Origin of the sequence: Aminobacter niigataensis (assembly GCF_014200015.1) — a bacterium.
Classification (GTDB): Bacteria; Pseudomonadota; Alphaproteobacteria; order Rhizobiales; family Rhizobiaceae; genus Aminobacter; species Aminobacter niigataensis.
This window is the reverse complement of record NZ_JACHOT010000006.1, coordinates 227280-334331: the sequence shown is the minus strand read 5'-3', so window position 1 is coordinate 334331 and position 107052 is coordinate 227280. Positions and strand designations below refer to the sequence as shown.

At 63.9% G+C, this 107052-nt stretch carries 97 protein-coding genes (1 of these 97 cut by a window edge); 56 read left to right on the top strand and 41 right to left on the bottom strand.

Features of this window, described 5'->3' with window-relative positions:
* A partial coding sequence (locus GGQ99_RS20705; RefSeq protein ID WP_183263998.1) for an NAD(P)(+) transhydrogenase (Re/Si-specific) subunit beta occupies positions 1–303 on the top strand: 303 nt, incomplete at its 5' end.
* 70 nt (positions 304–373) lie between these two features.
* On the opposite strand, the gene GGQ99_RS20700 is transcribed toward GGQ99_RS20705, so the two are convergent.
* Genes GGQ99_RS20700 through GGQ99_RS20690 form a run of 3 tightly spaced genes read right to left on the bottom strand, consistent with a single transcriptional unit; the run spans position 374 to position 3076 of the window.
* On the bottom strand, positions 374–1492 hold the full coding sequence (locus tag GGQ99_RS20700) for a pyridoxal phosphate-dependent aminotransferase (RefSeq protein WP_183263997.1): 1119 nt from the start codon (positions 1490–1492) through the stop codon (positions 374–376).
* Between the two features lie 31 nt (positions 1493–1523).
* Positions 1524–2120 carry a TetR/AcrR family transcriptional regulator gene (locus GGQ99_RS20695; RefSeq protein WP_183263996.1) on the bottom strand — a complete coding sequence of 199 codons (597 nt, stop codon included), beginning with the start codon at positions 2118–2120 and terminating at the stop codon, positions 1524–1526.
* A gap of 14 nt (positions 2121–2134) precedes the next feature.
* Entirely contained in the window at positions 2135–3076 is a 942-nt protein-coding gene (locus GGQ99_RS20690) for a nucleoside hydrolase (protein WP_183263995.1), read from the bottom strand.
* 134 nt (positions 3077–3210) lie between these two features.
* Here GGQ99_RS20690 and GGQ99_RS20685 point away from each other — a divergent pair, with 134 nt between their 5' ends.
* Complete coding sequence (locus GGQ99_RS20685; RefSeq protein WP_183263994.1) at positions 3211–4536, top strand: NAD(P)/FAD-dependent oxidoreductase; 1326 nt, start codon at positions 3211–3213, stop codon at positions 4534–4536.
* Between the two features lie 11 nt (positions 4537–4547).
* Here the strand turns inward: GGQ99_RS20685 and GGQ99_RS20680 are convergent, their stop codons facing one another.
* Entirely contained in the window at positions 4548–5789 is a 1242-nt protein-coding gene (locus GGQ99_RS20680; RefSeq protein ID WP_183264018.1) for a S41 family peptidase, read from the bottom strand.
* Positions 5790–6088: 299 nt separating this feature from the next.
* Here GGQ99_RS20680 and GGQ99_RS20675 point away from each other — a divergent pair, with 299 nt between their 5' ends.
* From GGQ99_RS20675 to GGQ99_RS20605, 15 genes are all read left to right on the top strand, one after another.
* Positions 6089–7279: an aminotransferase class V-fold PLP-dependent enzyme gene (locus GGQ99_RS20675; RefSeq protein WP_183263993.1), complete on the top strand. Its 1191-nt coding sequence runs from the start codon at positions 6089–6091 to the stop codon at positions 7277–7279.
* A 22-nt stretch (positions 7280–7301) separates the two neighbouring features.
* On the top strand, positions 7302–8267 hold the full coding sequence (locus GGQ99_RS20670; RefSeq protein WP_108610212.1) for an HpcH/HpaI aldolase/citrate lyase family protein: 966 nt from the start codon (positions 7302–7304) through the stop codon (positions 8265–8267).
* A gap of 13 nt (positions 8268–8280) precedes the next feature.
* Positions 8281–9465: a malate--CoA ligase subunit beta gene (locus GGQ99_RS20665; protein WP_108610213.1), complete on the top strand. Its 1185-nt coding sequence runs from the start codon at positions 8281–8283 to the stop codon at positions 9463–9465.
* 12 nt (positions 9466–9477) lie between these two features.
* Positions 9478–10377 (top strand): succinate--CoA ligase subunit alpha, encoded by a 900-nt coding sequence (sucD, locus tag GGQ99_RS20660; RefSeq protein ID WP_108610214.1) that lies wholly within the window; start codon positions 9478–9480, stop codon positions 10375–10377.
* 164 nt (positions 10378–10541) lie between these two features.
* Positions 10542–11510: a 2-hydroxyacid dehydrogenase gene (locus GGQ99_RS20655; RefSeq protein ID WP_183263992.1), complete on the top strand. Its 969-nt coding sequence runs from the start codon at positions 10542–10544 to the stop codon at positions 11508–11510.
* A complete protein-coding gene (locus GGQ99_RS20650) occupies positions 11510–12811 on the top strand; it encodes a glycerate kinase type-2 family protein (RefSeq protein WP_183263991.1) in 1302 nt (433 codons plus the stop codon). The genes GGQ99_RS20655 and GGQ99_RS20650 overlap by 1 nt, the downstream gene beginning before the upstream one ends.
* Before the next feature lie 163 nt (positions 12812–12974).
* Positions 12975–13712: a helix-turn-helix domain-containing protein gene (locus GGQ99_RS20645; protein WP_183263990.1), complete on the top strand. Its 738-nt coding sequence runs from the start codon at positions 12975–12977 to the stop codon at positions 13710–13712.
* A gap of 400 nt (positions 13713–14112) precedes the next feature.
* Entirely contained in the window at positions 14113–15009 is an 897-nt protein-coding gene (locus GGQ99_RS20640; RefSeq protein ID WP_108610218.1) for a class II glutamine amidotransferase, read from the top strand.
* Positions 15010–15013: 4 nt separating this feature from the next.
* Positions 15014–15751, top strand: a complete 738-nt coding sequence (locus tag GGQ99_RS20635) for a GltB/FmdC/FwdC-like GXGXG domain-containing protein (RefSeq protein WP_108610219.1) — start codon at positions 15014–15016, stop codon at positions 15749–15751.
* Positions 15752–15759: 8 nt separating this feature from the next.
* A complete protein-coding gene (locus GGQ99_RS20630; protein WP_055976086.1) occupies positions 15760–17088 on the top strand; it encodes an FMN-binding glutamate synthase family protein in 1329 nt (442 codons plus the stop codon).
* Between the two features lie 29 nt (positions 17089–17117).
* Positions 17118–18461, top strand: a complete 1344-nt coding sequence (gene glnT, locus GGQ99_RS20625) for a type III glutamate--ammonia ligase (protein WP_108610220.1) — start codon at positions 17118–17120, stop codon at positions 18459–18461.
* 82 nt (positions 18462–18543) lie between these two features.
* Positions 18544–19797, top strand: coding sequence for a sarcosine oxidase subunit beta family protein (locus GGQ99_RS20620; RefSeq protein WP_108610221.1), 1254 nt, complete (start codon positions 18544–18546; stop codon positions 19795–19797).
* A gap of 16 nt (positions 19798–19813) precedes the next feature.
* Positions 19814–20122 carry a sarcosine oxidase subunit delta gene (locus GGQ99_RS20615; RefSeq protein ID WP_108610222.1) on the top strand — a complete coding sequence of 103 codons (309 nt, stop codon included), beginning with the start codon at positions 19814–19816 and terminating at the stop codon, positions 20120–20122.
* Between the two features lie 2 nt (positions 20123–20124).
* On the top strand, positions 20125–23184 hold the full coding sequence (locus GGQ99_RS20610; protein WP_246389677.1) for a sarcosine oxidase subunit alpha family protein: 3060 nt from the start codon (positions 20125–20127) through the stop codon (positions 23182–23184).
* A complete protein-coding gene (locus GGQ99_RS20605; RefSeq protein ID WP_183263989.1) occupies positions 23177–23809 on the top strand; it encodes a sarcosine oxidase subunit gamma family protein in 633 nt (210 codons plus the stop codon). The genes GGQ99_RS20610 and GGQ99_RS20605 overlap by 8 nt, the downstream gene beginning before the upstream one ends.
* A 154-nt stretch (positions 23810–23963) precedes the next feature.
* On the opposite strand, the gene GGQ99_RS20600 is transcribed toward GGQ99_RS20605, so the two are convergent.
* Positions 23964–24344 (bottom strand): BRA0787 family protein, encoded by a 381-nt coding sequence (locus GGQ99_RS20600; protein WP_108679493.1) that lies wholly within the window; start codon positions 24342–24344, stop codon positions 23964–23966.
* A 374-nt stretch (positions 24345–24718) separates the two neighbouring features.
* Here GGQ99_RS20600 and GGQ99_RS20595 point away from each other — a divergent pair, with 374 nt between their 5' ends.
* From GGQ99_RS20595 to GGQ99_RS20585, 3 genes are all read left to right on the top strand, one after another.
* Entirely contained in the window at positions 24719–27412 is a 2694-nt protein-coding gene (locus GGQ99_RS20595) for a phosphoenolpyruvate carboxylase (protein ID WP_183263988.1), read from the top strand.
* Positions 27413–27455: 43 nt separating this feature from the next.
* Complete coding sequence (gene glyA, locus GGQ99_RS20590; RefSeq protein ID WP_183263987.1) at positions 27456–28760, top strand: serine hydroxymethyltransferase; 1305 nt, start codon at positions 27456–27458, stop codon at positions 28758–28760.
* Positions 28761–28843: 83 nt separating this feature from the next.
* Positions 28844–29491: a LuxR C-terminal-related transcriptional regulator gene (locus GGQ99_RS20585; RefSeq protein ID WP_183263986.1), complete on the top strand. Its 648-nt coding sequence runs from the start codon at positions 28844–28846 to the stop codon at positions 29489–29491.
* Between the two features lie 33 nt (positions 29492–29524).
* Here the strand turns inward: GGQ99_RS20585 and GGQ99_RS20580 are convergent, their stop codons facing one another.
* From GGQ99_RS20580 to GGQ99_RS26205, 3 genes are all read right to left on the bottom strand, one after another.
* Positions 29525–30304: an anti-sigma factor family protein gene (locus tag GGQ99_RS20580; protein WP_183263985.1), complete on the bottom strand. Its 780-nt coding sequence runs from the start codon at positions 30302–30304 to the stop codon at positions 29525–29527.
* On the bottom strand, positions 30301–30840 hold the full coding sequence (locus GGQ99_RS20575; RefSeq protein ID WP_183263984.1) for an RNA polymerase sigma factor: 540 nt from the start codon (positions 30838–30840) through the stop codon (positions 30301–30303). Before GGQ99_RS20575 ends, GGQ99_RS20580 begins: the two co-directional genes overlap by 4 nt.
* Before the next feature lie 175 nt (positions 30841–31015).
* A complete protein-coding gene (locus tag GGQ99_RS26205) occupies positions 31016–31705 on the bottom strand; it encodes a hypothetical protein (RefSeq protein WP_246389688.1) in 690 nt (229 codons plus the stop codon).
* Between GGQ99_RS26205 and GGQ99_RS26200 the strand changes: the two genes are divergently transcribed.
* From GGQ99_RS26200 to GGQ99_RS20525, 10 genes are all read left to right on the top strand, one after another.
* Positions 31658–32425 (top strand): S8 family serine peptidase, encoded by a 768-nt coding sequence (locus GGQ99_RS26200; RefSeq protein WP_343061762.1) that lies wholly within the window; start codon positions 31658–31660, stop codon positions 32423–32425. The two genes, GGQ99_RS26205 and GGQ99_RS26200, sit on opposite strands and share 48 nt — an antisense overlap.
* Positions 32426–32888: 463 nt before the next feature.
* Positions 32889–33473, top strand: coding sequence for a DUF4956 domain-containing protein (locus tag GGQ99_RS20565; protein ID WP_108610229.1), 585 nt, complete (start codon positions 32889–32891; stop codon positions 33471–33473).
* Complete coding sequence (locus tag GGQ99_RS20560) at positions 33451–34263, top strand: polyphosphate polymerase domain-containing protein (RefSeq protein WP_183263983.1); 813 nt, start codon at positions 33451–33453, stop codon at positions 34261–34263. The genes GGQ99_RS20565 and GGQ99_RS20560 overlap by 23 nt, the downstream gene beginning before the upstream one ends.
* An 11-nt stretch (positions 34264–34274) precedes the next feature.
* Positions 34275–35210: an esterase-like activity of phytase family protein gene (locus tag GGQ99_RS20555; protein ID WP_183263982.1), complete on the top strand. Its 936-nt coding sequence runs from the start codon at positions 34275–34277 to the stop codon at positions 35208–35210.
* A gap of 383 nt (positions 35211–35593) precedes the next feature.
* Entirely contained in the window at positions 35594–35911 is a 318-nt protein-coding gene (locus GGQ99_RS26400; protein ID WP_108610232.1) for a hypothetical protein, read from the top strand.
* Positions 35912–35922: 11 nt separating this feature from the next.
* Positions 35923–36303 (top strand): hypothetical protein, encoded by a 381-nt coding sequence (locus GGQ99_RS20545; protein ID WP_183263981.1) that lies wholly within the window; start codon positions 35923–35925, stop codon positions 36301–36303.
* A 12-nt stretch (positions 36304–36315) separates the two neighbouring features.
* A complete protein-coding gene (locus tag GGQ99_RS20540) occupies positions 36316–36483 on the top strand; it encodes a hypothetical protein (RefSeq protein WP_108610234.1) in 168 nt (55 codons plus the stop codon).
* A gap of 10 nt (positions 36484–36493) precedes the next feature.
* Positions 36494–37891, top strand: a complete 1398-nt coding sequence (locus GGQ99_RS20535; RefSeq protein WP_108610235.1) for an APC family permease — start codon at positions 36494–36496, stop codon at positions 37889–37891.
* Between the two features lie 61 nt (positions 37892–37952).
* Positions 37953–38651 (top strand): hypothetical protein, encoded by a 699-nt coding sequence (locus tag GGQ99_RS20530; RefSeq protein ID WP_183263980.1) that lies wholly within the window; start codon positions 37953–37955, stop codon positions 38649–38651.
* Between the two features lie 9 nt (positions 38652–38660).
* Positions 38661–38924: a hypothetical protein gene (locus GGQ99_RS20525; RefSeq protein ID WP_108610237.1), complete on the top strand. Its 264-nt coding sequence runs from the start codon at positions 38661–38663 to the stop codon at positions 38922–38924.
* A 1-nt stretch (position 38925) separates the two neighbouring features.
* On the opposite strand, the gene GGQ99_RS20520 is transcribed toward GGQ99_RS20525, so the two are convergent.
* Both GGQ99_RS20520 and hppD read right to left on the bottom strand, forming a co-directional pair.
* The gene (locus tag GGQ99_RS20520) at positions 38926–39309 is read right to left on the bottom strand and encodes a hypothetical protein (RefSeq protein WP_183263979.1); all 384 of its coding nucleotides are present in this window, start codon (positions 39307–39309) and stop codon (positions 38926–38928) included.
* Positions 39310–39517: 208 nt separating this feature from the next.
* The gene (hppD, locus tag GGQ99_RS20515) at positions 39518–40627 is read right to left on the bottom strand and encodes a 4-hydroxyphenylpyruvate dioxygenase (protein ID WP_183263978.1); all 1110 of its coding nucleotides are present in this window, start codon (positions 40625–40627) and stop codon (positions 39518–39520) included.
* Positions 40628–40752: 125 nt separating this feature from the next.
* On the opposite strand from hppD, the gene GGQ99_RS20510 reads away from it, so the two are divergent.
* Positions 40753–41220 carry an Lrp/AsnC family transcriptional regulator gene (locus tag GGQ99_RS20510; protein WP_108610379.1) on the top strand — a complete coding sequence of 156 codons (468 nt, stop codon included), beginning with the start codon at positions 40753–40755 and terminating at the stop codon, positions 41218–41220.
* Positions 41221–41225: 5 nt separating this feature from the next.
* On the opposite strand, the gene GGQ99_RS20505 is transcribed toward GGQ99_RS20510, so the two are convergent.
* Positions 41226–41669, bottom strand: a complete 444-nt coding sequence (locus GGQ99_RS20505) for a MarR family winged helix-turn-helix transcriptional regulator (RefSeq protein WP_183263977.1) — start codon at positions 41667–41669, stop codon at positions 41226–41228.
* A gap of 84 nt (positions 41670–41753) precedes the next feature.
* Here GGQ99_RS20505 and hmgA point away from each other — a divergent pair, with 84 nt between their 5' ends.
* The 3 genes from hmgA to maiA are packed head-to-tail and all read left to right on the top strand — an operon-like array spanning position 41754 to position 44775.
* Positions 41754–43103 (top strand): homogentisate 1,2-dioxygenase, encoded by a 1350-nt coding sequence (gene hmgA, locus GGQ99_RS20500; protein WP_183263976.1) that lies wholly within the window; start codon positions 41754–41756, stop codon positions 43101–43103.
* 13 nt (positions 43104–43116) lie between these two features.
* Positions 43117–44133, top strand: coding sequence for a fumarylacetoacetate hydrolase family protein (locus GGQ99_RS20495; protein ID WP_183263975.1), 1017 nt, complete (start codon positions 43117–43119; stop codon positions 44131–44133).
* 6 nt (positions 44134–44139) lie between these two features.
* Positions 44140–44775 carry a maleylacetoacetate isomerase gene (maiA, locus tag GGQ99_RS20490; RefSeq protein ID WP_183263974.1) on the top strand — a complete coding sequence of 212 codons (636 nt, stop codon included), beginning with the start codon at positions 44140–44142 and terminating at the stop codon, positions 44773–44775.
* A gap of 3 nt (positions 44776–44778) precedes the next feature.
* On the opposite strand, the gene GGQ99_RS20485 is transcribed toward maiA, so the two are convergent.
* The 8 genes from GGQ99_RS20485 to GGQ99_RS20450 all read right to left on the bottom strand — a co-directional run bounded on the left by GGQ99_RS20485 (position 44779) and on the right by GGQ99_RS20450 (position 56032).
* Positions 44779–46791 (bottom strand): putative 2-aminoethylphosphonate ABC transporter permease subunit, encoded by a 2013-nt coding sequence (locus tag GGQ99_RS20485; protein WP_183263973.1) that lies wholly within the window; start codon positions 46789–46791, stop codon positions 44779–44781.
* Position 46792: 1 nt separating this feature from the next.
* A complete protein-coding gene (locus GGQ99_RS20480; RefSeq protein WP_183263972.1) occupies positions 46793–47956 on the bottom strand; it encodes a putative 2-aminoethylphosphonate ABC transporter ATP-binding protein in 1164 nt (387 codons plus the stop codon).
* A 72-nt stretch (positions 47957–48028) separates the two neighbouring features.
* A complete protein-coding gene (locus tag GGQ99_RS20475; protein ID WP_183263971.1) occupies positions 48029–49051 on the bottom strand; it encodes a putative 2-aminoethylphosphonate ABC transporter substrate-binding protein in 1023 nt (340 codons plus the stop codon).
* Positions 49052–49279: 228 nt separating this feature from the next.
* Positions 49280–50116, bottom strand: coding sequence for a DMT family transporter (locus GGQ99_RS20470; protein ID WP_183263970.1), 837 nt, complete (start codon positions 50114–50116; stop codon positions 49280–49282).
* Between the two features lie 166 nt (positions 50117–50282).
* Positions 50283–51740 carry a phosphonoacetaldehyde dehydrogenase gene (gene phnY, locus GGQ99_RS20465; protein ID WP_183263969.1) on the bottom strand — a complete coding sequence of 486 codons (1458 nt, stop codon included), beginning with the start codon at positions 51738–51740 and terminating at the stop codon, positions 50283–50285.
* 13 nt (positions 51741–51753) lie between these two features.
* Positions 51754–53010 carry a phosphonoacetate hydrolase gene (phnA, locus tag GGQ99_RS20460; protein ID WP_183263968.1) on the bottom strand — a complete coding sequence of 419 codons (1257 nt, stop codon included), beginning with the start codon at positions 53008–53010 and terminating at the stop codon, positions 51754–51756.
* A 31-nt stretch (positions 53011–53041) separates the two neighbouring features.
* Positions 53042–54244: a 2-aminoethylphosphonate--pyruvate transaminase gene (locus GGQ99_RS20455; RefSeq protein WP_183263967.1), complete on the bottom strand. Its 1203-nt coding sequence runs from the start codon at positions 54242–54244 to the stop codon at positions 53042–53044.
* A gap of 120 nt (positions 54245–54364) precedes the next feature.
* Entirely contained in the window at positions 54365–56032 is a 1668-nt protein-coding gene (locus GGQ99_RS20450; RefSeq protein WP_183263966.1) for a Na/Pi cotransporter family protein, read from the bottom strand.
* 141 nt (positions 56033–56173) lie between these two features.
* Between GGQ99_RS20450 and GGQ99_RS20445 the strand changes: the two genes are divergently transcribed.
* On the top strand, positions 56174–57043 hold the full coding sequence (locus GGQ99_RS20445) for a LysR substrate-binding domain-containing protein (RefSeq protein ID WP_183263965.1): 870 nt from the start codon (positions 56174–56176) through the stop codon (positions 57041–57043).
* 17 nt (positions 57044–57060) lie between these two features.
* Here GGQ99_RS20445 and GGQ99_RS20440 read toward each other — a convergent pair whose 3' ends face one another.
* The gene (locus GGQ99_RS20440) at positions 57061–57852 is read right to left on the bottom strand and encodes a bestrophin-like domain (protein WP_183263964.1); all 792 of its coding nucleotides are present in this window, start codon (positions 57850–57852) and stop codon (positions 57061–57063) included.
* Positions 57853–57954: 102 nt separating this feature from the next.
* Positions 57955–58338 carry a YciI family protein gene (locus GGQ99_RS20435; protein ID WP_183263963.1) on the bottom strand — a complete coding sequence of 128 codons (384 nt, stop codon included), beginning with the start codon at positions 58336–58338 and terminating at the stop codon, positions 57955–57957.
* Positions 58339–58522: 184 nt separating this feature from the next.
* Here GGQ99_RS20435 and GGQ99_RS20430 point away from each other — a divergent pair, with 184 nt between their 5' ends.
* Positions 58523–60145 (top strand): ABC-F family ATP-binding cassette domain-containing protein, encoded by a 1623-nt coding sequence (locus GGQ99_RS20430; RefSeq protein WP_183263962.1) that lies wholly within the window; start codon positions 58523–58525, stop codon positions 60143–60145.
* A gap of 2 nt (positions 60146–60147) precedes the next feature.
* Here GGQ99_RS20430 and GGQ99_RS20425 read toward each other — a convergent pair whose 3' ends face one another.
* Positions 60148–61056 carry a LysR family transcriptional regulator gene (locus GGQ99_RS20425; protein WP_183263961.1) on the bottom strand — a complete coding sequence of 303 codons (909 nt, stop codon included), beginning with the start codon at positions 61054–61056 and terminating at the stop codon, positions 60148–60150.
* Positions 61057–61196: 140 nt separating this feature from the next.
* On the opposite strand from GGQ99_RS20425, the gene gstA reads away from it, so the two are divergent.
* Together gstA and GGQ99_RS20415 are read left to right on the top strand one after the other, a co-directional pair.
* Entirely contained in the window at positions 61197–61823 is a 627-nt protein-coding gene (gstA, locus tag GGQ99_RS20420) for a glutathione transferase GstA (RefSeq protein ID WP_183263960.1), read from the top strand.
* A 2-nt stretch (positions 61824–61825) separates the two neighbouring features.
* Positions 61826–62155 (top strand): DMT family transporter, encoded by a 330-nt coding sequence (locus tag GGQ99_RS20415; protein ID WP_183263959.1) that lies wholly within the window; start codon positions 61826–61828, stop codon positions 62153–62155.
* Positions 62156–62214: 59 nt separating this feature from the next.
* On the opposite strand, the gene GGQ99_RS20410 is transcribed toward GGQ99_RS20415, so the two are convergent.
* A complete protein-coding gene (locus GGQ99_RS20410) occupies positions 62215–64692 on the bottom strand; it encodes a GcvT family protein (RefSeq protein ID WP_183263958.1) in 2478 nt (825 codons plus the stop codon).
* Positions 64693–64907: 215 nt separating this feature from the next.
* Here GGQ99_RS20410 and GGQ99_RS20405 point away from each other — a divergent pair, with 215 nt between their 5' ends.
* On the top strand, positions 64908–65567 hold the full coding sequence (locus GGQ99_RS20405) for a dihydrofolate reductase family protein (protein WP_183263957.1): 660 nt from the start codon (positions 64908–64910) through the stop codon (positions 65565–65567).
* A gap of 52 nt (positions 65568–65619) precedes the next feature.
* Here the strand turns inward: GGQ99_RS20405 and GGQ99_RS20400 are convergent, their stop codons facing one another.
* The 4 genes from GGQ99_RS20400 to GGQ99_RS20385 all read right to left on the bottom strand — a co-directional run bounded on the left by GGQ99_RS20400 (position 65620) and on the right by GGQ99_RS20385 (position 71306).
* On the bottom strand, positions 65620–66402 hold the full coding sequence (locus GGQ99_RS20400) for a DeoR/GlpR family DNA-binding transcription regulator (protein ID WP_183263956.1): 783 nt from the start codon (positions 66400–66402) through the stop codon (positions 65620–65622).
* Between the two features lie 77 nt (positions 66403–66479).
* Positions 66480–68900: a GcvT family protein gene (locus GGQ99_RS20395; RefSeq protein ID WP_183263955.1), complete on the bottom strand. Its 2421-nt coding sequence runs from the start codon at positions 68898–68900 to the stop codon at positions 66480–66482.
* Positions 68901–68974: 74 nt separating this feature from the next.
* Entirely contained in the window at positions 68975–69931 is a 957-nt protein-coding gene (locus GGQ99_RS20390; protein ID WP_183263954.1) for a PDR/VanB family oxidoreductase, read from the bottom strand.
* Positions 69932–70106: 175 nt separating this feature from the next.
* On the bottom strand, positions 70107–71306 hold the full coding sequence (locus GGQ99_RS20385) for an aromatic ring-hydroxylating oxygenase subunit alpha (protein ID WP_183263953.1): 1200 nt from the start codon (positions 71304–71306) through the stop codon (positions 70107–70109).
* Between the two features lie 104 nt (positions 71307–71410).
* On the opposite strand from GGQ99_RS20385, the gene gcvA reads away from it, so the two are divergent.
* Positions 71411–72295, top strand: a complete 885-nt coding sequence (gcvA, locus tag GGQ99_RS20380; protein ID WP_183263952.1) for a transcriptional regulator GcvA — start codon at positions 71411–71413, stop codon at positions 72293–72295.
* A 224-nt stretch (positions 72296–72519) separates the two neighbouring features.
* Positions 72520–73491, top strand: coding sequence for a helix-turn-helix domain-containing protein (locus tag GGQ99_RS20375; protein WP_183263951.1), 972 nt, complete (start codon positions 72520–72522; stop codon positions 73489–73491).
* A 161-nt stretch (positions 73492–73652) separates the two neighbouring features.
* Here the strand turns inward: GGQ99_RS20375 and GGQ99_RS20370 are convergent, their stop codons facing one another.
* Positions 73653–75755, bottom strand: coding sequence for a bifunctional rhamnulose-1-phosphate aldolase/short-chain dehydrogenase (locus tag GGQ99_RS20370; RefSeq protein ID WP_183263950.1), 2103 nt, complete (start codon positions 75753–75755; stop codon positions 73653–73655).
* A gap of 234 nt (positions 75756–75989) precedes the next feature.
* Between GGQ99_RS20370 and GGQ99_RS20365 the strand changes: the two genes are divergently transcribed.
* The 12 genes from GGQ99_RS20365 to GGQ99_RS20310 all read left to right on the top strand — a co-directional run bounded on the left by GGQ99_RS20365 (position 75990) and on the right by GGQ99_RS20310 (position 88409).
* Positions 75990–76766, top strand: a complete 777-nt coding sequence (locus GGQ99_RS20365) for a DeoR/GlpR family DNA-binding transcription regulator (protein ID WP_108610380.1) — start codon at positions 75990–75992, stop codon at positions 76764–76766.
* Complete coding sequence (locus tag GGQ99_RS20360; protein WP_183263949.1) at positions 76763–78172, top strand: FGGY-family carbohydrate kinase; 1410 nt, start codon at positions 76763–76765, stop codon at positions 78170–78172. Before GGQ99_RS20365 ends, GGQ99_RS20360 begins: the two co-directional genes overlap by 4 nt.
* Positions 78169–79683 (top strand): ATP-binding cassette domain-containing protein, encoded by a 1515-nt coding sequence (locus tag GGQ99_RS20355; RefSeq protein WP_183263948.1) that lies wholly within the window; start codon positions 78169–78171, stop codon positions 79681–79683. Before GGQ99_RS20360 ends, GGQ99_RS20355 begins: the two co-directional genes overlap by 4 nt.
* Positions 79680–80681: an ABC transporter permease gene (locus GGQ99_RS20350; RefSeq protein ID WP_183263947.1), complete on the top strand. Its 1002-nt coding sequence runs from the start codon at positions 79680–79682 to the stop codon at positions 80679–80681. Before GGQ99_RS20355 ends, GGQ99_RS20350 begins: the two co-directional genes overlap by 4 nt.
* Before the next feature lie 11 nt (positions 80682–80692).
* Positions 80693–81640, top strand: a complete 948-nt coding sequence (locus GGQ99_RS20345; RefSeq protein WP_183263946.1) for an ABC transporter permease — start codon at positions 80693–80695, stop codon at positions 81638–81640.
* Between the two features lie 59 nt (positions 81641–81699).
* Positions 81700–82806: an autoinducer 2 ABC transporter substrate-binding protein gene (locus tag GGQ99_RS20340; RefSeq protein ID WP_183263945.1), complete on the top strand. Its 1107-nt coding sequence runs from the start codon at positions 81700–81702 to the stop codon at positions 82804–82806.
* Between the two features lie 104 nt (positions 82807–82910).
* Positions 82911–83972 carry a class II aldolase/adducin family protein gene (locus GGQ99_RS20335; RefSeq protein WP_183263944.1) on the top strand — a complete coding sequence of 354 codons (1062 nt, stop codon included), beginning with the start codon at positions 82911–82913 and terminating at the stop codon, positions 83970–83972.
* Position 83973: 1 nt separating this feature from the next.
* Positions 83974–85251: an FGGY-family carbohydrate kinase gene (locus GGQ99_RS20330; protein WP_183263943.1), complete on the top strand. Its 1278-nt coding sequence runs from the start codon at positions 83974–83976 to the stop codon at positions 85249–85251.
* The gene (locus GGQ99_RS20325) at positions 85248–86087 is read left to right on the top strand and encodes a TIGR01459 family HAD-type hydrolase (protein ID WP_425486838.1); all 840 of its coding nucleotides are present in this window, start codon (positions 85248–85250) and stop codon (positions 86085–86087) included. Before GGQ99_RS20330 ends, GGQ99_RS20325 begins: the two co-directional genes overlap by 4 nt.
* Before the next feature lie 22 nt (positions 86088–86109).
* Complete coding sequence (gene rhaI / locus GGQ99_RS20320; RefSeq protein ID WP_183263941.1) at positions 86110–87396, top strand: L-rhamnose catabolism isomerase; 1287 nt, start codon at positions 86110–86112, stop codon at positions 87394–87396.
* 14 nt (positions 87397–87410) lie between these two features.
* Positions 87411–87728 carry an L-rhamnose mutarotase gene (gene rhaM, locus GGQ99_RS20315; RefSeq protein WP_183263940.1) on the top strand — a complete coding sequence of 106 codons (318 nt, stop codon included), beginning with the start codon at positions 87411–87413 and terminating at the stop codon, positions 87726–87728.
* A gap of 3 nt (positions 87729–87731) precedes the next feature.
* Positions 87732–88409, top strand: a complete 678-nt coding sequence (locus GGQ99_RS20310; protein ID WP_183263939.1) for a class II aldolase/adducin family protein — start codon at positions 87732–87734, stop codon at positions 88407–88409.
* Here the strand turns inward: GGQ99_RS20310 and GGQ99_RS20305 are convergent, their stop codons facing one another.
* The 8 genes from GGQ99_RS20305 to GGQ99_RS20270 all read right to left on the bottom strand — a co-directional run bounded on the left by GGQ99_RS20305 (position 88410) and on the right by GGQ99_RS20270 (position 99864).
* Positions 88410–89234 carry an ATP-binding cassette domain-containing protein gene (locus GGQ99_RS20305; RefSeq protein ID WP_183263938.1) on the bottom strand — a complete coding sequence of 275 codons (825 nt, stop codon included), beginning with the start codon at positions 89232–89234 and terminating at the stop codon, positions 88410–88412.
* Entirely contained in the window at positions 89227–90264 is a 1038-nt protein-coding gene (locus GGQ99_RS20300; RefSeq protein WP_183263937.1) for an ABC transporter ATP-binding protein, read from the bottom strand. The genes GGQ99_RS20305 and GGQ99_RS20300 overlap by 8 nt, the downstream gene beginning before the upstream one ends.
* 1 nt (position 90265) lies before the next feature.
* Entirely contained in the window at positions 90266–91162 is an 897-nt protein-coding gene (locus GGQ99_RS20295) for an ABC transporter permease (protein ID WP_183263936.1), read from the bottom strand.
* Entirely contained in the window at positions 91159–92166 is a 1008-nt protein-coding gene (locus tag GGQ99_RS20290; RefSeq protein ID WP_183263935.1) for an ABC transporter permease, read from the bottom strand. Before GGQ99_RS20290 ends, GGQ99_RS20295 begins: the two co-directional genes overlap by 4 nt.
* A 57-nt stretch (positions 92167–92223) precedes the next feature.
* Positions 92224–93792 (bottom strand): ABC transporter substrate-binding protein, encoded by a 1569-nt coding sequence (locus GGQ99_RS20285; RefSeq protein WP_183263934.1) that lies wholly within the window; start codon positions 93790–93792, stop codon positions 92224–92226.
* 85 nt (positions 93793–93877) lie between these two features.
* Positions 93878–97729, bottom strand: coding sequence for a hydantoinase B/oxoprolinase family protein (locus GGQ99_RS20280; RefSeq protein ID WP_183263933.1), 3852 nt, complete (start codon positions 97727–97729; stop codon positions 93878–93880).
* A gap of 18 nt (positions 97730–97747) precedes the next feature.
* Positions 97748–98485 carry an IclR family transcriptional regulator gene (locus GGQ99_RS20275; RefSeq protein ID WP_108610284.1) on the bottom strand — a complete coding sequence of 246 codons (738 nt, stop codon included), beginning with the start codon at positions 98483–98485 and terminating at the stop codon, positions 97748–97750.
* A 224-nt stretch (positions 98486–98709) separates the two neighbouring features.
* Positions 98710–99864, bottom strand: coding sequence for a M20 aminoacylase family protein (locus tag GGQ99_RS20270; protein ID WP_183263932.1), 1155 nt, complete (start codon positions 99862–99864; stop codon positions 98710–98712).
* A gap of 154 nt (positions 99865–100018) precedes the next feature.
* Here GGQ99_RS20270 and GGQ99_RS20265 point away from each other — a divergent pair, with 154 nt between their 5' ends.
* Entirely contained in the window at positions 100019–101194 is a 1176-nt protein-coding gene (locus tag GGQ99_RS20265; protein WP_183263931.1) for a M20 aminoacylase family protein, read from the top strand.
* A gap of 249 nt (positions 101195–101443) precedes the next feature.
* Here the strand turns inward: GGQ99_RS20265 and GGQ99_RS20260 are convergent, their stop codons facing one another.
* From GGQ99_RS20260 to GGQ99_RS20240, 5 genes are all read right to left on the bottom strand, one after another.
* The gene (locus tag GGQ99_RS20260) at positions 101444–101653 is read right to left on the bottom strand and encodes a hypothetical protein (RefSeq protein ID WP_108610287.1); all 210 of its coding nucleotides are present in this window, start codon (positions 101651–101653) and stop codon (positions 101444–101446) included.
* 90 nt (positions 101654–101743) lie between these two features.
* The gene (gene minE, locus GGQ99_RS20255; RefSeq protein WP_108610288.1) at positions 101744–102007 is read right to left on the bottom strand and encodes a cell division topological specificity factor MinE; all 264 of its coding nucleotides are present in this window, start codon (positions 102005–102007) and stop codon (positions 101744–101746) included.
* Positions 102004–102819 (bottom strand): septum site-determining protein MinD, encoded by an 816-nt coding sequence (minD, locus tag GGQ99_RS20250; protein ID WP_108610289.1) that lies wholly within the window; start codon positions 102817–102819, stop codon positions 102004–102006. Before minD ends, minE begins: the two co-directional genes overlap by 4 nt.
* A 40-nt stretch (positions 102820–102859) precedes the next feature.
* Positions 102860–103594 (bottom strand): septum site-determining protein MinC, encoded by a 735-nt coding sequence (gene minC, locus GGQ99_RS20245; protein ID WP_183263930.1) that lies wholly within the window; start codon positions 103592–103594, stop codon positions 102860–102862.
* Positions 103595–104067: 473 nt separating this feature from the next.
* The gene (locus tag GGQ99_RS20240) at positions 104068–104304 is read right to left on the bottom strand and encodes a DUF1344 domain-containing protein (RefSeq protein ID WP_183263929.1); all 237 of its coding nucleotides are present in this window, start codon (positions 104302–104304) and stop codon (positions 104068–104070) included.
* Positions 104305–104849: 545 nt separating this feature from the next.
* On the opposite strand from GGQ99_RS20240, the gene GGQ99_RS20235 reads away from it, so the two are divergent.
* Positions 104850–106061, top strand: coding sequence for an efflux RND transporter periplasmic adaptor subunit (locus GGQ99_RS20235; protein WP_425486837.1), 1212 nt, complete (start codon positions 104850–104852; stop codon positions 106059–106061).
* Positions 106058–107052, top strand: the start of a protein-coding gene (locus tag GGQ99_RS20230) for an efflux RND transporter permease subunit (protein WP_183263928.1). The gene runs 2191 nt beyond the window's last position; 995 of the gene's 3186 nt are visible here — the first part of the coding sequence; it begins with the start codon at positions 106058–106060; the stop codon falls past the right edge of the window. Before GGQ99_RS20235 ends, GGQ99_RS20230 begins: the two co-directional genes overlap by 4 nt.

Sequence of the window (107052 nt, the reverse complement as noted above, 5' to 3'; positions counted from 1 at the left end):
CCTTACGACGAGGTCTTCGAGCTCGAAGACATCAACTCAGAGTTCGCCCAGGCCGACGTCGCCTATGTCATCGGCGCCAACGACGTCACCAACCCGTCGGCACGCGATGACAAGAACAGCCCGATCTACGGCATGCCGATCCTCGACGTCGACAAGGCGCGCACCTGCCTGTTCGTCAAGCGCAGCCTCGGCTCCGGCTACGCCGGCATCGACAACACGCTGTTCTACAAGGACGGCACCATGATGCTGCTCGGCGACGCCAAGAAGATGACCGAAGAAATCGTCAAGGCCATGGACCACTGAGCCAGCTCAGCAGCCACAACCGACAATAATGACGAAAAAAGCCCGGCCCAGAAGCCGGGCTTTTTCGTGCTTATGCCCCGGCGGCCAGGCGCTCGCCGTTTGCGGCGCGGACCTCGACGCGGAGCAGGCCGAGCATTTCATCGAGATCGGCGCGGTCGGCAATCGAGATGCGCAGCCATTCCGGCAGGCCGTAATCCTCGTTGGAGCGGATGATGAAGCCCTGCTTCGCCAGCCGTGCCACAGTCGCCTGCGCCCAGCCCGCTGCCGCGCCGGGCAAGCGGACGAAAGCGAAGTTCGCAGCACTTGGCGAGATCTCGAAACCGAGCGTGCGCAGCTCCCTTTCGAGATAGTCGCGTTCCTCGGCGGTGCGGGCGCGGACATGCTGGATGAAATCCTGTTCGCCGACGGCAACCGTCGCCGCCACCTGGGCCAGGCCGTTGACGTTGCCGATGCCGCGCACGTTGTTCAGTGCGGCGACGACCTCCGGATAGGCATAGGCCCAGCCGGCGCGGGCGGACGCCAGTCCGTAGGCCTTGGAGAAGGTGCGGGTGACGATGACGTTCGGGTGGCGGTCGGCGATCTCGAAGGTTGCGACGGCCTCGGCCGGATCGACATATTCGGCGTAGGCCGCATCGAGCACCAGCACGACATGCGACGGCAGTTCGCGCGCCAGGCGTGCCACTTCGTCCATGGGGACCACCGAGCCGGTCGGGTTGTTGGGGTTGGCGAGGAAGATGACGCGGGTCGCCGGCGTGACGGCGGCCAGGAGCGCATCGACGTCGACCGAAAAGTCAGGTCCGAGCGGCGCTTCGAGCGCCTTGGCGCCGAGGCGATAGGCGACGATGGCGAACTGCAGGAACGAATAGGCCGGGAACAGGATCTCGTCGCCGGCACGGGCATAGACGCGGCCGACGGCGTCGAGCAGCTCTTCCGAGCCGTTGCCGCAGACGATGCGGGCCGGATCGAGGTTGAACTGCTTGCCGATGGCCGCGCGCATGGTGCCGCAGCCCGGATCGGCATAGCGGTAGACCTGGGGTGCTGCCTCGCGGATGGCGTCGACCACACCCGGCGCAGCACCGAGCCAGCTTTCGTTGAGCCCGAGATTGACGACGCGCGACGCACCCGACGTGTCGATCTTCTTGACGACGGTCAGGGTCCGCGCGGACAGATAGGGCACAGGCAGGGACATTTCGTTTCCTCGGTTCATGCCGATGGCTCCGTCATTCGGAGCCGATCAGGATCTTGGTGTAGAGAGAGCGGAAGCGCCTGCGGTCTGCTGGCGGTTCCTTGAAGTGGGTGGCGTAGTAGCCGATCTGCTGGAAGTAGGTGATGCGGGCGCGGATCAGGCTTTCGTCATCGTCGTAACCCATGGCCGCAAACGCGCGGACGAGCAGCGCCATGCGAAAATCGTCCTGGGCCTGCACCTTGCGGGCAATCACGGCCGAACTGCGTGCCCAGTCGCGGATGGCGAGGTCGAGGCGCGGGCTGAACGGATCCTCGCTGATCCACACCCCGGTCACAGCGTCGAAATAGGCAGGGCCGTCGATGACCTCCTGGTCGATCAGCGCCTCGAACGGCTTGCAATTGCGTTGCCGCCATTGCTCGAGAAGGCTGTCGAGCAGGTCCTTCAGGTTCTTGAAGTGGAAGTAGAAGCTGCCGCGCGTGACCTTCAATTGCCTGGACAGGTGGTCGATCTTGACGTTGGCGATGCCCTTCTTCTCAAGCGTGGCGATCGCTGCGGCGATCCACGCCTCGCGCGACAGCGTTTTCCGCGCCGCAGGCTTGGCCGGTCGTTCAGAGATTGCGCTGCTTTTCATGGCTCATCGCCTGCTCAGGGAAGGTTGCCGAAGCGCTCCAGCATCAGCGCAAAGAAGCCGTCGGCGTCGATGCGGCGCAGCACGTTACAGTTCTTGCGCCGGCCGGTGACGTGCCACCAGTCGACCACGGTCATGCCGATGGTCTCCGGCGACATCAGCTCGATGGTGACGTTGCACTGCTTCTGCTCGTAGAGATGCGGCGCCAGCAGATAGCCGGTCACGCAGGCATCGTGGATCGGGCGGGCTTCAGTGGCGAACTTGTGCGAGCCGTACTGGCGATAGAAGTCGGCCATGTTGGCGGCCTCGATGGCCGAGCGCGTGCCGAGCGCGCGCAACTGCTGCAGCCATTCCGGCGTCATCTGGGCGGTGTAGGTGCAGTCGATGCCGGCCATGGTAACCGGCACGCCGGAATCGAACACGACGGCGGCTGCGTGCGGGTCGACCCAGATGTTGAATTCGGCGGCCGGCGTCGCGTTGCCGCCCTCGAAGAAGCCGCCGCCCATCAGCACGACTTCGCGGATGCGCGGGATGATGCGTGGCTCCATCACCATGGCCATGCCGAGATTGGTCATCGGCCCGAGCGTGCAGACGGTGATCTCGCCTTCAGGAGCGGCCATCAGCGCGTCGACGAGGAAGTTGACGGCGTGCTTGTCCTGCAATGGCCGGCTTGGTTCGGGCAGGACGCAGCCGTCGATGCCGGTCGGGCCATGGACATATTCGGCGGTCTTGAGCGCCTTGACCATCGGCCGCGAGCAGCCGGCATAGACCGGCACGTCCGAACGGCCGGCGAGTTCTGCGATCTGCAGCGCGTTGCGCGAGGTCAGCGCCAGGGGCACGTTGCCGCCGACGGTGGTCAGCGCCACCACCTCCAGCTCTGGCGAGCCGAGCGCGAAAAGGATGGCGAAGGCGTCGTCCTGGCCGGGGTCGGTGTCGATGATGATCTTGCGTGGCGACATGGCACTTTCCCCCGGTTCGATCGCCGGGTAGCCTCCGGCGGCATTGCAAGAATTCGAGCGTCATGCATACAGTACTGTATGTTATTTTCAAGCCGGCACGGGACGCCTCCCGTCGGCTTATTGGAGAGAAATGAATGGGGCCTCCAGTCGATCCGGTTCCCGCTGGCGACCTCCAGCCGAAGAGCGCCGACGTGGTCATCGTCGGCGGCGGCATCATCGGCGTCAGCGCAGCGCTGTTCCTGGCGCGCAAGGGCATTTCGGTCGTCGTTTGCGAGAAGGGCCATGTCGCCGGCGAGCAGTCGAGCCGCAACTGGGGCTGGTGCCGGCGCATGGGCCGAGATCCGCGCGAACTGCCACTGATCGTCGAGGCGATGAAGATATGGGGCGGCATCGAGGAACTGGTCGGCGAGGACGTAGGCTTTCGCCGCACGGGCATCCTCTATCTCTGCCAGGACGAGAGCGACGTCGAGCATCATTCCGACTGGCTGAAGAGCGCTGGCGACTATGGCCTCGACACCAGGATGATCGAGGGCAGGGCACTGGCCGATCTCATGCCCGGCGCGCAGAAGACATTCCGTGCGGCACTGCATACGCCGAGCGACGGGCGGGCCGAACCGCAAAAGGCGGCCCCCGCGATCGCGCGTGCCGCCCAACGCGTCGGCGCCCGTATCCTGCTGCGCTGTGCCGTGCGCGAGATCGAGACCGAAGGCGGCCGTGTCTCGGGCGTCGTCACCGAGAACGGCCCGATCCGTGCCGGAACCGTGGTTGTCGCGGCAGGTGCGTGGTCGAGCACGTTGTGCCGCTCACTCGGCATTCGCCTGCCGCAACTTGCCGTTCGCTCGTCGGTGATGCGCACCGGTCCGGTCGAAGGCGGCCCGGACGGTGCGGCCTGGACGGAAGGTTTTGCCTACCGCAAGCGGCTCGACGGCGGCTACACCATTGCCAATGGCATGATCAGCTATCACCATGTCTCGCCGGACAGCTTCCGCTATTTCGCCGACTTCCTGCCGATCCTGTCGCGCGAATGGCGCTCGATCGGTCTGCGTTTCGGCGATATTCTCGGTGGTCCCTTTGGGCTTTCGCCCAAGCTGGAAGGCGAAGGCAGCGTCTACGAGCGCAATCGTACGCTCGATCCCGCTCCGGCGGTTGCTCCGCTGGAGCGTGCCCGCGCCAACATGGAGAAGGTCTTTCCGGCATTGAAAGGAGTACCCACGCTGCAGCGCTGGGCCGGCTTCATCGATGCCACGCCCGATGCGGTGCCTGTCATCTCCCCGGTCAACTCGCTGCCGGGACTGGTGATCGCCACAGGTTTTTCCGGGCATGGCTTCGGCATCGGCCCGGCCGCGGGACGGTTGGCGGCCGACCTCGTCACCGGCAAGACGCCATTGGTGGACCCCACGGCCTTCCGCTACGAGCGCTTCATCGACGGCACGAAACATCGCCCGACCACGGGCGTGTGACACCGGCTGGATCAGCCGCCGGCAAGGATGCGAAGCATCTGTTCCAGCGCGGCGTCGCGCTGCGGGTCCCGGCCCGCAGCATAAGGCAGGCTGAACGCCACCGGAATGTCTGGCTCGACGCCGCGCCCTTCGAGCCGCACGTCGTCGCCGATGACGGCATCCGAGACCGCCACTTCGAGCAGGCTGTCGTCTGGTAACAGATAGGCACGGCCGGCCAGCAACGCGCCGGCCGTCCGGGAGCCGACGAGCGGAATGCCATTGGTCTTCAGCGCATAGGCGAAGAATTCCAGTCCGCTCCGCGCGCCTTCGTCGATGATGGCGACGACGGGACGCCGCCAGCGTACATTGGCAAGCGTCGCCTCACCGTCGCGCTGGATGAGCCGGAACGTCGGCGTGTCGCCGACGAACAGCTCCGCCGCATCGGAGGGGCCGCCACCCCAGCGGCCGCGTAGGTCGACGATCAGCCCGTCGGCGTGCTTGAGGCGTCCGGCAGCAAGCTCGCGGGCGACGATGTCCAGGCCATCGGGCGCCGAAAGCGTCCACAGCCTGACATAGCCGATGCGCTTACCGTTGCGCTTGGTCACGGTCACGCTGTCTTCGATCGCTTTCTCGAACATCCGCAGCGGGCGCAGCCGCTCCACCGCGACCTTCAGGGCCACGGGATCCGTGCCGGTGCTTCGTCGTATCCGCACGTCCACGGTGCGCCCGATCTTGTCGCGGAACGAGCCGATCTCATGATAGGGCGCGCCATCCACAGACAGGACTTCATCGCCGACCAGAATGCCGGCCCGGACCGCCGGCGAACCATCATAGACATCGCTGACGAATAGGGAGCCGCTGGCCGGTTGCGCGATCATGCCGATGCCGGGGTAGCTGACCTCGCCATCAGGCGGAAACAGCCGCCGCAGATCGTTGCGGATCGCAAAGCGGAAGATGTCGGCGAGTTCGAAATAGGCGATCGTGTCGGGCTGGAAACGTCCGGTATGGGATGCGCGGAGGCTGGCAAGCACCGCATCGATCGCCTCGTCGACGCGGATGCTCGGCGTGTCGGCATCAAGCGGCGCATTCGCGATCTCTTGTTTCACGGTGGCTCGGAACCGCTCGAGTGCCGACGCGTCATGGTGATGGTCGATCACCAGATCGACGGCGCGGTCGAACACCGGCTGGCCAGAACGCAGCGGGTCGTCCGCCAGCGCATGCGGAACCTGGAGAGTGAGCCAGGCGGTCGCTACGAAGAAGGTAATTGCCTTCATATCCACGGGCCGGTCCGTTTTCGTCATTTGTGTCATTATCAGACCGAACCGAGACCGGAACGAGCCCTTCGATGACAACATTCCGTGAGCCGGCAATGTGCGCGGGCCATCGTGACGCCGGGTAGGGTCCAGCCTATCCGATAGGACGCCGGCGCATCTGAAAGAGTAGGCGCCACCCAACGCCCCAAGGTCCGCGAATCTATCCCGACAGGTGTTGTGAGCGATCGGGGCAAAACCGATCATCCTTCCGAAAGCCACAGACAGGCACCACGCCGCAACATTCTCCGGGAGGACTTTTCATGGCCGGCTTCAATCAGCTTTTCGTTCCAGGACCGACCAACGTTCCGGAGACCGTCCGGCAGGCGATGAACATGCCGATGGAGGACATGCGCGCACCGGATTATCCGAGCTTCACGCGCGGCCTCTTCACTGACCTGATGAAGGTCTTCCGCAACGAGACCGGTCGTGCCTTCATCTTCCCGTCTTCGGGCACCGGCGCCTGGGAATCGGCGATCACGAACACGCTTAGCCCCGGCGACCGCGTGCTGATGTCGCGCTTCGGCCAGTTCTCGCATCTGTGGGTCGACATGGCCGAGCGCTTCGGCCTCGACGTCGACGTTGTCGATGCCGAGTGGGGCACGGGCGTTCCGGTCGAGATCTATGCCGAGCGCCTCGCCAAGGACAAGGAACACCGCATCAAGGCGGTCTTCGTTACACACAATGAAACCGCGACCGGCGTCACCAGCGATGTCGGCGCGGTGCGCGCTGCACTCAATGCCGCCAAGCACCCCGCACTTCTGTTCGTCGACGGTGTCTCGTCGGTCGGTTCGATCGATTTCCGCCAGGAAGAATGGGGCGTCGACTGCGCCGTTTCCGGCTCGCAGAAGGGCTTCATGCTGCCGCCCGGCCTCGGCTTCCTGTCGGTCAGCCAGAAGGCATTGGACGCTGCCAAGGCCGCGAAGTTCAGCCGCTGCTACTTCTCCTTCGAGGACCAGATCCGCGCCAACGACACCGGCTATTTCCCCTACACCCCTGCAGTGCAACTGCTGCGCGGCCTGCGCGCTGCCCTCGACCTGATCCAGGAAGAAGGCCTCGACAACATCTTCGAGCGTCATAACCGCCTGGCAACTGGCGTGCGCAAGGCGGTCGATGCTTGGGGCCTGCGTGTCTGCGCCAAGGAAGCCAAGTGGAACTCCGACACCGTCAGCGCTATCCTGGTTCCCGAAGGCATCGACAGCGCCGACGTCGTCCGTCGCGCCTTCCACGGCTACCAGACCTCGCTCGGCGTCGGTCTCAGCAAGGTCGCCGGCAAGGTGTTCCGCATCGGCCATCTCGGCTGGGTCAACGAAGTTATGATGTGCGGTGCGATTTCGGCGGCCGAGATGTCGCTGCGCGACTGCGGCGTCAAGGTCCAGCCGGGTTCCGGTGTCGGTGCTGCCCTTGAGCACTACCGCCTGTCGGCCCAGCCGGCCGTCGCCAAAGCAGCCTGACGCAGAACCGGGAGGAAACAGAATGAGCCATACACTCCACCATCTGCGCAAGCTTCGCTTGCAGCGCAGCGAACTCGCAGTACCGGGCTCAAACCCGGAGATGATCCGCAAGGCGGCCGACGGTGAAGCCGACTACATCTTCCTCGACATCGAGGATGCGGTGGCACCGCCGGACAAGGAGCGGGCGCGTAAGAACATCATCCAGGCGCTCAACGAGATCGACTGGCGCGCCAAGGGCAAGACCATTTCGGTCCGCATCAACGGCCTCGACACCCATTACATGTACCGCGACGTGGTCGACGTGATGGAACAGGCCGGCGACAAGCTCGACACCATCCTGGTACCTAAGGTCGGCGTTCCCGCCGACCTCTACATGGTCGACGCCATGGTCAGCCAGATCGAGACGGCCAAGGGTTTCAAGACCCGTGTCGGTCTGGAAGCTCTGATCGAGACGGCGCTTGGCATGGCCAATGTCGAGGCGATCGCTGCTTATGGCGGCCGTCTCGAGGCGATGCATTTCGGCGTTGCCGACTATGCCGCAAGCTGCAAGGCGCGCACCGTCAGCATCGGCGGCCTCAACCCCGACTATCCCGGTGACCAGTGGCACGCCGCCCTGTCGCGCATGACGGTTGCCTGCCGTGCCTATGGCCTGCGCCCGATCGACGGCCCGTTTGGCGATTTCTCCGATCCAGAAGGCTACATCGCCGGTGCAAAACGTGCCGCAGCGCTCGGCATCGAAGGCAAGTGGGCCATCCACCCCTCGCAGATCGAGCTGGCGAACGCCGTGTTCTCGCCGCCGGAAAAGGAAGTCACCCGCGCGCGCCGCATCATCGAAGTGCTCAAGGAAGCCGAAGAACAGGGCAAGGGCGCTGCCGCTCTCGACGGCAAGATGATCGACGCAGCATCCGAACGCATGGCACGCAATGTGCTGGTCATGCACGAGGCAATCGAGCAGTCGGCGCGGTCGCGCACGAGCCTGCCAAACTGAGGAGGAGTTTGACATGGATATTCATGAATATCAGGCCAAGGAACTGCTCTCGCGCTATTCGGTGCAGATCCCGCGCGGTGGACTTGCCTACAGCCCCGAGCAGGCGACCTATCGCGCCAGCGAGATCGGCGGCGGCAAGTGGGTTGTAAAGGCGCAGATCCATTCCGGTGCCCGCGGCAAGGCCGGCGGCATCCGCATCTGCAGCTCCGACAACGAAGTATCGGAAGCAGCAGAGTCGATGCTCGGCCGCAAGCTGGTGACGCATCAGACCGGCCCCAAGGGCAAGCTGGTGTCGCGCCTTTATGTCGAGGAAACCGTCGACATCCGCCAGGAGCTCTATCTCGGCATCGTGCTCGATCGTAAGTCGGAGCGCGTCATGATCGTGGCTTCGGCTTCCGGCGGCATGGAGATCGAGGAGATTGCCGAAAAGCAGCCCGACTCGATCATCCGGGCCATTGTCGATCCGGGCGCGGGCATGCAGCAGTTCCAGGCACGCGAGATCGCCTTCGGCCTCGGGCTTGAGAACAGCCTCATCGGCAAGGCCGTCGACACGCTGCTCGGCTGCTACCGCGTCTTCCGCGATTTCGACGCCTCGATGCTCGAGATCAATCCGCTGGTGATCACCCGCGACGGTAACCTGATCGCGCTCGACGCCAAGATGTCGTTCGACGAAAACGCGCTGTTCCGCCGCGCCGAGATCTCGGAATTGCGCGACAAGTCGCAGGAAGACCCGCGCGAAACCTTCGCCAGCGACCGCGGCCTCTCCTATGTCGGCCTCGACGGCAACATCGGCTGCATCATCAATGGTGCCGGCCTGGCCATGGCAACCATGGACATGATCAAGATCGCAGGCGGCGAGCCGGCGAACTTCCTCGACATCGGTGGCGGTGCCTCGCCGGAGCGTGTCGCCAAGGCTTTCCGCGCCGTGCTTGCCGACAAGAACATCGAGACCATCCTCGTCAACATCTTCGCCGGCATCAACCGCTGCGACTGGGTGGCCGAGGGCGTCATCAAGGCGATCCGCGAAGTTGGCGTCAAGGTGCCGCTGGTCGTGCGGCTCGCCGGAACCAATGTGGAGGAGGGCCGGCGCATCCTGGCCGAGTCGGGCGAAAAGGTGATCATCGCCGACACGCTCGCCGAGGCGGCCGAGAAATCGGTCGAAGCGATGCGCGCCTATTCGAAATCAAAAAAGAACTAAAGGGAGGTCGAAATGGCAGTTCTATTGAATCGCCGGACGCGCGTTATCGTCCAGGGTCTGACCGGCAAGATCGGCTCATTCCATGCCGACGACATGAAGCGCTACGGCACCAACGTGGTTGGCGGCGTCACTCCCGGCAAGGGCGGACTTGTCCACCAGGGCATCCCGGTCTTCAATACGGTCAGGGGCGCGGTGCGCGAGACCGGGGCCGAAGCCTCCATCGTGTTCGTGCCGCCACCCTTTGCGGCGGACTCGATCATGGAAGCGGCCGATGCAGGCCTCAAGCTCTGCGTCTGCATCACTGACGGCATCCCCTCTCAGGACATGATGCGGGTCAAGCGCTACATGCGCCGGTTCCGCTATGAAGACCGCATGCGCCTCGTCGGTCCGAACTGCGCCGGCGTCATCACGCCGGGCCAGGCGCTGATGGGCATCATGCCCGGCAACATCTACCTGCCGGGCCGCGTCGGCATCGTCGGCCGCTCGGGCACCCTCGGCTACGAGGCGGCCTCGCAGATGAAGGCGCTCGGCATCGGCGTTTCGACCTCGGTCGGCATCGGCGGCGACCCCATCAACGGCTCGTCCTTCAAGGACATCCTCAAGCTGTTCGAGGACGATCCCGACACCGACGCCGTGGTGATGATCGGCGAGATCGGCGGTCCGCAGGAAGCCGAGGCCGCCGAATGGGCCAGGCACAACATGCGCAAGCCGCTGATCGCCTACATCGCCGGCCTATCGGCGCCGAAGGGCAAGCGTATGGGCCATGCTGGCGCCATCATCTCGGCCTTCGGCGAATCCGCTCAGGAAAAGGTCGAGATCCTGCGCGACGCCGGCGTGACCATCGTGCCGACCCCGGCCGCCTTTGGCCCGACGGTTCAGGGCGTGCTCGAGCAACAGAAGAAGGCCGCCTGACCCGGCCTTCGGGGAGCCGGCGCCGACCGGCTCCCTTTTCTCGCATCGGCCCGAAATCGGTCTCGATTTTCAGGCGCGACGATGCGTAACCTATGTGGTGCTGGATCGTCCTCTGCGCGTCCCTTCGGACGGGCGGCGCTCCAAGGCAAGACCAAGGAATTGAAATGAAACCTCGCGTTATCGTCACGCGGCGCTGGCCCGCGGCAGTCGAACAGATCCTGGCGGAGCGGTTCGACACGACCTTCAATCAGGGCGACGCCCCGCTGGGCTCGACCGAGCTCAAGGCAGCGTTCCTGAATTTTGACGCGATTCTGCCGACCGTCAGCGACAAATTGCCGGCGACGGTATTTCCCGACGCCGATGTCCGTACCAAGATCCTCGCCAATTTCGGTGTCGGCTTCAGCCATATCGACACCGACGCCGCGCAGGCCCGTGGTATCGTCGTGACGAACACACCCGGCGTATTGACCGACTGCACCGCCGACATCGGCATGAGCCTCCTGCTTTCGGTCGCCCGGCGGGCAGGCGAGGGCGAGCGCCAGGTACGCGCCGGCCAATGGGCAGGATGGTGCCCGACGCACATGATCGGCGCCAAGGTTACCGGCAAGACGATCGGCATCATCGGCATGGGCCGCATCGGCAAGGCGATGGCCAAGCGCGCGCATTTCGGCTTCGACATGGATGTCGTCTTCTACAATCGCTCGAAGGTCGACGACGAGGAAACCCGCGCCATGGGCGCAAGACAGCTGGCCTCTATCGAGGACGTGCTGGCACAGGCCGACTTCGTCTCGCTGCATTGCCCGGGTGGAGCCGAGAACCGGCACTTGATCAATGCGGAACGCCTCGCAGCCATGAAACGCGGCGGGTTCCTGATCAACACGGCGCGCGGCGACGTCGTCGACCAGAAAGCGCTGGTCGTGGCCCTCGACAGCGGCCAGATCGCGGGTGCCGGCCTCGACGTCTATGACGGCGAACCGGATGTGCCCGGTGCATTGATGCGTATGGAAAATGTGGTGCTGTTGCCGCATCTTGGTAGCGCCACGGAAGAAACCCGCGTGGCCATGGGCATGAAGGCGGTGGACAACCTGACCGCCTTCTTCGAGGGCCGCGCCTTACCCGACAAGGTGGTGTGATGTATCTCGACTGCTCGGTATCGGCACTGGTCAAGCTTCGCGCGCAGGCAATGGCCCTGTTTCGCGAAGGCATCGCAGCGTCGGATCCCGAGCAGGCGGTCATCGCGGCGCTTGAAACGAGACTGGACGACATCGCGGCGGCAAGACGGGTGATCCTGATCGCCTTCGGCAAGGCGGCATGCCCGATGGCACGCGCCGCGCTGCCTTTCATCACGGACAAGCTGTTTTCCGCCTGCGCGGTGACCAATCTCGAGAACCATGCCGAGATCGACGGTGTCGAGGTCATTGCCGGAGGCCATCCTCTTCCCGACGCAGGCAGCATCAGGGGCGCCGAGGCGATCGAACGTGCGGCCCGTTCGGCCGAACCGGGCGACCTGGTCCTGGTGCTGGTCAGCGGCGGCGGTTCGGCGCTCACCTGCGCTCCGGCGGCGGGCATTGGACTTGCCGACAAGATTGAACTCAACGACACGCTGATCCGCTGCGGCGCCGATATCAGCGAGATCAATGCGGTCCGGCAGCTGTTTTCGCGGCTCAAGGGCGGGCGCCTGGCACAGCTCGCTTCGCGCACCAAGATGCTCTCTCTCATTCTGTCGGATGTACCGGGCGACGATGTCGGCACCATCGCCAGCGGCCCGACGGCCCGCCCGTCGGCCACCCAGGCGGACGCTATCGACATTCTCGGTCGCTACGGCCTGATCAAGACATTGTCGCCGGCGCTGAAGTCGCATCTCGACTTCGTCCTCGAAAACGAACAGCCGGCGTCGACCTTCGAGCATGTCGAAAACATCGTCATCGGCTCCAACGGCATCAGTCTGCAGCGGGTGATGAACAGCGCCGGCACCAATTATCCGGTCGTCGTCAAGGCGGATGACTGGCTGAGCGGCGACGTCTCCGATGTCGCCAAGACGCTGCACCGGATGGCTGTGTTCGCAGCCAGCCAGCGCGGTCCGGTGGCAATCGTCGCCGGCGGAGAGCCGACGGTGCGTGTCGCCGGTAACGGCAAGGGCGGCCGCAACCAGGAACTGGCGCTGCGTTTTGCGCTTCTCAACGAATGGACGTCGATCAAGCGCCCCTGGGTCTTCCTGAGCGGTGGCACGGACGGACGCGACGGCCCGACCGATGCGGCGGGTGCGATCGTCGATGCCGGATCGACCACATGGATGCGCAAGCTGGGATGCAACCCCGTGGCACTGCTGCAGAACAACGATTCCTACCATGCGCTGGCGTCATCCGGCGACCTGGTGATGACCGGCGCCACCGGCACCAATGTCGCCGACCTGCAAATACTTCTGATGCAGTAGCGGTAACTGTCCCGGCCAACCCGCACGAAGTTGAACTCTCGGCCAATTACTGTCCTGGCGACTCCATTCGGTGGACTGCAGCCTTTACACCTGTTGTGCATTTTGCCTAAAATGTTTACTCTCGGTGAAATAGATTCAGCGAGCAGGAGCAGACGGCATCGACATGACGAAGGCCAAGCCAGCGGAAAAGCACGGACACTCGAAGAAGAATGGCAAGGCCCTGTCGGCAGCCATACCGGCGGTTGCGGCCAAATCAGCGCTGTCGCGCGTCTCGCCGCTGTCTCAGGATCCGCATGCGACGCGCGATACCCGGGAAAAGGTGCTGGAGGTGGCGATCGGCCACGAGGTCCGCGCCTTCCGTAAGAAGCTCGGCATCACGGTTGCCGATCTTGCTTCGGCCACCGATATCTCGCTCGGCATGTTGTCCAAGATCGAGAACGGCATCACCTCGCCATCGTTGACGACGCTACAGGCGCTTTCCCGCGCGCTCGGCGTCCCGGTCACCGCCTTCTTCCGCCGCTTCGAGGAAGAGAGAAACGCCGTGTTCGTCAAGGCCAACGAAGGGGTCGACGTCGAACGCCGCGGCACCCGCGCCGGACACCAATATACGTTGCTTGGCCATATCGGTTCGGACACGTCAGGCGTAACGGTCGAACCATATTTGATCACGCTGTCGGAAGACTCTGATGTCTTCCCGACATTCCAGCATGATGGCATGGAGTTTCTCTACATGCTGGAGGGCGAGGTCGTTTATCGCCACAGCAACAACCTCTACCGCATGACTCCGGGTGACAGCTTGTTCTTCGATGCCGATGCGCCGCACGGCCCGGAAGAACTGACCCATTTGCCGATCAAATATCTGTCGATCATCTCTTATCCACGCGGTCGCGGCAGCGACTAGCTCTCGGGCAGGGGCGAGCTTTGGCGCTCGCCCTTCGGCTTAACCACCTGCATCCATGATTTCTGGCGGCTGGCCCAAGGCCGGCTCGACCGTGCGCAGCCTCGAAAAAAATGCGCCGGCGCGGACGGTTGTACGCCCTCGGATGTCCGAAAAATCGGCAATGAAGCCCGGCGAGCGCGGCCTCAACTTCTGAAATTCAAGTCGTCCACGGTGCAATCAGCGCCGAAATTCCGCGCCGCGCGGCGAAAAACCGCGCGGGACGCTGCCCTAGCGTTAGCCGGAGTGGCCGAATTGTCGCTTTCTTGTTTTTCTACAGGAATAAAAAATTCATCACAGTTGAATTGGCCTCGGGAACCTGCTAGCTTTTGTCACAGGCAGCCAATCAGGTGAGGAAACTGGGATGTGCGGAATTGTAGGACTCTTTCTCAAGGACAAGTCGTTGGAGCCCCAATTGGGCGCGCTGCTGTCCGAAATGCTCGTAACTATGACCGATCGCGGCCCTGATAGCGCGGGCATCGCCATTTATGGCGGCGGTGCCAAGGGTCATGGCAAGATCACCATCCAGTCGGCTACCCCGGACGCAGATTTCAAGGGTCTCGACGCCGAGCTCGGCAAGAAGATCAACGCCAAGGTTTCGTCGACGGTAAAGTCCACCCATGCGGTGCTGGACGTGCCGGCCGACAAGATCGGTGAAGCCCGCGTGGCACTCGCCGAACTGCGCCCCAACGTCCGCGTCATGGGCGCTGGCGAAGCCATCGAAATCTACAAGGAAGTCGGCCTGCCGATCGAAGTGCTCAAGCGTTTCGACATTGCCTCCATGGGTGGCAGCCATGGCATCGGCCACACCCGCATGGCTACCGAATCCGCTGTCACCACGCTCGGCGCGCACCCTTTCTCGACCGGCCCGGACCAGTGCCTGGTGCACAACGGCTCGCTGTCGAACCATAACAATCTGCGCCGCGAACTGATCCGCGACGGCATGCGTTTCGAGACCGAAAACGACACCGAGGTGGCCGCCGCCTACCTGTCGTCGAAGATCGCGCATGGCCAGAATCTCGGCGAGGCGCTGGAAAGCAGCCTCAACGACCTCGACGGCTTCTTCACCTTCGTGGTCGGCACCAAGGACGGCTTCGGCGTTGTCCGCGATCCGATCTCCTGCAAGCCCGCCGTCATGGCCGAGACCGACCAGTATGTCGCTTTCGGCTCCGAATATCGCGCGCTCGCCAACCTGCCCGGCATCGAAGACGCCAAGGTCTGGGAGCCTGAGCCCTCCACCGTCTATTTCTGGGAGCACTGAGACTATGCATTCAACGAATCTTGCGACGTCCCCCCTGCACCAGGTCAACTACGCGCCGAAGGTGTTCGATCTTTCGAAGAACACGCTGCGCGAGTTCAACCAGGCGCTGCATGAGGTGAAGGACGCTTCCACCGAGCCGAACTGGGAAGTCATCAACCCGAAGGGCAGCCATGCGGTTGCCGTCGGCGCCGAGCACCCGATCTCGATCGATGTGCAGGGCAGCGTCGGCTACTATTGCGGCGGCATGAACCAGCTGTCGACGATCACCGTGCATGGCTCGGCCGGCCCGGGCGTCGGTGAAAACATGATGTCGGGCACCATCGTCGTGAAGGGCGACGCCAGCCAGTACGCCGGCGCCACCGGTCGCGGCGGCCTGCTGGTCATCGAAGGCAACGCTTCGTCGCGTTGCGGTATCTCGATGAAGGGCATCAACATCGTCGTTCGCGGCAACATCGGCCACATGTCGGCCTTCATGGCGCAGTCCGGCAACCTCGTGGTGCTCGGCGATGCCGGCGACGCGCTCGGCGACTCGATCTACGAAGCCCGCCTGTTCGTTCGCGGCTCGGTCAAGAGCCTCGGCGCTGACTGCATCAAGAAGGAATTGCGCCCCGAGCACATCGCGATCCTGCAGGATCTGCTCGACCGCGCCGGCATCACCGACGTGAAGCCGGAAGAGTTCTCGCGCTACGGTTCGGCGCGCACGCTCTACAACTTCAACATCGACAACGCTGACGCATACTGAGGAACAAAATGAGCTATCACAATCCTCCGACGACGCCACGCAAGTCGGCCACGTTCGATGAATACGCAATGTCCGAAATCCGTCGCGCCGCAGCGACGGGCATCTACGACATCCGCGGCTCCGGTGCCAAACGCAAGGTCCCGCACTTCGACGACCTGCTGTTCCTCGGCGCTTCGATCTCGCGCTATCCGCTCGAAGGCTATCGCGAAAAGTGCGACACCTCGGTCGTATTGGGCACGCGTTTCGCCAAGAAGCCGATCGAGCTGAAGATCCCGATCACCGTCGCCGGCATGAGCTTCGGCTCGCTGTCGGGCCCGGCCAAGGAAGCCCTCGGCCGCGGCGCAACGCTTTCCGGCACCTCGACCACCACCGGTGACGGCGGCATGACCGAGGAAGAGCGCGGCCACTCCAAGCACCTGGTTTACCAATACCTGCCGTCGCGTTACGGCATGAACCCGCGCGACCTGCGTCGTGCCGACGCCATCGAAATCGTTGTCGGCCAGGGCGCCAAGCCGGGCGGCGGCGGCATGCTTCTCGGCCAGAAGATTTCCGACCGCGTCGCCGAGATGCGCACCCTGCCCAAGGGCATCGACCAGCGTTCGGCCTGCCGTCACCCCGACTGGACCGGTCCTGACGATCTCGAGATCAAGATCCTTGAAATCCGCGAGATCACCGACTGGCAAAAGCCGATCTACGTCAAGATTGGTGGCGCACGCCCCTACTACGACACCGCGCTCGCAGTGAAGGCCGGCGCTGACGTCGTCGTGCTCGACGGCATGCAGGGCGGCACCGCAGCGACCCAGGAAGTGTTCATCGAGCATGTCGGCCAGCCGACGCTCGCCTGTATCCGCCCGGCAGTGAAGGCGCTTCAGGACCTCGGCATGCACCGCAAGGTTCAGCTGATCGTTTCCGGTGGCATACGCAATGGTGCCGATGTGGCCAAAGCGCTCGCCCTCGGTGCCGATGCAGTATCGGTTGGAACCGCAGCGCTGATCGCGCTGGGCGACAACGATCCGCGTTGGGAGGATGAATACCAGAAGCTCGGCACCACTGCCGGCGCTTACGACGATTGGCACGAGGGCAAGGACCCTGCCGGCATCACCACGCAGGACGTCGAGCTGATGAAGCGCGTCGATCCGATCGCGGCTGGTCGCCGTCTGGCGAACTACCTGAAGGTCATGACGCTCGAGGCACAGACTATCGCCCGTGCCTGCGGCAAAAATCATCTGCACAATCTCGAGCCTGAGGATCTCTGCGCTCTTTCGATCGAAGCTGCCGCCATGGCTGGCGTGCCGCTTGCGGGGACGAGCTGGGTACCCGGGAAGGGTCCCTTTTAAAACCACAAGGATTGGGAGGAGCATTTTACATGGGTACGGCCTTCGAAGCCAAAATCGATCAGTCGGAGGTGACTGATCTCAAAGAGTTCGCAAGGACTCGCAACATCAGATACTTCATGGTGTCGTATACTGACCTCTTCGGAGGGCAGCGCGCCAAGTTGGTGCCTGCGCAGGCTATATCGGACATGCAGAAGGACGGAGCCGGCTTTGCCGGCTTCGCGACTTGGCTGGACCTGACGCCGGCGCACCCGGATATGCTGGCTGTGCCGGATCCGATCTCGGTCATCCAGCTGCCCTGGCGTCCGGAAGTTGCCTGGCTCGCATCCGACTGCCTGATGGAAGGCAAGGGCGTGGCCCAGGCGCCGCGCAACACGCTGAAGCGCCTCGTCGCCGAAGCCGCCAAGGAAGGCATGCGCGTCAAGACCGGCGTCGAGCCGGAATTCTTCCTGACCACGCCGGATGGCAAGCAGATTGCCGACGAGTACGATACGGCGGCAAAGTCCTGCTACGACCAGCAGGCCGTGATGCGCCGCTTCGATGTCATCGCCGAAATCTGCGATGCGATGCTCGATCTCGGCTGGAAGCCCTACCAGAACGACCATGAGGACGCGAACGGCCAGTTCGAAATGAACTGGGAGTACGACGACGTCCTGCAGACTGCCGACAAGCATTCGTTCTTCAAGTTCATGGTCCGCTCGATCGCCGAAAAGCATGGCCTGCGCGCGACCTTCATGCCGAAGCCTTTCCCAGGCCTCACCGGCAGCGGCTGCCATGCCCACATTTCGGTGTGGGATCTGAGCGGCAAGAACAATGCCTTTGCCGACAAGAACATGGAGCTGGGTCTTTCCGAGAAGGGCAGGTACTTCCTCGGCGGCATCATGAAGCACGCCTCGGCACTTGCCGCGATCTGCAATCCGACCGTCAACTCCTACAAGCGCATCAACGCACCGCGCACTCTTTCGGGTGCAACCTGGGCGCCGAACACGGTGACCTGGACCGGCAACAACCGCACCCACATGGTGCGCGTGCCCGGCCCCGGCCGCTTCGAACTGCGCCTGCCCGACGGCGCTGCCAACCCGTACCTGATGCAGGCGATCATCATCGCTGCCGGCCTCAGCGGCATCCGCTCCAAGGCCGATCCCGGTCCGCGCAGCGACGTCGACATGTACCGTGAAGGCCACACCGTCACGCATGGCGCCAAGCTGCCGCTCAACCTGCTTGACGCGCTGCGCGCCTATGACGAAGACAGCGAGCTGAAAGCTGCGATGGGCGAGGAGTTCTCCGCCGCCTTCATCAAGCTCAAGCACCAGGAGTGGAACTCCTACGCGTCGCACTTCACCCAGTGGGAGCGCGACCACACGCTGGACGTCTGAGGCACAAGAACAGGCTCGGCGCCCGATCATCCAGATCGGGCGCTGCCTCGGACACACCTCACATTTCGCCGGAACACATGCGATGAAATATTCGATCTTCTCACTCGCCAAGGCAGCTTTGTCCGGTCATCAGGGCTGGACCCGGGCTTGGCGCGATCCGGCACCCAAGAGTCACTACGATGTGATCATCATCGGTGGTGGCGGCCACGGCTTGGCCACGGCCTATTTCCTCGCCAACGAGTACGGCATCCGCAATGTCGCGGTGCTCGAAAAGGGCTGGATCGGTTCCGGCAATGCCGGCCGCAACACCACCATCATCCGTTCCAACTACGGCCTTCCCGGCAATACCGGCTTCTACGAGCTTTCGATGAAGCTGTGGGAGCGCATGGAGCAGGATCTCAATTACAACGCGATGGTTAGCCAGCGCGGCATCATCAACCTCTATCACTCCGATGCCCAGCGCGACGCCTTTGCCCGCCGCGGCAACACCATGCGCATCAACGGCATCGATGCCGAACTGCTCGACGCGGTGCAGATCCGCAAGGAACTGCCGTTCCTTAATTACGACAGCCCGCGCTTCCCGATCATGGGCGGCCTGATGCAGCGCCGCGGCGGTACGGCCCGCCATGACGCAGTGGTCTGGGGTTATGCGCGCGCCGCCGACCAGCGTGGCGTCGACATTATCCAGAACTGCGAAGTCACCGGCTTCGTCCGCGACCAGAACGGCAAGGTCACCGGTGTCGAAACATCGCGCGGCAAGATCAGCGCCGGCAAGGTCGGCATGGCGGTCGCCGGCAATACCTCGCGGGTCGCCGCCATGGCCGGCATGAAGCTGCCGATCGAAAGCCACGTGCTGCAGGCCTTCGTCACCGAGGCGATCAAGCCGCTCATCCCTGGCGTCGTCACCTTCGGCGCCGGCCACTTCTATATCAGCCAGTCCGACAAGGGCGGCCTCGTCTTCGGCGGCGATCTCGACGGCTACAATTCCTACGCCCAGCGCGGCAACATGCCAGTGGTCGAGGACGTCTGCGAAGGCGGCATGGCGGTCATGCCGATGATCGGCCGCGTCCGTATGCTGCGCCAGTGGGGCGGTATCATGGACATGTCGATGGACGGCACGCCGATCATCGACAAGACGCCCATCGACGGCCTCTATCTCAACGCCGGCTGGTGCTATGGCGGCTTCAAGGCGACGCCGGCTTCCGGTCTCGTCTTTGCCCACCTGCTGGCGCGTGACGAACCGCACCCAGAAGCTGCGCGCTTCCGGCTCGACCGGTTCCGCCGCGGCGCGATGATCGACGAAAAGGGCCAAGGCGCCCAACCCAACCTGCACTGAAAGCGAGACTGGCGGAATGCGTATTGCATGTCCTTTCTGCGGCGAACGCGAGAACGGCGAGTTCACCTATCTCGGCGACGCCTCGCCCAAGCGGCCCACCTTCGCAGTCGATAGCGGCGAAAGCCCCGAGCGCGTCGAAGACGCCTTCTACGACTATGTTTATCTGCGCGACAACGTAGCCGGCTTCATGCGCGAGTACTGGTATCACGGCGGTGGCTGCCGCTCCTGGCTGATAGCCGAGCGCAACACCGTGACGCATGAATTCAGATCGGTCACGGCAGCCCCCGGCGTGGGTGCGTCCAAGCCGGTGCAGGCAGGAGAATAAAGATGTCGGGCTATTCCGGATCCGAACCGCTCGGCAGGACGGCCGCTGCCGAAGGCAGCACCAACGCGCGCAGCCAGGCTGCATCCGCCAGCCAGTCGCACCGGCTGCGCAGCGGTGGTCTGATCGATCGCCAGGCGCCGCTGCAGTTCTCCTTCGACGGCAAGACCATGACAGGCTTTGCCGGCGACACGCTGGCCTCGGCGCTCGTCGCCAACGGCGTCAAGCTGGTTGCCCGCTCATTCAAGTACCATCGTCCGCGCGGCATCATCACCGCTGGTTCGGAAGAGCCAAGCGCGCTGGTCGAGATGCGCACCGGCGCCCGCAAGGAGCCGAACACCCGCGCCACCACGCAGGAGCTCTATGACGGGCTGATCGCCCAGAGCCAGAACCGCTGGCCGTCGCTGCGTCGCGACTTCATGTCGATCAACCAGCTCTTCTCGCCGATCTTCGTCGCTGGGTTCTACTACAAGACCTTCATGTGGCCGGCGAAGTTCTGGGAGGCGATCTACGAGCCGATCATCCGCCGTGCCGCCGGTCTCGGCAAGAGCGCGGAACTGCCGGATCCCGATCACTACGACAAGGCCTGGGCGCATTGCGACGTGCTCGTCGTCGGTGCTGGGCCCACCGGTCTTTCGGCGGCTCTGGCCGCCGGCCGCGCCGGTTCGCGTGTCATCCTGGTCGAAGAAGACGTCCGTCTCGGCGGCCGCCTGCTCAGCGACGGTGGCGAGATCGACGGCATGCATGCCGAGGAGTGGGTGCGTCGTGCGACCGACGAACTCGCCGGGCTGCCCAACGTCCGCATCATGACCCGTACGGCGCTTTTCGGCGTCTATGACGGCGGCGTCCACGCCGCGCTCGAGCGCGTCAACGACCATGTTCCGGTGCCGGGTCCGCACCAGGTCCGCCAGCGGATTTGGCGCATCGTTGCCAAGCGTTCGGTTGTCACTGCCGGTGCCATCGAGCGGCCGATTGCGTTCCCGGGCAACGACCGTCCGGGCGTGATGATGGCGTCCGCCGTGCGCACCTACGTCCATCGCTTCGCCGCGATGCCGGGCAAGCGCGTCGCGCTGTTCACCAACAATGACGACGGCTGGCGCACTGTCGAGGCGATCCAGCAGGCCGGTGGCGATATCGCAGCGGTGATCGACCCGCGCGGCAAGGTGCCGGCGGAATACCAGGCACTGGCCGAACTCTCCGACCTGCGCGTGCTGGCTGGCGGCGTGTCCGACGTCAAGGGTGGCGTCGATGGCGTGCGTGGCCTGGTGGTTACTGCCGCCGACGGCAGGAAGCAGCAGATCGATGCCGACTGCCTGGCAGTGTCCGGTGGCTGGAACCCCAATGTGGGCTTGTCCTGTTTCCATCGCGGCAAGCCGGTCTGGCGTGACGATATCGCAGCCTTTGTCCCCGGCGATTGCCCGACGGGCATGGTCATGGCGGGTGCCGCCAATGGCGAATTCTCGCTTGGCGCTTGCCTGCGCGACGGCCATGCCGCCGGTGTGGCTGCGGCCGCCGATTGCGGCGCGTCGGGCAATGCCGGCGAAGCATCGGAAGCCGGCGACGAGGTCTACGCGATCTCGCCGCTCTGGCAGGTCAAGGCCAAGGGCAAGGCCTTCGTCGACTTCCAGCACGACGTCACTGCATCCGACGTGACGCTGGCGCAGCGCGAAGGCTTCGAGAGCGTCGAACATCTCAAGCGCTACACCACGCTTGGCATGGCGACCGACCAGGGCAAGACCTCCAACATCACCGGCCTTGCCATCATGGCCGATGCCACCGGCCGCACCATCTCGCAGACCGGCACGACGATCTATCGTCCGCCCTATGCACCGGTGGCGATCGGCGCACTCGCCGGCCATCACCGCGACGAGAACTTCCACGCCTGGCGCCTGACGCCGTCGCATCACTGGGCGGCTGCGCGCGGTGCTGTGTTCGTCGACACCGGGCTTTGGAAGCGCGCTCAATGGTATCCGCAGCCGGGCGAGAAGGACTGGATCGAATCGGTCTCCCGCGAAGTGCTCGCCGTGCGCAACGGCGTCGGCTTCTGCGACGTTTCCACGCTCGGCAAGGTCGACGTGCGCGGTGCCGACGCTGGCACCTTCCTCGATCGCGTCTACATCAATGCCTTCTCGTCGCTTGCCGTCGGCAAGGCGCGTTACGGCCTGATGCTGCGCGAGGACGGCATCGTCATGGACGACGGCACGACCTCGCGTCTTGCTGAAGACCATTACTTCCTGACCACGACCACGGCCAAGGCCGGTCCGGTCATGGCGCATCTCGAATTCTGCCGCCAGGTGCTCTGGCCGGAGCTCGACGTGCAGCTGTCGTCGGCGTCCGACCAGTGGGCACAGTTCTCGATCGCCGGGCCGAACACCCGCAAGCTTCTGCAGGCGCTGGTCGATCCGTCGGAAGACATGAGCAACGAAGGCTTCCCGTTCATGGGGGCCCGAGAGGTCAAGCTGCGCGGTGGCGTCACCGCCCGCCTGTTCCGCATCTCGTTCTCGGGTGAAATCGCCTTCGAAATCTCGGTGCCGGCGCGCTACGGCGCGGCGATGGCCGAGAACCTGATGATCGCCGGCAAGCCCTATGGCGTGACGCCTTACGGCACCGAGGCGCTTGGCGTCATGCGTATCGAGAAGGGCCACGTTGCCGGTCCCGAGCTCAACGGCATGACGACGGCCGACGACCTCGGCCTCGGCAAGATGATGTCGAAGAAGAAGGACTTCATCGGCCGCGTCATGGCTGGACGCGAGGCGCTGACCGCACCCGACCGCCAGGTCGTCGTCGGCATCAAGCCGCTCGACCGTGCACGCCGGCTGCGCTCAGGCGCGCATGTCATCCCCAAGGGCGGCATCCCGGGTCCTGCGACTGACCAGGGTTACGTCACCTCGGTCTGCTTCTCGCCGATGATGGAACAGTGGATCGGCCTCGGCCTGGTCGAACGCGGCCGCGAACGTATCGGCGAAATCGTCCGCATCCACGATCCGCTGCGGAGCGAGGACTACGAAGCCGAGATCTGCAATCCTGTCTTCTATGATCCAGAAGGAGCGCGCCAGCGTGGTTGATTATCTCTGGAACACCCAGTCGCCGCTCCAGAAGGCGCTCGTCGCCGGTCGCCATGGCGTGGCCGGTGCACAGGCAGGCGTGACGCTTGTCGAGGTTCGCGATCTCGTGCTGGTCCAGGTCATGGCCCGGCGCGGCAAGGCTGCCGACACGGCCAAGGCGGCAAAAAAGCTGTTCGGCGTCGATGCGCCGAACACGCCGAAGGCCGTCGCAGGCAAGTCCGCGACGCTCGTCTGGTCGGGACCCGACCAGTTCACGGTGTTGGCGCCACGGACGGACGAGAGCTCGCAGATCGACGCCATGAGCCAGGCCTTCTCAGGCGCGGCCTCGCTTTCCGATCAGTCGGACGGCCGCTGCCTGATCCGGGTTTCAGGCCCGCGCGGCCGCGATGCCATCGCCAAGTTCTCGTCGCTCGACCTGCATGATGCCGCCTTTCCGGTTGGCACTGCCGCGAATACGTCGGTCGACCACACGGCGGTCAATTGCTGGCGCGAGGCGAACGGTGCCGACGGCCATCCGGTCTACAGCATGCTGGTTTTCACCAGCTTCGCCGACAGCCTGTGGCATGCCATCGTGGATTCTTCGCTGGAATATGGCGTCGACACGTCGAGGACTCGCGCGGCCTGAACGCGCGTCAGCAGCGCCAGACAAACGAAAGCCCCGGAGCGGTCCGGGGCTTTTTCGTTGGCGATCACGGTTGAGGCAAAAATCAAAAGGTCAAAAATACGACTGCCGCCACGGCATGCGTGGCGGCCAGGGGGCTAATAAGCTCGGTCGTCGCTCAGGCGTCGACGCAGGCCTTGTGCAGCTGGGCCAGCGATGCCGTCGGGCGCAGCAACGATAGGGTCAGGAGCTCGACGCAGAGCGGCATCACCAGCTTGGCACCGTCGGCATAGAGCGAACCGCCCGACGCGCGGAACGAACCCTTGTCGATGATGGTCTCGAGAACATCGCGCGTCCTGAGCGGCAACAGGTCGGTGCAGGTGCTCATCCGGGCGAAGATATGGCTGATCGGGACGTTGAAGCCGTCGACCGGTACGAGAGGTTCCTCGTTTCCTTCCTTCCATTCCTCGAGCGCTTCGAGCGCGTCATGGAAGGCGTTCTGAACGGTGATGGGCGCGTGGCCCTCATAGAGTTCCGGCAGCACTTTCTGCATGGGCATGTTCCTCTTCAAGCTCTGTTGGATCGTGCTGCGGCAACGCGGAATCGGGTATTGGACCTCACTGTAATGTGCCTCCCATACTTGCCTTATATGCAACATATTTGCACATGAGTTAAATCTCGTCCACTGCAAATCGCACTGGACCAATCCTCTGGAAACTCAAGAATTTCTGCCCCGGGCGGTAGTCGGATTTGAGTTTTGCGATCATCGTTCGGCCAGTATCGGCACCACCCGAACGAATAGGAAATCTACCCGTCCGGGCGTTTTCAAAGAGACGGAAAACCGATCTGCTCGGCATCAGGAAAACTGCATTTCCCGGATGGCCGGCTCTACGAACCGGTGTCCCGGAGCAACACGAGATGAATGGGTGTCGCTTGGAGGAGAGCAAACCACTCAGCTTTCGTGAGGACGTCCGCAGCCTGCTGTTCAGGGTGCTTTTGGCCGTCGTCAGCGAACGCGAGCCCGATATGGCGGAGGTTCTTACCGGCCGCGTGAGCCTCGATGCGCTCGAAAGCGGGCAACGCATTGCCGCGCTGCAGGCCACAGGCATGTGGTTCCAGCTCGTTGCCATTGCCAACGAGCTTCTGGCCATGCGCTCTCGCCGAGAGCTGGAGCAGATGGGCGGTGCCGACGAAGTCATCGGCTCCTTCGCCAATGTCGTGGGCGAGATCGCCGCCGCCGGCTACCCGGCTGAGGACATCCAGGCTACCCTCGACGCGCTCAGCGTCGGGCCGACCATGACGGCGCATCCGACGGAGGCCAAGCGGGTCACCGTCCTCGAAATCCACCGCCGCATCTACCGCAAGCTGACCGAACTCGAGCAGCAGCGCTGGGCGCCGCGCGAGCGCGAACAGCTGATCGACGACCTCAAGAGCGAGATCGAACTGCTGTGGATGTCGGGCGAACTGCGGCTCGAACGGCCTTCGGTCGAGCGCGAGATCGCCTGGGGCCTGCACTTCTTCCGTGAAGTGATCTTCGAGGCGACGCCCAAGCTCTATGACAGCGTCGAGGAAGCGCTGGCCCGCCACTACCCCGAATACGATCTCAAGGTGCCGTCCTTCATGCGGTACGCCTCGTGGATCGGCGGCGACCGCGACGGCAATCCGAACGTCACGGCCAAGACCACGGCCTATGCGCTCAACGAGTGCCGTCAGGCGATCGTTGGCTGGTATATCAGCCAGGTGCGCAAGCTGGTCACCGTGCTCAGCATCAGCGCCAATGTCGTCGACATCCCGGAAGCCTTTACCAAGGCACTGGGCCATGCCCTGCATCGCAGCGGCAATGCCTCGGAGATCGTGGCACGCAATCCCGACGAACCCTTGCGCCAGTTCGCAGCCGCGATGCTCGATCGCCTTGAGGCGATGCGCGGGGAGGCGTCGGCCAAGCCCTATACCCGTTCCGATGCCTTCAAGACTGACTTGCGCGAGTTGGAAAACGTGCTCGGCCAGCTTGGCGGCAAGCTCATCGCCCGGCGCTTCGTGCGGCCGGTGCGCCAGCAGGTCGAAACCTTCGGCTTCCGCACGGTTTCGCTGGACATCAGGCAGAACTCCACCGTCGTCAATCGTGTACTGAGCGAGTTGTTCAAGCACGCCGATCCGGAGACGGCGCCTGCTCCCGACACACCGCAATGGACGGCACGTATCCGGGCGGCACTGAATTGCGGCGAACAGCTTGAAGTCGACCGGCTGGCGCTGTCGGAAGAAGCACAAGAGCTTCTCGACCTGTATGACGTCATCCGCAAGGCTTCGGCCGGGCTGAACGGCGGTGCGGTCGGGGCCTTCATCCTGTCGATGACGCGGTCGAGCGACGATCTCCTGGCGGTCTATCTGCTGGCGCAGTATTCCGGCATGGCGACGGCATCCGACGGTAGCGGAACCATTGCGCTCAGGGTCGTGCCGCTGTTCGAAACGATTGCCGACCTGCGCGCCGCGCCCGAGATCCTCGACCAGTTGTTCGGTGTGTCCATCGTCCGCCGCTCGGTGCGGGATTTCGGCAACGCTCAGGAAGTGATGCTTGGTTACTCCGACTCCAACAAGGACGGCGGTTTCCTCGCCTCCAACTGGGAGCTGAACAAGGCACAGCGGCGGATCACGGCGCTCGCCATCAAGCGCAAGGTCAAGATCAGCTTCTTCCACGGCCGTGGTGGCTCGGTCAGCCGTGGCGGCGCGCCAACGGGAAGGGCGATCGCTGCCCAGCCCGCCGGCACCATTGGCGGCGCGATGCGCGTCACCGAGCAGGGCGAGGTCGTGTCGTCGAAGTTCGCCAACCGCGGCACCGGCCTCTACCAGCTCGAGATCCTGGCGGCGAGCGTGTTTGCCCACACCGTCAAGTCGCCGAACGAGCCGGAGCTCAAGGACATTCCCGAATTCAGCGAGGCGCTGGAAGCACTGACCGGCATGTCGCAGGCGTCTTATTCGGGCCTGATCAACGAGCCGGGCTTTATTGACTACTTCCACCAGGCTAGCCCGGTTGAAGAACTGTCGCTGCTCAAGATCGGCTCGCGCCCGGCGCGCCGTTTCGGCGCGAGGGACATTTCCGACCTGCGCGCCATCCCATGGGTTTTCGCCTGGAGCCAGAACCGGCACCTGCTGACCAACTGGTACGGCATCGGCAGCGCGCTCAATTCCTTCGTCAACGTGCGCGGCGACGCTGGCCTGGAACTGCTCAGGCAGATGTTCGAACGCTCACGCTTCTTCCGCCTCGTCGTCGACGAGGTGGACAAGGGCCTCTACCAGTCCGACATGGATATCGGCTACCTCTATGCCGGGCTGGTGCAGGACCGCGAGGTCGGCGAGCGCATCTACCGCAAGATCTCGGCCGAATACGCGCTGACGCGGCGGATGATCTCCGAGGTCAATGGCGGGCTCAAGCTTTCCGAACGCTTCCCCGCCTTCAAGCGGCATTTCGACCGCATCCGCCCGCAGATGGACTCGATCCACCGGCTGCAGGTGCAGCTGCTGCGCGAGGTGCGCGCCCAGGACGGCGCCACCGCCAAGCCCAAGCGCGCCGTCAACGCACTTCTACTTTCGATCAATTGCATTTCCGCCGGCCTCGGCTGGACCGGATGACCACATTTTCTGGCGCCGTAGGGCGCCGCAAGGGAGGAGCCTCATGAATATTCCAACCAGACCCGGCATCGGTAGCGCCCGCCACTTCTTCCGCACCGGCGTCGCCCAGGCGGACCCCGCCGTCAGCGATGCGATGGATCGCGAGTTGCAGCGCCAGCGCGACGAGATCGAGCTGATCGCTTCGGAAAACATCGTCTCCAAGGCGGTGCTCGAGGCACAGGGCTCGGTGCTGACCAACAAATACGCCGAGGGCTATCCCGGCCGTCGCTATTATGGCGGCTGCGCCTATGTCGACGAGATCGAGGATCTGGCGCGCGAGCGCGCCAAGACGATGTTCAACTGCAGCTTCGCCAACGTGCAGCCGAACTCAGGCAGCCAGGCCAACCAGGCAGTGTTCATGGCGCTGATGCAGCCGGGCGACACCTATCTCGGCCTGAACCTTGCTGCGGGCGGCCATCTCACTCACGGTGCGCCGGTCAACCAATCGGGCAAGTGGTTCAACCCCGTCTCTTACGGCGTGAAGCCCGATACGCACCGCATCGACATGGACGAGGTGCGCGATCTCGCCAAGAAGCACCAGCCCAAGGTCATCCTGGCCGGCGGCTCGGCCTATCCGCGCATCATCGACTTCAAGGCGTTCCGTGAGATCGCCGACGAGGTCGGCGCCAAGCTGTTCGTCGACATGGCCCACTTCGCGGGCCTGGTCGCCGGCGGCGTCCACCCCAACCCGCTCGAACATGCCCATGTCGTGACCACCACCACGCACAAGACCCTGCGCGGTCCGCGCGGCGGCATGGTGCTGTCCAACGACGAAGAGATCGGCAAGAAGATCAATTCGGCTGTCTTCCCAGGCCTGCAGGGCGGTCCGCTGATGCATGTCATCGCCGCCAAGGCGGTTGCCTTCGGCGAGGCGCTGACGCCCGACTTCAAGGTCTATGCCGCGAACGTCGTCTCCAACGCCAAAGTGTTGGCCGAGACCCTGCAGGAAGGTGGCGTCGACATCGTCTCGGGCGGTACCGACACGCATCTCATGCTTGTCGACCTGCGGCGCAAGAACCTCACCGGCAAGGCGGTGGAAGCGTCCCTCGGGCGGGCCCACATCACCTGCAACAAGAACGGCATCCCGTTTGATCCGCAGGGTCCGATGGTCACTTCGGGCGTCCGGTTGGGCACGCCAGCCTGCACGACCCGCGGCTTCCTTGCCGAGGAGTTCCGCCAGGTCGGCCGCATGACCATGGCTGTCATTGATGGCCTTGCGGCCAATGGCGAGGCCGGCAACGCCAAGATCGAAGCCGCCGTTCGCGAAGAAACCCACGATCTGGTCGGTCGATTCCGAATCTACGACTGATTCCTGTCGCTGGAGAGCGGGCATGCCTTGGCAAATTCGATTGGAATGCGCCAAGGCATGATGCCGATGTCGATGGCGGGCCAATGGCGCAACAAAAAAAGCTGAGTGTCCTGGTTGCCGAGCGCAACCCGCTGGTGATCGCCGCGTTGCGCGACATGATCAGCCGCGACGAGCGCTTCGATTTTGTCGAAGGCGTCCAGAGCGGTGAGGCCTTCATCAAGGCGGTGGCTGGATCGCAGCCCTTGTTCGACGTCGCCATCGTCGCCTGGAAGCTGTCCGACATGGATGCCAGCGAGGTGCTGATCGAGCTTCAGCGCCGGCAATTGACGGCGCGCCTGGTCATTTTCTCCAACGACCATGACATCGGCATCCTCAAGCAATGCGTACGGCTGGGCGCGCAGGGCTTCTGCTACCAGTTCGACGATCCCTGCATCCTGTTCGACACGCTTCTGGCAGTCGCGAACGGCCGTATCTGCATCCCGTACGTCGATGTCGCCAAGATCAACGAGACGCCGCTGTCGCGCCTGACCACCCGCGAGCTCGAACTGCTCGGCGTCTTGTCCGACGGCTGGACCAATCTGCAGATCGCGACGCGGACCGGAATCTCGGAAAACACGGTCAAGTACCACCTGAAAAATCTCTACGACAAGCTGGGCGTGCGCAACCGCGCGATGGCGGTCGCGCTCTACGCCAGCGAGCGCAAGCGCGGTCCGCAGCCGATCCCGCGATAGAGGATACCAGCTATACGTCGGTGACTGTCGTGGTCATTGCGGTAGAGCCAGGGCCTTCTTCTCTTCCGCCTCCGACAGCGGGGCTCCCGCATTGATCGTCGTCAGGTAGGAATCGACTGCCTCCGTGGCACCGGCCGGAACATAATCTTCTTCCGCCGCCTGGGCCGCCACTGCCAGCCGGACGTCCCAGCCCTGTTCCGGGCGGCAGGCGATCGACACGATGGCAGATCTTGACGCGCGGTGAAGCTCGAACTCGCGGCACAATGTGCCGCTCGCGTCACGGAAGCTGGAAACGAGTTTCAGCGTGGCATCGCCGGCCACGACATCGGTGCCTGAGGGCGCCGTTTCGAGCGCCTTGACGATTGCGGTGTCGCCGATCGTCGTCATGGCCAGGTTGCCGGAGGCCGGCGCGCCTGCCTGGCCGGCGAGGTAGCCGCCAGCGCCGAAGACCACAGCCGCCAGCGATGCCGCCAGCGGCACCGCCCAGGTCGAACGAACCGGGCGCGTGTCGCGCGGCGGAAAGGCGACGACGTTGTTCGTCGCCACCTGCGGGGCTGAAGGTTCAGTGGCTAGTTCTCGCGCCTCGTCGATCATCTTTTGGACCGACCGTGTCAGCGCTTCTGGAACCGGCTCCTCAATCAGCGGCTTGAGCGCGGATGCTGCTAGTGCGCGGCTTTCGATGAAAGCGGCGACCCGGGCAACGAGATCGTCGTCCGTCTCCATGGCGGCCTCGATGGTTGCCGTCGTCTCGGCGTCGAGTTCGCCGTCGGCAAATGCCATCAAGGTTTCGTCGTCGAATTCGCGCCTGCTCATTTGTTTCCACCTTTTTCGGGTGAACGGTCGGTCCCGGAGTTTATTCCAGCCGCGTCGGCAAGATTCTTGCGAGCGCGGGAGAGCCTGCTCATGACGGTGCCGATCGGAATGGACAATATCTCCGCCGCCTCCTTGTACGAAAGGTCCTCGACGCAGACGAGCAGCAGCACCTCCCGCTGATCGTCCGGCAACTGGTCGATTGCCAGGGCGACGCTTTTCAGGGTCAGCCGGGCTTCGGCGTCGCGCTCGCCACTTGAACCGGTAATGTCGGGGGTGTCGTCGATGTCTTGTTGCGGTCCCGCCGTCTTGGCGCGACGAACGTGGTCGATCCACAGGTTGCGCAGGATGCGGAACATCCAGGCGTCGAATCTGGTGCCGGGCTCGAATCGGTCCTGGCTGGCCAGAGCGCGCTCGCACGCTGCCTGCACGAGGTCGTCGGCGAGATCGCGCGATCGGCACAGCGAAATGGCGAACCGGCGCAAATTGGGAAGGAAAGCAATCAGGCGGTCGCTGACCTGAACCTCGTCACCCCTCATGCGGTCGTACCTATCGCTTCCCACGGAATAAAACGGACACTGGCCCGTTGCTCCCAAAATGCACAATTGCATTCGAAATGATATGGTATGCCGACACACTTATGTGGATCGCTAACATTTGCCGCGAGTGTGTCGTGATGCCGGGAAAGGACGAACCATGCTTCTGAAAACGCCATCAGCTTCGCTTGCGGTTGCCTTTGTGCTGGCGTTGGCCGGCGGAAGTGTTGGCGTGCCTTTCGTGGCGCCGAATTACGGAGGGCTGTTCGGTATCGGAGTTGCACTGGCCGACGACGACGACGGTGGCAGTGACAGTAGCGATGATAGCGATAGCAGCGACGACAGTGACAGCAGCGACGATAGCGATACCAGTGATCCCGATGATGGCGACGACGATGATATCGATGGCGATGGCGTAGCGGACGACCGCAGGGGCGGGGATCGGTCGAATCGTGCCAGCAGGCGTGCTGCCCTTGCTGCGCGGGTGGTTCAGGTCGATCGCCAGGCACCTCGGCAGATCGTAGCACTTGGCCTCGACGATGCAGCGATAGCCGAGCTTACCGCGACCGGATACTCGGTTCGAGATCGCAGGACGGTTTCGATAGCCGGCGCCGATATGGTGAGATTGGCAATTCCGCGTGGCGTGACGCTTGAAGCGGCGCGCGCGCGCGTGGCCGGTGCTGCGCCCGCTGCCGCGGTGGACCTCAACCACTTTTATCGGCCAGATGGCGCCCATGCCGAACCGTGCGGTGCAGACAATTGCCTCGCGCGCAATGTCGTCGGCTGGCCCGAGGGTGCCGCGATGCCTGGCCGATGCGCCGTGCCGACGCGGATCGGCCTCATCGATACGGCCATCAATTCCGGCCATCTGGCTTTCGTAGGCGCCAAGGTCGAGGCGATCCGCCTGGAGGCTGGCAATCTGCCTGACTCAGGACGCCAGCATGGCACCGCCGTGGCCGCACTGCTTGTCGGCTCGGCTGAAAGCCGCACGCCCGGCCTGGTGCCCGGAAGCGAACTTATTGCGGTGGATGCCTTCCATCGCGGCGCGGGCAATGATGATCGCTCGGCGGTCTATGACCTTGTCCGCGCGATCGACCTGCTGGCGGCTCGTGGCGTGAAGGTGATCAACATGAGCCTGACCGGCCCTCCCAACCTGCTGCTCAAGCAGGCGATAGAGAGGGCTGCCGCACGTGGCATCGTGCTGGTGGCGGCGGCTGGCAATGATGGACCGCGCGCAGCACCGCTCTATCCTGGAGGTTACGACGGCGTGATTGCGGTGACGGCGATTGACCGGAGCAAGAACCCCTACCGCCGCGCCGGCGCCGGCGACCATGTCGACATCGCTGCGCCGGGCGTTCAGGTGTGGACCGCCGCTTCGATCAAGGGCGCCCAATCGAAGACGGGCACCTCTTTTGCGGCACCGTTTGTAACTGCGGCGGCTGCAATGATGCTGGCTGCAAATCCTGAATTGAAGGCAGCCGATGTCGAAGGGCTGCTGCAGCAGTCGGCCGAGGATCTGGGCAAGCCGGGCAAGGATCCGGTTTTTGGCTGGGGGCTGCTGAACGCTCGTGCCATCTGCGGGACTTGAAGCGGACCGACCACCTTTCTCCATCTGAGCAGCCGAAAAAAGGAAGCCGCTGCGGGCCCGCAGCGGCTTTTTCTTTTGCCGTGGATATTGTTCTTTGGCGGCTCAAGTGAGCAATGTCCAAGCGTTGCATTAGCGAAAATCAGAATAATCCAGGGCTGTCCGTTCTGAAGCCGGCGTCATTCATGAAATTGTCATCGGACATTCATGGGTGCGGAAATTCAAATCATAACGCATTGTTTTATATAGTCATTTTCAGTCTTCCTGATCGCATGAAAAAAATCGCCTGCGGCGGAATAGAGTCTGTTTACGTCCGTTCTTCCTGACGTCGCCGCCATCGCGGCGGAAAAGTCAGGAGATCGAATATGCCATTCCTCTATTCCCCAGCGCCCCTGGGCTGCTTGTCATCGGGTCCACGCGCCTCGACCTGCCCAAGCCTACAAGTCTGTGTCCAGGGGAGGTCGAAATGACACCGCAGGTACTGCAGAACCTCTTCGTCATGGAATTCGTGCGCTTTGCCGTGGATGTTGCCGGCATGTCGATCCTGCTGTTCGGCATGTACTACCGGCGCTATCGCGACAAGGAACTCGTCACCGCCGCGGCGCTTTTCAACATCTTCGTTTTCGCGGTCCTCACCGTGCTCTCGGTGGTCGATTTCGGCGTGGCAGCCGGTTTCGGACTGTTTGCGATCCTGGCGCTTTTCACGCTTCGGTCGGAACCGCTCAGCAAGACGGAGATGACCTATTTCTTCGGCAGCGTCGCCATCGCGGTAATTTCATCCGTGCAGGGAACCACGATACCTTTCGCGGCCGCGACCGTGCTGTTCGTGCTGATCGGCGCCTATGTCATCGACCACCCGAAGATGCTGCAATCCGTCAGCGGCACCAAGGTTTCGCTCGACAAGATCCATCTGGCGCTGCTGTCGGATCCGGTGGCGATGCGCGCGGAACTGTCCGCGCGGCTCGGCGTCGACGTGCTGTCCTACCAGGTCCTCCAGCTCGACTACATCACCGAAATGGCGAAGCTCAATGTCCATTATCGCAAGCACTGACACCTGGCTGGAGCGCGGTTTCCTGCCCATCAGCCTTTCCCAGCTGAACGGCAAAGCCGCCATGCTCGAGCGGCTGGACAACAAATACGTCGTCGACGCCACAGTGCTGAAGCACGCCGCCGGCGACCTGGCACAGGCTTTCGACATGCTGGAAATCGACGGGCTGCGGGCTTTCACCTACGAGACCTGCTACTTCGACGATGCAGACCGTCGCAGCTATTTCGACCATCATCAGGGCAGGCGCCAGCGTGCCAAGGTCAGGGTGCGCCGCTACGCCGAGGCTGGCCTGTGCTTCCTCGAAGTCAAGCTGAAGGACAAGCGCGGCATCACCGTCAAGAAGCGCCTCGACCGGGACCTGTCGAAGTTCGGCGTTCTGGACGATGCGGCCATCGCCTACATCGACGATGTGTATCGAGCCCAGTACGGCCAGCCGTTTCCGCACCAGCTGTCCCGCGTCATCGACATGCGCTACCGGCGCATGACGCTGGTCGCCAAGCAAGGCGGCGAGCGCATGACGATCGATTGCGGCCTGCAGTTCTTCACCCCGGACGCGCAGCACACGGTCGACGATGGCCTGTTCATCGTCGAGACGAAATCGGCCAACGGCAATGGCGTCGCCGACGCCATACTGAGGGCGCTGCATCAGCATCCGACGAAACGATGCTCGAAATATTGCGTCGGCACCGCGCTGCTCAATCCAGGCACCAAGCACAACAAATTCCTGCCGGCCTTGCGCAAGCTTGGCGGCTTCCCGAGCCGCGGGGCACAGCCCCTGGCTACCCAACAATAGGAGAGAATGAGATGACCAACAAAATCATACCCGCGCTGCTTCTATGCACCTCGGTCCTTGCACCCGTATCCTTTGCAGCGGCACAGTCGCCCACTTTCGCGCTGACCTTGCTCGACAGCAAAGCCGGCCCGGCCAGCGGTCCGAACGGCCACAATGTCAACGAGCTGTCCGGCCTTGCCTGGGATGCGGATGACAAGCTGCTCTATGCGGTTTCGGACGACGGCGTGCTGCATCACTTCCGCGTCGAAATCAAAGACAACAAGATCGCCAGCATGGAACCGGTGTTTTCGGTGCAACTCGCTACCGGAATGACGCCCGCCCTCGTCAACGCCGAAGGGCTCGCCGTGGTCAATGGCGAGAATGGCGTGCCATCCGACGGCGAACTCCTCGTCGCGTTCGAGGATGGCCCCGCGATCCATCGGTTCAAGCGGGACGGCACGCCGATCGAAGCCGTGACGCTGCCGGGCACCTTGTCGGATGTTGCACAATACAACGAACCGAACAGCCGGCTGGAAGCGGTGGCCGCCACGAGCGACCGCGGCATCGTGACGGCTCCGGAGGAGGCGATGCAGGGCCAGCCCGGCGACACGCACACGATCTACGGCCTGGATGGCGGACGCTGGACGTTCCCGACCTTCCAGCCGAAGCGAAGCAATCTGAAAGCCATCGAGACGATGCCCGGTGGCCAGTTGCTGGTGCTCGAACGCACGCGCGAAACCAAGGGAGGTCCCAGCATCGGCCGGCTGCGCGTCGTCGACCCGCAGGCCTGCGCTGCCGAGACATGCACGGCCACGGAACTGGATGCGGGGGCCAGCACGCTGCTGAACGACAATTTCGAAGGCATGGCCCGTCTCACCGACGAGCTCTATCTGGCTGTGACCGACAAGACCAAGAAGGAAACGCCGTCGACGCAGTTTGTCCTGTTTTCGGTCAGCAAGCCGGACTGACGCCGCGGCGGCGAAGTCACTTGATCAATGGACCGACCCGGCAGGCATATTGTTGCCTGCCGAAAATCATGAGTAACGCCGTTCCGGTGCCGCTCGGTTCGCGACTCCCGATGTCGCTAACAAGTCAAAATGACGCTTTGGCAGCCAAAAACGCCGTGTACGAGCCCTTCACCCAGGGCTTCGGGCCTGTCCCGCAAAATTTCCGACATCCTGCCAGATCGGTAAAAGTCAATCTATTCAACGTTGTTCTGCCTTGGCCCAACGTTGTGGTGCGGCATGTGCGCGCGGCTTCGCTTGACAGCAATTTAAGTTTGTCTGACATTCCTCTGGGGAAATTAATTTCCCGCACAATGAAGCCGAAAACGGCCAGGAGGAGGAGGAGAATGGAAGCGACATTAGCCCATCGAAGCGGAGATGCGACGCTTGAGCAGCGCATCGACAAGATGCACAGGCGCGATCGAGCGGGCCTCGTGATTTTTGTTGTGGTGCTGTGGTGCACCATGTTGTTCGCGCTGTTCAGCGTCTGGTCCTACATCTCGCTGCCCGCCATCCGCGTGATCCTTTCGATCGCCTGCGCGCTGGTGCTGACGTTCAACACGGCGGCCATCGTCGCCATGCTGCGCCACTACGTCGAAGACAAACACTTCATCTATGGCCTTGACCTCAAGCATCTCGACGAGATGCGGCGTCGCCGGGGCTGAGGAAACGCACAATGGCTTACAAACCTCCAAAGCAGGGCCTCGCGGGCCAGATTTTTGACGTCTTGACTTTGCTCGTGCTCACCATCGGCGCGCTCTACATTCCGCTCTACCTGGGCCTCGCCGGCGCCGCCAAGGTGCCGAACCCGATCGCCAACCCGACCTGGGAAGCGCTTGGCCAGAACGCCACCGAGCAGCAGCAATGGGCAGCACTCGGCATCACCGATCCGGCAGCCGCCAACGACATCATCACCGCTCGTTTCGACTACAGCTTCAGCTGGGTCGCGCTGATCGTCATGGCCGTGCTGGTCATCGGCTACTTCGTCATGGTCGTGCGGCTGTCCGACAAGGAATATCGCGAAGTCATCGAAGAACGCTTCGGCAAGAAGCGATAGGGAGAGGCCACAATGGATACCTGGAACATCCTGGAATACGTGGCCTGGGCACTCTCAGCCATGTTCGGCGTGCTGATGCTCATCGACCTCATCCGCATCGACACCACCTACGACAACGAACTGCTGATCTCTTCTCGCGAAGGCGAGATCGAGGCGACGGCAGAACGCCACGAGATCTGAGGGGACGACGATGGCAAATGTAACTTCAACGGCGGCGGAGCCTGAACGGCTTCAGCTGCTGCGCGTCCTCGGTCCGGCCCATATCTGGGCGCTCGGCGTCGGCATCGTGCTCGTCGGCGAATATATGGGCTGGAACTTCTCGGTCGGCAAAGGCGGCATGATCGCCGGGCTCGTCGCTTGCTGGGTTGCCGGCCTGCTCTATACCTGCGTCGCCATGATCGACTCCGAAGTGACCTCGACGGTCGCTGCGGCCGGCGGCCAGTATGCCCAGGCCAAGCACATCGTCGGCCCACTGATGGCCTTCAATGTCGGCCTGTTCCTGGTCATGGCCTACACCATGCTCGAGGCTGCCAATGCGATCACTGTCGGCTTCCTGCTCGACACGGTTGCGGGCATGCAAGGGCATTCCGGGCTCAACCAGCAACCCTTCATCATCCTCGCCATCATGTTCCTGGCGTGGCTCAACTATCGCGGCGTGCTGGCGACGCTGACCTTCAACCTGGTCATCACCGCAATCGCCTTCCTGGCGATTATCACGCTGTTCATCTCCGTGCAGTTCGGCGCGTCCAACGTGCCGCTCGACTTCTCGGCGGTCACCACCGATCCGCTGCCTTATGGCTGGGTCGGCATCGTCGCGGCGCTGCATTTCGGCCTCTGGTACTATCTCGGGATCGAGGGTACCTGCCAGGCGGCCGAGGAAGTGCGCTCGCCGGCACGTTCGCTGCCCTACGGCACCATGGCCGGCATCATGACGCTGCTGATCGCGGCGACCATGACCTGGTATGTTTGCTCGGGCCTGGTGCCGTGGGAATATCTCGGCCAGGCCGGCACTCCGCTGTTCGATGCCGCTCGCGTCACCGGCAGCACCGGGCTGATGATCCTGCTGTTCGTCGGCACCACCTTCGCCACGCTGGCGTCGGCCAATGGCTGCATCAACGACGCCTCGCGCGCCTGGTTCTCGATGGGCCGCGACCGCTACCTGCCGAGCTGGTTCGGTGCCGTGCATCCGGTCTACCGGACGCCTTACCGCGCCATCGTCTTCCTGGTTCCGATCGCGCTCATCTTCGCGCTCGGCGCACCGCTCGACCAGGTCGTGACCTTCTCGATCCTGTCGGGTCTGCTCGGATACACCTTCATGACCTTCAACATGGTGATGTTCCGCAACAAGTGGCCGCTCGACACGATCAAGCGCGGCTATGTGCATCCGTTCCATCCGCTGCCGACGATCGTCCTGCTGATCCTGTGCTCGACCGCCTATTTCGCCGTCTTCCTCGGCTATGGCACGCAGCTCAGCGCGATGATGTGCTTCTACATCGTGGCATCGCTCTGGTTCCATTTCCGGCGCTACCAGTTCGTGCGCCGCGGCGACCAGTTCACCATGCCCTGGCCGAAGCCGGTCGGTTACTGACCCTCCAAGGAGTGGCGGCGCGGACCTCGCGCCGCCATTTTCGCAACAAGGCGGCCCCCCAATGCTCACCACCATTGCCCTATCAGTCTTCGCCGCGGTTTCTTGCGGCTGGATGGGCGTGTGCGCTGTTCGCGACCATCGCGCGGCACTGGCCGAGCGCAAGAGCCTGCTCGACGACGCGGCGAGGCTGTTTGCCAGCTCCCGCATCACTTTCGGGCCCGACCATTTTCCTGTTGTGGTGGGCCGGCTCGACGACGGCAGGCAGGCCAAGATCGAACTCATTGCCGACACCATGGTCACGCGCCGGCTTCCCCAGCTCTGGCTCAGGGTCACGCTCAGCGAACATCGCACGAGCCAGCGGCCGACCATCGGAGCGCTGGCCCGTCCGACCGGCGCCGAATATTATTCGCTCGTCCACGACATGACGGACTGGATGACGCCTCCCGAGACGGAGGCTTCGCTGCTGATGCGCGGCGACGGCCGCGCGACCGCCTGGCAGGCCGAGCGGGTCTCGGCGCTGTTCCAAAATCTGTTTGCCGATCCAACGGTCAAGGAAGCCGTCATCACCCCGGGCGGCACACGCATCATAAGGCAAGCCGCGCAAGGCGACCCTGGCGCACATAAAGTGCTGCGGCAGGCGCGCTTTCCGCTAACATCGATCCCAGCCGAACTCGTGCGGGTCGCCCTTGCCGAGGCCGAGGCGCTGAGCGCCGTACTCGCCGAAGACGAGCACGCAGTTCCGGCCTGCGAAGCAGCCTGAGGAAAATCGATGGCCAAGCCGATCAATCCCTATCTCGTGCTCGCCCTGGCGATCGTCCTGCCAGGCGCCGGCCACGTCGCGGTGCGAGATCCCAAGCGAGGGCTCGCCTTCGCATTCTTCGTCGTCCTGTTTGCGGTGATTTCCTACGCCACCACGACGCCCGAGACGTCGTTCATCGGCCGTCATGCCGGCGGCCTGTTCGTCTGGGCGCTGTCGATCCCCGATGCCTATCGCCGCGCGCGCCTGCTCAGCGTCATGGCGCCCAAGGCCTGACTTATCGGCCCGCCATCCGGCAATCGCGGCGCTCAGCCAGTGCGTCGAGGCTGCCGGCGTTGGGGCAGAAATCCCGATAGGATCTTTCGAACTCTCCCGTGGAAAGCCGGTCGCTGCAGAGGCGTCGTACCGAGCACATCATGCAGGTCCGGCGCATGTCGCGGTTCCATACCGGGTAGCGGTTCTCGAAGGCCTCTGCATCGATGCCCCTGGATTTGACAGCCTCGGGCAGGAGGATCTTCGAAGCGAAGGCAACACGCATGGCCTGCCTGAAATCCGACTGCGATAGCCCGCACTCCGCGAGCATGCGTTCGCCGTCATTGCCGAGCTGGCTGATTTCCTGCAGCGCGGCACTGCGCTGGCGCCAGTCCTTGTAAAGGAGCACGGCTGAGCGCCAAAGTTCGTAAGCTTGCGGTATCCCACTCATTTTCTGCAACCTCCCGATACGTGAGGAGACCCTCACCCTGCGCAACTGTGGCAGGCCGGGCGGCGGCATTCCTTGTGCTGGATCAAACTGGCGATCAAAAACGAAAAAGGGGCGGATTGCTCTGCGAGCAATCCGCCCCAACAGAGGCCCTGCGTGAAATTGCCTGTCAGGCGGCGGTCTGCGAGATCACGCCGCGACGGATCTGGTCTTCCTCGATGGATTCGAACAGCGCGCGGAAGTTGCCTTCGCCGAAGCCCTCGTCGCCCTTGCGCTGGATGAACTCGAAGAAGATCGGCCCGATCACGGTCTTGGAGAAGATCTGCAGCAGGATCTTGGTCGTGCCGCCGTCGACCACGCCTTCGCCGTCGATCAGGATGCCGTGCTTCTTCATGCGTTCGATCGGCTCGTCATGGCCGTGGACGCGGTTGCGCGACTTCTCGTAGTAGGTGTCGGGCGGGCCGGGCATGAACTTCAGGCCCTTTTCGGCGATCCTGTCGGTGGCGGCATAGATGTCGTCGCTGCCCACCGCGATGTGCTGGATGCCTTCGCCCTTGTACTTCCTCAGATATTCCTCGATCTGGCTGGTGTCGTCCTTGGACTCGTTCAGCGGGATGCGGATCTTGCCGCAGGGCGAGGTGATGGCGCGGCTGACGAGGCCGGTGATGCGGCCGTCGATGTTGAAGAAATGGATCTGCTTGAAGCCGAACAACTCGCGGTAGAAGTCCCACCACTTGTCCATGTTGCCGCGATAGACATTGTGGGTCAGGTGGTCGAGGAAATAGAAGCCGACGCCCTCCGGCTTCGGATCGGCCTCACCGAGCCAGTCGAATTCCGCCGCATAGGCCGAGCCCTTGGCGCCATATTTGTCGACGAAATAGAGCAGCGAGCCGCCGATGCCGACGATGGCCGGCACGTCGAGCGCCTTGTCATTGCCGGTGTAGGGCACAGCACCCTTCGACACCGCGTGGTTGAAGGCGTGCTTGGCATCGATCACGCGCCAGGCCATCGAGGCAGCACACGGGCCGTGCTCGTCGACGAAGCGCATGGCGTGGCTGCCGGGCTCGGCATTGACGATGTAGTTGATGTCGCCCTGGCGCCAGACGGTGATCTTTTTCGCCTTGTGACGGGCGACCGGCTGATAGCCCATGCGGGTGAAAAGCTCTTCCAGCTTCTCCGGCTCGGGATGGGCGAATTCGACGAACTCGAAGCCGTCGGTGCCGGCAGGGTTGTCGGCGCTGATCTTGGCAGGCGGCGCGTCGTGCGGAAACGGACCCATGGAAACTCCTCCTCGGAAACTGAGTGACGCATATTGTGCTCCCGTTTCGATGCAATGTGCTTGCATTCTGGCGCTCTATGGGCCGATCTATGCGCGAAACACGCATGAAATGGGAGAAACATGCAATGGCTGACGGCCTCGACCAGTTCGACCTCAAGATCCTGCGCGAACTGCAGCGCGATGGCCGGCTGACCAATAACGAGCTTTCGGAAAAGATCGCGCTGTCGGCGTCGCAGTGCTCACGCCGCCGTGCTCGGCTGGAGGCCGACGGCTTCATCCGCGGCTACCAGGCCATGCTGGACCGCGAGAAGCTGGGGCTGGATTTGCTGGTGGTGGTGGCTGTGACGCTGGCGACCCATAACCGAGACAACGCGCGGCGCTTCGCGCAACTGGTCAACGATCTGCCGGAAGTGCTGGAGGCCTATTCGCTGACCGGCGAGATGGACTACCACCTGCAGGTAGTGGTTCGCGGGCTTTCCGACCTGTCGCGCTTCGTCAACGAGGTGCTGTTGCCGCATGACGCGGTCCAGCACGTCAAGACGTCGATCGTGCTCACGACATTGAAGAGCTTCGGCGGGCTGCCGATCGGGTAAATCAGTTAGGTCTTCGCCAACAACGCCCGCTCGACATCTGCCAGTCCTGCTTCGATGCGCTCGATGGCGCCGGCGCCGAGTACCTGTTCGAGGCTCGCCTGATAGGTGCGCGCGAGGTCGGCGATCTCGCGATAGGCCTTGAGGCCGGCGGCAGTCAGTTCCAGGTGCTCCACCCGGCGGTCGGCATCGTCCTCCGTCCGTTTCAGCCAGCGCCGCTGTTCCAGTTCGCGCACGGCACGGCTGACCTTCGTCTTGTGCATGTTGGAATGCGCCCCGACCTCTGTCGCCGTCATCCGCCCGGCGCTGCCGAGTGCGGCGAGCGTACGCCATTCCGGACGGGTCATCTGGTAGCGCTGCTTGTATTCGCGTGCGAAGCTCAGGCTGATCAACTCGGCGGCGCGGTTCAGCCGATAGGGCAGGAAGCTCTCGAGATCGAAGGACGGAGGCATCGAACAGCCTTTGATAGTTACAAAATCAACGGTTACAATTGCAACCAATTCGACGATCTCATGTGCTGACGGGAGGTGCAAGCCATGCTGGACAAAACCGACAAGCAGGCGGGGGCCGCCACGGCCTTGAAATACATGCCCGGCTTCGGCAACGACTTCGAGACCGAGGCGCTGCCGGGCGCTCTGCCGCAGGGCCAGAACAGCCCGCAGAAATGCAATTACGGGCTTTACGCCGAGCAGCTGTCAGGCTCGCCGTTTACCGCGCCGCGCGGCACCAACGAGCGCTCCTGGCTCTACCGCATCCGCCCGAGCGTGCGCCACACCAAGCGGTTCTCGGCCGCCAGCTACCCGCACTGGAAGACCGCACCTTGCCTCGACGATCATTCGCTGGCGCTCGGCCAGCTGCGCTGGGGACCGCTGCCTGAGCCCAAGGACAAGCTCAACTTCATCCAGGGCATACGCACCATGACGACGGCGGGCGATGCGATGACCCAGGTCGGCATGGCGGCGCATGTCTATGCCTTCAACGACGACATGGTCGACGACTATTTCTTCAATGCCGACGGCGAATTGCTGATCGTGCCGGAGGTCGGAGCGATCCGCATCTTTACCGAAATGGGCATCATCGACGTCGAGACGTCGGAGATCTGCCTGATCCCGCGCGGCATGATGTTCAAGGTCTCGCGCCTCGGCGACGGTGAGCTGCGGCGCGGCTACATTTGCGAGAATTACGGTGCCAAGTTCACGATGCCCGACCGCGGCCCGATCGGCGCCAACTGCCTCGCCAACCCGCGCGACTTCAAGACGCCGACGGCTGCCTATGAGGACAAGGAAACGCCTTGCCGCGTGCTGGTCAAATGGTGCGGCAAGTTCCATGTCACGGAGATCGGCCACTCGCCGCTCGACGTCGTCGCCTGGCATGGCAACTATGCACCTTTCAAGTATGACCTGCGGACCTTCTCGCCGGTCGGCGCGATCCTCTTCGACCATCCTGACCCGTCGATCTTCACCGTGCTGACCGCGCCGACGGAGGAAGCGGGCACGGCCAATGTCGACTTCGTCATCTTCCCGCCGCGCTGGCTGGTCGCCGAGCACAGCTTCCGCCCGCCCTGGTATCACCGCAACATCATGAGCGAGTTCATGGGGCTGATCTATGGCCAGTACGACGCCAAGGAGGAGGGCTTCGTGCCCGGCGGCATGAGCCTGCACAACATGATGCTGCCGCATGGGCCCGACGCCATGGGTTTCGAGAAGGCGTCGAACGGCGAACTCAAGCCGGTCAAGCTCGACCACACCATGGCCTTCATGTTCGAGACGCGCTTTCCCCAGCAACTGACGAAATTCGCCGCCGAGCTGGAAACATTGCAGGACAACTACATCGATTGCTGGGATGGTCTCGAGCGCAAGTTCGACGGCACGCCAGGCATCAAGTGAAGACGGGAACACCATGAAACTCGCGACGCTGAAAGACTCCACCCGCGACGGCAGGCTTGTCGTCGTCTCGAAGGATCTGACCCGCTGTTCCGAGGTCGGCCACATCGCCCGCACGCTGCAGGCAGCGCTCGACGACTGGGCTCATGTCGGGCCGCGCTTGGCCAATGTCGCCGAAGGCATCGAGACAGGCAGCCAGCCGACGATGCGCTTCCACGAGCATGATGCGGCGTCACCCCTGCCGCGCGCCTTTCAGTGGGCCGATGGGTCTGCGTATGTGAACCATGTCGAGCTGGTGCGGAAGGCGCGCGGCGCCGAGATGCCGGCAAGCTTCTGGACCGATCCCCTGATCTATCAGGGCGGCTCGGATTCGTTCCTCGGCCCGCGCGATCCGATCGTTATGGCCGACGAAGCCTGGGGCATCGACCTCGAAGGCGAGGTCGCCGTCATCGTCGACGACGTGGCAATGGGCGCTTCGGTTGAAGAGGCACGCGATGCCATCCGGCTTGTCATGCTGGTCAACGACGTGTCGCTGCGCGGCCTGATCCCGGCCGAACTGGCCAAGGGTTTCGGGTTCTTCCAGTCCAAGCCCTCGACGACGTTTTCGCCTGTCGCAGTCTCGCCAGATGAGCTGGGCGATGTCTGGGACGGCGGCAAGCTGCATCTGCCGCTTTTGGCCAGCATCAATGGCAAGCCGTTCGGCCGTGCCAATGCCGGCGTCGACATGACCTTCGATTTCGGCCAACTCGTCGCCCATGCGGCCAAAACGCGATCGCTGGTAGCAGGTACGATCATCGGCTCGGGCACGGTATCCAACAAGCTCGACGGCGGACCTGGCAAGCCGGTCGCCGAAGATGGCGCGGGCTATTCCTGCATCGCCGAGATCAGGACCATCGAGACCATTGAAACAGGGTCTGCGAAGACGCCGTTCCTGAAGTTCGGCGATCAGGTCCGCATCGAGATGCATGACCGTTCGGGTCACTCGATCTTCGGTGCCATCGAGCAGACTGTCGAGAAATACGAAAAGGCTTGAGCCGTCATGAGCGAGACCGTCCTGTTCGACTACTGGCGCTCGTCGGCCAGCTATCGTGTTCGTATCGCGCTCAACATGCTGGGCGAGGAATTTCGTTCGGTGTCCGTCGATCTATTGGCGAAGGACCAGAAATCGCCCCTCCATCTGGCGCGCAACCCGCAAGGGCTGGTGCCGGTGCTGGATATAGACGGCCACGCCTTCACCCAGTCGCTGGCGATCATCGAATATCTCGACGAGACACGGGCCGCCGGCTTCCTGCCCCCCGACCCGGTCGGGCGCCAGCGCGTGCGGCAACTGTCTTATGCGATCGCCATGGAAATCCACGCGGTCTGCAACACCGGCGTAGTCGCCGAGCTGATGCGGGTTGCGATTGATGGCGAGGCTGCACGCGATGCCTGGATGCAGAAGTTCATCGGGGATGGCATGGCGGCCTTCGAGAAGCTGCTCGACAATCCTGCGACCGGCAAGTTCTGCCACGGCGACACGCCAACCATGGCTGACTTCTGCCTCGTACCGCAGGTCTACAATGCGCGGCGCTGGAACGTTGACCTGTCGGCGATGCCGCGCATCCTCGACATCGCCGGTCGGTGCGAGCAACTCGACGCTTTCGCCAAGGCCCATCCCGACCGGGTCAAGCCGTAGCTCCTACCGCATCCGCCAAGCCTGGGTGCGCTTGATCAGCGCCTTGGACAGGAACATGTGGATCAGGCGAGCCGCCGCGTTGGTATAGAAGATCATCATCGCCATCGCGGCCGCCGGCGCCACGTCGCCTGCGTCGTCCATGTTGAGCACGGCGACGGACGCCAGTGTCGTATCCTTCGAATAGAGGAACACCACTGCCGACACGGTCGTCATGGCATTGACGAACATGTAGATCGAGATGTCGAGGATCGCCGGCAGGCAGACCGGAACGGTGACGCGGGCAAACAGCTTGTAGAAGGGCTGCTTGAGCGACGCGGCCACCGGCTCGAATTCCTGGTCGATCTGCTTGAGTGCCGTCAGGGCCGTCAGATGCCCCACGGTATAGAAGTGGGTGATGGTGCAGACCACCAGGATGGTCATGGTTCCGTAGATGGCGTGCAGCGGGTTGGCCGGGTCATTGAAGAAGAAGATGTAGGCGAGGCCCAGCACCATGCCCGGCACCGCCATGGGCAGCATGGCCAGGAACTGGAACGCCGTGCGCCCGCTGCGGAAGCCGTCGGTCTTTTCGACCATGTAGGCGCCGACAAAGATGATGACCGTGCCGATGACCGCCGTCAGCGCGGCCAGCCGGATCGAGTTGTAGTAGGAGCCCCAGCCGCCGCCGTCCATGCGGTCGAAGGCGAAGTGCTTGAGGCTGAGGCTAAGGTCATAGGGCCAGAGCTTTACCAACGCTGCGAACTGGCTTGTCACCATGATGCCGAGGATGAAGATGGCGACAAGCGAGCACCAGGCAAAGCACAGCGTGTCGAAGCCGCGGTTCGGGTTGGGCTGGTAGGGCACCGAGCGGGCCGACAGCAACGCCACCTGCTTCTTTGTCACCATGCGGTCGACGATGAAGGCGGCGATGGCCGGAACGAGCAGGATGACTGAGACGACAGCGCCCATCTCGAAATTCTGCTGGCCGATGACCTGCTTGTAGATGTCGACGGCAAGCACGTTGTACTGGCCGCCGATGACCTTGGGCAGGCCGAAATCGGTGATGACAAGCGTGAACACGACAAAGGCCGCCGAGATCAGGCCGTAGCGCGCACCGGGGATGGTGACGGTCCAGAATGTGCGCCAGCTGCTGGCCCTGAGCGAGGCTGCCGCCTCGTAGTGGCGCTGGTCGGAGATTGCCAGCGCTGTCGATATGATGAGCATGGCGTGCGGAAATGCAAAGAAGACCGAACCGACGACAATGCCGAGCGGCCCGTAGATCGGCACGCCCATCAAGAGATCCTTGAGCAGGCCTTGATTGCCGAAGAGGTAGATCAGCGCAATGCCAGGCAGCAACGACGGTACCAGGATCGGCACCATTGCTACCAGCTTGAAGGCATCCTTGAAGCGCATGCAGCTGCGGTTGAGTGCATAGGCGAAACCGAAGGCGAGCCCGACGGTGACGATGGTGCTGATGAAGGCGATGAAGACCGAGTTCTCGATAGAGCGGAACAAAGTCGGGGTCGAGAAATAGGCAACGTAGTTCTCGAGGCCTAGCGCCCGCGACGGCCGCAGCATCACGCGGCGGAAATCATTGGACGTTAGTTCCTGCCATTTCGTGCCCGATTGCAGCTTGAGGCCGACGAGATATGCAGCATCGGTAGTCGTGCCGCGGATCTTGTATTTCACCGGGCTGCGGAAGCTGAAGTCCGGGAAGAAGCTGGTCGCCTGGAGACGGCCGTCCGAATTGGTGCCGAGCTTGGCCGGGGGCACTGCATTGAGTGCCTTGTTCAGCGCCTCCGCCGTGGTCGGCTTACTCCAGTTGCCGTCCTTGTCGGAGACCTGGAACTCGAACCTGGCGAGGTCGAAGCTGTAGGTCGAGAACGACTTGGACAGCATGATCGCGAGCGGGGCCGCCAGCGCGACCACGAGATAGAGCGCGATCACGACCATCAGACCGCGCTTGATCAATTCGTCACGGTCGAGCCTGAGCCTGAGCGCGCGGCCGACTGGCAGGGCGGTGTCGATTGTCATCGCCATGTCAGGCGCCCCGGGGGTAGATCAGCAGCCTCTCGGCCGGCAGCTCGACGGTAAGCTGCACGCCTTCCGTCAGAGACAGGCGGCGGGCGGCATTGATGGAGAAATCTGCGATCAGTGTTTCGTTGCCGAGCGCGTGGCCGTGCAGCCGGGTCCGCCAGAACGAGCCCAGAAATTCCATCTCGCTGATGGTGACGTCGATGGTGTTGGTGGCAGCGCCGTTGGCAAGCGAGTTGATGGCATGGGGGATGACGTCCTCCGGACGGATCGCGGCGATGACGGGCGCGCCGTCATCGAAGCCGTGCTGCGTGCAGCTGAAGCTTGCCGCGCCGAAGCCGACGGCGGCACCATTGGCCGCCTTCGCCTCGAACTTGTTGGCCTCGCCGATGAAGTCGGCGACGAACAGCGTCGCCGGGTGGCGGTAGATCTCTGTCGGCGTGCCGATCTGCTCGATGACGCCATGGTTCATCACCACGATGCGGTCGGCCATCGACAGGGCTTCTTCCTGGTCGTGGGTAACCATGATGGTGGTGACGCCGAGCTTGCGCTGCAGTTCCTTGATCTCGTGGCGCAGATGGGTGCGCACCTTGGCATCAAGCGCCGACAGCGGCTCGTCGAGCAGCAGCAGGCCGGGCGAGATGGCAATGGCGCGTGCGAGCGCAATGCGCTGCTGCTGTCCGCCGGAAAGCTGCGCGGGGTATTTGTTGCCCTGGTCGGCCAGGCCGACGAGCTTGAGCAGTTCGGTGACGCGGCTGTCGATTTCGGCGCGCGGGCGCTTGGTGTTTTCGAGGCCGAAGGCGATGTTCTTGGCGATCGTCAGGTTGGGAAACAGCGCGTAGGACTGGAAGACGATGCCGTAGTCGCGCTGCGACGGCGGCAGCGCGGAAACGTCCTTGCCACCTTGATGGATCGAGCCGCGCGTCTGCAGGTCGAGGCCGGCAACCGCGCGCAGAAGCGTGGTCTTGCCGCAGCCCGATGGGCCGAGGAAGCAGACGAACTCGCCCTCCCTGATGTCGAGCGATATGTCCTTCAGCGCATGGAAGTCGCCGAAGGCTTTCCAGACGTTTGCGATCTTGAGATAGGCTGGCTTCACGTTCAGGCTGGCGGCGGTCATGGCGCTCACTTCAGTCGGAATTCGCGGCTGCCCGGCGAGGGTTTCGTGTCTCATCGTAACCATCCGGATTGGGGGCAAGGGCGCGGGCGCTGCGCTAGGCAGCGCCCGTCTGTCGAGGCGGCTATTTCAGCTCTTCGGCTCGGACTTCGAGTCGTAGCGCTTGGTCCATTCCTCGAGGATGGTGTTGCGGTTGTTGGCTGCCCATTCGAAGTCGTTCTTGATCATCTTGCCTTCGATGTCGGCGGGCAGGTGCGGCACCGGCTTGGCGACGCCGGGCATGGCCACGACCGCATAGCCGACATTGTACATCTCATTGGCCTTCTTCGAGACCGACCAGTCGAGCAACGTCTTGGCGGCTTCCTCCTTGGCAGTGCCTGCGACGATGGCCGACGCCTCCATGTCCCAGCCGATGCCTTCTTCCGGAATGATGATGTCGATAGGTGCGCCTTCGGCTTTCGACTTAGCGGCGCGGAATTCGAAGGAGATGCCGATCACCGTCTCGCCGGCGGCTGCCATCTTGCATGGCTTGGAGCCGGAATGGGTGTAGGCGGCGACATTCTGGTGCAGGCCGTCCATATAGGTCCAGCCATCCTTCTCGCCGAATAGCTGCAGCCAGCTCGAGACGTCGAGATAGCCGGTGCCCGACGAAGCCGGGTTCGGCATCACGACATGGCCCTTGTATTCAGGCTTGGTGAGGTCCTTCCAACTCTTCGGCGCGGTCAGGCCGAGCTTGCCGCCCTCGACGGTGTTGAAGCAGATCGATGCCGCCCAGGCATCCATGCCGACCCAGCTTGGCGGGGTGTCGGTGTCGACGAAATTGGGCTTCAGCTGGTCGGCGCCTTTGGGCGCATAGGCTTCCAGCATGCCTTCGGACTTGAGAACCAGAAGCGAGGTGGCGGCGAGTCCCCAGACCACGTCGGCCTGCGGATTGTCCTTCTCGGCCAGCAGCTTGGCGGTGATGACGCCGGTCGAGTCGCGGATGAAGTTGAGCTTGATGTCCGGGTGGTCCTGGTTGAACGTCTCGGCGTAACGCTTGAGGTCTTCGGCCTCGATCGCCGTGTAGACGGTAAGCTCGGTCTCCGCCCAGGCAGCCGAGGACAACAGCATGGTGGCAACAGCAGCAAGCACGAAGTTTTTCTTCTGGTTCATGGATATCTGGCTCCCATTTGAATCGCTTAGGCACGTTCTGATTGGGAGAGGTTTGAGCCGGGATGCGCGTGCCGCGATTGCCCCGATTGCGCCTCGTCCAAGGCTGATACTGGGAACGAGGGGTCAATAAGTAAAATCTATTCTTTTTATGATACTGTAGCCTCAGCTTATGATCTGCATGCCTGTGTAACAGGCATATGACCGGGCGGTTGCCGGGAGATGAAACAGTCAGGAAAAAGCCAGGGCAACGACGCCGCAGGCGACGATCACAGCTGATACGATACGTGCCTGCCATGGCCTCTCGCCGAAGATGAAGAGGCCGATCAGCGCAGCGATGATGACGCTCGATTCACGTACGGCGGAGACTGCTCCCAAGGGGGCAATGGTCTTGGCGTAGATGACAAGTCCATAGGCCGTGACCGCACCGAGCCCGCCGATCAGCCCGAGCCCGATCGTGCGGCGATTGATGATCCGGATGGCGCCGCGCCGGCGGAAAAGCACGAACAACGTGACCGGGAATTCGAGCAGGAACAGCCAGCCCATATAGCCGAACGGACTGTCGGACAGGCGCACACCGATGCCGTCGATGACCGAATAAGACGCGATCAGCATGCCGTTGATGGCCGCGGCGCCCACGGCACGTGGATCGGCGTTCGCTGCACCGCGCTGGAAGGCGAGGAAAGCGATCCCGAAGGTGACGGCGGCAAGCCCGGCCCAGCCCAGCGGCGGTAGCGTTTCGCCGATCATCACATAGGCGCCGAAGGCGACAAGGGCCGGAGCCAATCCGCGCGCGATGGGATAGACTTGGCTCAAGTCGCCGAGCCGGTAGGACTGGAACAGGAAGACGTAGTAGCCGTAGTGGATGACCGTCGACAGGAAGATGTAGATCCAGCTTTCCATCGATGGTGACGGCGCGGACAAGACCAACACCGTGCCGAGCGTGGCATGGGTGGCCGAGACGGCGGCGAGAACGACAGCACGATCGGTCGCCGCCTTCACGACGGCATTCCAGCTCGCATGCAGGAATGCCGCGATCAGGACGATGGTTAGGGCAAAGCCGGACATGTGTTCAGGCTTTCAGGGCGGTCAGGGGAAGAAGGGATCGAGGCGAGACCCTGGTCAGGCGACGCTTCCTGGAAGTCGGCAGCAGCATTTCCCCTCCACGCAAATGAGGGAGCGCGAACGCCCCCTCATCGACACTCATCTGATTTGCCGGCTTAAGACAAGTGGCTCAGGCCCAGGGCAAAGAGAAGGTCTTGACGTTGGTGAAGCTCTTCATCGCTTCAATGACGCCTTCCTTGTAGCCGTTGCCGCTATCCTTGATCCCGCCAAATGGCGACATCTCGATGCGATATCCCGGGACTTCCCAGATATTCACCGTGCCGACCTGCAGGCCGGCGATGTATTTCTGCATGCGCCGGAAATCGTTGGTGCAGACGCCTGAGGAAAGGCCGAAGGCGGTGGAGTTGGACAGCGCGATCAGTTCGTCGTCATTGTCTGGAGCGCGCACGATCGGAATGATCGGCCCGAAGGTCTCTTCCATGACCAGTTCCGAGGTGTGCGGCACGCGATCGACGACGATCGGCGGCAACAGCGCGCCCTTGCGGCCGGGGTCGTAGAGTACTTCGGCACCCTGCTCGGCGGCCATGTAGACGCGTTTTTCGAACAATGCCGCTGCCTTCTCGTGGACCACGGTGCCGAGATCGGTCGTCCGGTCCATCGGGTCGCCGAACCTGATCTTCTTGGCCCGCTCGAGCACCATCGGGACGAAACGGTCGGCGACGCTTTCCTGGCACAGGATGCGCTTCACTGCCGTGCAGCGCTGGCCGGAATTCTTGGTCGCACCCGCGACCGCCAGATCGGCCGCCTTGGCGAGATCGTCGTCGGAGAGGTCGTTGAGGATGATCAGCGGATCGTTGCCGCCGAGCTCCAGCACCTGACGCTTGTAGCCGGCGGTGCGGGCGATCAGCTTGCCCACCGGCACGCCGCCGGTGAAGGTGATCAGATCGATATTCTCGTTGGTGATCATCTCGGCGCCGATGTCGGCCGGCATGCCTGTTACCACCGACAGCATCTCCGGCGGTAGGCCGGCTTCATAAAGGATGTCGGCGAGGATCAGCGCCGTCATCGGCGTCAGTTCCGTCGGCTTGACCACCACGCAATTGTTGGTGGCGATCGCCGGCGCCACCTTGTGCGAAACCATGTTGAGCGGATGGTTGAAGGGCGTGATCGCCGAGATCGCCTTCAGCGGCTCGCGCGTGGTGAAGATTTTCCGCGCCTTGCCGTGCGGGGTCAGGTCGCAGGAGAAGATCTGGCCATCGTCCTGGATGCACATCTGCGCCGACAGAGTGAACACGTCGTAGGCTCGGCCGACCTCGTAGAGCGAGTCGACCTTGGAGATGCCGAGCTCCAGCGTGATGACGTCGGAGATCTCCTCCTTACGCGCGGCAAGTGCCTCGGCCGTGCGGAACAGGATCTGCTGGCGCTCGTAGCGTGTCAGCTTCGAGCGGTAGTTGGCGGCGATGTCGAAAGCCTGGCGGGCGTGCTCGGCACGCCCCGCCGGCACTGTGCCGATCACCGCATTGGTGTAGGGGTAGTGGACGTTGACGACGCCATCGGCGTCGACCTTGCTTCCGGCGATGCGCATCGGCTCGTGGCGCACCTTGAAGGTTGTTTCAGCCTTGACCATCACAGGTCCTCCCTCACGCCAGCGCCGCCGCCATGGCGGCATAGTGGAACGCATCGAAGTTGCGCAGAACCGGCTCGTTGGGGAGCGTCGGCAGCTTGCGGTTGACGATAAAGGGTACAGCCTGTTCGGTCAGGCCGCCATGCGAGCGCAGCGGCTCGTTGAGGGCGGCGAGATCGTGGCGATGTTCGCTGGTGCCGATGGTCTTATTCTCGGTGGACACCAGCACGATGTCGCCGATGCGGTCCGAAGGCAGCTCGAAGCGTTCGCAGGCCGTGGCGTTGTCGATCACCACGTCGATGCCTTCGATGGCGGCCAGGCGCTTCATGATGCCGGCCTGGTCGGCACCCTCGGGCAAGTAGGCGGTGGCGAACGAGCCGAGCGCGCCGTGGTGGACGACATAAGGATCGGTGATCGGCAGGATGACGCGCGCGGCATCCTTGCCCAGCCATTCGTCCAGCAGGTCCTGGACATAGACAACGTCAGGGGTGCCGTCGGCCTTGTGCTTGGGCTTCATACCGTGGTCGGCGGTGATCACGATGGCGGCGCCGAGCGCGTCGAGCTCGCCGAGATACTTGTCGAACATCTCGTAGAAGGCGTTCGCCTGCGGCACGCCGGGCGCGTATTTGTGCTGCACGTAGTCGGTGGTGGTCAGGTACATCACGTCAGGCTTGAATTCCTTGAGCAGCTTGACGCCGGCGGCGAAGACGAACTCCGACAGCTCGGCCGAATAGACTTCCGGCACCGGCTTGCCGAGCCAGGCCGAAGCATTGTCGATGCCGTGCTCTGCCTTGGTCGAGACGTCGGATTTTTCCGACGAGAAGCAGATGGCGCGGCCGTCGTCGAACTTCAGGCCGCTGCCGAGCAGGGCGCGCAGCTTGTCCTTGGCGGTGACGACGGCAACCCGCGCACCGGCATCGTAGAAGGCCTGAAAGACGGTCGGCGCGCGCAAGAAGCGCGGGTCGTTCATCATCACTTCCTTGCCGGTCTCTCGCTCGTAGAGATAGTTGCCGCAGATACCATGCACAGCCGGCGGACGGCCGGTGGCGATCGACAGATTGTTGGGGTTGGTGAAGCTCGGGATGACGCTGTGGGCGGTGCGCTCGGTGCCCTTGGCGCGGATCCTTTCGAGCGAGGGCATCAGGCCGGCCTTGACCGCCTCGTCGAGATAGGCCGGCTCGCAGCCGTCGAGGCAGATGGCAATCGCCGGCACGCGCGGCCATTCGTAGTTGCGGCCGTTGGCGCTGACGTTGATCGTGGTCATCTTGTTCATGGGGGGAGGGTCCTTTGTAATCTTCTTGTTATCAGGCGGCGAGCTTGGCGCGCTCGGCAATTGCGGCGGCCGGGGGAGCCGCGGTGTCGACGCCCATTTCGTGCAGCGACTGTCCGGCGGCTTCCACCACCTTGCGCATGACGTGTTCGTCCATCCGCCCGATGCAGCCGACGCGGAAGCTGTCCACAACGGTCAGCTTGCCCGGATAGATGATGAAGCCCTTTTCCTTCATCAGTTCGTAGAAGCGGTCGAAGGCGAAGTCCGGATGGGCCGGGTTGAAGAATGTGACGATGATCGGCGATAGCCAGCGGTCCTTGAGCAGCGTCTCGAAGCCGAGCTCGCGCATGCCTGAAACCATGACGTCGCGGTTTCTGATATAGCGGGCGCCGCGACCGGCGACGCCGCCTTCGGCCTCGTGCTGGCGCAGCGCCTCGAGGAAAGCGGCGACCACATGCGTCGGCGGCGTGTAGCGCCACTGGCCGGTCTTGTTCATGTGCGCCCACTGGGCGTGCACGTCGAGGCTGAGCGAGTGGCTGCGGCCCTTGGCGGCTTCAAGCTCGCTCTTGCGGGCGATGATGAAGCCGAAGCCGGGCACGCCTTCGATGCATTTGTTGGCCGAAGACACCATCGCCTCGTAGCGGATCTCGCTGACGTTGAGCGGGATCGCGCCAAACGCGCTCATCGAGTCGACGAGGAACTTGCGGCCCTTGGCGTAGACGGTTTCGGAGATTTCGGCGACCGGATTGAGGATACCTGAACTGGTCTCGCAGTGGACCAGGATGACGTGGCTGATGGCCGGATCGGCGTCGAGCGCTGCGGCAACCTCGTCGCCACGCGGCGGCATGTAGTCGCCCTTGTCGATGGAGACGTGGTCGCGGCCGAGATAGCCGAGCGTCTGGACGATGCGCTGGCCGTAGGCGCCGTTGACCAGAACCAGCGCCTTGCCATCCCGCGGCACGAAGGAGCCGAGCATTGCCTCGACGGAGAAGCTGCCGCTGCCCTGCATCGGCACGCAGTCGAATTCGCCGTTTCCGTCGCCGAGCATGGCAAGAAGCCGCAGGCGCATCTCGGCCGTCATCGCCCTGAAGTCGCCGTCCCACGAGCCCCAGTCGCGCAACATTGCCTGCTTGACGGCGTAGGAGGTCGTCAGCGGACCGGGGGTCAGCAAATAGGGCTCGCCCAGCGCCGGGGCAGGGAAGGGGGCTGCGGCTGCAAGCTTGTGTTCGGACAGCATTTCTTTCTCCTCGCCGTCTTCAGATATTTGGTTCGACCTCACCTTGGGTCTCTTCGATCCATATGTAAAATCGTTATTTTGTATTCTTCGATAAGCTGAAACGATGATAATCGACAACCGTCAGGCGGTCCTGGCAAGCCTGCTTTCCAGCAGGTCGCCACTCTGGGTTAGGATCGGATAGGCGACCGACACCAGCAGAGAATTGAACTCCTTCAGCGCCCTCACCGCCTCGAGATGGATGTCGCTGGTCTCGATGCTTTGCGGCGTGCCCGACTGCAGGCGCTTGAGATGGCGTTCGTGGCTGTCGCGTTCGAGCCTGCGCATGCGCTCCTTCTCGACCACCAGCTGGCGCGCCGCCTCGAGATCGCCGGATACCAGCACGTTCATGGCGATCTGCATGTTTGCCAGCACCCGGTCATGCAGCGCGGTCAGCTCCGACCACCCCTCCCGGGAAAAGCTCAGCCTCTTGTCGCTCTTCTCCTCGGCCAGCACGAGCAGGCTCTTGGCGATGATGTCGCCGGCATGCTCGAGATTGATGGCAAGGTCGGTGAGCTCGATGCCGCGCCGCGCCTCGTCCTGGGTCATCGTCCCGCGGTTGACCTCGGCAATGTAGAGCTTGATGTCGGTGTGGGCGCGGTTGACCTCGTCGTCGAGCTTGCGCACCTGGTCGACACGCGCCCGGTCGCCGGATTCGAAAAGATCCATCACCGGGCGCAGCATGATCTCCACCACCTCGGCCATGCGCAGCACCTCGCGCGTGGCACAGGCGAGAGCCACGCTCGGCATCTTGATGACTGTCCTGTCGAGCGCACTTGTACGGCGAGACATCAGGTCGAAGCTTTCCTGCCCGGCTGGCGCGTCCGGCAGGATGAGCCGGACCAACCGTTCCATCGGGCCGGTGAAGGGCAGGCACAGGACCAGCAGAGCAAGGTTGAAGGCGAGGTGCATGTTGACCACCTGGCGCGCGGCGCTTTCGCCGAACCAGGCCATCGGCAGTTCCACCAGTTGCAGGGCAACCAGGATCGAGACTGCGGCTGCGGCCCGGAAGATCAGGTTGCCGACCGGGATGCGCCTGGCATCGATGGCCTGGCCGCGCGTCAGCCCGACGGCGACGAGGCCGGCGCCAAGATTGACGCCGAGGATCATCGGCAGCGCCACCTCGGCCGGCAGCACGCCTTGCGCCGCCATCGACATGAACAGCAGCACCGAAGCGACGCTGGAATGGACCAGCCAGGTGAACAGGGCGGCGGCGGCAAAGGCAGTGACGGGATCGCTGCGCAGGTAATCGACGGCCATCGGCAGAAGCGCACTATGGCGCATTGGCGCCGTCGCCTCGCCGACCATGCGCAGCGAGATCAGGATGAAAGCGATGCCGAGCAGGGTGCGGCCGGTCTGCTTGACGATGCGCGCCTCGACCTTGAGGAACAGCGTTGCGCCGGCAAAAAGCAGCAGCGGCACCAGCCAACTGAGATCGAAGGACAGCGCCTGGACCACCAGCGCCGAGCCGACGTCGGCACCGAGCATCACCGCGAGCCCGCCAGAGACGGTCATCACGCCGGTCGCAGCAAAGCCTGAGGCGAGCACTGCCACGGCGGTGGCGCTCTGCAGCATGACGGCGAGCACGGTGCCTGCGGTTGCTGCCCGCACCCGCCCCCTGGTCGCACCGCGCAGCGCCTCACGCAGCAGCGCGCCATGCGCGCGCTCGACGCCGGTGCGCACCATGCGCACGGCCCATAAAAGCAGCATGATGGCGCCTGCCAGTTGCAGCAGGATGAACATGAAATGCATGGCCGCGAGCCTCCGATTGCAAGCGCGCAGCTGTGGCGCTTGCCCTATCCTCGGCCGTTGTGAACATAAATCAAATCGTTAGTTTTGATATTTGTATTGGCTGAGTTTATTGCTATTCTGCCCTGACGTCAGGAAACGAGTATGCGCTACGTACAGCTTCGAGCATTCCACTATGTCGCGATTTGCGGCGGCTTTTCGCGCGCTGCCGAGACGCTGTTTCTTACCCAGCCGGCGATCTCCGACCAGGTGCGCAAGCTCGAGGAAGAATACGATGTTTTGCTCTTCAACCGCCATAAGAAGCAGGTGACGCCGACGGCTGCAGGCCAGCAACTGCTCGAGATCACGCGACGGATGTTCGACACCGAGCAGCAGGCGCTGGAACTGCTGTCGGAATCGCGCGCGCTGCGTTCGGGCACATTGCGCATCGTCGCCGACGCCGCCCATCACCTGCTGCACATCCTCGGCCAGTTCCGGCAGAAATATCCCGGCATCCAGGTTTCGGTTCGTGCCGGCAATACCGAGACTGTCATCTCCAGCCTCTACAGCTACGAGGCCGACATCGGCGTGCTCGGCGAAATCCCGACCGGGCGCGATTTCGAGGTGGTCAATCTCAACTCGACGCCGATCGTGGCGTTCGTCTCGACGGACCACCCGCTGGCGGTGGCCAAGTCGCTGTCGCTGCATGAACTGTCGCTGCTGCCGCTGGTCATGCGCGAGCGTGGCTCGAAGACCAGGGCCAAGCTGGAAGACCTAGCCGCCAAAGAAGGCTTCGAATTCAAGCCGGCGATCGAGGCGGAGGGGCGCGAGGCGGTGCGCGAGATCGTGGCGTCAGGCGCCGGCATAGGCTTTGTCTCGGCGGCCGAGTTCGGCCAGGACGCGCGGCTGGTGCAGATCCCCATCGACGCACCCGAAATGCTGATGGACGAGGCGCTGATCTGCCTCAAGGAGCGCAGCGGCGGCAAGCTGGTGCGCGTGTTCCTCGACATCGCCCGGTCGATGGCTGCGGGTTGACGGGCTGGCAGTCCTGACTATCTCGTCATGTCGGCCAGGGCCTCGCGCATCGCAGAGCTGGTGATGCCGAACATGCCGCCATAGGGGATGTGCAGGTCGATGATGACGAACATGACGCTGGCGACGGCCACCACGCCGATGGTTAGCACGACGGCGCCCAGCATCTTGCGCGGAATCTGCAACCCGAAGCTCAGGAATACCAGCGCCAGCCAGACGCTGACGATACGGCTGAACGAACCGCGGGAGACGCCGTTGGCATCCTCGATGACCGCCCAGCGGCTCTCCTGCACCAGGGTGTAATCGCTGCGGCACCTGGCAGCCATGTTGACGTGGAAGGCATCCGATGGCGCCAGCCCGTCCACCATCAATCCAACCTCGTTGATGAGCGCCTTCAGGCCCTGGTCTTCGCCGCTTGCGGCGATCTTGCTGATATCAGGCATGCCGTCGACGACAGGCGCGGGCTCGCTCGTCCAGGTGCTGGCTATGACGGCGGCGGTGTATTGGCGAAGGATCCGCCTTGCTGGCTCCAACTCGGTGCCGAAATTGCGCAGGCACTGGTCGAGCCGGGCCAGTCTTGCGGCATAGAGCGAACGGTCCTTGTTGGCGGCGTCGAAAGCCTGCTTCCCCGTCGACAGCTGCAGGCTGAGAACCAGTGCGGCAAAGGTGACGAGAAGTCCCGTCACCAGCCGCAGTGCATCCATGTTGCCTTGCGACAGGTGGTCTTCATGCAAGCGCACGCGCAGCGCCACCCCGCAAATGGCGGCGACGATGAACAGTATCAGGAACCCGAACCCGTAGAGGATTTCCATGGTGCTGGACGGTGAGGGACCGACTGTCGGCTTCAGCCGAGGCTAACCCACGCCGCTGGATGGCACAATGCCAGTGGGAAGCACGGCAAGTCCAAAGGGGCCCTAGTGTTCTTCCCGTGTCTCTATCGGGGTGCCGGGGATGTAGAGTGAAATCGGCCGGATTTCGTATACGGCGGTCGGGTTGGCGGAGCGGAGCTCGCGCGCTGCCGCAACCGCCGCGTCCATCGTCGGATAGTCCACGACGTAGAAGCCGAGCAAATGCTCCTTGGTCTCGGCAAAGGGACCGTCGGTGACGAGGCCAAGCCCTCTGCCCCTCAGCGTCACCGCGCTCTCCGTCGGCCCCAGGCGCGCCGCCGGGCCCAGATGCTTCTCGCGGACGAGGCGGTCGTTGACCTCGAGCAGGTCCTTCATCAGGGCCGCATCCTCCTCCTCGGACCAGGATTCGACCACGCCCTCGGCGTGATATGCCAGGATTGCGTACAACATGCGCTGCCTCTCCCTTGCCTGTACATCTCGGAGGCACAGTATTGGGTCCGACGGCCCGCGGGCAAGCCGCCGTGACCGACGGCCCATTTTCCCATGCGCTGCTATGCCCGCACGAGACCACTCGCGCTCGGCGCGCGCGCGTGCCATAAGCCGCCGCAACTCCCCCTCCCAGGCCTTGGTTTCCATGATCCGCATCGAAAACATCAGCAAGCAGAACAGCCACCGGCTGCTTTTCATCGAGGCTTCGGCCACGCTGCAGAAGCAGGAGAAGATCGGCCTCGTCGGCCCCAACGGCGCCGGCAAGACGACGCTTTTCCGCATGATCAAGGGCGAAGAACTGCCCGACGAAGGCCAAGTCTCGACCGAGCGCGGCATCACCATCGGCTATTTCAACCAGGATGTCGGCGAAATGGCGGGCCGCAGTGCGGTCGCCGAGGTCATGGAAGGTGCCGGGCCGGTGAGCGAGGTCGCTGCCGAAATGCGCGAGCTCGAGGCGGCTATGGTCGACCCCGACCGCGCCGACGAGATGGACGCCATCATCGAACGCTACGGCGAGGTGCAGGCCCGCTACGAGGAACTGGACGGCTATTCGCTCGACGGCCGTGCCCGCGAGGTGCTCGACGGCCTGAGCTTCACCCAGGAAATGATGGACGGCGACGTCGGCAAGCTGTCGGGCGGCTGGAAGATGCGCGTGGCGCTCGCCCGCATCCTGCTGATGCGGCCCGACGTGATGCTGCTCGACGAACCGTCCAACCATCTCGACCTTGAAAGCCTGATCTGGCTGGAGGACTTCCTCAAGGGCTACGACGGCGCGCTGCTGATGACCTCGCACGACCGCGCCTTCATGAACCGCATCGTCAACAAGATCATCGAGATCGACGGCGGCTCGCTGACCACCTATTCCGGCGACTACGAATTCTACGAACAGCAGCGTCAGCTTGCCGACAAGCAGCAGCAGGCACAATTCGAGCGCCAGCAGGCGATGCTGGCCAAGGAGATCAAGTTCATCGAGCGCTTCAAGGCGCGCGCCTCCCACGCAGCCCAGGTACAGAGCCGGGTCAAGAAGCTCGACAAGATCGATCGCGTCGAGCCGCCCAAGCGTCGCCAGACGGTGGCCTTCGAGTTCCAGCCGGCGCCACGTTCGGGCGAGGACGTGGTCACGCTCAAGAACGTGCACAAGCGTTATGGCAGTCGCAGCATCTATGAAGGCCTGGACTTCCAGGTCCGCCGCAAGGAACGCTGGTGCATCATGGGCATCAACGGCGCCGGCAAGTCGACACTGCTGAAGCTGGTTGCCGGTGCCTCCGAGCCCGACGACGGCACGGTCGCCCGCGGCCCGAGCGTCAAGATGGGGTATTTCGCCCAGCACGCCATGGACCTGCTTGATGGCGACCGCACCGTGTTCGAGCAGTTGGAATACACCTTTCCCCAGGCGGGACAGGCGCCGTTGCGCGCGCTCGCCGGCTGCTTCGGCTTCTCCGGCGACGAGATCGAAAAGAAGTGCCGGGTGCTGTCGGGTGGCGAAAAGGCGCGCCTGGTGATGGCGATCATGCTGTTCGACCCGCCCAACCTTTTGGTGCTCGACGAGCCGACCAACCACCTGGACATCGCCACCAAGGAGATGCTGATCGCAGCGCTTGCGCAATACGAAGGCACCATGCTGTTCGTTTCGCACGATCGCCATTTCCTTGCCGCCCTGTCGAACCGGGTGCTGGAGATCACGCCCGACGGCGTCCACCAGTATGGCGGCGGGTATGTCGAATATGTCGAGCGCACCGGCCAGGAAGCGCCGGGCCTGAGGCACTGACGTCAGGCGACGCGGCCTTCGAACAGGTCGCGCTCGCGCGCCAGCCCTTCGCCGACGACGTCGAAGAAGGCGCGGACACGAGCCGTGCCCTTCAGATCCTGATGGGTGACGATCCACAGCTCGCCGGAGAGTTCCTCGATCGGTTCGGCCAGCGCGCGCACCAGCCCCGGCTCGCCATCGCAGAGATAGCAGGGCAGCAGCGCAAGCCCGATGCCGGCCTTGGCCGCCACTGACTGGTTGACCAGGCTGTTGGTGCGGTAGACGAAGCTGCTCGCCGAGACGTTCTGTTCCAGCCAGTCCGCGGCCATGATGCCGCCCGCGGTTTCCTCCCAGCCGATCAATGCATGTGCGCCCAGCGCCGCAGCTTCGCCGATCGGGCCGCCGTTGATGTCGAGATAGGCTTGCGAGGCAAAGAACGTCCAGGCGACGCCGGCGAGCTTGCGGCCCCAGAGGTCGCCCTCCTTCGGCCGGATCGGCCGCAGCGCGACATCTGCTTCCCGGCGCGACAGGCTGAGCACGCGGTTGTCGATGGCCAGTTCGACGACGATGCCGGGATGGACGACGCGGAACTCGGCCAGATGCTTCGTCAGCCTGCTATAGGCGAGCGTTTCCGATGAGGTGACGCGCAGCCGCCCGGACAGCCGGCCATCGGCGCCGGCGATGTCGCGCGCCAGCGCCAGCGCCTCATCTTCCATGCGCTCTGCGGCAGCGGCCATGCGTTCGCCTGCCGGTGTCAGTTGATATGTACCGCCAGGCAGGCGCTCGAACACGCGCACTCCCTGCCGCTGCTCAAGCGCGTTGAGCCGGCGAAACACCGTCGAGTGGTCGATGCCGAGCAGTCCGGCCGCCGTAGTGAGGCTGCCGGCGCGGGCCACCGCCAGCACCAGCCTGAGTTCGTTCCAGTCTTCCATGCCTGCTTTCTAGCACGGCCGGCGCTTGCAGTCATGCAAGCGAGGCTGGCGAAAATCCAACGAGAATTGCGACAACGCAAGAGATAGCTTTGTTCCCTGGAAGCAACGACCGCACGGTCAAAAATCCGAGAGGACAGATCATGAAGCTCTATTACGCCACCGGCACCTGCTCGCTGTCGCCCCATATCGTGGCGTTCGAAGCGGGCATTTCGCTCGACATCGAACGCGTCGACATCTTCAAGAAACCGCATGTCACCTCGACAGGCCACGACTTCACCAAGGTGAATCCTAATGGCTACGTGCCGGTGCTCGAACTCGACGACGGCTCGCTGCTCACCGAGGGCGCGGCGATCGTGCAATATCTTGCCGACCTCAGGCCGGAAGCGAAGCTGGCTCCTGCGGCCGGCACGCGCGAACGCTACGAGCTGCAGTCCTGGCTCAACTTCGTCGCCTCCGAACTGCACAAGATGTACAGCCCCTGGCTGTTCCATCCCGAATACGGCGCCCAGGCCCAGGAGGTGGCGCGCGGCAAGATCGCCGAACGCCTCGCCTCTGTCGAAAGCCATTTGGCAGGCACCGGCCCCTATCTGATGGGCGAGACCTTCACTGCGGCCGATGCCTATCTCTTCACCATCGTCGGCTGGTCGGACTTTGCCAAGGTCGATCTTTCCGCTTTCCCGCGTCTGCGCGCCTTCATGGACCGCGTCGGCGCACGGCCGATGGTGCGCGAGGCGATGCGGGCCGAAGGCATGAAGCTCGCGGCCTGACCATGGGTCAGGGACTTGCCTGGACCCTGCTTGTGGTAGCCGGCGTTCTCGATGTCGCCTGGGCGGTGTCGATGAAATATGCCGAAGGCTACACCCGCCTTGGCTGGTCGATCGTCTCGGTGCTTCTGCTGGCAGCCTTCGTCTACCTGCTCGGCAAGGTGCTGGAGGCGTTGCCCGTCGGCACCGCCTATGCGGTGTGGACTGGGATCGGCGCTGCCGGCACCGTCATCATGGGCGTCGTGCTGTTTGGCGAGACGCTTGGGCCGTTGCGTTTGGGCGGGGTCGTTGTCGTGCTTGCTGGCATCGCCATGCTCAAGCTGGCTGAGGCCTGACGCCAAAGAAAAGCCCCTCCCGCAATGGGAGGGGCAGTCGGGGTGGGTAGGGTGAATGATCAGGCGGCTTCGCGCAGGTCGGTGCTGTCGGCCTTCACCCGCTCCGACTTGGGGTCGTAGGGCGCCTTGAGATGTGCGGTCGCGGTGTGGCGTTCGCCGGCAAGGTCGATCTCGAAGCGGCCGCTTTCGATGAGGTCCTTGTCGACGCCCTCCGCATTGTCGAGCAGGCCGAGCGCCACCGAGCGACCGAGCGTGTGGCCGTAGGATGCCGAGCGCACTTCGCCGACCGGCTTGCCGTTGCGCAGGATCAGCTCGCCACCCCACAGCATGGGGGCGGAATCGTCGAGCGTGAACTGCACGATGCGGCGGGTGAGCTTGCCCTTGGCCTTCGTTTCGACCAGCGCTTCGCGGCCGATGAAGCCGCCCGGCTTGTCCATCGACACGGCGAAGGCAAGGCCAGCCTCGAACGGGTTGATGTCGGGGGTCAGCTCGCGGCTCCAGGCGCGGAAGCCCTTCTCGATGCGCAGCGCCTCCAGCGCGTAGTAGCCGCAGTCGGTCAGGCCGTGTTCGCGTCCTGCCTCATGCAGCGCCTCATAGACGCCGACGGCGAATTCGGTCGGCACGATCAGCTCCCAGCCAAGCTCGCCGACATAGGTCATGCGGTTGGCGTAGGCGGTGGCATAGCCGATGTCGATCTCGCGGATACTGGCAAACGGGAAGCCGGCATTGGAGAGATCCGCCGAGGTTAGCTTGGCAAGGATGTCGCGCGAGCGAGGGCCCATCAGCGCCAGCACCGCATAGGATGAGGTGACGTCGGTCAGAGTGACATGTGCGTCCTCGGGGATATTTTTCGAAATCCAGTCGGCGTCGTGCACGGCCTGGGCCGAACCGGTGACGATGAGGAACTTATCGCGGCCAAGCCGCATCACTGTCAGATCGCTCTCATAGCCGCCGCGCTCGTTGAGCAGGCCGGTATAGATGGAGCGGCCGATCTCGACGTCGACGTCAGCGGCGCAGATGCGGTTGAGCACGGAGGCTGCGTCGCGGCCCTGCACCATGATCTTGGCGAAGGAGGTCTGGTCGAAGATGCCGGCGGCCTCGCGGGTGGCCTTCATCTCCCGCTGCACGGCACCATGCCAGTTCTGTCGGTCGAAGGAATATTCGGTCTCCGGCTTCTCGCCCGGCGCGGCGAACCAGTTGGCGCGCTCCCAGCCCATCTTGGAGCCGAAGCAGGCGCCCCTGGCGGCCAGCCGGTCGTAGAGCGCCGAGCGGCGGAACGGCCGCGCCGTGTCGAGTTCGCGGTTCGGCCACGGCATGGCGTAGTGCAGGCCGAGCGTTTCCTTGACGCGGTCGTGCAGCCAGCGCGGATTGTTGTTGAAGCCGGCGAAACGCCTGATGTCGACCGGCCACAGGTCCATGGTCGCGGCACCGTTGACGATCCACTCGGCCAGCGCCCGACCAGCGCCGCCGGCACTGGCGATGCCCATCGAGTTGAAGCCGGCGCCGACGAAGAAGTTCTTCAGCTCCGGCGCTTCGCCGAGGATGAAATTGTTGTCGGCGGTGAAGCTTTCGGGGCCGTTGTAGAATTTCTTGACCTCTGAAGTCTCCAACTGCGGCACGCGCACCAATGCGTTCTGCATCAGGATCTCGAACTGGTCCCAGTCGTCGGGCAAAAGCGCGAACTCGAAATCGTCGGGGATGCCGTTCATGCCCCACGGCTTGGCCTCGGGCTCGAAGCCGCCCATGACGAGGCCGCCGACTTCTTCCTTGAAATAGATATAGCCGTCTGGATCGCGCAGCACCGGCAAGTCCGGATGCACGCCCTCGATCTTGCCGGTGACGATGTACATGTGCTCGGCCGAATGCAACGGCACCGTCACCCCGCACATCGCGCCGACCTTGCGCGCCCACTGACCTGCGCAGTTGACCACGATCTCGGCTGCGATGTCGCCCTTGTCGGTCGAAACACCCGTTGCCCGACCGTCCTTGACGGTGATGCCGGTGACGCGGACGCGCTCGATGACGCGCGCCCCGCGATTGCGTGCGCCCTTGGCCAGCGACTGGGTCAGGTCGGTCGGGTTGGCCTTGCCGTCGCCGGGCAGCCAGACTGCGCCGACGAGATCGTCGATGGCCATGACCGGCCACTTCTCCTGCGCCTCCTTGGCCGAAATCACCTCGATGTCGACGCCCTGTGCCCGGGCGGACGCCGCGGTGCGCTTCAGCACCGTCATGCGGTCGGCGCTGCGGGCCACCGACAGCGAGCCGCAGTTCTTCCAGCCGGTGGCAAGGCCCGTCTCGGCCTCAAGCTCGCTGTAGAGCTGGGTCGAATATTTGATCAGGCTCGTCATGTTGGCGTGGCTGCGCAATTGCCCGACCAGACCGGCTGCATGCCAGGTGGTGCCGCCGCTGAGCTGACCCTGCTCGAGCAGCACGACGTCGGTCCAGCCGAGCTTTGTCAGGTGATAGGCGACCGAGCAACCGATGATGCCGCCGCCGACAATGACGACGCGTGCCTGCGTCGGGAATTCCTGCGCCATGATGAAAAGACCTCCCAAGGTGATGGTCGCTACCTTAGCGTGGTCGCAACAAAATGCAACATTAAATGCAACAAATAATCACATATGCCTGGAACCCGACGAGGCAGGGACCGCGCGGTGCAGAGTCCAGCAATTTTTTCCCGACCCTGTCGGAACGAGTCTCCGCCGAACGTCTTCAAGGCGTACAGTCGGCAGGTGCGATGAGGAGATCAGACATGAGAAAGATCGTGGTGGGTGCATTCATGAGCCTCGACGGCATCATGCAGGCACCCGGCGGACCCGACGAGGATCCGATCGGCGGCTTCAAACTCGGCGGCTGGGCGGCGCCCTATTTCGACGACACGATGACCGAGGCGGTGGGCGAGATGTTCGCCAGGCCGTTCGACCTGCTGCTTGGGCGCAAGACGTACGACATCTTTGCCGCGCATTGGCCCTATGTCGATGCGGACGATCCCATCGGCCCGCTGTTCGACCGCATCAACAAATATGTGGCCACCCGCAATCCTGACCTGAAGCTCGGCTGGCAAAACAGCCATTCACTCGGCCCGGACGCGGTTGCTGCCTTGCGCAAGCTGAAGAGAGAGGACGGACCCGACCTGTTGACCCAGGGCTCGACGGATTTCCTCAAGACCCTGTTCGCCGGCGACCTTGTCGACGAGCTCAACATCTCGATCTTCCCGCTGGTGCTGGGCAAGGGCAAGCGCCTGTTCGGCGATGCCGCCCTGCCGTCGGCGCTGAAGCTGGTGTCGTCGAAGGTTTCCGGCACCGGAGTGACGGTCAACAAGTACATCCGTGACGGCGACATCGTCACCGGCTCGTTCGAGTTCGAGACCCCGACCGAGGCTGAACTGGAACGGCGGCGGAAGCTGACCTGATCGTCGGGCCGGGCAAACGCGGAGCGGCAGCCTCGCCGCTCCCCCAGGTCGGCTATTCGCCGACGATCACCTTCGGTCCCTTGCGCTCCAGTGCCTCCACCATCGCTGCGGGGGGAGGGGCGTCGACGATGATGCCGGCGGCAAGCTCGAAGCGCTGGATGCGCAGCGGCGTCAGCCGGCCGAACTTCGAGCTGTCGAGCACGAAATAGGCGCGGGCGGCGGTGGCCGCCATGCGCGAGCGCTGCTCGGCGCCGTTGCGGGTGAAGTCGGTGATCTCGCCATCGGGCGACAGTGCGCCGGCGCCGAGGAAAGCGACGTCGATGCGGAAGCGGCTTATGGCGTCGAGTGCGTCGATGCCGACCGCGGCCTCTTCCGACGGGTCGATCTCGCCTCCGAGCATGTGGACGCGCACATGCGGCTGGCGGCACATATGCAGGGCGATCGTCAGGCTGGTGGTGCAGATGGTCAGGTTCTGCTTGCCGGTAAGCGCATGCGCCACGGCGAGCGTGGTGGTGCCGGAATCGAGGAACACCACCATGCCGTCCTCGACGAGTGCTGCGGCGGCCCGGCCGATGCTGGCCTTGCCGCCGGCATTCTCCTGGCTGCGCAGGGTGAGCGCCGGCTCGGTGGCCTCGAACAAAGTCGCCCCGCCATGGACGAGGTCGAGCTGGCCGCGCTCGGCCAAAAACTTCATGTCGCGGCGGATCGTCTCCCGCGACACGTCGAAGAAGGCGGCAAGCTCGGTGATGCCGACCGAACCGTCGGCGGCAAGCCGCCTCAGGATCTCGTCATGGCGGCGCGGCGCGAGCGCCTTGTGGTTCTGCGAGTCGGACATGGGGCCAATGTGGCGGCATTGCCGTTACATTGGCAAGCAGATGTTGCAATATGTGGCATGCGGCGCATGCCGCCACATCAGATCCGGATGCGTTCGCCCGAGGGGTCGTAGGTGCAACGCTCCACCACGGTGGCGCGGCTGCGGCGGCCGAAGGCCTCGACCTCGATCTCCTGGAGGCCCATGTCGTCACCCTTGAGGTAGCCGAAGACGAGCGAAGCGCCGACCGTGTGGCCGAAGTCGCCGCTGGTCGTCATGCCGACGACGCGGCCGTTCATCGACATCGCCTCGCCGCCATAAACGGGCAGGGGATCATCCAGGCGGAAGCAGGCGAGCTTGCGGGTCAGTTCACGCTCCTTCTGGGCGGCGAGCGCATCGCGGCCCTGGAAATCGCCTTTCTTCATCGCAACGGCAAAGCCTAGGCCTGCTTCCAGCGGCGTATCGTCGGGCGTGATGTCGGCGCCCCAGTAGAGGTAGCGCTTTTCCATGCGCAGGCTCGAGATCGCCTTGTAGCCGACATCGGCAATGCCGAATGGAGCGCCCGCTTCGCGCAGCACCTCATAGACATAGGCCATGTATTCCGTGGGCACATGCAACTCCCAGCCGAGCTCGCCGACATAGGTGACGCGGGCAGCAAAGACCGGCGCCCAGCCGACGCGGATCTCGCGGCAGGTCATGTAGGGGAAGGCCTCGTTGGAGACGTCGTGCTCGCTGGCCTTGGCCAGCACCTCGCGGGCCAGCGGCCCGCACAGATTGATGACGCCATAGGCACCGGTCACGTCATGCACCGAGACCGAACCGTCGCGCGGCACGTGGCGGCGGATCCAACCGCCGTCGCGGGTGCCGAAGGCGGATCCGGTGACGACATGGAAGCGGTCTTCGCCGCGTCGCATGATGGTGAGATCGGCCTCGATGCCGCCGCGCCTGTTGAGCAGCTGGGTGTAGATGACGGCATTGTCGCCGCGGTCGACATTGGCCGCGGCCAGCCACTGCAGATAGGTAAGTGCACCCGGGCCCGACACTTCGAATTTCGAAAAGGACGACTGGTCGACCAGTGCCACGCCCTCACGTACGATCTTGTGCTCGCGGCCGATGACTTCGGCATAGGGCGCGCGTTCGAAGGTTTCGAGCGGCGGTTTGGCCTCGCCCGGCTTGAGGAAATAGTTGGGGCGTTCCCAGCCGAACTTGACGCCGTTGACGGCACCTTGCGCGGTCAGCGTCTGGTAGAGCGGCGAGCGCCGCAGCGGCCGGCAGGCCGAACGTTCTTCTTCCGGCCAGGCGATGGCGTAATATTTCGAATAGGCCTCGATCGCGCTGTCCCTGAGATAGGCGAGGCCGCCATGCGGATGGCCGAAGCGGCGCAGGTCGAAGGCCCAGAGGTCCATGCCCGGGTCGCCTTCGACAATCCAGTTGGCCATGGCGCGGCCCGCGCCACCGGAAGCGGCGATGCCTGAGGTGAAGCCGCAGGCGACGAAGAAGTTCTCATAGTCGCCGGCAAGGCCCATGACTGGCTCGCCGTCGGCCGAGATCGGGATCGGGCCGTTGACCACGGCGCGCACGCCGAGTTCGCCAAGGATCGGAATGCGGTTTGCGGCACCTTCGATCACTTCCGAGATGCGCTCGAGATCGTCGGGGAAAAGCTCCTGGCCAAAACTCATCGGCAGTTTGCCGAGCCCGTAAGCGGCGCGGGTCTCCTTTTCCCAGCCGCCGATCGCCATAGCACCCGGCTCCGGCTTGACGTAGAAATTGGCGTCGGGATCGCGCAGGGTCGGCAGGTCGTCGGGCACGGCAGGCGACTTCTCGGTGACGAAATATTCGTGCTCGACGACCGTAATCGGCAGGTCGATGCCGGCGAGTTCGCCGAGCTGGCGGGCCCAGAGACCTGCGGCATTGACGACGATCTCGCAGCCGACATCTCCATCCGCGGTCTTCACCGCGGTGATGCGGTGATCCTTGATGGCAAAGCCGGTGACCGTCACGCCCTCGACGATGCGTACGCCGCCTGCACGTGCGCCCTTGGCGTAGGCATGGGTCAGCGAATAGGGGTCGACATGGCCGTCCGAGGCGATCCAGGTCGCGCCGCGGAGGTCCTTGGTGTCGACCAGCGGGAACAGCCGCTTCACCTCGTCAGGCCTGACCAGCTCCATGTCGAAGCCGTAGCTCTTGGCGGCGGTATGGGCGCGCTTGAGTTCCTCCCAGCGGGCATCGGAAGTGGCGAGGCGCAGGCTGCCGACATTCTTCCAGCCGACGTCCTGGCCGGTCTCGGCACCGATCTTCGCACACAGGTCGGCGCTGTACTGCATCAGGCGGGTCAGGTTCACCTTGCTGCGGAGCTGCCCCATCAGGCCAGCGGCATGCCAGGTCGAGCCCGCCGTCAGCTGGTTCTTTTCGAGGAGCAGCACGTCCTTTTCGCCGGCCTTGGCGAGGTGGTAGGCGATGGAGGTGCCGATGGCGCCACCGCCGACGATGACGATGCGGGCGTGCGAGGGAAGCTTGGACATGTTGGCCTTTCGGGACTGGCCTCGCAGGCGGCGAGGAATTTCGGTTTCGTTGCGGCCGGCGCGTGCCGGCCTGTTCAGAGATCGAGGGTGAGGCTGGCTGACCTGGCGCGCGAGCAGCAGACGGTGAGGAAGTCGCGGCGCTCGTCGTCGGTCAAAGCTTGGTCGCGGTGGTCGGGTTCGCCGTCGAGATAAGGAACCATGCAGGAGCCGCAGATACCCTGGCGGCAGCTGGTCGCGATGTCGTGGCCGTCGGCCTTGAGCGCGGCGAGCAATGTCGTGCCAACGGATACCTGGATGGTCTTGCCGGTCGAGGCGATGGTCACCGAAAACGGCTTGTCGCCTTCCGCCTGCCTGGCCTCGGGTGTGAAGCTTTCGACATGGACTTGCTCGCGCGGCCAGCTTTCCGTGGCGCGGTTGAAGGCTTTCAGGAAACCGGCGGGACCGCAGGCATAGGCATGCACACCTGCAGCCGCAGTGCCGACGAGCGCCGCCATGTCAGGCCTGCGAGCCGGGTCGTTGCCGTCGAGATGGAGTGCCGCACGCCCTGCCGCGACCTCGGCCTGGATGATATCGCGAAACGCCACTTCCTTCAGCGAGCGGGCGCAGACATGGACGAAATAGCTCGCCTTGCTTCGCTTGAGATGGTGGATCATGGCGATGACAGGCGTGATGCCGATGCCGCCTGACATGAGGACGTGGTGTTGCCCATTCTCGGCAAGCGGGAACCCGTTGCGTGGCGGATCGGCGCGCACCACCACGCTGCGCGAAAACGTCTCGGCGACTTCGAGCGAACCGCCTTCGCCATTCTCCTCGCGCTGGACCGCCACCCAGTATTCGGCCTTGTTGGCCGGGTCGCAGCACAGCGAGTAGCAGCGTGCCCGGCCGCTCGGCAGGCGGAAGTTGAGATGCGCGCCCGCACTCCAGGCGGGCAATCGCTCGCCATGGGGCGAGACCAGCCGATAGGCCGAGACGCGTGGCGTCAACACCTCGATCTCGGCTATCTGCAGCAGGATTTCCGGCCTGGAGAGCATTTTTCACACTTGTCCCTAGGGCTAGGCGCTGGCGACCCCCTCTGTGGGGAGGGGTAAGGGGTGGGGGTATTGCCAGAGGCGGAGCCCGCCGGGATGGGAACCTGACATGGCATCGCCAGCGGACCCCCCACCCTCGATCCCTCCCCACAAGGGGGAGGGAGGTTGGCCGGCCGGATCAAGCCGTCATCTGGTCGGCGTACCAGCGCACATACCGATCGACATTGGCTTCCTTGGTCGGCGAATAGGGGCCGGGCTCGAAGCCGGGGGAGGTGATGCCGATCCACTGGCGCCGGCAGATCTCCCAGTCCTCCGACATCACCTGATCGTGGAACGCGGCGATCTTCCCGGGGTCGTAGTCGCGGCCCTCGACAGCCTTTTCATCGACCAGCCAGTAGCCGCGCACGATCGTCTTGGTCGGCGACAACGGCGTGATCCGCACGGTGTGGGCATAGTCGGAATTGGCGTGGCACCAGAAATTGATATTGGTGTTGGCGCGCGCCGTGCCCATGTCGGGATCAGTGAAGCCGGCCATCAGCACGTCGCAGACCAGCTGCCCGTCCGGGCTCTCGGTGACCATGCCCTTGCGCACCGGGGTGCGGTTGGCGCGGAACCACTCGGACGTGTTGTTGGAAGAGGTGTTGACGCGGGCCGTGTCGAGACCGGCTTTTTCCCAGCGGATGCGGCAGTCGCCCAGCCGCTCCGAAATCTCGTCCTTGAGGTCGGGATTGTCGTTTTCGGTGTCGTACTGCACCGAGACATAGCCATGGTGGTTGGCTTCGCAGTGATAGCACTCGCGGTTGTTCTCGACGACGATCTTCCAGTTGACGTCGAGTTCATAGTCGCGGATCAGCGCGATCTTTGCCTTGGCCATGCCCTGCGATTTCAGGATCGGCGACAGGTGGTCGCGCAGCTCTTGGAAAGGCGAGGGGGTCCCGGACAGGTTGACGAAGATCAGCCCGTCGAACTCTTCCGCATGCGCCCGCTTCAGGCCGTGTGCGGCCTTGTCGAAATCTTCGCCCATCATCGGCGCGCCGATCAACTGGCCGTCATGGGCATAGGACCAGGAGTGATAGGGGCAAACGAGTCGTGTCGCCTTGCCCTTCTCCTTGGTGCAGATGATCGAGCCGCGGTGGCGGCAGACATTGTGATGGGCATGCACCTTGCCATCGCGGTCGCGAACCACCAAAACGGGCGCGCCGCCGACATCGAGCGTCATGTAGTCGCCCGCCTTGGGCAGCTCGATCGAGTGGCCGGCGAAGAACCAGCTGTTGCGGAAGATGCGGGCCTGCTCTTCGGCGAAAATCTCGGGATCGGTGTAGAAGGCGCGCGGCAGGCCGTAGCCGGGGCGATAGCCCTGGAGCCAGTGGACGTTCATAGCAGTGCCTCCCAGATGCTGAACCTGGGCAGATTGGAAACGTTCTTGCCTGCCCAAGCAAACGCGATTACCTTGGGGGAAGCGCAAGAAAATCTAATGGTACAATGGCCTCTGCCCGACCACCCCTGAACTGGCTCCGGGCCTTCGAGGCCGCCGCACGGCTCGGCAGCTTCGCCGGAGCCGGCGCGGAACTGAACGTCACGCCCTCGGCCATCTCCCAGCACATCAGGGCGCTCGAGCTCAGGCTCGGCAAGGAGCTGTTCGACCGCCACGCCAATGGCGTCAGGTTGACCGACCGCGGCCGCCGTTATGCCGAAGAGCTCGGACGTGCCTTCGGCCTGATCGATGAGGCGACCGCCAGGATCGCCGGACGCGGCACGCGCGAAATGCTGGTCGTGCATGTGCCGACGTCGTTTGCCAGCCAGTGGATCGCGCCACGGCTCGACCTGTTTCGTGCCTCCCATCCGACCATCGATCTCAGGCTGACCGCGCTCGACCATGGCGAAGGCAAGGTCGATGCCGCGATCGAGTTCGGCTGGGGCAACTGGCCGAAGCGCGAGGCGACGCTGCTTTTGCGCGACGAGACCTTTCCGGTCTGTACGCCGAAATATGCCGAGTCGCTGAATTCACCCGAGGACCTGAGGGCTCGAGACCTGCTGCATGTGCCCGGCTATGACGAGGATTGGGACACCTGGCTCGCCCATGTCGGCGTTACCGGCATCGACACATCGGCCGGTTCGTTCTTCGACCAATCGATCATGGGCATTCGTGCCGCGATCGAAGGCAAGGGCGTGCTGCTCGGCAGGACGGCGCTCATCGAGCGCGAACTGGCGAGCGGCCTCCTGGTGGCGCCGTTCGAGCAGCGACTGCGCGGGGCGGGATCCTATTGGTTCCTTGCCACGCCGCAGAAAGCCAGGACACCGAAGGTGACGGCTTTCCGTGACTGGCTGTTGAACATGACCGCGCCCGTGGCAGCCGTCGGGGCGTGATCTCGGACTGCCTGGGGTGACGCTCGCCACAAATTGCAATGTTGCATTTTGTGTTATTTTGCGCCAATTTGTGACTCAACGGTTTTGGCCTGGGAAAAGTCGAGCTCCTGCCTTGCCGCATGCGCCGGGAGGGCCACATGAACGCGCCAAGCAAGCACACGGACTTCGATGTTGGAGCCTGCTGGCCGGGTGTGGGTTTCCAGCGTTCCGTGCCGCGATCCCAAGTGGCACAAGCATCGGCCGAGTTCTCCATCCTGCTCTTGCAGGGCTTTTCCCAGCTCTGCCTGTCGTCACTGGTCGAGCCATTGCGGCTTGCCAATGCGCTGGCCGGCACCGAGCTGTTTCGCTGGAAGCTCGTCAGCCTCGACGGACGCTCGGTGGCGAGCGCCAGCGGCATTGCCGTCGAGGTATCAGGCAGTTTCGCCGAGGCGGCCAAGGCGCTGCCGTTCGAGCCGCAGGCGGCATTGGCGATCTGCGCCGGGGAGGGCGTGGAACAGCACGGCTCGCAGGAGCTGCGCGCCTGCCTGCGCCGTATCGGCCGCGCCCAACTCCCAATCTATGCGTTGGGCACCGCGACCTGGCTGCTGGCCGATGCGGGCCTGCTCGGCGATGCGCGCTGCACCATCCACTGGGGCAAGATGGCAGCACTTTCCGAAACCTTCTACGATCTCGCCATCGACGACGCGCTGTTCGTGCGCGACGGCCAGATCGTCACCTGCGCCGGCGAACTCGCCGCCTTCGACCTTGCCATCGACATCGTGCAGGAACGCTGCGGCACGGAATTGGCGCGCAGCATCTGTCAGCATGTCACCGCCGATCGCTGGCGCGACGGCGCCGCCTGCCAGTCGGTGCCGCCGGGCCTTCGTTATGGCAGCACCGGCAAGAAACTGTTGCGCATCGTCCAGCTGATGGAAAAGCACATCGAGGAGCCGCTGTCGCTGGAGGATATCTCGGCCCAGGTGTCGCTGTCGCGGCGCCAGATCGAACGGCTGTTCGAACGCCATCTCGCGACGACGCCATGGCAGCATTATCTCGGCCTGCGGCTCGCCAAGGCGCGGCAACTGATCGAACTCACTAGCATGCCCATCATGAACGTCGCCGTTGCCTGCGGCTTCGTCTCGTCGTCGCATTTCTCGAAAAGCTTTCGCGACCACTTCAAGGTCCTGCCGAGCAAGTTGCGCTCGCCCGCGGCGTGACGATCAGGCGTCGACGCTAACGGCGCTTCGACATCAGGCTGGACAGCCTGTCGTTTCCAGGCGATCGCTGCTGCTCAGGCCGCCATAGGGCGTCACTACCCGGCGCGGAAGACTCGGCGCTGCGCTCCAGGGCCACGGCATAGCCCTGGACTTGCGTCACCTCAGCGCGTGAAGCTCTGGGCGTTGCCGGCGTCGACATTGATGATGTTGCCGGTCGACTTGGCTGACATGTCGGAGGCGAGGAAGTAGACCGCCTCGGCGATGTCCTCGGGGAATACCGAGCGCTTCAGCATCGAGCGCTTGCGGTAGTGCTCCTCGAGTTCGTCCGGCTGCATCGCATAGGCCGCCGCGCGCTGTTCGCGCCATTCGCCGGTCCAGATCTTGGAGCCGCGCAGCACGGCATCCGGATTGACGGTGTTGACCCGGATCTGGTGCTCCGCCCCTTCGAGCGCCAGGCAGCGGGCGAGATGGATCTCGGCCGCCTTCGCTGTGCAGTAGGCCGCCGCATTGGGCGAGGCGGCAAGCCCGTTCTTCGAGGCGATGAAGACGATGTTGCCGCCAAGCTGCTGCTGCTTGAAGGTGCGGAAGGCCTCGCGCGACACCAGGAAATAGCCCTTGGCGAGGATGTCCATGTTGCGGTTCCACATCGACAGCTCCGTGTCCTCGATCGGCGCCGACGACGAGATACCGGCGTTCGAGACCAGGATGTCGACGCCGCCGAATTCGACGGCACTGGCGGCATAGGCCGAAGCCACGCCGGCTTCGTCGGTAACATCGAGTTGCACCGGACGCACGAAATCCTTGCCGAAAACCTTGCCAAGCTCGTCATGGGCAGTGGCCAGGGCCTGCTCGTCTATGTCGGCGATCACCACGCAGGCGCCCTCGCGCAGAAGCCGGACTGCGGTTGCCTTGCCGATGCCGCCGGCGCCGCCGGTGACCAAGGCAATCTGCCCGGCCAGCGACTTGGGCTTGGTCATGCGCTGGAGCTTGGCTTCCTCGAGCAGCCAGTACTCGATGTCGAAAGCCTCCTGTTCGGGCAGGCCGACATAGGTCGACACCGCCGAGGCACCGCGCATGACATTGATGGCGTTGACGTAGAACTCGGCCGAAATCCTGGCGGTCGCCTTGTCGGCGGCGAAGGTGAACATGCCGACGCTGGGCACCAGGTAGACCACCGCGTTCGGGTCGCGCACGGCGGGCGAATCCGCATGCTTGCAACGGTCGTAATAGGCCTGGTAGCCGGCGCGGTAATCGTCCAGCGCCTGGGGCAGGGCTGCGACTACGGCATTGACGTCGGGCTTTGCCGGATCGAAGTCGATCACCAAGGGCCTGATCTTGGTGCGCAGGAAATGGTCGGGGCACGAGGTGCCGAGGGCTGCGAGGTCGCGCAGATGGTGCGAGTTGACGAACTCCAGCACGGCATCGCTATCGTCGAAATGACCGAGCTTGCGCACGCCTTGTTGCGAGATCATTCCGCGGATGCGGGGCATCAAGCGCGCAGCGATTGCACGGCGTTCGACCGCCGGCAACGACTTCACGGCTGCGCCGCCGAAAGCCGGCTTGCCCTTCGTCTCGCCCTCGAACCAGCCAATGGCCTTGTTTATGGTGTCGATGGTGATCGAGTAGCATTCTTTTGGTGTATCGCCCCAGGTGAACAGGCCATGGCTTTCGAGCACGACGCCTTTGGCTGCCGGATTTTCCAGGCAGAATTTTTCCAGCCAGAGGCCGAGCTCGAAGCCCGGCCGCTTCCACGGCAGCCAGCCGATCTCGTCGCCGAAGATCCTGGCGGTCAGGGCCTTCGAATCCTCGGCAGCGGCGATCGCGATGATCGCGTCGGGATGCATGTGGTCGACGTAAGCCCTTGGAACATAGGCATGAAGCGGGGTGTCGATGGAGGCCGCGCGCGGGTTGAGGTTGAAGGTGCAGTGCGGCAGGTAACCGACCATCTCGTCCTCATGCGCGAGGCCACGATAGAGCCCCTTCAGCGCCCTGAGCTTATCCATGTAAAGCGTGGCGAAGCCATCGAGCTTGATCGAGGCGCTGTCGCCGCCCGACCCCTTGACCCAGAGAACTTCGACCTCGCCACCCGTCAGCGGATCCTGCTGGATGATCTTGGACGAGGTGTTGCCGCCGCCATAATTGGTGACGCGCTTGTCCGAACCCAGGATGTTGGAGCGATAGACCAGCCGCTCCGGCTCGCTCATGGCGGCGGCCCTTGCGTCGTCCCACAGATTTGCAAGCCGCGTGGAGTTGGTGTCGGGCATGTCGGATTCCTCCCGGCGCGAGATCGGGCGCCGCTCTCGTTTGGCCGTAAAATCAGGCCAAGCCATGCGGTTTGTCAATCGCAAAAAGATTGAACTTTGTCATTGTGCGGCGCGGTATGATCTAGTTGCAGCGCGATATGAGCAATTTTCGTCACAAACCGCTTGCGCAAGAATCTGATTTGCGTAAGTTAGCTCATGGCACTGCCTTTTCGCGAAGCCATGGGAGGTGTTTTCGTGAACGACATGGTCCGCCAACGGCAGATCGTCGAGCTCTTGCGCGACAGACCCTTTGCTTCGGTGCGCGAGTTGCAGGAGCATCTCGGGGTTTCCGCGGCGACGGTGCGGCGCGACATCGACAAGATCGATGAGGCTGGTGGTGCCCGCAAGGTCTATGGCGGTGTCTCCGCGCTTGATGGCGCAGCCCAGGGCACGGCCTTCGCGCGGCCCTATGACGAGAACCGCGATCTGGCCGTCGAGCCCAAGCGGCTGATCGCAGAGCTTGCCGCGACCATGGTTGCCGATGGCGACGCGGTGATCGTCAATGGCGGTTCGACCTGCTTCCATCTCGGCGTCATGCTGGCCGACCGCAATGTCCGCCTGTTCACCAACTCCATGCCGCTGGCCGGTTATCTCGGCGAGCACGGCAAATGCAGCCTGACGCTTGCCGGCGGCGAGCTGCATCGCGAGCCACGTGTGATCTACTCGCCGTCGCAGCCGATCAATTTCTACGCCTCGAAGTTTTTCCTCGGGGCGCAAGGGATCAGTGCCGACGGTCTGCATGAATCGCATCCGCTGATGGTGCGCTCGATCCAGGAACTCAGCCGCAATGCCGATCAGATCGTCGTGCTGGCCGACAGCCGAAAATTTTCGATCCATGCCCGCAATGCTGCCTTGCCGCTGTCGCGTGTCGGCATGCTGATCACCGACGACGGCCTGTCCGACCAGCATGCCAAGATGCTGGAGAGTGCAGGCATAACGCTTCGCATCGCTTCCAACGGGGGCGGGGCATGAGCGGCGCGCTCGCAGTCTTCGATCTCGGCAAGACGAACTCCAAGCTGTTCGTGTTCTCGCCCGATGGCACTTTGCTCGACGAACGCCGTACCAAGCCGATCTGGCAGGATTTTCACGGGCGGAGCGTGCTCGACGACGAACGACTGTTCGCCTGGATGAACCACGAACTGGCCGAGGTCGCAGCGACGCACGACGTGACGCGGCTGACGATATCTGCCCATGGCTGCGCCTTTGCGCTGGTGCGCGGCAACGAACTCCTGCATCCGATCCTCGACTACGAGCAGGAAATTCCCGATGCGGTTGCCGATGCGATCGACCCGATCCTGCCCGACTTCGCCGAGACCTATACGCCATGGCTGCCTCTAGGCTTTTCCATTGCCCGCCACATCTATTGGCTTGAGGTTGAAGAGCCCGAGGCTTTCGCCGTGACCGAGGCGATCCTTTGCTATCCACAATACTGGGTGTGGCGCTTCAGCGGCCGCAAACTGGCCGAATGGTCCTATCTCGGCGCACACAGCCAGCTCTGGGCGCCGCTCGAGCGGGACTACAGCTCGCTGGTCGAGCGGCTTGGCTGGCGCGACAGGTTTCCGGCGATCGCTCCGGCTGGCGCGGTGGTCGGTGAAGCCAAGGTAACCTTGGCCGACGGTAGCACCCGCGCCATCGCCGTCCACAACGGCGTGCACGACTCCAATGCGGCGCTGGCCTACTACCGCATGACGGGGCTGAGCGACTTTACGCTCGTCTCGACCGGCACTTGGGTCATCATCATCAATCTCGACTGTCCGCTGGGCGCGCTCGACCAGGAGCGCGACATGATCGCCAACGTCACCGTCGATGGCGAGCCGGCGCCGTCGCTGCGCTTCATGGGCGGGCGGGAATACGATCTCATCAGCGAAGGCTGGAACAAGCCGATCACGCAAGGTGCGGTCGAGCGCGTGATGGAACGCAGCGTCTTTGCCATGCCGTCATGGGCAGCCGGCGGACCTTTCCCGGAGACGAAAGGGCAGATCGTCGGCGGCGAGGTCAGCGGCGAGGAGCGTGCGGCGGTTGCCGTCCTCTATGTCGCCATGATGACCGACCTGTCGCTCGACCTGATCAAGTCGGAAAATCTCCTCGTCGTCGATGGTGGCCTGGCGAAGGTCGATCTGTTCACCGCGATGCTGGCGCAGTTGCGCCCGACCCAGACCGTCGTGCGCTCGACGATGAGCGAAGGTTCAGCGACGGGTGCCGCCGCGCTGGCCTTCAAGGCGCTCGGCCTCAAGCCGTTCAAGGACGAGACCGTTCCCGTGACCGCAAGCTACATTCCGGGCCTAGATGCCTACCGTGCCCGCTGGCGCGAGATGGCCGAGGGCGCGCGGGCCGCGGCACGGTCCGGCATGGCCGAAGCGGAGAGGGCGAGCCGGTGAGCAATCCGACCGCCTATGTCAGCCTCACCGGCATGTCGAAATCCTTCGGCGGGGTGAAGGTGCTCAAGGAAGTGGATTTCGACGTCCGTCCCGGCGAGGTGCACGCGCTTCTGGGAGAGAACGGGGCCGGCAAGTCGACGCTCATCAAGATGATGTCGGGTCTCTACACACCTGATGCCGGAACCATCATGGTTGGCGGCAAGGAAGTGAAGTTCTCCTCGACGCGCGATGCGGCCGCGGTAGGCATCGCCACCGTCTATCAGGAGTTGCTGCTTTTTCCTGAGCTGTCGGTGGCTGAAAACGTGTTCCTCGGCAACTATCCGCGTACAGCTTTGGGTATCATCGACTGGGCCGAAGTGCGCCGCCGCACCCGCGACCTGCTCGACCAGCTCGACACCTACGATCTCGACGTCGATGCCAAGGTGCTCAGCCTGTCGGTCGCCCAGCGCCAGCGTGTCGAGATCGCCAAGGCGCTGAGCAAGAATGCCCGCATCCTGATCATGGACGAGCCGACCGCATCGCTGGTCGAATCCGACGTGCAGCGGCTCATGATGATCGTCAGGCAGTTACGCGAGCGCGGTGTCGGCATCGTCTATGTCAGCCATCGCATGTCCGAGATCTTTGCGCTTGCCGACCGGGTGACGGTGCTGCGCGACGGCGCCCATGTCGCCACCAGGGACATCGGCGAGGTCGACGAGAACCAACTGGTCTCGATGATGGTCGGCCGTTCGATCGAGAGCCTGTTCCCCAAGGCCGACGCAACCATCGGCGAGACCGTTCTTCGGGTGACGAACCTCAATCACGGCCGCCACGTGCGCGACATCTCCTTCGATCTGCGGCGTGGCGAGATCCTCGGTATTGCCGGCCTCGTCGGCAGCGGCCGCACCGAGCTGGCGCTGACGCTGTTCGGCATGACGCCGGCAACCTCTGGTGAAATCGCCATGGACGGCAAAGTGGTTCGTATCGGATCGCCGCGCCAGGCGCGCGATCTGGGCATTGCCTATGTGCCGGAGGATCGCGGCCAGCAGGGGCTGGTGAAATCCATGGCCATCCGCAAGAACGTGTCGATGGCGACCATCGAGCGGTTGTCGTCGGGCATCTTCATCAAGGCCGGCGAAGAAGCGCAGCGCGCGCTCGACGCGGTTAAGCGGCTCAGCATCCGCTGTCGCAACATCGGCCAGCCGGTCGGCGAGCTCTCGGGCGGCAATCAGCAGAAGGTGGTCATCGCCAAATGGCTGGAGACAATGCCCAAGGTGCTGATCCTCGACGAGCCGACCCGAGGGGTCGATGTCGGCGCCAAGGCCGAGATCCATACGATCATGGGGGAACTGGTGAAGCAGGGCGTGGCCATCATCATGATCTCCAGCGAACTGCCTGAGGTGCTGGGCATGAGTGACCGCGTCCTGGTGATCAGCGGCGGCCGCATCACCGGCGAGATCGCCCGTGCAGAAGCGACACCGGAGCGCGTCGGTGCAGCAATGACCGCGCATCGCACCGGGGAGGCCGCATGATGACGACGACAGTCGAAGCGACTGCCCGTTCGCGCTCGGCACCCCAGCGCCCCGGGTTCTTCAAGCGGCTGTTCGCCGAATACGGCCAGGAGATCGTGGTGCTTGCCGCCATCGTCGTCCTGTTCGCCGTGGTGACGATGGTCAATCCGCGCTTTATCAGCGCCAACAACCTCACCACCATCTTCTCGGGTAATGCCTATATCGCCGTCGCAGCCATCGGCATGGCGATGGTCATCGTCACCGGCAATATCGACGTTTCGGTCGGCGCATTGATCGGCGTGCTGGCGACGATCTCGGGCACGCTGGCGGTCGCCGGTTACCCGATCTGGTTCGCCTGGCTGGCACCGGTCCTGGTCGGCATGGCGATCAACGCCATCATAGGCATCCTCGTCGCCTATGCCCGCATACCGTCCATTGTGGTGACGCTCGGCGCGCTGTCCATCCTGCGCGGCGGCCTGATCAGTGTCACTGGCGGTACCTGGATCACCGACCTGCCGTCCGCCTACCTGATCGCCCAGAAGCAGGTTCTCGGCCTGCCCGTGCCGCTCGTATTCATGGTCGTGCTGACAGCGCTTGCGGCACTGTGGATGCGCTACACCGCCTTCGGCCGCTCGCTCTACGCCATCGGCGGTAATGCCGAGGCAGCCCTTGCGACCGGCATCCCGATCGCCCGCCGCATCGTCGCCGTCTTCGTCATCCACGGTGCTTTTGCCGGCCTCGCGACCATCCTGTTCGCCACCCAGTTGCAGGTCATCCAGTCGACGGTTCCGCCAAACCTGGAACTCACCGTCATCACCGCCGCCGTCATCGGCGGCGTGTCGATTCTCGGCGGTTCGGGCACGGTGATCGGCTCGACGCTGGCGACCATCCTGTTCGCCACCATCGGTTCGGCGCTGATCTTCGTCAACGTCTCGGCCTATTGGCTGCGCGCCGTGATCGGGCTGCTGATCCTGGCGACCGTGCTGGCCGATATGCTGCGCCGGCGCGGCAGAAGCTGAGGGTCTGCGAGATGAACGTGAAATCCCTCATCCGCCACGAGACCTTGCTGGCACTGCTGCTGGTCGTCGTCCTGATCGTGCTGTCCTTCCAGTCGGACCGCTTCTTCACCGTCGACAACCTGCTCAACCAGGGCCGGCTGATGACCGAGATCGGTCTGATTGCCATTGCCATGACCTTCGTCATCGCCACCGGCGGCATCGACCTGTCTGTCGGCTCGATCCTCGGCCTCACCGCCATCCTGACCGGCGTGTTCTGGCAGAATGTCGGCCTGCCGCTGCCGGTGGCAGCAACTGCTGCGATTGCCGCCGGTACCTTTGCCGGCTTCGTCAACGGCGTCATCATCACGCGGTTCCGCGTGCCGCCGCTGATCGCAACGCTGGCGACGCTGGCACTCTATCGCGGTCTTGCCGAAGGCATCAGCCAGGCGCGCTCGGTGCGCGGCTACCCCGAATGGTTCTACGTGCTTGGCCAGCAGGACGTGCTCGGCGTGCCGACGCAGCTGTGGATCCTGTTTTTCGCAGCTGTCGTCGCTTCGATCATCCTCGCCTACACGACCTGGGGCCGTACGGTCTACGCCGTGGGCTCCAACGAGGTCGCCAGCCGCTTCTCCGGCCTGTCGGTCGAAAAGACCAAGCTTGCCCTCTACACCGCCTCGGGCTTCGCAGCTGCGGTTGCCGCCGTCATCTTCGTGTCGCGGGTTTCGACCACGCGCTCCGACATGGGCACCGGCATCGAGCTCGACGCCATCACTGCCGTGGTGCTTGGCGGCACCTCGATCTTCGGCGGGCGCGGCACGATCGTCGGCACGATCATCGGCCTGTGCCTGATCCAGGCGCTGAAGAACGGCCTGTCGCTTGCCGGCGTCAAGGGTGACGGCACGATCATGCTGATCGGCGCCGTTCTTATTCTGGCGATCCTCGCCAGCAACCTCTTCGAGAGGAGCGGCACTCGAACCTAGGGAGAGAAACGTCCTTCACTGCCGCTCTAAAGTGTCCGGACGATCAATTGGAGGATGGAATGCGTAAAATAGTGTTTTCTGCGCTTTTGGCCTTGTCCATCTCGACAAGCCTCAGCCATGCCCAGTCCGTCTGGACGGGCGGCGACGACCTGCCCACCAACCCGCTGGCCTGTGACGCCACCCCGGCCACCGCGGCGGCCAAGCCTTACGATGGCGGCCAGCCGACCAATGCGCCCGACCGCAAGGGCAAGACGATCAAGGTCGTCGACGTGCCCAAGCTTATCGGCATCGGCTACTTCAATGCCACGTCCAAGGGCATCGCCGACGCGGCCAAGGAAATGGGCTCGATGGACGCCAAGACAGACGGTCCGTCCAAGGCCAACATCGACGACCAGGTCACGCTGATCGACAACTACATCACGTCAGGTGTCGACGGCATCCTGTTCGCCGCCAACGACCCGGTCGCCATTGCCCCGGTGTTGAAGAAGGCGCTCGCCGCCGGCATCAACGTCGTCGGCTATGATGCCAACTCGACGCCTGACGCCCGCCAGTGGTTCGTCAACCAGGCCGAGTTCAACGGCATCGCCAAGGCGATGGTCGACTCGATGGCCGCCGAAATCGGCGACGAGGGTGCGTTTGCCATCGTCACCTCGACCTTCACCACGCCGAACCAGGCACGCTGGATCGCCGAGATGGCCGCCTACCAGGCCAAGTGCCATCCCAAGATGAAGTGGCTCGAGACGGTCGAGGCGCAGGAAGACAACATCCTGTCCTTCAACCAGTCGAACACGCTCATCAACAAGTATGGCGACGAGCTCAAGGGCATCTTCGGCATGACCAGCGTGGCGACGCCGGCCGCTGCCGACGCCGTGACCCAGGCCAAGAAATGCGGCAGCGTCGCCGTTGTCGGCCTCGCTACGCCGAACGCGATGAAGCCCTATGTCGGCGCCGGCTGCGTCAAGTCGGTGGTTCTGTGGAACCCTGTCGACCTCGGCTATGCCGCGGCCTACGTTCTGCGCGCGACAGCCGACGGCACGCTGGCATCGGGCGCGACCTCGGTGAAGGCCGGCAAGCTCGGCGATCTCTCCGTCATCAACGGCTCGGAGATCCTGCTCGGCGCGCCGACCGTCTTCAACAAGGACAACATCGGCAACTTCGACTTCTGAGGTCGAAAACGGGAGACGCGCTCGCGCGTCTTTCCAATTCTCGGAGCTGGCCGGCGACATCACCGCCGGCCAGCTCCGCCACTGCAATGGAAGGGAAAAACGCCATGCCAGAATCGGCCGGCTGGCAAGCCGAACTCGAAGAGCTGAAAGCCGTGTCGGCCCGTATCGGTAGCGACCCGCTGCTGACGCAAGGCGCCGGCGGCAACACGTCTCTCAAGGTCGGCGGCACGCTCTGGATTAAGGCGTCCGGCACCTGGCTGGCGCATGCGCTGGAGCGCGACATCATGGTGCCGGTGGAGATGGCGCCGTTGATTGCTGCGGTCGAAGCGATCGATCCCGCTGCCGAGCAGGCGCATCAGTTCACGATTGCGCCTCTCAACAGGTCCGGCTTGCGCCCGTCGATCGAGACAACTGTACACGCGCTGATGCCGCAGCGTGTCGTGCTGCACGTCCACTGTGTCGACACCATCGCCCATGCCGTGCGCAGCGACTGTATCGAACAGGTCGGCCCGCGTCTTGCCGGGCTCAATTGGGCTTATGTGCCCTATGCGCGGCCAGGCCTGCCGCTTGCGCTCGCCATTGCTGAACATCGCACCCAGCGGCCGGATGTGCTGGTCCTCGCCAATCACGGGCTGGTCGTTGCGGCTGAAACGGTCGCCAAGGCCGAAGCCTTGCTCGACGATGTCAAGGCGAGGCTGCGGATCGTACCGCGCGCCGCATCCGGGCCTCGTCTGGACCGGCTTGTCCAACTCGCCGCCGGCACCGGCTACCGGCTTCCGCAGTCCGAGGTGGCCCACTCAGTTGCAACGGATCCCGTAAGCACGGCCCTGGCCGCGAAAGGCAGCCTCTATCCCGACCATGTGATCTTCCTCGGAGTTGGCTCGGCCATCGCGAAGGACGGCGAAGACGTCGCTGCCGTGATCGCACGCGTGAGCGCATCGCCGGTCTCGATCCTGTTTCCCGGCGAGGGCATCCTGATGCGCGACGACGCGACGCCGGGTGCCGACGCCATGGCCCGCTGCCTTGCCGATGTGCTGGCGCGTGTGCAGGAAGCCGCGCCGGTGCGAGTTCTGACGCTTGAGGAGCACCTCCAACTGACCGATTGGGACGCCGAAAAGTACCGGCAGGACCTGGCCCGCAGGGCCGCCACCAAGAAGACCGCTTGAGATGAACACCCCGCTTGCCATCGGCATCGACCTCGGCACGTCAGGCGCCCGCGCCGTGGCCATGACGCCTGACTTCGAGATCGTGGCGCAAGGGGCGGCAAGGCTCGCGGATTTCGGCGCCAGCCGGCGCGAGCCAAGGATCTGGTGGCAGGCGGTCGAAGCGGCATTGCGCGCAGTGCTTGCCAAGGTCGACCGCGCCTGGGTCCATGCGATTGCCGTCGACGCCACCTCCGGCACGCTGCTGCCGGTCGATGTCGATGGAACGCCGCTCGCCGAGCCGCTGATGTATGACGACAAGGTCAGCGATGCCGCGCTGCTTGCCCGCATCGCTGCCGTCATCCTGGCCGAAAGCGGTGCCCACGGCGCCACCTCCGGGCTTGCCAAGGCGCTGGTCTTCCAGTCGGTGCCGGGGGTGACAAAAATCCTGCACCAGGCTGACTGGATCGCGGGCCGGCTCGCCGGTCATTTCGGCACGACCGACGAAAACAACGCGCTGAAGACCGGCTACGACCCGATCGACCGACACTGGCCGGAGTGGATCGCCGCGACCGGACTCCGAACCGAGCTTCTGCCGCGCGTCGTGGCTCCGGGCGCGCCGATTGAGACCATCGCGCCGGAGATGGCCAGCACCTTCGGACTGAGCGAGGAGGTCGAGATCATTGCCGGCACCACCGACGGCTGCGCCTCGTTCCTGGCGACCGGCGCCGACAGGCCGGGCGATGGCGTCACGGCTCTGGGCTCGACGCTGACGCTCAAGCTGCTTTGCGACCGGCCCATCTTCGCGCCCGACTTCGGCATCTACAGCCACCGCATCAACGGCATGTGGCTCGCCGGCGGCGCTTCCAACAGCGGCGGCAAGGTGCTGGCACATTTCTTCTCGACCGACGAGATCGCGCGGATGTCGAACGGCATCGACGCAGATATCTCGACTGGCCTCGACTTCTACCCGTTGCTCGAACCGGGCGAACGCTTCCCAGTGCTTGATCCGGCCTGGGCGCCACGTCTGGAGCCCCGTCCTGCAGACGATGCCGACTTCCTGAAGGCCATGCTCGAAGGCATCTCGGCCATCGAGAAGCTTGGCTACGACAGGTTGACCGAGCTTGGCGCACCGCCGCTGCATTCTATCCGTAGTCTCGGCGGCGGTGCCGCAAACCCTGCCTGGACCGCCATCCGCCGGCACAAGCTCGGCGTGCCGTTCCTGCCGGCGTATTCCCAGGAGGCGGCAGCCGGTACCGCCCGGCTTGCGCTGATCGGCCTTGAATCGGTGGGGGATCTTTGATGTCCGCCGAGCAGCTTTCAGGTATTCGCGAACTGGCCGAGCGCTTCGAGATATTCATCCTCGATCAGTTCGGCGTGCTGCACGACGGCACGGCACCCTATCCCGGCGCGGTCGAGACACTGGTGCAGCTGAAGGAGGCTGGCAAGCGCACGCTGCTCTTGTCCAACTCGGGCAAGCGTTCGGTGCCCAACGAGGCGCGGCTGGGCAAGCTCGGCTTCGTGCCCAGCAGCTGGGATTTTTTCCTCTCCTCGGGCGAAATCGCTTGGCAGAGCCTGCGAAAGCAGCTCGTCGGCGAAGCGGGTCTCCGCTGCCTGCTCATCGCCCGCGACGGCGACCGCTCGGCGGTCGAGGGCCTGCCGCTGACGCTGGTCGACGCAGGCGAAGAGGCCGACATCGTGCTGCTTTCAGCCAGCGAGGGCGACCGCCACGACCTCGACCATTATCGCCGGCTGCTCCAGCCTGCAGTCGCGCGAGGCGCAAGGTGCCTCTGCACCAATCCCGACAAGATCATGCTGACCTCGGTTGGCCCGCGCTTCGGCGCGGGGCGCATCGCCGAGCTCTACGCCGAACTTGGTGGTGAGGTGACCTGGATCGGCAAGCCGTTTCCCGAGATCTACGCCGCAGCGCTCGAAATGCTCGGCGATCCCGGTCTGGCGCGCGTCGTCTGCGTCGGCGACAGCATCGAGCATGACATATCAGGCGGGCAGGGGGCTGGGCTGCGGACCGCCCTTGTCATGACCGGTGTGATCGAGACGAGCAGCGCGGCCGAGCGGGAACGGCTGTTCGCCGAGCACGGCGCTACCCCGGACTTTCTTGTGCGGACATTTGCGTGGTGAGGCCGCGCAAGAGGAGGATTTGATGGATATGATTTCAGGCGACTCCGTCGAAAGGAGCAATGCCAACAGGGAGAAGACCCTGCGCGCCGACTACGCTTCCCTTGGCGAGCAGCTCGTCCGCCGCGGCATCGCCATCGATGCCATCCTCGCCAAGGTAGAAGCCTTTGGCGTCGCGATCCCGTCCTGGGGCGTGGGCACCGGCGGTACGCGCTTTGCCCGCTTTCCGGGGCTTGGCGAGCCGCGCGACGTGTTCGACAAGATCGAGGACTGCTCTGTCATCAACCAGCTGACGCGCGCCACGCCCACCGTTTCGCTGCACATCCCCTGGGACAAGACCGATCCGAACAGGCTGAAGCAATCCGCTGCGCGCTTCGGCCTCGGCTTCGACGCGATGAACTCAAACACATTCTCCGACGCCCGTGACCAGAAGCAATCCTACAAGTTCGGGTCGCTCAGCCATGCCGATGCGGCCGTTCGCCGGCAGGCTGTCGAGCACAACATCGAATGCATCGAGATCGGAAGGACGCTGGGGTCGAAGGCGCTGACCGTGTGGATCGGCGACGGCTCGAACTTCCCCGGCCAGGTCAATTTCGCCCGTGCCTTCGAGCGCTATCTCGAGGCGATGAAGGACATCTATGCGGCACTGCCCGACGACTGGCGGTTGTTCACCGAGCACAAGATGTACGAGCCGGCCTTCTATTCGACGGTGGTGCAGGACTGGGGCACCAACTACCTCATCGCGAAGGAATTGGGCGACAAGGCCTATTGCCTCGTCGACCTCGGCCACCACGCCCCCAACGTCAACATCGAGATGATAGTGTCGCGGCTGATCCAGTTCGGCAAGCTGGGCGGCTTCCATTTCAACGACAGCAAGTACGGAGACGACGATCTCGATGCCGGTTCGATCGATCCCTACCGCCTGTTCCTGGTCTTCAACGAACTGGTCGATGCCGAGCTTTCGGGGGCGACGGATGTTCACCCGGCCCATATGCTCGATCAGAGCCACAACGTCACCGACCCGATCGAGAGCCTGATGCTGTCGGCTGTCGAGGTGCAGCGCGCCTATGCGGCCGCACTGCTGGTCGACCGCAAGGCGCTCGAAGGCTTCCAGGAAGCCAACGACGCGCTGATGGCGACGCAGACGCTGAAGGCCGCCTACCGCACCGACGTCGAGCCCATACTCGCCATGGCTCGGCTCAACAATGGCGGCGCCATCGATCCGGTCGCGGCCTATCGTGCCAGCGGCTACCGCCAGACGGTCGCGGCCGAGCGTCCTGCATCAGTTGGTGGCAGTGGCGGCATCGTCTGAGGGGAGGGCCTGACATGTCAGAGCGCATCGCCTTCCGCATGGTCCTCAACCCGGGCCAGGCCGCCGAGTACAAGAGGCGGCACGACGAGATCTGGCCGGAGCTCAGCACCGCTCTTCGCGAGGCGGGGGTGTCGGACTACACGATCTGGCTCGATCCCGAGACCAACTATCTATTCGCGACGCTGGTCCGCGCCGACGACCACACGATGGACGCACTACCGCAAACCGAGGTCAACCGCCGCTGGTGGGACTTCATGGCCGACATCATGCAGTACAACGACGGCAACGAGCCTCTGGTCGTGCCGCTGCGCAAGGTTTTTCATCTGGAGTAGACCATGACTGACAAGGCATTGCGCGACGAAATGGTGTCGATCTGCCGGCGCATGAATTCGAGCGGCATCAACCAGGGCACGGCTGGCAATCTGTCGGTGCGCTCAAGCAAAGGCTTCTTGATCACGCCGTCGGGCATGCCCTACGACATCATGGGCCCCGACGACATTGTCGAGATGGATTTCGACGGCACCTACGTCGGTCGCCGCCCGTCTTCGGAGTGGCGGTTCCACCGAGATATCCTGAAGGCACGCGAGGACATCAGCGTCGTGCTTCATTGCCACTCGGTCTATGCGACGACGCTCGCCTGTCACCACAAGACCATTCCTTCCTTCCACTACATGACTGGCGTCGCAGGCGGCACCACCATCCGCTGCGCCGCCTATGCCACCTTTGGCACCCAGGCATTGTCTGACAACGCGCTTATTGCGCTCAAGGACCGGCTCGCCTGCCTTCTCGGCCAGCACGGCCAGATCTCGCTTGGCACCAATCTCGAACACGCCCTGTGGCTGGCGATCGAAGTCGAGACACTGTCGCGCATGTATGTTCAGGCCTTGACGCTCGGCGAGCCGCCGATCCTGCCCGACGAGGAGATGGCGCGGGTCATCGAGCAGATGCGCCGCATGAGCTACGGCCTGGCGCCGGACGCCGAGGGTACCAACGACACCGCCCGCCCGCGCTAGCTAGCCGCCGCGGCCGGTATTTGCCGGCACTTTCACCTCCGGCATCGCGCCGATCAGCATGCGGGCATATTCGCTTTTCGGAGCGTCGAAAATGTCGGAGCAATCGCCCTGTTCGACGATTTCACCGCGATTGATCAGCGCCACACGGTCGCAGAGGTAACGCACCACCGCCAGATCGTGGCTGATGAAGAAATAGGTCAGCCCGAGGCGATCCTGCAGGTCGCACAGCAGGTTCAGGACCTGCGCCTGTACCGAGACGTCGAGCGCCGAAGTTGGCTCATCCAGGAGCAGCAACTCGGGTCCGGAGGCAAGCGCACGCGCGATGCAGATGCGCTGGCGCTGGCCGCCGGAGAATTCATGCGGATAGCGGTGAAGATGCTGCGGGCCCATGCCGACCAGCGAAAGCAGCTCGGCGGCGCGGTCGCTGCGCTGCTTGCGGGTCAGGCCAAGCGTTTCGTGGTGGATCAGCAGCGGCTCGGTCACGATGTCGTGCACCGACATGCGCGGATTGAGCGAGGCATAGGGATCCTGGAATACGATCTGGACGCGCGCGCGCAGCCGCCGCAACTCGACATCGGAGAGCTTGCCCAAATCCTGGCCCTGCACACGGATGCTGCCAGAGGTCGGCGTTTCAAGATGCAGGATGGAGCGGGTGAGGGTCGTCTTTCCCGAGCCGCTTTCGCCGACGAGGCCGAAGCTTTCGCCCTTGCGCACGCTGAGCGAGACGTTCTTCAACGCATGGACTTCGGGCGATGCACCAAAAATGCCGCGACGGCCGGGGTAGATCTTAGAGACGTTGTCGATTTCAAGCATGATCTCAGCCATGGACAAGCGCCTCCATCTCGGCCACGCGAATGCAGGCAACTGCGTGGTCGTTGCCGACGGGAACCGCCGCCGGCATGGCCGCGGTGCAGGCGGGCAAGGCAAACTGGCAGCGCGGGGCAAAACGGCAGCCCGGTGGCGGCACGATGAGGTTCGGCACCGAACCCGCCAGCCCGCGCAGCATGCCACGCTTGGTTTCCCGGGTCGGGATCGCCGACATCAGCGCGCGCGTATAGGGATGAACGGGACTGCCGATCACAGCCGCGACCGGGCCGCTTTCGACGATGTTTCCAGCATACATCACCGCAACATGGCTGCACGTCTGGGCGACGACGCCGAGATTGTGTGTGATCAGCACGACGCCCATGTCGAAGTCGTTGACGCTGTTCTTGATGAGCTCGAGGATCTGGGCCTGGACCGAGACATCGAGTGCCGTCGTCGGTTCGTCGGCGATGAGGAGGTCAGGCCGGCCGATCAGGGCCATGGCGATCAGCACGCGCTGGCGCATGCCGCCGGAGAACTGGTGCGGATAGCTGTCGAGCCTCGCCTGCGCATTGGGAATGCCGACACGTGCCAGCATGTCGCCGGCCAGCTTGCGCGCGGCGATGCGGCGCGCCCGCCGGCCGGCATTGGGCGGGCAATCGAGTACGCCGGCATCATGCTCCGCCGCGGCCAGCGCCACGTCGACGAGTTGTTCGCCGATGCGGAAGGCCGGGTTCAGGTTGGTCGTCGGGTCCTGGAAGATCATGCCGATGCGCTTGCCGCGCAGGCGCTGCATCTGGGCCTGGCTGAGCTTGAGAAGGTCCTGCCCCTCGAGCAGGATCTCACCTGCGACGTAGTGCGCCGGCGGCGTCGGCTGCAGGCGCGAGATCGAAAGGCCGGTCAGCGATTTCCCGCAGCCGCTTTCCCCGACTAGGCCCCAGATCTCGCCCCGGTTCACGGTCAGGTTGATGCCGTTCAGGACATGTGCCCGGCCGTCGAAGCTCGACATCTTGAGGTGGAGGTTTTGGATCGAAAGCAGAGGTGCGGTCATCTCAGCGCCTCGCTTTCGGATCGAGCACGTCACGCAGGCCGTCGCCGAGAAGATTGAAGCCGAATACCGCCAGGAACATCGCCATGCCCGGGGCCATGGCCGTCCACCAGTAGTCGGGCATGTAGGAGCGCGAGACCGAAAGCAGCGTGCCCCATTCCGGCGTGGGCGGGCGGACGCCGATGCCGATGAAGCCGAGGCCCGCCACGGTGAGGATGGCGAAGCCCATGTCGAGGGACATCTTGACGATGATCGGCGACACGACGTTGGGCAGGATATGGCGGAAGAGGATGCGCTTGGGCGTGGCGCCGAGCGCGCGTGCCGCGGTAACATAGACTTCTTCGCGCGCAGCCAGCACCTCGCCGCGCACAAGCCGCGCATAGCCGGGCCACCACGACAGGGCGATGGCGATGACCATGTTGCCGAAGCCCGCCCCGAGGGCCGCGGCGATGGCCATGGCAAGGATCAGCCCGGGTATGGTCAGCGTGAGGTCGGTCAGCCGCATCAGCACTTCGTCGACCCAGCCGCGGGCGAAGCCGGCGATGGCGCCGACGAGCGTGCCGATGGCCGAGCCGATCAGCACAACGCCAAGGCCCGCCAGCACCGACACGCTGGTGCCGGCCATGACCAGCGACAGCACGTCCTGGCCCAGCTCGTTGGTTCCGAAGGGATGGGCCGCTGATGGCGCCAGGAAGCGCGAGGCGGTATCGACGCCGCCTGCGACGTGGGCGGGATAGGGGGCGAGCACGGTGCCAAAAATGGTGAAGAAGATCACTGCCGCGACCATGACCGCGCCGAGCATCGACAGCTTGCTCTGCGAAAAGCGGAAGAAGGCGCGGCGCAGCCTGTCGCGACGAGGCGTACCAGGATGGTCCGCGGTGTTCTGCTCCATCGTGGTCATGAGTAGCGGACCTTGGGGTTGATGACGCCGTAGAGCACGTCGATGATGAGATTGGCGAAGACGAAGAGCAGGCCGATGACCAGTGCCACGCCGATCACCGGCATCATGTCCTGCGACACGATGGCCTTGGTGGCGTAGAGCCCGAGGCCGGGCCAGTCGAACACGGTCTCGACCAGCACCGTGCCGCCGAGGAGCCAGCCAAAATACAGTCCGATCACGGTCAGCGTCGCCGAGACCGCGTTGCGGGCGACGTATTTGGTGATGATCTTCCTGGATGGCAGGCCGAGCGCGCGTGCGGTCATCACATAGTCCTGCTGCATCACCTCGATCGTCGAGGAGCGCATCATGCGCATAATGGTGGCAAGCGGCGAGAGCGACATGGCGATGGCCGGAAGCGCGAGGTGGCGCAGCGACATGGTGAATGCCGTCCAGTTGCCCGCGATCAACGAGTCGATCGTCAGGAATCCGGTCACGCTGGGCGGAGGGATGACGACGATCGGCAGGCGGCCGCCCAGCGGCAGCCACATCAGCCACATGGCAAAGCAGAGCTGCAGCAGCAGCCCGAGGAAGAAGCGCGGCATGGAGATCGCGCCGATCGCGCCCACCTGGGCGAGATAGTCCGGCCAGCGGTTGCGCCACACTGCGGTGACGAGGCCGAGCGGAATGCCGACCGCCACGGCGATGATCATCGCGGCGAAAACGAGTTCGAGCGTGGCAGGAAGGTAGGCGGCGATGTCGGTCGCGACGGGACGTCGTGTGAGGAGCGACGTGCCGAAGTCGCCATGGGCGAGGCCCGACACATAGTTCGCATACTGCGTCCAGACCGGTTTATCGAGGCCGTATTCCACCGCCAGCGCCGCGATCTCGGCCTGGGTTGCGTTCGGACCCGCGGCGAGCGCCACCGGATCACCCGGAAGAAGCCGAGCGATGGCGAACATGATGATCGTCAGCCCGATGATGACCGGTATGAGCAGCAGGAGTCGCCGCAGGATGAAACGCAGCATTGCCGATGTCCTCTGTTTGGGGCTTTGGCGGGCCCGGAGGCCCGCCAAAGATTCGACTTAGCCGAGCGACAGGCCCCACGCCTCGATCGCGTTGGAGGCGACCGGGGTGAAGCTGTAGCCCTTGACGGCGTCACGCATGGCAAGCTTGCGGCGTTCCACCACGCCGAAGACGTCGGGCGCGTCGTCGACAACCTTCTTCTGGAACTCGCCGTAGATCGCCACGCGCTTGGCCGGATCGATCTCCTTGCGCCCGGCTTCGATCAGGGCATCGACTTCCGGGTTGTTGTAGACGGCGTTCTGCCAGGCGCCGTTGCGCGACGAGTGGTAGGCTGCATAGGCGATATTGTCCGGGTCGCCGTAGTTCGCCGTCTGGTAGACCGGGAACAGGTCCGGGAAGGTTTCGGGCGACTTGCAGGCGGTCACCATGTCGGGCCAGTTCATCGGCACGATCTCAAGGTCGATGTTCAGCTGCTTGAGGCTGTCGAGCATGATGAGCGCCCAGCGGCGCTGCTGCTCGAGGCCCGAGACGTGGTACATCTTGAGCTTGAAGCCGCCTTCCGGCTTTGCCGACTTCGCCATGTACTCCTTCGCCTTGGCGAGATCGGTACGATAGGCGACGAGATCGGGATTGAAGCCTAGGATGCCGTTCGGCAGCGGGCCGGTCATCAGGTCGGCATAACCCGCGGCGTCGAGGACCGCCTGATAGTTCGTGGCATAGGAGATCGCCTTGCGCAGGTTGATGTCGGCACAGGGACCCTGCTGCGTGTTCATCTTGATCGAGAAGGTGCGGTATTCCGGCTCGATGATGCTGACAACGCCGGGCGCATCCTTCAGGGCGTCCATGTCCTCGCTGGTAAGATCGGTCGCGAGATGGGCTTCGCCGCGCTGGATCAACAGCCGCTGCGTCGCGGTTTCACGCGCGATCTGCCAGATGACGCCTTCGAGATTGCCGCCGCCGGCCTGCCACGCCTCGGGTGCACGGGCCAGTTGGTAGAGCGTGCCGACCTCGAAGCGGGCGACTGCGAACGGGCCCGAACCGGCAGTATTGGTCATTAGATAGGTCTCGCCGGAGTCGCTGCCGAGATTGGCTTCGACCACCGCCTTCTCGACGATGAAGATCCACGGCAGGACCTGCAGGAACGGCGCGAACGGCGTTGCGAGCTTGAATTTCACCGTGCCGGCGTCGGGCGCCGTCACGCCTTCGGCGGAGACGATGTCGCGGATCATCCACGAATTGCCCTTCGCCAGCTTCAGCGCGCGGCCGAAGGAATAGACGACGTCGTCGGCCGTCACGGCATTGCCGGAATGGAACTTCGCGGCCTTGTTCAGGACGAAGGTGTACTCCGTTCCGTCGGGGCTGACCGTCCAGCTCTCGGCAATTCCCGGGGTGGGCACGGGCGGATTGCCCGAGATGCGCACCAGCGGGTCGTAGACGTTGCGCATGAAGAAGGACGCCGAATAGCCGGTTGCGGTGTGCGGGTCGAAATTGGGGATGTCCTGGCCGGCGGCGATGATCAGGACGCCGCCCGACTGCGCGAAGAGTGCGCGGGGGAAAACGGTGGTGGCGAGGCCAACGCCGGCCAGGGCCAGCAGGCCGCGCCGCGAGATATTGAGATGGTCAGTCATTGCATTGCTCCATGTCGGATGTCTGGTCGTCATTGCAAAATGGGGCGGCGCCTGATCGGCCGGGCGCCGCCTTGTTGGCTCGGACTTACGCCCAGGCCTTGTTGTCCTGAAGCGCGGCGGAACCGGGAGTTCCGGGCTCCTTGCGGTAGTTGAGCGCCACATGGTCCGGCGTCACGAAACCAAGTGCGAGATCACGGGTGATCGCCGCGGGATCGCGTTCTGCCGAATTGCCGTAACCGGAGCCGCCGGCAAGGACGAGTTCCACCACCTGGTCGGTGCGGTGCAGCGAAACCAGCTCGCCCGTGCCGCAATCGCGCAGCACGCGGCCATCCGTTGAGAGAACGCGTCCGCGAGCCCCACCGCCGGCCTGTCCGCCGAACAGGCCATCGATCGGATTGTCGACGCCTTCTGGGTAGACGGATACGAGCATCTCCAGGCCGTCCTCGTCACGCTTGCGGAAGCGCAAGACCTGACCGAGCCCGCCTCGCATCTTGCCGGAGCCGCCGCTGTCGGGAAGGAATGCCTTCTCCAGCACCAGCACCGGCACGCGGCTTTCCATCAGCTCGATGGAGGTGTTGGCCGCCGATGTCGGCCAGAGCAGGGAGGAATGGCCGTCGCCGCGCTCGGAGCCACCCTGACCGCCGCCGCAGAAGAGCATGTCCGAGTAGAACTGCCCGTCCTTGGTCTGGCCGTAGACATTCGCGGCCACAGCAAGTCCGGTGAAGGACTGGACCATGTCCGGCGAGGCCGAGGCGAGTGCCGCGAAGATGTTCGGCGCGAGATACCAGCCGGTGCGCGTGCGCAGGTTCACTGCTGCCGGATAGGTCGGGTTGAGGATCGACCCTTCCGGCGCACTCACGGTGAACGGGCGATAGCACCCGGCATTGCCGCGCACCGTCGGCGTCAGCATGCACTTCAGCGGATAGGTCGCGTGGGCCGCCGTGTAGTTCAGCGTCGAGTTCAGGCCACCCTGCGGCAGCTGCGGCGGGGCACCGTCGAAATCGACGGTGATGCTGTCGCCTTCCACCTTCACCAGAACCGGGTAGGTGATCTTTTCGCCGAGCGGGTTGTTGGTGATGACCGAGCGGTAGTCGCCGTCGGGCAACGCCCGGATGGCGTCGCGCATGGCTTTTTCCGACAAGCCCTGCACGACCTCGGCCAACGCGCCCAGGTCATGCATGCCATAGTCGTGCATGAAGGCATCGAGACGTTCCGCGCCGAGCTTGTTGGCTGCGACGAAGGAGAAGATGTCGCCCAGGACCTGGTCGCCGTTGCGGACGTTCTGGCGAATGAGCTGGATCAGCGTCTCGTTCGGCTTGCCCTCCTCGAAGATCTTCATCGGCGGTATCTGCAGGCCTTCCTCGTAGATCTCGCGGGCATGGAGCGAGTCCTTGGTGCCGCCGATATCCGAGACGTGGCCGACAGTGCCCATCAGGCCCACCAGCTTGCCATTGCGGAAGGCCGGTGTGACGATGGCGATGTCGAACAGATGACCGGCGCACAGCCACGGGTCGTTGGTGATCAGCACGTCGCCGGGCTTGAGCGTCTCGGCGGGGTAGCGTGCCAGCAGCGCCTTGACCGCGCGGGGAAGCGTCAGGTTGAAGACCGGCATCGCGCGCGGGCTGTGGGCCAGCGTCTCGCCGTCCTTGTCGAGGAGCTCGCAGGCGAAGTCCTGCGCCTCGGCGATGACCAGCGAGAATGCGGTCCGGCACACGGTGAGCCACATCTCCTCGACGACGTTGACGAGGCGCGACCACATGATCTCTAGGCCGATCGGGTCGGCCTTGATGCGGGCCACCGCTTCTGCCCTCGTCATGTCAGCAGTGACGAACGCATCGGCGGCCTTGAGCGCGCCGACCTGCACGCAAAGATTCTGGCTGGCGTCGATCGTCACGCTATCCGACGGGCCGACGACGGTGGTGGATTCCCGCTCCTCGATGATTGCCGGGCCGGGGATCGTGTCGCCGGTTCGCAGCGCGTAGCGGTCGTAGACCGCAGTCTCGAACTCGCCTTCGTCGAACCAGCAGACGCGGTGACCCTTGACCCGGGCTGCCGTATCGCCGCCACCGGTGGCGCCGGTCAGCGAAAGCTGCGGCGTGGGGCCGGCGACGCGAACGCGGAAGTTGACGGATTCGAAGCGCGCGCCCTCGAAAGGCTCGGCATAGCGGGCGGAATAGGCACGAACGAATGCTTCGCGAATGGCGGGCAGGTCGGCTTCGCCGAGCGTGGTGTTGGGGAGCGGCACGCTGATGTCGTGCATCTGGCCGACAAGGCGCATGTCGGCGCTGCGCTCGACCACGATATCGGCTGCCGCAATGCCCGAACGGGTAAGCTGGTGACGTCCCTCGTCTTCGAGGCCCGTCAGCACGCCATTGGCGGCTTCCGCGTCAAAACCTGATTTCAGCTCGACACGCAGCGACCGCACGCCCTCGAAGGACAAGGGCGCCGCAAGGAAACCGAGCGCCGATGCAGCACCCGATGCCGGCGGGATCAGGACGGAGCTGATGCCCATGGCGCGCGCCACGTCGACCGCATGGGCCGGACCGGCGCCGCCGAAACCGACCATGGAGTATTCGCGCGGATCCTTGCCGCGCTCGACCAGGTGCACGCGCGCCGCCGAGGCCATGCTCTCGACGACCACCTTGTGGATGCCGAGGGCAGCTTCTTCGATGGTCAGGTTCAGAGGCTCAGCCACGCGCGCAATGGCTGCACGGGCGGCCTCGAGGTCGAGCTTCATGCGACCGCCGAGGAAGAAGTTTGGGTCGTAGTAGCCAAGCGTGAGGTTGGCGTCGGTAACCGTCGGCTGCTTTCCGCCCATGCCATAGCAGGCCGGGCCCGGGTCGGAGCTCGCGGAATGAGGGCCTACCTTCAAGAGGCCGACGTCGTCGATGGCGGCGATCGAGCCGCCGCCGGCGCCGATCTCGATCATTTCGATCACTGGCGCCTTGATCGGCAGCCCCGAGCCCTTGACGAAGCGGTGGACGCGCGCGGCCTCCATCATCGGCGAGATTTCGGCGCGGCCGTTCTCGATCATGCAAGCCTTTGCGGTCGTGCCGCCCATGTCGAAGGAAATGACGTCGGAAAGACCGGCTGCCTGGCCGAACAGCGCGGTGGCGAGCCCGCCGCCCGCAGGGCCGCTTTCCAGCAGGCGGATCGGGAAGTCTCGCGCGGTTTCCAGGGACATGAGGCCGCCGGCGGAATGCATGAGCCGCAGCGAGCCCGTGAAGCCTGCGCTGCGCAGCGACTTCTCCAGCTTGGTGAGATAGCGGTGCATCAAAGGCTGCACGAAGGCATTGGCGCAGGTCGTGACCGTGCGCTGGTATTCGCCCATTTCCGCCACGACCTCGCTCGACATCGAGATCGAGAGATCAGGGAAGGCGGCGCGGATGATGTCGGCGGCGCGGCGTTCATGCGCGGTGTTTGCGTAGGAATGGATGAAGGCAATCGCGATGGCCTCGCAGCCCTGCGCGACTAGCGATTTCGCTGCCAGCAGAACCTGTGCTTCGTCGAGGGGCATCTCCACGTCGCCGCCGGCCGTCATGCGCTCATCGACTTCGAGGCGCAGGTCGCGCCTGACCATGGGATCGGGGAAGGAAACGAATAGGTCGTAGATGTCGTAGCGCTGCTCGGTGCCCATTTCGAGCAGGTCGCGGAAGCCGCGTGTCGTGATGAGGCCGACCGGCGCGCCCTTACGCTCGATGACGGCGTTGGTGACCAGCGTGGTGCCGTGAACGATCTCGCCGACATCCCGGTGCGTGATGTTCTGCAGGGCAAGCAGCTCCTGTAGGCCAAGAAGTGCGGCCTGGGAGGGGTCGTGAGGCGTGGTCAGGCGCTTGTGAAGCGTTACGGAGTGGTTCTGGCTGTCATAAAGCACGAAGTCGGTGAAGGTCCCACCAATGTCGAACCCGACGCGCCAGCGGTTGGGCAGATCACTCATTACATGATGTCCTTTTCTTCAGATCCGGGGTGCGACGAAGGCGCTGTCGCCAAGGTCCTCGGCAATGCGGGCCGCACCTTTGGCGAGGGCAGCGATCATCTCGTCGCGGCCTTTGATGTCCACGAGTGCGTGGGGGTAAACGATGCAGAGGCTGACGGCTTCGTCGGTGCGGGGGTCGGCGACCGATATCGCGATGGCGTCCACCCCAGGTGTCGCCTCCTGGCTCGAATAGGCGAAGCCTTGGTGCCGTACCTTCGAGAGCTGTTCGGTGAGATCGGCCAGCACGCCATGTCCGGTGTAGAGTGCATGGACTGCCTCGTCGCCAAGTCGCGCCAGCAGCGAGCGGCCGGTAGCGCTGAGATGGGCAGGCAGGCGCCGGCCGATGTTGCTGACGACGCGCAGTGCGTTGGTGCCCTGGAAGTCGGCCACGGCAGTCACTTCCTTGCCGTCGCGCACGGAGATGTATCCGGTATGGCCAAAGGTGGTGCTGGCTTCGGCGACCACTTCGCTGGCGCGGCCGATCAGTAGCGAGGAACGACGGTAGGCCGCGGCAAGGTCGAGCATCAGGCGGCCAGGGCGATGCCGGTGGCTGTCGCCGATCGTCTCCAGCATGTTCGCTTCGCGCATCGCCTTCAACAGGCGCGACGCATTGGCCTTCGGCATGCCGAGCAGCCTCACGACGTCCGAGACCGTGAGGTCGGGACAGTCGTTGCCGAAGCACCTCAGCACATCCGCGGCATTGTTCAGGACCGACATTGCTCCTCCGAGTCGTTCCATTAAATGGAACTCAGGTTCCACTTTCTGCAACCAATGCTCTCGTCTGTTCATTCGGTCAAGTTAAAAAATGAGCCGACTTCCCGATGCCACCGGACAGGCGGCATCGGGGATCGCAAAGGCAATGCTCCGCCAATCCCGGCAGTGATGCCGGGATCGAGCGAAGTCCTCAGATCAAGAAATTGATTTTATTGGGCGCAGTCGCCTCAGGCGGCGCCGCGCACCTCGACGAGCCGGGCCAGAAGGCTGGCGCCGACGGGCAGGATCGTGTCGTCGAAAATGAATCCGGAATTGTGCAGCGGAACGGTTCCGCCATGCCCCAGATTGAAGAAAGCACCCGGAACCACGCGCAGGAGATCGGCCATGTCCTCCGATCCCATAGTCAGTTCGGCATTCGGTTGCGCCTTGTCGCCGACGATCTCCTGCGCCACCTCGATGAGGTTGCCCACCCGCTCCGGATCGTTCGAAAGGACATCGAAGATGTTGCGGATGTCGGCCACAATCTCGATTTCGTGGGCGAGCGCGAAGCCGGCGCAGAGCTTGCGGATGCGGTTTTCGATCATCACGCCGTCGGCGTCGTCGAAATAGCGGAAGGTGCCGCGCAGGATCGCCGTTTCCGGGATGACGTTGTAGGCGGAGCCGGCATGGAACTGCGTGACCGAAACGACGGCGGGATGTGTCGGATCGGTGTTGCGCGAGACGATCTCCTGCATCTCCTTCACCAGGCCTGAGCCGATGGTGATCGGATCGCGGCTTGCCTGGGGCATCGCGCCATGACTGCCACGGCCATGAAGGGTGATGTCGAAGAAGCTGGCGCCGGCCTGCGCCTTGCCCGGCCGGATCGTCAACTGGGAGTGCCCCTGGTAGGGCGAATTGTGCATTCCATAGAGCTCGTCGCAGGGGAAGCGGTCGAACAGGCCGTCGCGCAGCATGGCCCTCGCGCCGCCAAGGCCTTCCTCCGCCGGCTGGAAGATCAGCACGGCACGACCTGCGAAATCGCGATTGCCGGCGAGATAGCGCGCGGCGCCGAGCAGCATGGTGGTGTGGCCATCGTGACCGCAGCCATGAAACACGCCGGGGTTCTTCGACGCATAGGGCAGGTTGGTCAGTTCATCCATCGGCAGGGCATCCATGTCGGCGCGTAAGCCAATGCTGCGCCCCGGCCTGATACCCTCGATGACGCCGACCAGGCCGGTTCCGCCGATGCTGCGCTCGACGGTGACGCCCCAGCTTTCAAGCAGTTCCGCCACCCGTTGGGAGGTGCGATGCTCCTCGAATCCGAGTTCAGGATGCTGGTGGAAATCCTGGCGTATCGCGGTGAGATCGTCGGCGAACTGGGCGATCTGTTCAATCACAGGCATGGCGGACCGTCATTGTTGGCTTTGCCCGTCTGTGGCACTGGCGTCTTGTGAAGGCAAGCGTTTCGTCCTAGGGCGTCGAAGACGTGAACGGAGGCACGGGTCGACTGACCGTCGCGCCGACACTTCCAAATCCAGCCGCCTGAAAGAGGAAGACATGCCAGCACAAGAGACAATCGAGACGATTGCGGAAGAAGCCGGGCAGTGGCGCCGCCACCTCCACCAGCATCCCGAGCTCTTGTTCGACCTGCCTGCGACGTCGGCCTTCGTCGCCGACAAGCTGAGGTCGTTCGGCTGTGACGAGGTCGTCACCGGCATTGCGACGTCGGGCGTCGTCGCGGTGGTGAAGGGAAAGGCGGGTGCCGGTCGCACCATCGGCCTACGGGCCGACATGGACGCGCTGCCGATAGCCGAGCAGACCAATCTGGCCCATGCTTCCAAAACACCGGGCAAGATGCATGCGTGCGGCCATGACGGCCACACGGCGATGCTGCTCGGCGCTGCGCGTCACCTTGCCTCGACGAGGGACTTCGCCGGCACGGCCGTGCTCATTTTCCAGCCGGCCGAGGAGGGCGGCGCCGGCGGGCGCGTGATGCTGGAAGAGGGGCTGCTCGAACGTTTCGGCATCGAGGAGGTGTTCGGCATGCACAACGAGCCGGGCCTGCCTGTCGGTTCCTTCGCCATTCGGCCGGGTCCGATGCTGGCAGCGGCAGACCGCTTCGTGGTCACGCTGAACGGCAAGGGCTCGCATGCCGCTTCGCCGCATGAATCGCGCGACCCTATCCTGATAAGCGCGCATCTGGTGACGGCGCTGCAGTCGATCGCCTCGCGCAACGTGGATCCCTTCGACCCCGTCGTGGTCTCGGTGACCTATCTCGCCGGCGGCAGTGCGGCGGCACTGAACGTCATCCCGGAGCAGGCCGTCGTCGGCGGCACGATCAGGACGATCGACGCCAGGACGCGTAAGGCCGTCGAGCAGCGCTTCAGGGACATCGTCGCCAACACCGCGCGCCTCTTCGAGGCTCAGGCGGAAATCGACTGGCGGCCCGGCTATCCGGTCACCGTCAACGATCCGGAGATGACGAAGGCCGCGATTTCGGTCGCTTCCGACGTTGCCGGCGCGGACAAGGTCAACGGCAACTGCCAGTGCACGATGGGCGCCGAGGACTTCTCCTACATGCTCGAGAAGCGACCTGGGGCGATCATCTGGCTGGGCAACGGCGATTCGGCCGGGCTTCACAATCCGGCCTATGATTTTAACGACGACGCGATCATCCATGGCGTTCGCTACTGGACAGCGCTCGTTAGTGGGAGAACTAGCGCTGCCGATTGAGCGATGACTGCTGGGATTGGGGCCCGCTCACTTTCGGGCCGCGGCCTTTTGGCAGCAGCGATCGCGATCACGTTGGCAGCGATCCTGATCTGGACACCGCGCTTCCCAACGCTTGGTGTTCTGGTGCTGGGTGGGGCCGCGACATCGGCGCCTTACAGTCTGGGCGCCTGAACGCCCCAGCGGCGCCGATCCGACCGGATTTGGTTGGCGGGCCTGCGCCGCACGCGACATGCCAATAGGGCGGTCGCTTCAATCCCTGCCGGTGTGCGGCTGCCCGGCCGCACTGCCGGCTTTTGCTGCGAACCGCGGCGTGGCGCCTGCAGCTTCCTCGCAGAGTTCCAAATGCCTGGCCAGCGCCTGGTTCGAAAGGACCGCGCTGATGGTGGTGATGTCGCGTCCCTGATGCTTGGGCATCTGCTGGACCTCCTTCAGCCTTTCCAGAAGTGCGAGTCGGGTCATGATTTCCCTCCTTTGCTGGCAGGGAGTGGTCGTTGAGAGCATCCCAAACGAACCCTGCGGGACGTACGGCGAGCTGGCGGGTGGCGGCCGTCAGGCCGCCTTCTTGCCTGCGTCGAACGGGATCTCGATGTCGACGGCGAGCGTCGAGACCTTCGCGCCGCGCTCCATCTTGACGCTGACTTTGTCGTCGTCGATCTGCATGTGCTTGGAGATAGCGCGCAGGATTTCGTCGCGCAATTTGGCAACGAGGTCCGAATCGCCTGCCGAAGCACGCTCGTGGGCCAACAGCACCTGCAGGCGCTCGCGCGCGGCGGGGGCCGACTGGGGGCGGGAAAAGAGCTGGAAGAATTTCATGCCGCTTTCCTTCCGAAGATCTTGCCGAAGAAACCCCGCTTTTCGCCCGGGATGGTGACTGGCAGGTCCTCGCCCTTGAGCCGGCGCGCGGCATTGAAATAGGCGACCGCCGGCGCGCTGCGGCCATCCGCCAGGGTGACGGGGGAGCCGACATTGGATGCGCGCAGCACGTCCATGCTTTCCGGTATGATGCCGAGCAGCGGGATCGACAGGATCTCGAGGACGTCGTCCACCTTCAGCATGTCGCCGCGCTCGGCGCGAGCCGGGTCGTAGCGGGTGAGAAGCAGGTGCTTTTCCATGCGCTCGCCATTCTCTGCCTTGAGCGTCTTGGAATCGAGCAGGCCGATGATGCGATCGGAATCGCGCACCGAAGAAACTTCCGGATTGGTCACGACGATGGCCACATCCGCATGGCGCATGGCAAGCGTCGCGCCGCGCTCGATGCCAGCCGGGCTGTCGCAGATGACCCAGTCGAAAGTCTTTTTCAGCGCGGCGATGACCTTCTCGACACCTTCCGGCGTGAGGTTGTCCTTGTCGCGTGTCTGCGAGGCTGCCAGCAGGTAGAGCGTCTCCAGCCGCTTGTCGCGGATCAGCGCTTGCGCCAGCTTGGCTTCGCCCTGGATCACGTTGACGAGGTCGTAGACCACCCGTCTTTCGGCGCCCATGACGAGGTCGAGATTGCGCAGGCCTACGTCGAAGTCCACGACCACGACCTTGTCGCCGCTTTGCGCGAGGGCCGCGCCCAGTGCGGCGGAAGACGTCGTCTTGCCGACGCCGCCTTTACCCGAAGTGACCACGACCACTTTGCCCATAGACCTCTCTCCTGTTTATTCGATTGGGCACGCCTTCGGCTCAGCCGAGGGTTGCCGCCTTGATTGCGTCGCCTTCGAGCCAGATCTGGACGGCCTTCCCGCGCAGATTGGGCTCCATGTCCTCGGCTGTCTTGTAGAAGCCGTCGATGGCGATGAGTTCGGCTTCCAGCTTGCGGCAAAAGATGCGCGCGGAGGCGTTGCCCGTCGTGCCGGCCATCGCCCGTCCCCGCAGCGTGCCGTAGATGTGGATCGATCCGCCGGCAACGACCTCGGCGCCGGATGCAACCGATCCGACAATGGTCACATCGCCTTCGGGGAAGAAGAGCGACTGCCCCGAGCGCACCGGCTGGGTAACGACGATCGAAGGCGTGGCCTTGGCCGGCTGCGGGTCGGAAGGCACGACGTGTTCGGTGGTGCCGGCTTCGTCGTCCTCATGCGCGACCGGCGCTTCGAAGTCCGAGGCCGGGCGTCCGTCGCTCATCGCCGGTGGCATGTCCGAGCCGAGCAATGAGGGCATCGCGCCTTCAATGCCCATGATCCGCACATTGCGTCTGCCGAGTTGGTCGACGAGTTCGCGAATCTGCAAGCGATCGATGGGTAGCCCGCCCACGTCGAGGACGATCGGGCGTCGCAGGAAAAATCCGGCCGAGCGGGCGGCCAGATCGTCGAGGCGCGCCAGCCAGTCCTCGAAAGGGAGTTCCGGGGTAAGTGCGAGCGCAAGGAAGGATCGCCCCTTGAGGCGGATCGGCCGGGGTTGAGTTAACACTTCGGTCATCTTGGTTAATTTTCGGTTGCTTCGGTGTAGCGAGGAAATGGTTAACGAATGGTTAATATCTGAGGCGGGTTGACCGGAGTTCGCCCTTTTGAAATTTGATGATGTAGATAAAAACTATTTTTAATCAGACGCTTAATCGAAATATCGGCTGAAACTAAAATTGATACGAGCCCAGCATGCTGATCTCGACGTCAAAACTCGAATGCGGGCATTGAGCGACCGACAAGATGGATTTCGGCAAGAATCGAGCCCACATGAGAACAGCTCGAAATTGGTTCCATAAGATATCTTATGCGGCTTTCGCGTTGGCCGCGCGCAGATTTTCAAATGCAACAGAGACAGTTTGACCCGCCGTCTATGCGCGCTACGAGCATCGGGAAGCTCACCCGGTGAAAGCGGAATGGAACCTCGGCGAACGATACGCCACGGGTCGGAGGTCCCGTGGCGCTTGTCGTCGTGGACGTGCGAGTCGACTACTTCAGCACGGCAGTCACGCGGTCTCCTTCGTCGTTCAGTTGAATCGACACGTTGTCGCCGGCCTGGAGCGGGGGCAAGGCGACGTCGCGCGGCACCGTGTAGCTTCTGCCGTTCTCGAGCGTGATGACACGCACGTCGTGATTGTATTTGGCTACGACGCCGCCACTGGACGATGCCAGTGCTGCGCCCGCAAGGAAAATGAGAGGCGAAGCGATGAGGAGGATGGTCTTCATTTTAGGTGTGCCTTCTATTTTGGACAATGGAGGGGCGCTCCTGGCATCGCTGATGCCTGGATCGTCCACGCCAGTGTTTTTCGTAAAGATCTGACTTCGGTCCGATGACCGGCGATGCGGGCCTGCGGACTGGCCGCTAGCCATGTTCGAGTATCAGCAGGGCATTTCCGTCTCCTTCCTGGTGGCGGCTTTTCGAGCCGTTGTTGAAGGCTGCGCTTTCCAGTTACTGGAAAGTCAAGCGGGTCGATGGACAGCTGTGTCTGATGGCTTTGCCGGGTAGAAACCTCTTTGCAAATCGGCGGTTAGCACCCTCGTGCATGGGCATCTGGCCATCTCTCATGAGGATGTGAGCGCGGTTGATTCGCTGCCGATCGGAGGTTTTCTGCGGCGATGCATGCAAATTGGCTGCAGCAACAGAAGACGGTTGACCTTCCTGTAACTGGAAACTCTAGCTTCGCCGAAAATCATCAAGCGGCGTCGTCACAGACGTCGCATTTTTGTCGACGGGATCGTTTCAAATGACTGGGAAGACTAGAATAATACTGGTGGCCGCAGCCGCGTTGAGTGGCGCTGCATGGTTCTCCTATACCGATGGCGTGCCAGCCTATGTCAGGCAGGCTATGGCCTCCGGCGAGACGAGCCAGACCGCGCCAACACCCCCGCCTCCACAGGTGCCGGTGGCGGAAGTCATCACCCGCGTGCTTGCGCCGTCGTCCGAGTTTACCGGCGTCGTCGCAGCCGCCAAGACCGTCGAACTCCGCTCCCGTGTCGGCGGCACCATCGAATCGGTCAGCGTTCCCGAGGGTGGGCTCGTCGAGCGCGGCCAGTTGCTCTTCCAGATCGACCCTCGCCCGTTTGAGGTTGCACTCCAGAATGCGGAAGCGCAATTGCAACGGGCCGAGGTTCTGCTCTCCCAGGCCGAGACCGACCTCGATCGATCGCAGCGGCTGCTCCCGAGTGGAGCCATCGCCAGCAAGACCTATGATGACGACGTGTCCGGGAGGCAGGAGCGGCAAGCGCAGGTGCTTGAGGCAAAGGCCGCAAATGCAGCAGCCAGCCTCGACCTTTCCTATTCCCGCGTGACCGCCCCGATCGCCGGACGCGTCGACAGGGTACTTGTGACAGAAGGAAACCTCGTCACCGGCGCATCCGGAGGCGCCGCGACATTGCTCACCACGATCGTGTCGGTCGACCCTGCCCATGTCTATTTCGATATCGATGAAGCGACTTATCTGAACTTTCTGGGCCAAGCCCGCCCCGCCGCCGCCGGGCGCAAGGGCGCCTCGTTCCCGGTGGAAGTCGGGCTCGCCACCGAGAACGGCTACCCGCATTCGGGTACCTTGGACTTCGTCGGAAATCGTCTCGATCGTGGCACCGGTACGATCCGCGCCCGAGCGGTGCTGGCCAATCCCGACGGCCGGCTGACACCTGGCCTGTTCGCGCGGGTGAAACTTGCGACCAGCGCGCCCCAAGAAACCGTTCTCATCGACGATCAGGCAGTCGGGACCGATCAGGGACGCCGCTACGTCCTGGTGCTGGGCGCTGGCGATATGGTCGAATACCGGCCGGTCGAACTGGGCGCGATGAACGAGGGACTGCGCGTTGTTGCAAGCGGCCTCAACCCCGGCGACACGGTCATCATCAAGGGGCTTGTCCGGCCCGGCATGCAGGTTACCCCGAATCGGATCGCGATGGCGCCCGATCAGCGTTCGGTCGACGGCGCTGCCGACGGCGACACGCAGGAGGCACGTCGATGAGCCTGCCGCACTTTTTCATCAATCGCCCGATCTTTGCGATCGTGCTGTCGGCTCTCATGCTGATTGCCGGCGCGATGGCACTGTTCCGTCTCTCCCTGAGTGAATATCCGTCCGTCACCCCGCCGACCGTGCAGGTGACGGCAAGCTATCCCGGCGCCAATCCCGAGGTGATCGCCGAAACGGTCGCATCGCCACTCGAGCAGTCGATCAATGGCGTCGAAGGCATGCTCTATATGAGCTCGCAGGCCGCGACCGACGGTCGGATGACGCTCACGGTCACCTTCGCGCAGGGCACGGATCCTGATATGGCCCAGATCCAGGTGCAGAACCGCGTGTCGCGGGCGCTGCCACGCCTGCCGGAAGAAGTTCAGCGCATCGGCGTTGTTACCCAGAAGACGTCGCCCGACATCCTGATGGTGGTGCATCTTGTATCGCCCGACAAACGCTACGATCCGCTCTACATCTCCAACTTTGCTACCCTCCAGATTCGCGACACGCTCGCCCGCCTGCCAGGGGTTGGCGACGTCATCATTTGGGGCGCCGGCGAATACGCCATGCGCGTCTGGCTGGACCCCGCCAAGGTTGCCGCGCGCGGCATGACCGCGAGCGATGTCGTCGCTGCCATTCGCGAACAAAACGTCCAGGTCGCAGCCGGCTCGGTAGGCCAGCAGCCGTCGGCGGCAGCCAGCTACGAGGTCACGGTCAGTACGTTGGGGCGGCTGTCCAGCGAGGAACAGTTCGGCGAGATCGTGATCAAGACAGGCGATGACGGGCAGATCGTGCGCCTGCGCGATGTTGCCCGGATTGGTCTCGGCGCCGATGGCTACGCGTTGCGCAGCCTGCTCGACGGCGAGCCGGCCGTCGCGATACAGATCATCCAGCGGCCCGGCGCAAATGCACTGGACGTCTCCAACGCCGTGCACGCCGAGATGGAGCAGTTGCAGCAAGGTTTTCCGGAGGGCCTGGAATACCGTATTGCCTACGATCCGAC

What these genes read in the sequence shown, in the direction of transcription:
- GGQ99_RS20700 (WP_183263997.1), bottom strand. Translation starts at nt 1,492, where the DNA reads ATGTCCCTGCCTGTGCCCTATCTGTCCGCGCGGACCCTGACCGTCGTC.
- GGQ99_RS20695 (WP_183263996.1), bottom strand. Translation starts at nt 2,120, where the DNA reads ATGAAAAGCAGCGCAATCTCTGAACGACCGGCCAAGCCTGCGGCGCGG.
- GGQ99_RS20690 (WP_183263995.1), bottom strand. Translation starts at nt 3,076, where the DNA reads ATGTCGCCACGCAAGATCATCATCGACACCGACCCCGGCCAGGACGAC.
- GGQ99_RS20685 (WP_183263994.1), top strand. Translation starts at nt 3,211, where the DNA reads ATGGGGCCTCCAGTCGATCCGGTTCCCGCTGGCGACCTCCAGCCGAAG.
- GGQ99_RS20680 (WP_183264018.1), bottom strand. Translation starts at nt 5,789, where the DNA reads ATGAAGGCAATTACCTTCTTCGTAGCGACCGCCTGGCTCACTCTCCAG.
- GGQ99_RS20675 (WP_183263993.1), top strand. Translation starts at nt 6,089, where the DNA reads ATGGCCGGCTTCAATCAGCTTTTCGTTCCAGGACCGACCAACGTTCCG.
- GGQ99_RS20670 (WP_108610212.1), top strand. Translation starts at nt 7,302, where the DNA reads ATGAGCCATACACTCCACCATCTGCGCAAGCTTCGCTTGCAGCGCAGC.
- GGQ99_RS20665 (WP_108610213.1), top strand. Translation starts at nt 8,281, where the DNA reads ATGGATATTCATGAATATCAGGCCAAGGAACTGCTCTCGCGCTATTCG.
- sucD (WP_108610214.1), top strand. Translation starts at nt 9,478, where the DNA reads ATGGCAGTTCTATTGAATCGCCGGACGCGCGTTATCGTCCAGGGTCTG.
- GGQ99_RS20655 (WP_183263992.1), top strand. Translation starts at nt 10,542, where the DNA reads ATGAAACCTCGCGTTATCGTCACGCGGCGCTGGCCCGCGGCAGTCGAA.
- GGQ99_RS20650 (WP_183263991.1), top strand. Translation starts at nt 11,510, where the DNA reads ATGTATCTCGACTGCTCGGTATCGGCACTGGTCAAGCTTCGCGCGCAG.
- GGQ99_RS20645 (WP_183263990.1), top strand. Translation starts at nt 12,975, where the DNA reads ATGACGAAGGCCAAGCCAGCGGAAAAGCACGGACACTCGAAGAAGAAT.
- GGQ99_RS20640 (WP_108610218.1), top strand. Translation starts at nt 14,113, where the DNA reads ATGTGCGGAATTGTAGGACTCTTTCTCAAGGACAAGTCGTTGGAGCCC.
- GGQ99_RS20635 (WP_108610219.1), top strand. Translation starts at nt 15,014, where the DNA reads ATGCATTCAACGAATCTTGCGACGTCCCCCCTGCACCAGGTCAACTAC.
- GGQ99_RS20630 (WP_055976086.1), top strand. Translation starts at nt 15,760, where the DNA reads ATGAGCTATCACAATCCTCCGACGACGCCACGCAAGTCGGCCACGTTC.
- glnT (WP_108610220.1), top strand. Translation starts at nt 17,118, where the DNA reads ATGGGTACGGCCTTCGAAGCCAAAATCGATCAGTCGGAGGTGACTGAT.
- GGQ99_RS20620 (WP_108610221.1), top strand. Translation starts at nt 18,544, where the DNA reads ATGAAATATTCGATCTTCTCACTCGCCAAGGCAGCTTTGTCCGGTCAT.
- GGQ99_RS20615 (WP_108610222.1), top strand. Translation starts at nt 19,814, where the DNA reads ATGCGTATTGCATGTCCTTTCTGCGGCGAACGCGAGAACGGCGAGTTC.
- GGQ99_RS20610 (WP_246389677.1), top strand. Translation starts at nt 20,125, where the DNA reads ATGTCGGGCTATTCCGGATCCGAACCGCTCGGCAGGACGGCCGCTGCC.
- GGQ99_RS20600 (WP_108679493.1), bottom strand. Translation starts at nt 24,344, where the DNA reads ATGCCCATGCAGAAAGTGCTGCCGGAACTCTATGAGGGCCACGCGCCC.
- glyA (WP_183263987.1), top strand. Translation starts at nt 27,456, where the DNA reads ATGAATATTCCAACCAGACCCGGCATCGGTAGCGCCCGCCACTTCTTC.
- GGQ99_RS20585 (WP_183263986.1), top strand. Translation starts at nt 28,844, where the DNA reads ATGGCGCAACAAAAAAAGCTGAGTGTCCTGGTTGCCGAGCGCAACCCG.
- GGQ99_RS20580 (WP_183263985.1), bottom strand. Translation starts at nt 30,304, where the DNA reads ATGAGCAGGCGCGAATTCGACGACGAAACCTTGATGGCATTTGCCGAC.
- GGQ99_RS20575 (WP_183263984.1), bottom strand. Translation starts at nt 30,840, where the DNA reads ATGAGGGGTGACGAGGTTCAGGTCAGCGACCGCCTGATTGCTTTCCTT.
- GGQ99_RS26205 (WP_246389688.1), bottom strand. Translation starts at nt 31,705, where the DNA reads ATGGCCGGAATTGATGGCCGTATCGATGAGGCCGATCCGCGTCGGCAC.
- GGQ99_RS20565 (WP_108610229.1), top strand. Translation starts at nt 32,889, where the DNA reads ATGACACCGCAGGTACTGCAGAACCTCTTCGTCATGGAATTCGTGCGC.
- GGQ99_RS20560 (WP_183263983.1), top strand. Translation starts at nt 33,451, where the DNA reads ATGTCCATTATCGCAAGCACTGACACCTGGCTGGAGCGCGGTTTCCTG.
- GGQ99_RS20555 (WP_183263982.1), top strand. Translation starts at nt 34,275, where the DNA reads ATGACCAACAAAATCATACCCGCGCTGCTTCTATGCACCTCGGTCCTT.
- GGQ99_RS26400 (WP_108610232.1), top strand. Translation starts at nt 35,594, where the DNA reads ATGGAAGCGACATTAGCCCATCGAAGCGGAGATGCGACGCTTGAGCAG.
- GGQ99_RS20545 (WP_183263981.1), top strand. Translation starts at nt 35,923, where the DNA reads ATGGCTTACAAACCTCCAAAGCAGGGCCTCGCGGGCCAGATTTTTGAC.
- GGQ99_RS20540 (WP_108610234.1), top strand. Translation starts at nt 36,316, where the DNA reads ATGGATACCTGGAACATCCTGGAATACGTGGCCTGGGCACTCTCAGCC.
- GGQ99_RS20535 (WP_108610235.1), top strand. Translation starts at nt 36,494, where the DNA reads ATGGCAAATGTAACTTCAACGGCGGCGGAGCCTGAACGGCTTCAGCTG.
- GGQ99_RS20530 (WP_183263980.1), top strand. Translation starts at nt 37,953, where the DNA reads ATGCTCACCACCATTGCCCTATCAGTCTTCGCCGCGGTTTCTTGCGGC.
- GGQ99_RS20525 (WP_108610237.1), top strand. Translation starts at nt 38,661, where the DNA reads ATGGCCAAGCCGATCAATCCCTATCTCGTGCTCGCCCTGGCGATCGTC.
- hppD (WP_183263978.1), bottom strand. Translation starts at nt 40,627, where the DNA reads ATGGGTCCGTTTCCGCACGACGCGCCGCCTGCCAAGATCAGCGCCGAC.
- GGQ99_RS20510 (WP_108610379.1), top strand. Translation starts at nt 40,753, where the DNA reads ATGGCTGACGGCCTCGACCAGTTCGACCTCAAGATCCTGCGCGAACTG.
- GGQ99_RS20505 (WP_183263977.1), bottom strand. Translation starts at nt 41,669, where the DNA reads ATGCCTCCGTCCTTCGATCTCGAGAGCTTCCTGCCCTATCGGCTGAAC.
- hmgA (WP_183263976.1), top strand. Translation starts at nt 41,754, where the DNA reads ATGCTGGACAAAACCGACAAGCAGGCGGGGGCCGCCACGGCCTTGAAA.
- GGQ99_RS20495 (WP_183263975.1), top strand. Translation starts at nt 43,117, where the DNA reads ATGAAACTCGCGACGCTGAAAGACTCCACCCGCGACGGCAGGCTTGTC.
- maiA (WP_183263974.1), top strand. Translation starts at nt 44,140, where the DNA reads ATGAGCGAGACCGTCCTGTTCGACTACTGGCGCTCGTCGGCCAGCTAT.
- GGQ99_RS20485 (WP_183263973.1), bottom strand. Translation starts at nt 46,791, where the DNA reads ATGGCGATGACAATCGACACCGCCCTGCCAGTCGGCCGCGCGCTCAGG.
- GGQ99_RS20480 (WP_183263972.1), bottom strand. Translation starts at nt 47,956, where the DNA reads ATGAGACACGAAACCCTCGCCGGGCAGCCGCGAATTCCGACTGAAGTG.
- GGQ99_RS20475 (WP_183263971.1), bottom strand. Translation starts at nt 49,051, where the DNA reads ATGAACCAGAAGAAAAACTTCGTGCTTGCTGCTGTTGCCACCATGCTG.
- GGQ99_RS20470 (WP_183263970.1), bottom strand. Translation starts at nt 50,116, where the DNA reads ATGTCCGGCTTTGCCCTAACCATCGTCCTGATCGCGGCATTCCTGCAT.
- phnY (WP_183263969.1), bottom strand. Translation starts at nt 51,740, where the DNA reads ATGGTCAAGGCTGAAACAACCTTCAAGGTGCGCCACGAGCCGATGCGC.
- phnA (WP_183263968.1), bottom strand. Translation starts at nt 53,010, where the DNA reads ATGAACAAGATGACCACGATCAACGTCAGCGCCAACGGCCGCAACTAC.
- GGQ99_RS20455 (WP_183263967.1), bottom strand. Translation starts at nt 54,244, where the DNA reads ATGCTGTCCGAACACAAGCTTGCAGCCGCAGCCCCCTTCCCTGCCCCG.
- GGQ99_RS20450 (WP_183263966.1), bottom strand. Translation starts at nt 56,032, where the DNA reads ATGCATTTCATGTTCATCCTGCTGCAACTGGCAGGCGCCATCATGCTG.
- GGQ99_RS20445 (WP_183263965.1), top strand. Translation starts at nt 56,174, where the DNA reads ATGCGCTACGTACAGCTTCGAGCATTCCACTATGTCGCGATTTGCGGC.
- GGQ99_RS20440 (WP_183263964.1), bottom strand. Translation starts at nt 57,852, where the DNA reads ATGGAAATCCTCTACGGGTTCGGGTTCCTGATACTGTTCATCGTCGCC.
- GGQ99_RS20435 (WP_183263963.1), bottom strand. Translation starts at nt 58,338, where the DNA reads ATGTTGTACGCAATCCTGGCATATCACGCCGAGGGCGTGGTCGAATCC.
- GGQ99_RS20430 (WP_183263962.1), top strand. Translation starts at nt 58,523, where the DNA reads ATGATCCGCATCGAAAACATCAGCAAGCAGAACAGCCACCGGCTGCTT.
- GGQ99_RS20425 (WP_183263961.1), bottom strand. Translation starts at nt 61,056, where the DNA reads ATGGAAGACTGGAACGAACTCAGGCTGGTGCTGGCGGTGGCCCGCGCC.
- gstA (WP_183263960.1), top strand. Translation starts at nt 61,197, where the DNA reads ATGAAGCTCTATTACGCCACCGGCACCTGCTCGCTGTCGCCCCATATC.
- GGQ99_RS20415 (WP_183263959.1), top strand. Translation starts at nt 61,826, where the DNA reads ATGGGTCAGGGACTTGCCTGGACCCTGCTTGTGGTAGCCGGCGTTCTC.
- GGQ99_RS20410 (WP_183263958.1), bottom strand. Translation starts at nt 64,692, where the DNA reads ATGGCGCAGGAATTCCCGACGCAGGCACGCGTCGTCATTGTCGGCGGC.
- GGQ99_RS20405 (WP_183263957.1), top strand. Translation starts at nt 64,908, where the DNA reads ATGAGAAAGATCGTGGTGGGTGCATTCATGAGCCTCGACGGCATCATG.
- GGQ99_RS20400 (WP_183263956.1), bottom strand. Translation starts at nt 66,402, where the DNA reads ATGTCCGACTCGCAGAACCACAAGGCGCTCGCGCCGCGCCGCCATGAC.
- GGQ99_RS20395 (WP_183263955.1), bottom strand. Translation starts at nt 68,900, where the DNA reads ATGTCCAAGCTTCCCTCGCACGCCCGCATCGTCATCGTCGGCGGTGGC.
- GGQ99_RS20390 (WP_183263954.1), bottom strand. Translation starts at nt 69,931, where the DNA reads ATGCTCTCCAGGCCGGAAATCCTGCTGCAGATAGCCGAGATCGAGGTG.
- GGQ99_RS20385 (WP_183263953.1), bottom strand. Translation starts at nt 71,306, where the DNA reads ATGAACGTCCACTGGCTCCAGGGCTATCGCCCCGGCTACGGCCTGCCG.
- gcvA (WP_183263952.1), top strand. Translation starts at nt 71,411, where the DNA reads ATGGCCTCTGCCCGACCACCCCTGAACTGGCTCCGGGCCTTCGAGGCC.
- GGQ99_RS20370 (WP_183263950.1), bottom strand. Translation starts at nt 75,755, where the DNA reads ATGCCCGACACCAACTCCACGCGGCTTGCAAATCTGTGGGACGACGCA.
- GGQ99_RS20360 (WP_183263949.1), top strand. Translation starts at nt 76,763, where the DNA reads ATGAGCGGCGCGCTCGCAGTCTTCGATCTCGGCAAGACGAACTCCAAG.
- GGQ99_RS20350 (WP_183263947.1), top strand. Translation starts at nt 79,680, where the DNA reads ATGATGACGACGACAGTCGAAGCGACTGCCCGTTCGCGCTCGGCACCC.
- GGQ99_RS20345 (WP_183263946.1), top strand. Translation starts at nt 80,693, where the DNA reads ATGAACGTGAAATCCCTCATCCGCCACGAGACCTTGCTGGCACTGCTG.
- GGQ99_RS20340 (WP_183263945.1), top strand. Translation starts at nt 81,700, where the DNA reads ATGCGTAAAATAGTGTTTTCTGCGCTTTTGGCCTTGTCCATCTCGACA.
- GGQ99_RS20335 (WP_183263944.1), top strand. Translation starts at nt 82,911, where the DNA reads ATGCCAGAATCGGCCGGCTGGCAAGCCGAACTCGAAGAGCTGAAAGCC.
- GGQ99_RS20330 (WP_183263943.1), top strand. Translation starts at nt 83,974, where the DNA reads ATGAACACCCCGCTTGCCATCGGCATCGACCTCGGCACGTCAGGCGCC.
- rhaI (WP_183263941.1), top strand. Translation starts at nt 86,110, where the DNA reads ATGGATATGATTTCAGGCGACTCCGTCGAAAGGAGCAATGCCAACAGG.
- rhaM (WP_183263940.1), top strand. Translation starts at nt 87,411, where the DNA reads ATGTCAGAGCGCATCGCCTTCCGCATGGTCCTCAACCCGGGCCAGGCC.
- GGQ99_RS20310 (WP_183263939.1), top strand. Translation starts at nt 87,732, where the DNA reads ATGACTGACAAGGCATTGCGCGACGAAATGGTGTCGATCTGCCGGCGC.
- GGQ99_RS20305 (WP_183263938.1), bottom strand. Translation starts at nt 89,234, where the DNA reads ATGGCTGAGATCATGCTTGAAATCGACAACGTCTCTAAGATCTACCCC.
- GGQ99_RS20300 (WP_183263937.1), bottom strand. Translation starts at nt 90,264, where the DNA reads ATGACCGCACCTCTGCTTTCGATCCAAAACCTCCACCTCAAGATGTCG.
- GGQ99_RS20295 (WP_183263936.1), bottom strand. Translation starts at nt 91,162, where the DNA reads ATGACCACGATGGAGCAGAACACCGCGGACCATCCTGGTACGCCTCGT.
- GGQ99_RS20290 (WP_183263935.1), bottom strand. Translation starts at nt 92,166, where the DNA reads ATGCTGCGTTTCATCCTGCGGCGACTCCTGCTGCTCATACCGGTCATC.
- GGQ99_RS20285 (WP_183263934.1), bottom strand. Translation starts at nt 93,792, where the DNA reads ATGACTGACCATCTCAATATCTCGCGGCGCGGCCTGCTGGCCCTGGCC.
- GGQ99_RS20280 (WP_183263933.1), bottom strand. Translation starts at nt 97,729, where the DNA reads ATGAGTGATCTGCCCAACCGCTGGCGCGTCGGGTTCGACATTGGTGGG.
- GGQ99_RS20275 (WP_108610284.1), bottom strand. Translation starts at nt 98,485, where the DNA reads ATGTCGGTCCTGAACAATGCCGCGGATGTGCTGAGGTGCTTCGGCAAC.
- GGQ99_RS20270 (WP_183263932.1), bottom strand. Translation starts at nt 99,864, where the DNA reads ATGCCTGTGATTGAACAGATCGCCCAGTTCGCCGACGATCTCACCGCG.
- GGQ99_RS20265 (WP_183263931.1), top strand. Translation starts at nt 100,019, where the DNA reads ATGCCAGCACAAGAGACAATCGAGACGATTGCGGAAGAAGCCGGGCAG.
- GGQ99_RS20260 (WP_108610287.1), bottom strand. Translation starts at nt 101,653, where the DNA reads ATGACCCGACTCGCACTTCTGGAAAGGCTGAAGGAGGTCCAGCAGATG.
- minE (WP_108610288.1), bottom strand. Translation starts at nt 102,007, where the DNA reads ATGAAATTCTTCCAGCTCTTTTCCCGCCCCCAGTCGGCCCCCGCCGCG.
- minD (WP_108610289.1), bottom strand. Translation starts at nt 102,819, where the DNA reads ATGGGCAAAGTGGTCGTGGTCACTTCGGGTAAAGGCGGCGTCGGCAAG.
- minC (WP_183263930.1), bottom strand. Translation starts at nt 103,594, where the DNA reads ATGACCGAAGTGTTAACTCAACCCCGGCCGATCCGCCTCAAGGGGCGA.
- GGQ99_RS20240 (WP_183263929.1), bottom strand. Translation starts at nt 104,304, where the DNA reads ATGAAGACCATCCTCCTCATCGCTTCGCCTCTCATTTTCCTTGCGGGC.